The following is a 111,044-nucleotide window of genomic DNA, read 5'->3' as shown; positions in this document are numbered from 1 at the left end:
ACCTGAGCGGTCGGGCCACGCTCAGTCGTCCTCCCAGTCGCGGCGCGGACCGGTGGCTGCGTCCTGCTCCTCGGGGCTCATCCGGCTCGAGACCCACAGGGACAGCACGGCCGTCACGGCGAGCGTGGCGATGATGACCACCAGCGAGAGCCAGATGGGGATCTCGAGCCACGCGTAGTCGAGGTGCTCGCCACCGTTGATGAACGGCAGCTCGTTCTCGTGCAGCGCGTGGAAGAAGAGCTTGACGCCGATGAACGCGAGCAGGAACGCCAGGCCGTAGGACAGGTAGATGAGGCGCTGCAGCAGCCCGCCGATGAGGAAGTAGAGCTGGCGCAGCCCCATCAGGGCGAAGATGTTGGCAGTCAGCACCAGGTAGGGCTCCTTGGTGATGCCGAAGATCGCCGGGATCGAGTCGAGCGCGAACAGCAGGTCGGTCGTGCCGAGGGTGATGATCACGATGAACATCGGCGTGATCATCCGCTTGGCGTTGCTGTCGTGGACGAACAGGCTCTTGCCGTGCCACTCCGAGGTCGCCGGGAAGCGGCGCTCGATGAAGGCGACCAGCTTGTTCTCCTCGAACTCGTCGTCCTCGTCCTCGCCGCCCTCCTTGGCCAGCTTGAACGCGGTGTAGACCAGAAACAGGCCGAAGAGGTAGAACACCCAGCTGAACTGCTCGATCGCGGCCGCGCCGACCGCGATGAAGATGGCGCGCATGACCAGCGCCATCACGATGCCGATCATCAGGGCGTACTGCTGCAGCTCACGCGGCACGGCGAACTTGGCCATGATGATGATGAAGATGAAGAGGTTGTCGATGGAGAGCGAGTACTCCACCAGCCAGCCGGAGTAGAACTCCAGGGCGTACGTGCCGCCCGAGGTGTACCAGACACCGAGCCCGAACAGCACGGCCAGGCCGACGTAGATCGAGAGATAGGTCGCGCACTCCTTCATGCTCGGCTCGTGCGGCCGGCGGCCGACCACGGCGAGGTCGAAGGTGAAGATCGCGAGGGTCACCACGCCGGTGGCGATCCAGACCCAGGTGGGGACGTCCACTCTGTTGCTCCTAGGGATGAGGCGAGTCGGAGTCCGCGCAGCACGCGGACGCCGGAGGTCTCTTCCGCTCGCGCGCCGTGGGACAACAGCAGTGCGGCGAACCAGTGGCACCGGACGCCGCTCGCGCGGACGCCGTACTGACGACACCACTGCCGGGGAATACTCCCCTCCAACGCAGGCCAGTCTCCCACGCCCGCCCGGTGGCGGGCGAAACGGGACTCAGCGTCCGCCGAATGGGACGCCGAGCGCCCCGAGGCGGGCCTCGCCGCCGTCCACGGCGGTGAGCACCCACGCCCCCCGCTCGGTCACGGTGAAGGTGTGCTCGAAGTGGGCGGCGAAGGAGCCGTCGACGGTGGCGACCGTCCACTCGTCCTCGAGGAGGTCGGTGTGCTTGCTGCCCAGCGTGACCATCGGCTCCACGGCCAGGGCGAGGCCCTGGACGATCGAGGGACCGCGGCCCCGTCGGCCGTAGTTGGGCACGTTGGGGGCCATGTGCATCTCGGTGCCGATGCCGTGGCCGGTGTAGTCCTCGAGGATGCCGTAGCGCCCCTGCGCGCGGACGTAGGTCTCGATCGCGTGGCTGATGTCCGTCACCCGCCCGCCGAGCCGCGCCGCGGCCATGCCGCGCCACAGGGACTCCTCGGTGACCCGGAGCAGCTCGCGCACGTCGTCGGCGACCTCGCCGACCGGGACGGTGATGGCCGCGTCGCCGTGCCAGCCCTCGACGATGGCGCCGCAGTCGATCGAGACGACGTCGCCCTCGACCAGCGCGCGGGCACCCGGGATGCCGTGCACGACCTCGTCGTTGACCGAGGCGCAGATGGTGGCGGGGAAGGGCGGCTGGCTGTAGCCCTTGAACGACGGGACGCCGCCGTGGTCGCGGATGTGGGTCTCGGCGAGCGTGTCGAGCTCCAGCGTCGTCACACCCGGTCGGACAGCGTCACGGAGCAGCTCGAGGGTCTCCCCCACGAGCCGCCCGGCGACGCGCATCAGCCCGATCTGGTCGGGGGTCTTGATCTCGAGCCCGCGGTCCCGGAGCGCCATGGGTGGCTCAGCTCTGCGGGACCACGTCGAGGGCGTCGAAGATGCGGGTCGTCACGTCGTCGACCTCACCCATCCCGTCGACCTCGATGCAGATGCCACGACCGCGGTAGACCTCGATGAGCGGCGCGGTCTGCTCGGCGTAGACCTCCTGGCGGCGACGGATCACGTCCTCCGTGTCGTCGGCGCGGCCGTCGGTCTGCGCCCGGTGGAGCAGGCGCTGGACGAGCTCCTCGGGGTCGACCGTCAGCACGACGACCGCGTCGAGGCGGTGGCCGGTGAACGCGATCATCCCGTCGAGCTCGGTGACCTGGGCGAGGGTGCGCGGGTAGCCGTCGAGCAGGAAGCCGGGCTTGGCGTCGTCCTCGTCGATCCGGTTGCGGACCATCTTGTTGGTGACCTCGTCGGGGACGTACTCACCGGCGTCCATGTAGCGCTGGGCCTCGATCCCCAGCGGCGTGCCCCGCGAGACGTTGGCGCGGAAGATGTCGCCGGTGGAGATCGCCGGGACCCCGAAGTGGTCGGCCACGAAGCGGGCCTGCGTGCCCTTGCCCGCACCCGGCGGGCCCATGAGGATGAGTCTCATCTACTTCAGGAATCCTTCGTAGTTGCGCTGCTGGAGCTGGCTCTCGATCTGCTTCACCGTGTCCAGCGCGACGCCCACCATGATGAGGATGGACGTGCCACCGAACGGGAAGTTCTGGCTGGCGTTGATCGCGGCGAAGGCGATCAGCGGCACCAGCGAGATCAGGCCGAGGTAGAGAGCTCCGGGGAACGTGATGCGGGACAGGACGTAGGACAGGTAGTCCTCGGTCGGCTTGCCCGCCCGGATCCCGGGGATGAAGCCGCCGTACTTCTTCATGTTGTCCGCCACCTCGACAGGGTTGAAGGTGATGGAGACGTAGAAGTACGTGAAGAAGATGATGAGGGCGAAGTACATCGCCATGTAGAGCGGGTGGTCGCCGCCGACGAGGTAGGTCCCGATGAAGTCGAGCACCGGGTTCTGGCTCTCGGGGTTGAACTGGACCGCCATCGCCGGCAGGTAGAGCAGCGACGAGGCGAAGATGACCGGGATGATGCCGGCCTGGTTGACCTTGAGCGGGATGTAGGTCGAGTTGCCGCCGAACATCTTGCGTCCGACCATGCGGCGGGCGTACTGCACCGGGATGCGGCGCTGCGCCTGCTCGATGAAGATGACGCCGGCCACCAGGATCAGGCCGATCACCATGACGACGCCGAAGACGACCCAGCCCTGCGAGGTCTGGACGCTCCACAGGGCCGCCGGGAAGGTGGCGACGACCTGGGTGAAGATGAGGATCGACATGCCGTTGCCGATGCCGCGGTCGGTGATGAGCTCGCCGAGCCACATGATGACGGCGGTGCCGGCGGTCATGGTGACGACCATGACGAGGAAGGTGCCCGTGCCGTTGTCGTGCAGCAGGTCGCGCTCACAGCCCTGGAGCAGGGCGCCGTTGCGGGCGAGCGCGACGATGCCGGTCGCCTGGAGCACGGCGAGGCCCAGCGTCAGGTAGCGGGTGTACTGGGTGATCTTCGTCTGCCCCGCCTGGCCCTCCTTCTTGAGCGCCTCGAGCCGTGGGATCACCACGACGAGCAGCTGCAGGATGATGGAGGCCGTGATGTAGGGCATGATCCCCAGCGCGAAGATGGTCAGCTGGAGCAGCGCGCCGCCGGAGAAGAGGTTGATGAGGCTGTAGAGCCCGCCCTCCTCCAGCTGGTTGATGCAGGCCTGGACGTTGGCCACGTTGACACCCGGGGTGGGCACCTGAGAGCCGAGCCGGAAGATCGTGATGATCAGCAGGACGAAGAGCAGCTTGCGCCGCAGGTCCGGCGTCCGGAAAGCGTTGGCGAACGCGCCTAGCACTGGTTCCTCTTTCGTAAGGGTGCCCGGCCCAGGATCAGGCGGGCGGACGAGAGACCCCTCACCGCTGTGGGGCGGAGGGCCCGGGGAAGCCTAACAGCCGGTGTTCGACCCGCTTCCCGGGTAACGACGAAGGCCCGGCCGACAGTTCCCACTGTGCGGCCGGGCCTTCACCGAGTGTGCGATCAGATGGGCCCTCAGGCCACGGTCGCGGTGCCGCCGGCGGCCTCGATCTTCTCCTTGGCGGAGCCCGAGAACGCGTTGGCGCTGACCTGAACGGCGACCGAGATGTCGCCCTGGCCCAGGACCTTGACGGGCTGGCCCTTGCGGACCGCGCCCTTGGCGACGAGGTCGTCGACCGTCACCGAGCCACCGTCGGGGAAGAGCTCCCCGAGGCGGTCGAGGTTGACGACCTGGAACTCCACGCGGAAGGGGTTCTTGAAGCCCTTCAGCTTGGGCAGGCGCATGTGGATCGGCATCTGGCCACCCTCGAAGGCGACCGGGACCTGGTAGCGAGCCTTGGTGCCCTTCGTACCGCGGCCCGACGTCTTTCCCTTGGAGCCCTCACCGCGACCCACGCGGGTCTTGGCGGTCTTGGCGCCCGGAGCGGGACGCAAGTGGTGCAGCTTGAGCGTCATGTCACTCCACCTCCTCGACCGTCACGAGGTGACGGACGGTCTGGACCATGCCGCGGATCTCCGGGCGGTCCTCCTTGACGACCACGTCACCGATGCGCTTGAGGCCGAGCGAGCGCATGGTCTCGCGCTGGTTGGCCTTGCGTCCGATGGTGGACCTGGTCTGCTGGACCTTGAGCTGTGCCATTACTTTTGCACCCCCGCAGCAGCCTCGAGCTGGCCCTCGGCGCGCGCCCTGAGCAGCGCGGCCGGGGTGACGTCCTCGACCCGCATGCCACGGCGAGCGGCCACGGCCTCGGGCTCCTCGAGCATCCGCAGCGCCTCGACGGTCGCGTGGACGATGTTGATCTGGTTGGACGAGCCGAGCGACTTGCTCAGCACGTCGTGGATGCCGGCGCACTCGAGCACCGCACGCACCGGGCCACCGGCGATCACGCCGGTACCGGGAGCGGCGGGACGCAGCAGGACGACGCCTGCGGCCTTCTCGCCCTGCACCGGGTGCGGGATGGTGCCCTGGATGCGGGGGACCTTGAAGAAGTGCTTCTTGGCCTCCTCGACACCCTTGGCGATCGCCGCGGGGACTTCCTTGGCCTTGCCGTAGCCGACGCCGACCAGACCTTCACCGTCACCGACGATCACGAGGGCGGTGAAGCTGAAGCGACGACCACCCTTCACGACCTTGGCGACACGGTTGATGGCCACGACCCGCTCGATGTAGACAGACTTCTCGGCCTGGCCACGACCGTTGTCGCGTCCGCGACGGTCGCCCGAGCCACCGCTGCGCTGTCCGCGCTGGGCTCCGCTCATGAGATGTGCTCCATATCTAAGTTCTCTCTCTGGTCGCGGTGGGCGATCAGAAGGACAATCCGCCCTCCCGGGCGGCATCGGCGAGGGCCGCGATGCGACCGTGGTACTTGTTGCCGGCGCGGTCGAAGACGACGCCCTCGATGCCTGCCGCCTTGGCGCGCGAGGCCACGAGCTCCCCGACCTTCTTGGCCTGGGCGGTCTTGTCGCCACCGCCGGTGCGGACGTCCTTCTCCATGGAGGAGGCGTACGCGACCGTGGTGCCGGCGAGGTCGTCGACGACCTGCACCGTGATGTGGCGCGCGGACCGGGTCACGACCAGGCGCGGACGCTCGGTGGTGCCGTGGATCCGCTTGCGGCCCCGCGCCTGACGGCGCAGGCGCGCACGGACCCGCGTGGCGGTGTGCTTGTTGTTGGACAGCGAGATCGCCATGTCACTTACCGGCCTTTCCGACCTTGCGGCGGATGTGCTCGCCGGCGTAGCGCACGCCCTTGCCCTTGTAGGGCTCAGGCTTGCGGAGCTTGCGGATCTTGGCCGCAACCTCGCCGACGAGCTGCTTGTCGATGCCGACGACACCGAGCTTGGTCGGGCCCTCGACGGTGAAGGTGATGCCCTCGGGGGCGTCGAAGATGATCGGGTGCGAGTAGCCGAGCTGGAACTCCAGCTGGGTCGGACCCTTGGGCAGGACGCGGTAGCCCACGCCCACGATCTCGAGCTTCTTCTCGTAGCCCTCGGTGACGCCCACCACCATGTTGTTGATGAGCGTGCGGGTCAGGCCGTGCAGCGAGCGGCTGGTGCGCTCGTCGTCGGGCCGGTTGACCTCGAGGATGCCGTCCTCGCCCTTGGCGACCGTGATCGGCGCGGCGATGGTGTGCGACAGGGTGCCCTTGGGGCCCTTGACGGTCACCAGCGACTGGTCGATCGCGACGTCGACACCGGACGGGACCGCGATGGGGAGCTTGCCAATGCGCGACATGCTTCTCTCTCTTCCTGGTCTCAGTTGGTCCGGGTCACCAGACGTAGGCGAGGACTTCGCCGCCCACGCCCTTCTGGTTCGCCTGGCGGTCGGTCAGCAGGCCCTGCGACGTCGAGATGATCGCGACGCCGAGGCCACCGAGGACCTTGGGCAGGCTGGTGTGCTTGGCGTAGACGCGCAGGCCGGGCTTGCTGATGCGGCGGACACCCGCGATCGAGCGCTCCCGGTTACGGCCGTACTTGAGGGTGACGGTCAGGGTCTTGCCGACGGCGGGCTCGCCCTCGGCGGACACGTTGTCCGCGACGTCGTAGGAGGTGATGTAGCCCTCCTGCTTGAGGATCTCCGCGAGGCCGGCCTTCATCTTGCTGTAAGGCATCGACACCACGTCGTGGTACGCCTGGTTGGCGTTGCGCAGACGAGTGAGCATGTCTGCGATCGGGTCAGTCATCGTCATGATGTGGTTCTTTCTCGTCGTGGTTTCGAGCGGCTCGCGGCCGGCCGACCTTCAACGTGTTGAGGTGGTGAGCGAGGGGACCGAGGTCACCAGGAGGACTTGGTCACGCCGGGCAGCTCGCCGCGGTGGGCCATCTCGCGCAGGCAGATGCGGCACAGGCCGAACTTGCGGTAGACGGACTTCGGGCGACCGCAGCGCTGGCAGCGGGTGTAGCCGCGGACGGCGAACTTCGGCTTGCGAGCGGCCTTGACCTTGAGAGCAGTCTTCGCCATGTCAGTTCTCCTTGAACGGGAAGCCGAGCTGCTTGAGCAGCGCGCGGCCCTCGTCGTCGTTGGTGGCGGTGGTCACGACGGTGATGTCCATGCCGCGGGACCGGTCGATCCTGTCCTGGTTGATCTCGTGGAACATGACCTGCTCGGTGAGACCGAAGGTGTAGTTGCCGCGACCGTCGAACTGCTTGGGCGAGAGCCCACGGAAGTCACGGATGCGGGGCAGCGCCAGGGACAGCAGCCGGTCCAGGAACTCCCACATGCGGTCGCCGCGCAGCGTGACGTGCGCACCGATCGGCATGCCCTCGCGCAGCTTGAACTGCGCGATGGACTTGCGGGCCTTGGTGACGGCCGGCTTCTGGCCGGTGATCGCGGTGAGGTCGCGGATCGCGCCCTCGATCAGCTTGGAGTCGCGAGCCGCCTCGCCGACGCCCATGTTGACCACGATCTTGGTCAGGCCGGGCACCTGCATGATGTTGGCGATGTCGAACTCGGTGCGCAGGGCGGGGACGATCTCCTCGCGGTAGCGCGCCTTGAGACGGGGAATCTCAGTGGTCTGGGTCTCGGCCATCTCAGATCTCCTTGCCGGTCTTGCGGGACACGCGGACCGAGCGGCTGGCGGCGTAGGTCGAGCCGTCGGGACGGCGCTTGGTGACCTCGTCGCGGCGGAAACCGACGCGGGTGACGCCGTCGTCCTCGACGAGCATCACGTTGGAGACGTGGATGGGCGCCTCGCGGGTGATGATGCCGCCGGTGGTGTTGGTCTGCTGGACGGACTTGGTGTGGCGCTTGACGAGGTTGACACCCTCGACGATCACGCGGCTCTCCTCGCGGAGCACCGAGATGACCTTGCCCTGGGCACCCTTGTCCTTGCCGGCGATCACCTTGACGGTGTCGCCCTTCTTGATGTTCATGTCCTTACCCATCTCTCACAGCACCTCCGGGGCGAGCGAGATGATCTTCATGAAGCGCTTCTCGCGCAGCTCGCGGCCCACGGGGCCGAAGATGCGGGTGCCGCGCGGCTCGCCGTCGTTCTTGAGGATGACGGCGGCGTTCTCGTCGAAGCGGATGTAGGAACCGTCGGCGCGGCGACGCTCCTTGACGGTGCGTACGACCACGGCCTTGACGACGTCGCCCTTCTTGACGTTGCCACCGGGGATCGCGTCCTTGACGGTGGCGACGATGACGTCACCGATGCCGGCGTAGCGACGGCCAGAGCCACCGAGAACACGGATGCAGAGGATCTCCTTCGCACCGGTGTTGTCGGCGACCTTGAGTCGCGACTCCTGCTGGATCATTGATTTCTCCTGGTTGTCGAGCTGGTTCTCCCAGCCCTCGCGGGGCGGGAGCCTGGCCGAACTGGTGGGGTTCTGGTGGTGCTGGGGCGGTGGGGCGAGCGGGGCTCACCTCACCGCGGGATCACTTGGCCTTCTCGAGGACCTCGACGAGCCGCCAGCGCTTGGTGGCGGACAGCGGGCGGGTCTCCATGATCAGGACCCGGTCGCCGATGCCGCACTGGTTAGTCTCGTCGTGGGCCTTCAGGCGCGACGTCTTGCGCAGCACCTTGCCGTAGAGCGCGTGCTTCACGCGGTCCTCGACAGCGACGACGATGGTCTTGTCCATCTTGTCGCTCACCACGAGGCCCTCGCGGACCTTGCGCTGGTTGCGCTCGGCGGCCTCGGTCGCCGTATTCTCGCTCGAGTTCTCGCTCATGCCTTCGCCTCTTCGTTGGTGCCCGGCGTGGTGCGGATGCCGAGCTCGCGCTCGCGGACCACGGTGTAGATGCGGGCGATGTCCTTCTTGACCGTGCGCAGCCGGCCGTGGCTCTCCAGCTGGCCGGTGGCCGCCTGGAACCGGAGGTTGAACAGCTCCTCCTTGGCCTCGCGCAGCTTCGCCTCCAGGTCGGTGGCGGTGAGCTCGTCGAGCTCGTGGGCGTTCAGCTTGGTAGCCATCAGAATTCACCGGCCTCTCGGGAGATGAACCGGCACTTCATCGGGAGCTTGTGCATCGCGCGGCGCATGGCCTCGCGGGCAGTGATCTCGTCGACGCCGGAGAGTTCGAACATGACGCGGCCGGGCTTGACGTTGGCGACCCACCACTCGGGCGAGCCCTTGCCCGAGCCCATGCGGGTCTCGGCCGGCTTCTTGGTCAGCGGGCGGTCCGGGTAGATGTTGATCCAGACCTTGCCGCCACGCTTGATGTGACGGGTCATGGCGATACGGGCCGACTCGATCTGCCGGTTGGTCACGTAGTGACCCTCGATCGCCTGGATGCCGAAGTCACCGAAGGCCAGCGTGGTGCCGCCCTTGGCGACGCCACGGCGCTTGGGGTGGTGCTGCTTGCGGTGCTTGACGCGACGGGGCATCAACATGAGGTCAGGCCTCCTGTCCGGTGCTCGGTGCTGCCTCGGCGGCCGGGGCCGCTGACGAGTCAGCGGTGCCCTCGGTGCGAGGAGCGCGGTCGCCGCGCGAGCCACGGCTCGGACGGTCGCCGCCACGGGTGTTGGGACGACCACCGCGGCCGGGGGCACCGGCGCGGGCGGCCTGCTGGGCCTGGCGCTCGGCACGGGTGCCGGCAACCTCGCCCTTGTAGATCCACACCTTGACGCCGATGCGACCGAAGGTGGTGCGGGCCTCGTAGAAGCCGTAGTCGATGTCGGCACGGAGCGTGTGCAGGGGCACGCGGCCCTCGCGGTAGAACTCGGTGCGCGACATCTCGGCGCCGTTGAGGCGACCCGAGCACTGGATCCGGATGCCCTTGGCACCCGAGCGCATCGAGGTCTGCATCGCCTTGCGCATGGCGCGACGGAACTGCACGCGGCCCGAGAGCTGCTCGGCGACGCCCTGGGCGACCAGCTGCGCGTCCACCTCGGGGTTCTTCACCTCGAGGATGTTGAGCTGCACCTGCTTGCCCGTGAGCTTCTCGAGCTCGCCGCGGATGCGGTCGGCCTCGGCGCCACGGCGGCCGATGACGATGCCCGGACGCGCGGTGTGGATGTCCACCCGGACGCGGTCGCGGGTGCGCTCGATCTCGACCTTGGAGATGCCGGCCCGCTCCATGCCCTTGGAGAGCAGCTTGCGGATCGCGACGTCCTCACCGACGTACGATTTGTAGAGCTTGTCGGCGTACCACCGGCTCTTGTGGTCGGTGGAGATGCCCAGGCGGAACCCGTTCGGGTTGATCTTCTGGCCCATCAGGCACCCCTTCCGTTCTTGTTGGCGCGACCGTTCTTCACGGTGATCGCGTCGGCCGGCTGCACCGCCAGGGTGATGTGGCTGGTGCGCTTGTTGATGCGGGTCGCCCGACCCTGGGCACGCGGACGCCAACGCTTCATCGTCGGGCCCTCGTCGACCATGGCGACGGAGAGGACCAGGTCGGCCCGGTTGAGGCCCTCGGTCGTCTCGGCGTTGGCGACGGCGCTCTCCAGCACCTTGTAGACGGTCTCGGAGGCGGCCTGCGGCGCGAACTGCAGCAGGGTCAGGGCCTCGTCGACCTGGAGGCCGCGGACCATGTCGACGACACGGCGGGCCTTCATCGGAGTGATCCGCACGTAGCGTGCGCTGGCGAACGCGCCCGGCTGGTCGCCGAGCAGCGACTCGCGGCGCGCACTGGTGCGGCTGCGCTCGGTGGTGCTCATCGACGGCGTCCCTTCCGGTCTTCCTTGACGTGCCCGCGGTAGGTGCGGGTGGGGGCGAACTCCCCGAGCTTGTGGCCGACCATCGAGTCGGTCACGAAGACGGGGACGTGCTTGCGGCCGTCGTGGACGGCGATGGTGTGACCGATCATGTCGGGCACGATCATCGACCGGCGCGACCAGGTCTTGATGACGTTGTGCGAGCCCTTCTCGTTCTCGGCGTCCACCTTCTTCTGCAGGTGGCCGTCCACGAAGGGGCCCTTCTTGAGGCTACGAGGCATGTCGGTTACTTCCTACCCTTGCCGGACTTGCGACGACGGATGATCTGGGAGTCGCTGGCCTTGCGCTTGCGCGTCCGGCCCTCGGGCTTGCCCCACGGGGAGACCGGGTGGCGACCACCGGAGGTCTTGCCCTCGCCACCACCGTGCGGGTGGTCGACCGGGTTCATGACGACACCACGGACGGTCGGGCGCTTGCCCTTCCAGCGCATGCGGCCGGCCTTGCCCCAGTTGATGTTCGACTGCTCGGCGTTGCCGACCTCGCCGACGGTGGCGCGGCAGCGCACGTCGACGAAGCGCATCTCGCCCGACGGCATGCGTAGCGTGGCGCGCGAGCCCTCGCGGGCGACCAGCTGGGCGGAGTTGCCGGCGGAGCGGGCGATCTTCGCACCGCCGCCGGGACGCAGCTCCACGCAGTGGATGGTCGTGCCGACCGGGATGTTGCGCAGCGGCAGGTTGTTGCCGGGCTTGATGTCGGCGTTGGGGCCGGACTCCACGGCGGTGCCCTGGGTCAGGTCCTTCGGCGCGACGATGTAGCGCTTCTCGCCGTCGGCGTAGTGCAGCAGCGCGATGCGGGCGGTGCGGTTGGGGTCGTACTCGATGTGAGCGACCTTGGCCGGCACGCCGTCCTTGTCGTAGCGACGGAAGTCGATGACGCGGTAGGCGCGCTTGTGGCCGCCACCCTGGTGACGCGTGGTGATGCGCCCCTGGTTGTTGCGACCGCCCTTCTTGGGCAGCGGACGCGTCAGCGACTTCTCCGGCGTGGTCCGGGTGATCTCGACGAAGTCGGCCACGGACGAGCCACGACGGCCCGGGGTGGTCGGCTTGTACTTGCGGATAGCCATATCAGTTCCTATTCACCAGCCCGGTCAGGAGACCGGACCTCCGAAGATGTCGATGCGGTGACCCTCGGCGAGGCTGACGATCGCCCGCTTGGTGTTGGGACGCTTGCCCATCCCGTAGCGGGTACGACGCGTCTTGCCCTGGCGGTTGATCGTGTTGACGGAGGTGACCTTGACGTCGAAGACCTTCTCCACCGCGATCTTGATCTCGGTCTTGTTGGCGTCCGGGCGGACGATGAAGGTGTACTTGTTGGCGTCGAGCAGGCCGTAGCTCTTCTCGGACACGACCGGTGCGATCAGGACGTCGCGGTGGTCCTTGTGCAGGGTGCTCACTGGTCGGTCTCCTTCTCGTCGGAGCGGGTCAGCCCGGCGGCCTCGGCGTCCTCGGCGGACTTGAACCAGAAGTCACCGGCCCCGGTGTCGTAGCCGGCGTCGCCCTCGAGGAGGTAGACGCCCGACTCCTGGCCGAGGACGTCGTAGCCCTTGGGGTTCTTGCCGCTCTTGAGCGGGGCCTTGGCGCCGGCCGGCACGGCCGGTTCGTCGGTGGCCTGCTCGGCAGCGGCGGTCTCCTCGGTGACCTCGGCCGTGGTGGCCGTGGCGGCGGAGGCGCCACCCACGAAGACGTCGTAGGCGCCCTTGGTGAACACCACGTCGTCGGAGTTGAGCACGTCGTAGGTGTTGAGCTGGTCGACCGCGACGATGTGGACCTCGGGCGCGTTGCGCAGCGAGAGCCAGGTGATCGCGTCCGAGCGCTCGAGCACCACGAGGTAGCCCACGCGGTCGGTCAGCGAGACCAGCGAGGCGAGCGCGGCCTTGGTGGAGGGCTTGTCGCCCTGCACGAGGCCGTCGACCACGTGCACACGGCCGTTACGGGCCCGGTCGGAGAGGGCACCGCGCAGGGCGGCGGCCTTCATCTTCTTGGGGGTGCGCTGGTCGTAGCTGCGCGGCTGCGGGCCGTGGACGGTGCCACCGCCGGCGAACTGCGGAGCGCGGGTCGAGCCCTGACGGGCGCGGCCGGTGCCCTTCTGCTTGTAGGGCTTGCGGCCACCGCCGCGGACCTCGCCGCGGGTCTTGGTGGCGTGCGTGCCCTGGCGCGCGGCGGCCTGCTGGGCCACGACGACCTGGTGGATCAGGGGGATGTTGACCTCGACGTCGAAGATCTCGGCGGGGAGGTCGACCTGGACGGTCTGGACAGCCATGCTCAGGCCTCCTTGCCAGTGACAGCGGAGCTCTTGGCGGCCGAGCGGAGGACCACGAGGCCACCCTTGGGGCCGGGAACGGCGCCCTTGAGCAGGATGAGGCCCTTGTCGGCGTCGACGGCGTGCACCGTCAGGTTCTGGGTGGTGACCGTGTCGTTGCCCATGCGGCCCGCCATGCGGGTTCCCTTGAACACGCGACCCGGGGTGGCGCAGGCGCCGATCGAGCCGGGCTTGCGGTGGTTGCGGTGGGCACCGTGCGAGGCGGAGACGCCGTGGAAGCCGTGACGCTTCATGACACCGGCGAAGCCCTTGCCCTTGCTGGTGGCGGTGACGTCGATCTCCTCGCCGGCGGCGAAGGTGTCGACGCCGATCTCCTGGCCCACGGTGTAGGCGGAGGCGTCAGCGGTGCGGATCTCCGCCACGTGACGACGCGGGGTGACACCGGCCTTGGTGAAGTGACCGGCCTCGGGCGAGTTGACCTTGCGGGCCTCGATCTCGCCGTAGCCGACCTGGATGGCGTTGTAGCCGTCCACCTCGGGCTGGCGGACCTGGGTCACCACGTTGGTGCTCGCCGCGATGACGGTCACGGGGACGACGCGGTTGTTCTCGTCCCAGAGCTGGGTCATGCCGAGCTTGGTGCCCAGCAGTCCCTTGACGTTGCGTTCGAAAGTCTTTGCCATGTCGCGCCTCAGAGCTTGATCTCGATGTCGACACCGGCAGGCAGGTCGAGACGCATCAGCGAGTCGACGGTCTTCGGCGTCGGGTCGATGATGTCGATCAGGCGCTTGTGGGTGCGCATCTCGAAGTGCTCGCGGGAGTCCTTGTACTTGTGGGGCGAGCGGATCACGCAGTACACGTTCTTCTCGGTCGGCAGCGGCACAGGGCCGGCGACCTTGGCACCCGTACGGGTGACGGTGTCCACGATCTTCCGCGCCGAGGTGTCGATCACCTCGTGGTCATAGGCCTTGAGCCTGATGCGGATCTTCTGTCCCGCCATAGGTCTCTCTCGTCCTCTTCGATCTCGTACGCCTGGTCTCTCGGCGCTCAGCCCCCGTTGGGCGAGCACCGCCTGTTTCTCCTCCACCCTCCGACCCCCGCGGTCGGGCGTGTCGCGCTGGTTACTCGTGACACGACCCCGTGGGGAAGCGGTACTGCTCTGGGTGGCACCCGACGGTCGTCGGATCTGGTCGGGTCTCCGATCAAGAGTTCTCGATCCGGTGCGGCGCACACAGACGACTGGCTCGATCAAAGGAGACGCGATTCAGAAGTCAAGGTGTGCCGCACCCCGGCGACCCGCCGGAGCAACCGGAACATCTTGACAGACTCCGCCTGCCCACGCCAAATCGCAGTGGCGGGATGCCGACCCGTACCCTCCCCGCGGTCGCGGGCGCCTGCGGAAAGCGTACGTCGCGACTCCCGCCGCACCCCCTCGTGACCTGGTCGGGACCTCCGGGCGGGACCTCTTGTGCCGGTGTCGGGGCCGACCTACCGTCGAGGGATGACCGGGCCGGTCGACGCCCTCCTCCTCGCGGTGCTGCTGGGCGCCGGGGCGGCCGTGGTCTGGTACGACCGCGTCCGCCGTGCCTGGCGACGCGTGCACGACCGGGTGTCCCCTCCCCCGCCGACTCCGGACGGTCCCGCGATCGAGGACCTGGCCCGGTCGCTGCGCCGGGTCCGCGCCGAGGTCTTCGCGCCCGCCCCCGGCACGACGATGGCTCGCCGGCGCGGCACCCGGGCAGCGTACGAGGACCTGCTCCTGCAGGCGGCCGTGTGCCTCGGCGTGCCCGACACCCTCAGCGAGGTGCCGGAGGGCACCGACCGGGAGGCGGAGCGGCTACGCCTCGAGCACCTGCTCCGCGAGGCCGGGCTGTCCCTCGACTGACGTGTCGGTGGTGCGCCGGTAGAGGAAGTCGCTGATCTCGCGTCCCACCTCGACCCCCTTGCGCTCGAACCTCGTCACCGGCCGCTCGGCCCAGCGCTCGACCCGGCCGCCCTCGAGCGTCGGCTCGGCGTCGAGGACGTCCTGCATCTGCTCGGCGTAGTCACCCCAGTCGGTGGCCAGCCGCCAGGCACCGCCCGGCACGAGCCGCGAGGAGGCGAGGGCCGCGTTGGCCGGGTTGACCAGGCGCCGCTTGCGGTGCTTGGTCTTGCGCCACGGGTCGGGGAAGAACGTCCACAGCTCGGCGAGGCCGGCGGGCGGGATCAGCTGCTCCAGGGTCCACACGGCGTCCACCGAGCAGAACCGCACGTTGTCGGCGCCCGCCTCCGCGACCCGCCACAGCGAGTCGGCGACGCCGGGACGCCACACCTCCAGCGCCAGGACGTTGTGGTCGGGGCGCGCCGCGGCCAGCACGGCGGTCGCCTCCCCGACGCCCGGGCCGATCTCCACGATCAGGGGCGCCTCGCGGCCGAAGTACTCCACCAGCGAGAAGTCCGGCCGGTCGACGGCCTCGTCGGGGATCACCCAGTCCGCCTGGTGCGCCGCCCACGCCTCGGCCTGCCGCGGGGTGAACCGGTTGCCGCGGCGCGAGTAGGTCAGCACCTCCCGCATCCGCCGCCCGTCCTCGGTGAGCTTGAGGTGCGGTCGGGCGGGGCGTACGTCGGTCACGGGACCATTGTCGCCGCGCAGCGGGCGCTGCGCACATCGGGAGACGGGTTGCTCGTCCGGCTCGCGGCCCGGCCGCCCCGTGCGGGGACGGTGCTGTCTGGCTCGCTTCGCTCGCGTGCTCGGCGCCCTGGAAGACGTCGTCTTCCCTCCTCGGCTTGCTCGCTGCGCCCGGAGGGAGTCCGGACACGGCCACGCCAGCCCACGCGCTCGGGGCCCGCCCACGCTCGCTCCGCCTGGAGGGACTTCGGACCTCCAGCCAGCGACGCCAGCCCACGCGCTCGCCGCCCGACGGTGTCTGGACTGACGAGCGAGCAAGCGTGACGAGCGCAGCGAGGCAGCGCCGTCGAGCGAGGAGGGAGGACACCGTCTTCGGGGGCGGCGAGCACGCGCGAGCGAAGCGAGCGCCATCTAGAGGTGCGCCAGCGCCCCCGTCAGCACCGAGCGCAGCCGCTGCTCGATGTCGTCGAACTCCGGCTGGCCGATGATGAGGGGCGGCGCGAGCTGGATGACCGGGTCGCCCCGGTCGTCGGCGCGGCAGTAGAGGCCGGCCTCCCACAGTGCCCCGGAGAGGTAGCCGCGCAGCAGCCGCTCGGACTCGGCGTCGTCGAAGGTCTCCTTGGTCTCGCGGTCCTTGACCAGCTCGATGCCGTAGAAGTAGCCGTGGCCGCGGACGTCGCCGACGATGGGGACGTCGAGCAGCTTCTCCAGCGTGGAGCGGAACGCCGGGGCGTTGCGCTGGACGTGCTCGGTGAGGCCCTCGCGCTCGAAGATGTCGAGGTTGGCCATGGCGACCGCGGAGGACACGGGGTGGCCGCCGAAGGTGTAGCCGTGGGCGTAGGCGGTGGTGCCGGTGCGGAACGGCTCGAAGAGCCGGTCGCTGGCGATCATGGCGCCGATCGGCGAGTAACCGGACGTCATGCCCTTCGCGCAGGTGATGATGTCGGGCTGGTAGCCGAACTCGGACGCGCCGAACATCTCCCCGACCCGGCCGAACGCGCAGATGACCTCGTCGGAGACGAGCAGGACGTCGTACTGGTCGCAGATCTCGCGCACCCGCTCGAAGTAGCCGGGCGGGGGCGGGAAGCAGCCGCCGGCGTTCTGCACAGGCTCGAGGAAGACGGCGGCGACGGTGTCGGGGCCCTCGAACTCGATGGCCTCCGCGATGCGGTCGGCGGCCCACCGGCCGAACGCCTTCTCGTCGTCGCCCACGAACTCGGGCCGACGGTAGAAGTTGGTGTTGGGCACCTTGTGGGCACCGGGGACGAGCGGCTCGAACATCTCCTTCAGCGGCGGGATGCCGGTGATGGAGAGCGCGCCCTGCGGGGTGCCGTGGTAGGCCACCGCGCGGGAGATGACCTTGTGCTTGTTGGGCTTGCCGGTGAGCTTGAAGTACTGCTTGGCGAGCTTCCAGGCGGACTCGACGGCCTCGCCGCCGCCGGTGGTGAAGAAGACGCGGTTGAGGTCGCCCGGCGCCATCGCGGCGATCCGGTCGGCGAGCTCGACGGCGCGGGGGTGCGCGAAGGACCAGAGCGGGAAGAACGCCAGCTCCTTGGCCTGCTTCGCCGCCGCCTCGGCCAGCTCATCGCGGCCGTGGCCGACCTGCACGACGAAGAGGCCGGCCAGGCCGTCGATGTACTCGCGGCCGTGGCTGTCCCAGATCTTGTGCCCCTCGCCCTTGACGATGAGCGGCATCTCGCCGCCCTTCTCGTAGGTCGAGTGCCGGGTGAAGTGCAACCACAGGTGGTCGCGGCCGGCGGCCTGGTAGTCGAAGGACTCGTGGTCGCTGGACGGCTGGCTCATCGCGTTCCCCAGTTGTAGTGCTGCTTGTTGAGCTTGAGGTAGACGAAGGTCTCCGAGGAGACGACTCCCTCGAGCTCGCGGACGGTTCGGATGACCTCGAGCAGGTGCGGGTCGTCCTCGCACACCACCTCGACGAGGAGGTCGAAGCTGCCGGCGGTGGTGACGACGTAGTCGACCTCGCGGACCTCCGCGAGCCGGTCGCCCACCTTCATCGGGTCGCCCTCGGTGCGGACGCCGATCATCGCCTGCCGGGTGAACCCCACCTGGGTCGGGTCGGTGACGGCGACGACCTGCATCACCTCGGAGTCGAGGAGCTTCTGCACGCGGGCCCGGGCGGCGGCCTCGGAGAGGCCGACGGCCTTCGCGATCGCGGCGTAGGAGATCCGACCGTCCTCCTGGAGGAGCTCGATGATGCGCTTCGCCGTCGCATCCAGCCGCACAGGACCCTCACTCATGCCCACATCGTGCTGTGCCGCGGGACCGAGATGCAAGCCGACCGACGCGGAATCCGCATTTCGCGGCCGTTAATTCTGCGCTTCCGACAGTTTCTTTGCCCGCAACTATGGAGATTGTCCCGTCACCCGTCCTAGTCTCCCCTCACCGCACCCGACCGGGAGGATCCTGTGACCAGCCCACGCACGTTGCGCAACTTCATCGGCGGCACCTTCGTCGACAGCACGGCCGGAGCCACGAGCGACGTCGTGGACCCCACCACGGGACAGGTCGTGGCGCAGGCGCCGATCAGCGGGACGGAGGAGGTCGACGCCGCCTACGAGGCGGCCGGGAAGGCCTTCGGCGAGTGGGGGCGTACGACGCCCGGCGAGCGGCAGCAGGCCCTCCTCCAGCTCGCCGACGCGGTCGAGTCGCACGCCGAGGAGCTCATCGACCTCGAGTCGGCCAACACCGGCAAGATCAAGGCGCTCACCGCGAGCGAGGAGATCCCGCCGATGGTGGACCAGCTGCGGTTCTTCGCCGGCGCGGCGCGCGTCCTCGAGGGCAAGGCCGCCGGCGAGTACATGGCCGGCCACACGTCGTGGATCCGGCGCGAGCCCATCGGCGTCGTCGGCCAGGTCACGCCGTGGAACTACCCCCTGCTCATGGCGGTGTGGAAGATCGGTCCCGCACTGGCAGCCGGCAACACCGTCGTGCTCAAGCCGAGCGACACCACGCCGGAGAGCACGCTGCGCCTCGCCGAGCTCGCCTCGGAGTTCCTCCCCGCCGGCACGCTCAACGTGGTCACCGGCGACCGCGAGACCGGCCGCCTCCTCGTCGAGCACCCCACCCCGGGCATGGTGGCGATCACGGGCTCGGTGCGCGCGGGCGCGGAGGTCGCGGCCAGCGCCGCCCCCAACCTCACCCGCGTCCACCTCGAGCTGGGCGGCAAGGCACCGGTCGTGGTCTTCGACGACGCCGACATCGAGGCCGCCGTCGAGGGCATCGCGATCGCCGGCTACTTCAATGCCGGCCAGGACTGCACCGCCGCCACCCGCGTGCTGGTGGCGCCGGGGATCCACGACGACTTCGTCGCCGCGCTGTCCGACTACGCACGCGCCTCCGCGCCGGTCGGCCTCCCCGACGACGCGGACGCGCTGTTCGGGCCGGTCAACAACGCCACGCAGCTGGCGCGCGTCAGCGGGTTCATCGAGAACCTCCCCTCGCACGCGACCGTGTCGGCCGGCGGCAACCGGCGTACCGACCTCGGCGACGGCTACTTCCTCGAGCCCACCGTGCTCTCCGGGCTGCGGCAGGACGACGACGCCATCCAGCACGAGATCTTCGGACCCGTCATCACCGTCCAGCGGTTCAGCGACGAGGACGAGGCGGTCCGCTGGGCCAACGGCGTCGACTACGGCCTGGCGTCGTCGGTGTGGACCAGGGACTTCGGCCGGGCGATGCGGATGTCCAAGGCCCTCGACTTCGGCTGCGTGTGGATCAACACCCACATCCCGCTCGTCGCCGAGATGCCGCACGGCGGCTACAAGAAGTCCGGCTACGGCAAGGACCTGTCCATGTACGGCTTCGAGGACTACACCCGGATCAAGCACGTGATGGCCAACATCGAGAGCTGAGCGCGCCGCACCATCGCAGACCACAGCCACTCGGGGCCGAGCGGAGGACTTGAGACCATGACACCCATCCCGCGCCGGGCACGGCGCCAGCTGTCACCCCCTGCGGCCGCCCTCACCCGGGCGGCCGGCGCGGGCCTGAGCCGCCGGGCGCTGCTCGGCACCGGTCTGGCCGCCGGCAGCGGGCTGGCTCTCACCGCCTGCGCGCCGCCCGCCCCGCCGTCCGGCGGCCCGGCCAGCCTCGACCTCCCCCGGGACGTCTCCGACGAGGAGAAGATCCTCAAGTGGGCCAACTGGACGGCCTACCTGGACATGAACGGCAAGGAGACCCGGTCGCCGACGCTCGAGGCCTTCATCGAGAAGACGGGCATCGAGGTCAGCTACAGCGAGGACATCGACGACAACGACTCGTACTACGCCAAGATCGGCCCGCAGCTGCGCGCCGACCAGAGCATCGACCGCGACATCATCACGATGACCGACTGGATGGCGGCCCGCATCATCCGTGACCAGCTGTGCCAGCCGCTGGAGCTGATCCAGATGCCCAACGTGGTCAACAACCTGCTGCAGCCCCTGAAGGACGTGTCCTTCGACCCGGGCCGCCAGCACTCCATCACCTGGCAGAGCGGCTTCGCCGGCATCGGCTACAACCGCGACAAGATCGGGCGCGAGCTCAAGACGCTCGACGACCTCTGGACCGACGACCTCAAGGGCCGCATCGTCGTGCTCTCGGAGTTCCGCGACACCGCCGGGCTGGTGATGCAGTCGCAGGGCGTCGACATCGAGAGCGACTGGGGCCGCGCCGAGTTCGAGAGCGCGCTGGACTTCATCGAGCAGAAGATCGAGGAGGGCTACATCCGCAAGGTGAAGGGCAACTCCTACATGGAGGACCTCACCAGCGGCAACGCCGTGGCAGGCATCACCTGGAGCGGCGACATCTTCGTGCTCGCGTTCGACACCGGCGACCCGAGCTGGACCTTCACCATCCCGGAGTCGGGCGGGACGCTGTGGTCGGACAACATGATGGTGCCGATCACCTCCACGCACCGGCGCAACGCCCAGCGGCTGATGGACTACTACTACGACCCGGCCGTCGCGGCCCAGGTCGCCGCCTGGGTCAACTACGTCTGTCCCGTCGACGGCGCGCAGGCCGAGATGGAGAAGATCGACCCGGAGCTCGCCGAGAGCCCGTGGATCTTCCCCACGGCCGAGTTCATCGCCGACAACAACGTCCAGTCGTTCCGGGTGCTCGACGCCGACGAGGACATCGAGTTCGCCGACCTGTGGTCCACGAAGGTGATGGGGAACTGACATGGCCGGATTCCGGGAGGCGCGCGGCGACCTCCGCCTCGAGAGCGTCACCAAGAGCTTCGGCGACTTCACCGCCGTCGACGACATCGACCTGCAGGTCCCCCGGGGGTCCTTCTTCGCGTTGCTCGGCCCCTCGGGCTGCGGCAAGACGACCACCCTGCGGATGGTCGCCGGGCTCGAGCAGCCCACCGCCGGCCGGGTGCTGATCGGCGACACCGACCTCACCGGCTCGCGACCCTACGAGCGTCCGGTCAACACGGTGTTCCAGTCCTACGCGCTCTTCCCGCACCTGACCATCCGCGACAACGTCGCCTTCGGTCCCAAGCGGCGCAAGGACAAGGACGCCACCACGCGCGCGGCCGAGGCGCTCGAGCTCGTGCAGATGACGCAGTTCGCCGGGCGCAAGCCGGCGCAGCTGTCCGGCGGCCAGCAGCAGCGGGTCGCGCTGGCCCGGGCGCTGGTGAACCACCCCGAGGTGCTGCTGCTCGACGAGCCCCTCGGCGCGCTCGACCTCAAGCTGCGCCGCGAGATGCAGGTGGAGCTCAAGCGCATCCAGACCGAGGTCGGGCTCACCTTCATCCACGTCACCCACGACCAGGAGGAGGCCATGACCATGGCCGACACGGTCGCGGTGATGAACCGGGGCCACATCGAGCAGCTCGGCCCGCCGGAGCAGCTGTACGACCTGCCGCGCACCCGCTTCGTCGCCAACTTCCTCGGCCAGGCCAACACCGGGGTGGGGACCGTGGAGGACACCGACGGCGACCACCTCGTCGCCGACGTCCTCGGCACCAAGGTCAAGATCCTCGCGTCGCGCTCGCAGGTGCAGGGCGGCGACGTGCTCTTCGGGGTGCGTCCGGAGAAGGTGACCGTCTCGCGCAAGCAGCCCGAGGGCGTCGGCAACGACGTCAAGGGCGTCGTGCGCGACGTGTCCTTCCTCGGCGTGGCGACCAGCTACCTCGTCGACATGCCCAGCGGCACCACCTGGAGCTGCTACGAGCAGAACCTCGACGTCGACCCGATCGACCTCCGGCCGGGCGACGAGGTCTGGCTGACCTGGAACCCGGGCCACGCGTTCGGCGTCCCGGTGGAGGACGCATGAGCACCGCCCGGGAGCTCGCGTGAGCGCGCTGGCCCACGTCGCGGGCGACCCGTCGGTCGGCCGGTCGCCGGACCCGGCCGCGCCGGCGCCGGAGACGACCCGGCGCAGCTGGACGGCGTACCTCCTCCTGCTGCCGGGGGCACTGTGGCTCGGCGTCTTCTTCGTGCTGCCGCTGGTGCAGCTGGCCTCGGTGAGCCTACAGAGCCGCTACCCCGGCTTCCCGGGCTACTACTACCGCGACCTGAACTTCGAGAACTACCTCAGGGCGCTGACCGACTACGCCCCGCACTTCGCCCGGTCGTTCCTCTACGCCGGCCTGGCGACCCTGCTCGCGTTCGTGGTCGCCTACCCGCTCGCCTACGCCATGGCGTTCAAGGCCGGCCGCTGGCGCAACCTGATGATGATCTGCGTCATCGCGCCGTTCTTCACCTCGTTCATCCTGCGCACCTTCGCGTGGTCGCAGATCCTCGCCGACGAGGGCTGGGTGGCCGGGATCCTCAACTTCCTGCACCTGCTGCCCGGCGGCAACATCATCAACACCCCGTTCGCGGTGGTGGCCGGCCTGACCTACAACTTCCTCCCGTTCATGGTGCTGCCGATCTACGCCTCCCTGGAGCGCGCGGACCCGCGCGTCATCGAGGCCGGCGGGGACCTCTACGCCAACGGCTTCACGACCTTCCGCACCGTGACGCTGCCGATGTCGATGCCGGGCGTGCTGGCCGGGACGCTGCTGACCTTCATCCCGGCGGCCGGCGACTTCGTCAACATGGAGCTCCTCGGCCCCCAGCGCGGGAAGATGGTGGGCAACGTCATCAACGACCAGTTCCTCGCCATCCCGGGCGGCTACCCCGTCGCGGCGGCGCTGTCGTTCACGTTGATGGCGGCGATCCTCGTCATGGTCTTCCTCTACGTCCGCCGCTTCGGCACCGAGGAGCTGGTGTGAGGTGGCGACGATGACGACGTCCCGGACGACCCCCACACCTCCGGCGGACTCCCCCGCCTACCGCCCGTCGGCGGCGAAGCGCGCGCAGCTGTGGCTGGCCAACCACTTCGCGGTCATCGCGGCGGTCCTGGTGCTGCTCTACCTGTTCCTTCCGGTGGCCTACACGTTCGCGTTCTCCTTCAACGACCACGGCAAGACCAACATCGTGTGGCAGGGCTTCACGCTCGAGCACTGGAAGGACCCGTGCGGGGTCCCCGGGGCCTGCGAGTCGCTGGTGACCTCGCTGCAGGTCGGTGCGATCTCCACGTTCGTGGCCACGGTCCTCGGGACGCTGATGGCACTGGCGATGGTCCGCTACCGGTTCCGCGGCAAGGCGGCCAGCAACGTGCTGATCTTCGTGCCGATGGCCACCCCCGAGATCGTGATGGGCGCCGCCCTGCTGACGATCTTCGTGCAGGGCTTCGCCAACATCGGGGTCGACCTGGGCTTCGGCACGATCGTGTTCGCCCACATCATGTTCTGCCTGAGCTTCGTGGTGGTCACGGTGAAGGCCCGGATCCAGTCGCTGGACCCGCGCATCGAGGAGGCCGCCCAGGACCTCTACGCCAGCCCGATGCAGACCTTCTGGAAGATCACCTTCCCGCTGATCCTGCCCGGGATCCTGGGCGCGGCCATGCTCGCGTTCTCCCTGTCGTTCGACGACTTCATCATCACGAACTTCGTCTCGGGCAACGAGAACACCTTCCCCAAGTTCGTCTACGTCGCCTCCCGTCGCGGCATCCCGGCCGAGGCCAACGTCATCGGCTTCTCCATGTTCGTGCTCGCCGTCCTGCTCGTCGTCGGCGCGCAGGCCGTGGGATCCGTGCGGGCGTCCAGGTACAAGAACCGAGTCGAGGAGTGAGATGCCGGAGCCGATGCGGGTGCTGATGATCGGAGCGGGTGGTGTCGGTGACGCCGCCGCCCGGATCGCGGTCGAGCGCGACTTCTTCGAGGCGTGGGTGGTCGCCGACCACGACCCGTCGCGCGCCGAGCGCACGGTCGCGGCGGCCCGCGAGCGGCGTACGGGCGAGCAGCGCTTCACCGCGGCGCAGGTGGACGCCTCCGACGCCGGGGCGGTCACCGCGCTGGCCCGGGAGGTCGGTGCCACGCACGTCCTCAACGCCGTCGACCCGCGCTTCGTGATGCCGATCTTCACCGGCGCCCTCGCCGCGGACGCCGACTACCTCGACATGGCGATGAGCTTGTCCGTGCGCGACCCCGACGCGCCCTTCGAGAAGGTCGGGGTCAAGCTCGGCGACGAGCAGTTCGCGCGCGCGGGCGAGTGGGAGTCGGCCGGGAGGCTGGCCCTGCTCGGGATCGGGGTCGAGCCCGGCCTGTCCGACGTGCTGGCCCGCTACGCCGCCGACGAGCTGTTCGACCACATCGACGAGCTCGGCACGCGCGACGGCGCCAACCTGGTGATCCGCGACGACGACGGCAACGAGGTCTTCGCCCCGGGCTTCTCGATGTGGACGATCATCGAGGAGTGCCTCAACCCTCCCGTGGTGTGGGAGCGGGCCCGGGGCGGCGGCGACCTCGAGGCCGGGTTCTCGGTGCTGCCGCCCTTCTCCGAGCCGGAGGTCTTCGACTTCCCCGAGGGGATCGGCCCCGTGGAGTGCGTGCACGTCGAGCACGAGGAGGTGCTCCTCATGCCGCGGTGGCTCGAGGCCGACCGCGTGACGTTCAAGTACGGCCTGGGCGAGGAGATGATCGCCATCCTGCGCACGCTCCACACGCTGGGCCTCGACTCCACCGAGCCGGTGACGGTCAAGGGCGTCCAGGTCTCGCCGCGCGACGTGGTCGCCGCGTGCCTGCCCGACCCGGCGACGATCGGTCCCCGCATGGAGGGCAAGACCTGCGCCGGGGTGCTCGTCACCGGCACCGGCAAGGACGGCGCGCCGCGCTCGACCTACCTCTACCACGTGGTCGACAACGCCGACTCGATGCGCGACTACGGCGCCCAGTGCGTGGTCTGGCAGACCGCGATCAACCCGGTGGTCGCCCTCGAGCTGCTGTCCGACGGCACGTGGAAGGGCACCGGGGTCCTCGGTCCCGAGGCGCTGGCACCCCAGCCCTTCCTCGACCTGCTGTCCGCCCCGAAGCCCGAGGGCTACGGGTCCGCGTGGGCGATGGAGGAGCGGGCATGACGCTCTCGCAGGAACGCATCCTCGCCACCGAGATCCCCGGCCCCCGCTCGCAGGCGCTGCAGGCCCGCAAGCTGGCGAGCGTCTCTGCCGGCGTCGGCACCACGCTCCCGGTCTACGTCGAGCAGGCGGGCGGCGGCATCCTCCGCGACGTCGACGGCAACCAGCTGATCGACTTCGGCTCCGGCATCGCGGTCACCACGGTCGGCAACGCCGCCCCGCGGGTGGTCGAGGCCGTCCAGCGCCAGGTCGCCGACTTCACGCACACCTGCTTCATGGTGACTCCCTACGAGGAGTACGTCGCGGTCTGCGAGAAGCTCGCCGAGCTCACCCCCGGCGGGCACGAGAAGCGCTCCGCCCTGTTCAACTCCGGCGCCGAGGCGGTGGAGAACGCGGTGAAGGTCGCGCGCCACCACACCGGCCGCGACGCGATCGTCGTCTTCGACCACGCCTACCACGGGCGGACGAACCTCACGATGGCGCTGACGGCGAAGAACATGCCCTACAAGCACGGCTTCGGGCCGTTCGCCGGCGAGATCTACCGCGCCCCCATGGCCTACCCCTACCGCTGGCCGGGCGGCGCCGAGGCGTGCGCCGACGAGGCGTTCGACGCCTTCGTGTCGACCGTGCACGCGCAGGTGGGCGAGGACAACTGCGCGGCCGTCCTCATCGAGCCGATCCAGGGCGAGGGCGGGTTCATCGTCCCGCCGCCGGGCTGGCTGCGCCGGGTCGCCGACTGGTGCCGCGAGCACGACGTCCTGCTCATCGCCGACGAGATCCAGACCGGCTTCGCGCGCACCGGCGACTGGTTCGCCTGCGACCACGAGGACGTCGTGCCGGACCTCCTCACGACGGCCAAGGGCATGGCGGGCGGGCTCCCGCTCGCCGCCGTCACCGGCCGGGCCGAGGTGATGGACTCCGTCCACGTCGGCGGCCTCGGCGGGACCTACGGCGGCAACCCGGTGGCGTGCGCCGCCGCCCTCGCGGCCATCGAGACGATGGAGGCCTCCGACCTGCCCGGTCGGGCGCGCGAGGTCGAGGCGGCCTTCCTGCCGCGCCTGCGCGCGCTCGCCCAGCGGCACCCCGACCGGGTCGGCGACATCCGCGGCCGCGGCGCCATGCTGGCGGTCGAGCTGGTCGCCGACGGCCCCGGTCGTACGCCCGACGCGGCGCTGGCCGGCGCCGTGCACCGGGCCTGCTCCGCCGAGGGCCTGGTCACCCTGACCTGCGGCACCTTCGGCAACGTCTTCCGCTTCCTGCCGCCCCTCGCGATCGGCGACGACCTGCTCGCCGAGGGCCTCGACATCTTCGAGGCCGCCTTCGAGGCGTCCCTCGAGCAGGACGCACGGTGAGGGGCCGGGGCGCGGTGGGACGGACGGTGGCAGGGTGGAGGGATGGCTCCCGTGACTGACCGCCCTGACCACGACGAGACCGTGGTCGAGAAGGTGCCCACCCGGCTGCTCATCGGCGGCGCGTGGGTCGACGCCACCGGAGGTGGCACCTTCGAGGTGACCAACCCCGCCGACGAGCGGGTGCTGGCGCGCGTCGCGGACGCCACGCCGGCCGACGGCGAGCGGGCGCTCGCAGCAGCGGCCGACGCCCAGCGGGAGTGGCGGGCCACCGAGCCCCGCGCCCGGGGCGAGGTCCTGCGCAGCGCCTTCGAGCTGCTCACCGAGCGCGCCGACGACTTCGCCCGGTTGATGACGCTCGAGATGGGCAAGACCCTCGCCGAGGCGCGCGGCGAGGTGACCTACGGCGCCGAGTTCTTCCGGTGGTTCTCGGAGGAGGCGGTGCGTATCCACGGGCGCTACTCCGAGGCGCCGTCGGGCGCCACCCGCCTCATCACGATGAAGGCACCGGTCGGTCCCACGCTGATGATCACGCCGTGGAACTTCCCGCTGGCGATGGGCACCCGCAAGATCGGCCCCGCCATCGCCGCCGGCTGCACGATGGTCGTCAAGCCGGCCGGTGAGACGCCGCTGACGATGCTCGCCCTGGCGGCGCTGCTGGAGGAGGTCGGCCTGCCGGCCGGCGTCCTCAACGTCGTCACCACCACCGACTCCGGCGGCGTGTGCGAGCCGATCATCCGCGACCCGCGGCTGCGCAAGCTCACCTTCACCGGCTCGACCGGTGTCGGCAAGGTGCTCGTCGGCCAGGCCTCCGAGCAGCTGCTCCGCGTCTCCATGGAGCTGGGCGGCAACGCCCCGTTCGTGGTCTTCGAGGACGCCGACCTCGACGCCGCCGTCGACGGCGCCATGCTCGCGAAGATGCGCAACATCGGCGAGGCGTGCACGTCGGCCAACCGATTCCTGGTGCACGAGTCGGTGGCAGAGGAGTTCTCCCGCCGGCTGGCCGAGCGGATGGGCGCCCTCACGGTCGGCGACGGCACCGAGGCCGGGGTCGACGTCGGGCCGCTCATCACCGAGAAGGCCCGCGCCGGCGTCCACGAGCTCGTCGACGAGGCGGTGACCATCGGCGCCCGGGCGCTGGTCGGCGGCGCCGTCCCCGAGGGTCCCGGCTGGTTCTACCCGCCCACGGTGCTGGTCGACGTACCCGCCTCGGCGCGCGTCTTCCGCGAGGAGATCTTCGGTCCCGTGGCGCCCGTGTCGACGTTCCGCGACGAGGAGGAGGCCCTGCGCCGCGCCAACGACACCGAGTACGGCCTCGTGGCCTACGTCTTCACCCGCGACCACGCGCGGGTGCTGCGGGTCAGCGAGGCGCTGGAGTTCGGCATGGTGGGCGTCAACACCGGCATCGTCTCCAACCCCGCCGCGCCGTTCGGCGGCGTGAAGCACTCCGGCTTCGGGCGCGAGGGCGGCTTCGAGGGGATCGAGGAGTACCTCGAGACCAAGTACGTCGGCAGCGCCCTGTGACCGGCATCGACCGGACCCGGCTCGCCGCCCTGCACGCCGAGGAGGAGGAGCGGTTCGTCGAGCTCCACCCCACCTCGGCGCGACTGGCCGCCGAGGCGGGCGAGCACCTGCTCGCCGGGGTGCCGATGCCGTGGATGACCCGGTGGCCCGGGTCGTTCCCGCTGTTCGTCGAGTCGGCCGGCGGCGGCCGCTTCACCGACGTGGACGGCATCGACCACGTCGACCTCTGCCTCGGTGACACCGGGTCGATGACCGGGCACTGCCTGCCCGCGGTCGCCGAGGCCGTGCGTGAGCGCACCGAGCGCGGCATCACCACGATGCTGCCCTCCGCGGACGCCGCCTGGGTCGCTGCCGAGCTGAGCCGGCGATTCGGGCTGCCCCGCTGGCAGATGGCGATGACGGCCACCGACGCCAACCGCTTCGTCCTCCGCTTCGCGCGGCACCTCACCGGCCGGCCGCGCATCGCGGTGATGGACTGGTGCTACCACGGCACCGTCGACGAGACGCTGGCCGTCCTGGAGCACGGCCGCGCGGGCGACCGGGTCGTCGCCCGGCCCGGCGCCCTGGGACCGCAGGTCGACGTCGCCGTGACCACCGCGGTGGTGCCGTTCAACGACCTCGACGCGCTCGACGCGCGACTGGCCGAGGGCGACGTCGCCTGCCTGCTGATGGAGCCGGCGCTCACCAACATCGGCATCGTCCTGCCCGAGGAGGGCTACCTGGCCGGTGTGCGGGAGGTCACCCGCCGGCACGGCGTCCTGCTCGTCAACGACGAGACCCACACCATCTGCGCCGGTCCCGGCGGCGCCACGGCGGCGTGGGACCTCGAGCCCGACCTCGTCGTCATCGGCAAGCCGATCGGCGGCGGGATCCCGGTCGCGGCCTACGGCATGAGCGCCGAGGTCGCCGAGCGCCTCGAGGGACCGATGCTGGGCCACGACATCGACGTGGCCGGCGTGGGCGGGACGCTGTCGGGCTCGGCGCTGGCCATGGCGGCCGTGCGGGCGACGCTGTCCACGGCGCTGCGCCAGGAGGACTTCGACGTCGCCATCCCGCTCGCGGAGCGCTTCACCGACGGCATCCGGCAGGTCATCGACACCCACGACCTGCCCTGGCACGTCCAGCGCCTCGGGTGCCGCGCGGAGTACTGGTTCTGCCCGCCGCCGAGGGCCGGCGCCGAGGCGGCCGCCGCGGTCGACGAGGAGCTCGACGCGTTCTTCCACCTCTGGACGGTCAACCGCGGGGTGCTGCTCGCGCCCTTCCACAACATGTCGCTCTTCTCCCCCTACCACACCGAGGCCGACGTGGACGTCCACACCTCGGTGTTCCGCGGGGCCGTGGAGGCGCTCCTCGGATGAGCGGGGTGCGCCGCGTCCCCGGTGACGTGCTGATCCACCTGCGCCTCGCGCGGGACCACCTCGACCGGCACTTCGCGGAGCCGTTCGACCTCGACCACCTCGCGAGCCTCGCGGGCATGAGCCGGTTCCACTTCCTGCGCTCGTTCGCCCTGACCTACCGCACCACCCCGGCCGCCTACCTGGCCCAGCGCCGCGTCGAGCGCGCCCAGGACCTGCTCCGCGCCGCGAACCTCACCGTGACCGAGGTGTGCCACGCCGTCGGCTACAGCAGCCTCGGGTCGTTCAGCTCGACCTTCCGCGAGATCGTCGGCGAGAGCCCCAGCGCGTTCCAGCGCAGGTACGCCGCCAGCGGCAACCCCCGCATCCCCGGGTGCTTCGTGTTCATGGCCGGGCTCGTCGAGCGCTCCGCAACGCAGGAGAAGCCGGACGACGCCGACCCTTCCTAGGCTCGGGGCATGATCACCAACATCTCCCTCCTGTCCGTCTGGGTGAAGGACATCGACGAGTCCCTCGCCTTCTACACCGACGTCCTCGGCTTCGAGGTCGGCGACGACCTCCAGCTCGGCCCCGACTTCCGGTGGTGCACCGTCCACCACCCCAAGCAGCCCGAGGTGCACCTCCACCTCACCACCCCGAGCGGCCCCCTCCCCGACTACCTCATCGAGGCGATGAACCGCGCCCAGGACGAGGGCGGGCTGCCCGGCATCGGCATGGACGTCGACGACTGCCGCGCGACGTACGAGGACCTCCGGGCCAAGGGCGTGGAGTTCCTCCAGGAGCCCGAGGAGCGCCCGTACGGCGTCGAGGCGCTGATGCGCGACAACTCCGGCAACTGGATGGTGCTGGTCGAGCGACGCGACTACACGCCCGAGGACTTCGAGGGCGTCGACATGGGCTGACCGGTCCGCCGCGTCACGGCGCCGGGGTCGCGATCACGCCGGCGGCGCGCGCCGCCACGGCGTACGCCGTCGCCAGCGTCCCGACCGTCTCGTGCGCGTTGAGGCCCGACGGGTTGGGCAGCACGAAGACCTGCGACGTGCCCCAGCGCGGCTGCTCCCCGACCTGCGCCCGGCGCTCGCCGAAGGCGGTGCGGTAGGCGGTGACCCCGGCGACCGCCACGACCCGTGGGCTTCGCTCCGCCACGAGGGACCGCAGCCGCTCGCCGCCGACGCGCAGCTCCTCGGCGGTGAGCTCGTCGGCGCGGGCGGTGGCGCGCGCGACGAGGTTCGTGATCCCGATCCCGCGTCGGCGGAGCGCGTCACGGTCGTCCTCGGTCATGCCCGCGGCCTGGTCGACCGGCACGTCGAGGATGCCGGCGCGCAGCAGCGCCGGGTAGAAGCGGTTGCCCGGGTGGGCGAAGTGCGTCTGCGTGGCGGCCGTCCACAGTCCCGGGTTGATGCCGACGAAGAGCAGTCGCAGCGGCTCACCGGGGGCGGGGAGCAGGTCGGGCACCTCGACGTCGCGGAACGACTCCAGCTCCGCCCTCGTGAACCCCATGGCCCCATCCTGCCGTGGCCGACGGTGCCGGACGCACGAGACCCCGCCTCCCTCACGGGAGACGGGGTCTCGGTGTGCTGCGGGTGCCGGTCAGCGACCGGCGGTGATCACTTGGTGATCTTGACGACGCGGCCGGCGCCGACCGTGCGGCCACCCTCGCGGATGGCGAAGCGCAGGCCCTCGTCCATCGCGATGGGCTGGATGAGCTCCACCGACATCTCGGTGTTGTCACCCGGCATGACCATCTCGGTGCCCTCGGGCAGGGTCACAACACCGGTCACGTCAGTCGTACGGAAGTAGAACTGCGGGCGGTAGTTGTTGAAGAACGGCGTGTGACGGCCGCCCTCGTCCTTGCTGAGGATGTAGACCGAAGCCTCGAAGTTGGTGTGCGGGGTGGTCGTGCCCGGCTTGATCACGACCATGCCGCGCTCGACGTCCTCGCGCTTCGTGCCACGGAGGAGCAGACCGACGTTCTCGCCGGCCTGGCCCTCGTCGAGGAGCTTGCGGAACATCTCGACACCGGTGACGGTGCTCTTCTGCGAGCCCTCGCGGATGCCGATGATCTCGACCTCCTCGTTGACCTTGACGATGCCGCGCTCGATGCGACCGGTGATGACGGTGCCACGACCGGTGATCGTGAAGACGTCCTCGACGGGCATGAGGAAGGGCTTGTCAGTCTCGCGCTCCGGGGTCGGGATGTAGTCGTCCACGGCCTGCATGAGCTCGGCGACCGAGTCGCCCCACTTGGCGTCGCCCTGCAGCGCCGGGAAGGCGGCAACGCGGACCACGGGGATGTCGTCGCCCGGGAACTCGTACTCGGAGAGGAGCTCGCGCACCTCCATCTCGACGAGCTCGATGAGCTCCTCGTCGTCGACCATGTCGCACTTGTTGAGCGCCACGACCAGGGCGGGGACGCCGACCTGGCGGGCGAGCAGCACGTGCTCGCGGGTCTGCGGCATGGGGCCGTCGGTGGCGGCGACCACGAGGATCGCGCCGTCCATCTGCGCCGCGCCGGTGATCATGTTCTTGATGTAGTCGGCGTGACCGGGGCAGTCGACGTGCGCGTAGTGGCGCACCTCGGTCTGGTACTCGACGTGCGCGATCGAGATCGTGATGCCGCGCTGACGCTCCTCGGGAGCCTTGTCGATCTGGTCGAACGCCGAAGCCTCGTTGAGGTCCGGGTACTTGTCGTGCAGCACCTTGGTGATCGCCGCGGTCAGCGTCGTCTTGCCGTGGTCGATGTGACCGATGGTGCCGATGTTGACGTGCGGCTTGGTCCGCTCGAACTTCGCCTTAGCCACTGGGGCTCCTCCTGATTGTTGTTACTTGACTCGTGGGTGTGGGGTGGTGCTGGTGCCGAGGATCCGGGGCGAACTACTCGCCGCGGACCTTCTTCACGATCTCGTCGGCGATGTTCGTCGGAACCTCGGCGTACGAGTCGAACTCCATCGAGTACGACGCCTGACCAGAGGTCTTGGACCTCAGGTCGCCAACGTACCCGAACATCTCTGACAGCGGCACGAGGGCGTTGACGACCAGGTCGCCGTGACGCTCCTCCTGTGCCTGGATCTGGCCCCGGCGGGAGTTGATGTCGCCGATCACGGTGCCGAGGAAGCTCTCCGGCGTGGTGACCTCGACGGCGAACATCGGCTCGAGGAGGACGGCCTGCGCGCGCTGCGCAGCCTCCTTGAAGGCCTGGATGCCGGCGATCTTGAACGCGAGCTCGGAGGAGTCCACGTCGTGGTAGGCGCCGTCCTCGAGGGTGACCTTGACGTCGACCATCGGGAAGCCGGCCCGCACACCGAACTGCAGCGCCTCCTGGGCGCCCTGGTCGACCGAGGGGATGTACTCCCGCGGGATGCGACCACCGGTGACGGCGTTGACGAACTCGTAGCCCGCACCGGTGCCGGTCTCGGGGTTGATGTTGGGCTCGATCGTGATGACGACCTTCGCGAACTGACCCGAACCACCGGTCTGCTTCTTGTGCGTGTAGGAGTGGTTCTCCACCTTGCGGCGGATGGTCTCGCGGTAGGCGACCTGCGGCTTGCCGACGGTGGCCTCGACCTTGAACTCGCGCTTCATCCGGTCGACGAAGACCTCGAGGTGGAGCTCGCCCATGCCGGCGATGATGGTCTGGCCGGTCTCCTCGTCGGTCTTGACGGTGAAGGTCGGGTCCTCCTCGGTGAGCCGCTGGATCGCGGTGCCGAGCTTCTCCTGGTCGCTCTTGGTCTTGGGCTCGATCGCGACCTCGATCACCGGGGCCGGGAACGTCATCGACTCGAGCACGACCTGGTTCTGCGGGTCCGACAGCGTGTGGCCGGTCTTGGTGTCCTTGAGGCCCATGACCGCCACGATCTGGCCGGCGCCGACCGACGCGATCTCCTCACGCTTGTTGGCGTGCATCTGGTAGACCTTGCCGATCCGCTCCTTGCGGCCGTTGACCGAGTTGACCACGGTCGAGCCGGCCTCCAGCTTGCCGGAGTAGACGCGGACGTAGATCAGCTTGCCGAGGTGCGGGTCCGAGGCGATCTTGAACGCCAGGCCCGAGAAGGGCTCCGCGTCGCTCGGCTGGCGCAGGATCTCGGTGTCCTCGTCGTTGGGCTTGTGGCCGACGATGGCGTCGACGTCCAGCGGCGAGGGGAGGTAGTCGACGACCGCGTCGAGCAGGGGCTGCACGCCCTTGTTCTTGAAGGCGGTGCCGGTGAGGATCGGGTTGAGCTTGTCGGCCAGCGTCGCGCGGCGGATGGCGGCCTTGAGGGTCGGCACGTCGAAGACGTCGCCGTCCTCGAGGTAGACCTCCATGATGTCGTCGTCGGCCTCGGCGAGGGTCTCGACGAGCTTCTCGCGGTACTCGGCGGCCTTGTCGGCGAGGTCGGCCGGGATCTCCTCGACCGTGTAGTCCTCACCCATCTCGGTCTCGCCGCGCCACACCTTGGCGTGCATCTCGACGAGGTCGACGACGCCGATGAAGTCGGACTCGGCACCGATGGGCAGCTGCAGCACGAGGGGGGTCGCGTGCAGGCGCTCGACGATGGAGTCGACGACCTTGTAGAAGTCGGCACCGGTGCGGTCGAGCTTGTTGACGAAGCACATGCGCGGCACGGCGTACTTGTTGGCCTGGCGCCACACGGTCTGGGACTGGGGCTCGACACCGGCGACGCCGTCGAACACCGCGACGGCCCCGTCGAGGACGCGCAGCGAGCGCTCGACCTCGACGGTGAAGTCGACGTGACCGGGGGTGTCGATGATGTTGATCTGGTGCTTCTTCCACCAGCAGGTCGTCGCGGCGGACGTGATCGTGATGCCGCGCTCCTGCTCCTGCTCCATCCAGTCCATGGTGGCCGCGCCCTCGTGGACCTCACCGATCTTGTAGGTGATGCCGGTGTAGAAGAGGATGCGCTCGGTGGTGGTGGTCTTGCCGGCGTCGATGTGCGCCATGATGCCGATGTTGCGGACCTGGTTGAGGTCGGTGGTGATGTCGACGGCCACGTCTGTGTCTCAGTCCCTCGGAGTTGGTGGGGTGGTGGGGTGGAGGGCCGTACGCCGCGCAGTGCGGGTCGTACGGCCCTCCGCGATCACCAGCGGTAGTGGGCGAAGGCCTTGTTGGACTCGGCCATCTTGTGGGTGTCCTCGCGCTTCTTCACAGCGGCACCGAGGCCATTGCTCGCGTCGAGGATCTCGTTCATGAGGCGCTCGGCCATGGTCTTCTCGCGACGGTCGGCGGCATAGCCCACGAGCCAGCGCAGGGCCAGCGTGGTGGAGCGGTTGGCCTTGACCTCGACGGGGACCTGGTAGGTCGCGCCGCCGACGCGGCGGGACTTGACCTCGATGGCCGGCTTGACGTTGTCCATCGCGCGCTTGAGCGTGACGACGGGGTCGGTGCCGGTCTTGTCGCGGCAACCCTCGAGGGCGGTGTAGACGATGCGCTGCGCCACGGCCTTCTTGCCGTCCTGGAGGACCTTGCTGACGAGCTGGGTGACCAGCTGCGAGCCGTAGACCGGGTCGACGACGAGGGGGCGCTTGGGAGCGGGACCCTTGCGAGGCATTACTTCTCCTTCTTCGCGCCGTAGCGGCTGCGGGCCTGCTTGCGGTTCTTGACACCCTGGGTGTCGAGCGAGCCGCGGATGATCTTGTAGCGGACGCCGGGAAGGTCCTTCACACGGCCGCCGCGGACGAGCACGATCGAGTGCTCCTGCAGGTTGTGACCGACACCCGGGATGTAGGCGGTGACCTCGACGCCACTGCTCAGGCGCACGCGGGCGACCTTGCGGAGGGCGGAGTTCGGCTTCTTCGGGGTGGTGGTGTAGACGCGGGTGCAGACGCCACGGCGCTGCGGGGATCCCTTCAGGGCAGGCGTCTTGTTCTTCGACACCTTGTCCTGGCGGCCCTTGCGGACCAGCTGGTTGATGGTGGGCACCGGGCGGTTCCCTCTCTCTGTCTTCTCGTCACGGCCCGGCGCGGTGCCGGACTCGGGGTCGTGCGTTGCTGCGGTGTGCCTGTTGCGAGTGCGTGGGGTGCTGCGCCCCGGGCCTGCGCCCTGCGAATGGGCGCCGTCCGTGCATGCGCATGGGTCTGGACGAGCCAGACACACAAGGAACGAGGCTACTCGGGCGCCACGGCAGGGTCAAAACGCCGCGGACGCCCTCTCCGCGGCCGGTCGGCCGGCCTCGACGACCCGCTCCCGACGCGCCCGTTCGAGCCTCAGGTACATGATCGCAGACAACGCAACCCCCGCGATCGTCATGAGCCCGCCGCCGATCAGCGTCCAGCGCGCGCCGTACTCCTGGCCGATCCAGCCGATGATGGGCGCGCCCACCGGGGTGCCGCCCATGAAGATCATCAGGTAGAGCGCCATCACCCGCCCGCGCACACCGGCGTCGGTGTGCAGCTGCATGTAGGTGTTGGCCGCGGTGATGAAGGTGAGCGCCGTGAGGCCGGTGACCGGCGCGAGCAGCGCGAAGGTCAGGTAGGACGGCATCAGCCCGGCCAGCACCACGGTCGTGCCGAAGGCCAGGGCGGAGCCGACGACCAGCCGGTGCCGGACCTGGGCGCGGCGGGCGGCCAGCAGCGCCCCCGTCAGCGAGCCGACGGCCAAGAAGGTGCCGAGCAGGCCGAACTCCTCGGGCCCCTTGCCGAAGACCTCGGTGGCCATCAGCGCCGAGGTGATCTGGAAGTTCAGGCCGAACGTGCCGGCGAAGAACACCATGCTCAGGACGAGGAGCAGGTCGGGGCGGGCCCGGACGTAGGCGACGCCCTCCTTGATGGCGCCGGGCCCCCGGTCGGCGGGCGCCGCGGCGTCGATGCGGCTGACGTCGAGGTGGCGCAGCGACCAGATCGGGGCGGCGTACGACACCGCGTTGAAGAGGATGACCCAGCCGGTCGCGGCCGCTCCCCCGCCGAACGCGGCGATGAGCACGCCGGCGAGGCCGGGGCCGACGAGGCGGGCGGCGTTGAAGCTGGCGGAGTTGAGGCCCACCGCGTTGGTGAGGTCACCGGGGTCGACGAGCTCGGACACGAAGGACTGGCGGGCCGGGGCGTCGAAGGCCGACGCGGCGCCGAGCAGGAGGGCCAGCAGGTAGACGTGCCAGACCTCGGCGGTGCCAGTGACGGCGAGGACGCCGAGCACGGCGGCGGGCAGCGCCATGCCGAGGTTGGTCAGCTGGAGCAGCCGCTGCTTGGGCATGCGGTCGGCGACGAGGCCGGCGATCGGGGTCAGCAGCAGGAACGGCAGGAACTGGAGCCCGGTCGTGATGCCCAGCGCCGTGGCGCCGGACCCGACGGCGAGCTCGAGCACCAACCAGTCCTGCGCGACGCGCTGCATCCAGGTGCCGGTGTTGGAGACGACACCGCCGGCGGCGTAGCGGCGGTAGTTGGCGTTGGCCAGGGAGCGGAAGGTGGGACTCGTGGTGACTCCTCAGTCGGTGGTGGGGTCAGCAGGTCAGTCGGTCATCGCGAGGCGGGCCAGGATCGGGGCCGCCTCGCGGAGGGTGGCGCGCTCGGCGGGGGTGAGCCGCGCGAGCTGCTGGGAGAGCCAGGCGTCACGACGCTGGCGGTCGGCCAGCACCGCCGCCCGGCCGGCGTCGGTGAGGGTGACGACGACCTGGCGGCCGTCGCTCTCGTGGGGCCGGCGCACGACGTAGCCGTCGGCCTCCAGGCAGTTGACCGTCCGGGTCATCGACGGCGGCTGCACGCGCTCGGCGCGGGCCAGCTCGCCGATGCTCTGGTCGCCGAGGCGGACCAGCAACCCGAGCACGACCATCTGCGGGATGCTCAGGTCGTTGTCGGGGTGCCGCTCGGAGACCAGTCGGCGGCGCAGGCGCATGACACCTGCGCGGAGCTCGGAGGCGAGCCCGGCGTCGGAGCGGAGGTCTCTGGTCGGCATGTCGTTAGCATAACTCATTACCTGTGCTAACTATTCCGGCGGTGGTGCGAGGCGGGGCCTGCCGCTCGGGGTGCGTCGGCTCTTCGGCTCGCGCCTCGTGGTGGCGGCACATCGCAGCGCGGGCGACGTACGGGGACGATCTGCCGCCACCCTGGGCGCCGCCTGACGGGTCGCCGGCGCACCCGGCCGTGGACATCTCGAGGCAGGTCCGAACTTCTGGGGGTGTGTACACCCCTGGAAGTTCCGGTTTCCCCGCATATGCGGGGAAACCACGGGGGCCGGCCCGCCGACTCCCTGGGCGGGGACTCCTGCACGACGACGACGGCCAGACCGAACCCTCAGGTGAGCCAGGAGGTGATCGGGTCGATCGCGAAGTAGACGACGAAGAGCGCCGCGACGAGCCACATGAGCGGGTGCACCTCGCGGGCCTTGCCGACCACGACCTTGATGAGGACGTACGCCAGGAAGCCGGCGCCGATGCCGACCGAGATGGAGTAGGTGAAGGGCATCAGCACGATCGTGAGGAACGCCGGGATGGCGATCTCGAGGTCGTCCCAGGCGATGCCCTTGACCTGCTGCATCATCAGGAAGCCGACCAGCACCAGCGCGGGGACCGCGGCCTCGGAGGGGATCGCCTCGACGATCGGCGCGAAGAAGGTGCTCAGCAGGAACAGCAGCCCGGTCACGACCGACGCCAGGCCCGTACGGGCGCCCTCGCCGACGCCGGAGGCGGACTCGATGTAGGAGGTGTTGGACGAGACGCCCGCGGCGCCACCGGCCATCGCGGCGACCGAGTCGACGATGAGGATGCGCTGGGCGTGGGGCGGGATCCCCTCCTCGTCGTTGAGCCCGGCCTCCGCGCCGATGGCGGTCATCGTGCCCATCGTGTCGAAGAAGTCGGCCAGCAGCAGCGTGAACGCGAGCAGCAGCGCGGCGAGCACGCCGACGGAGGAGAACGCCCCGAAGAGGGAGAACTCGCCGAGGGTGCCGAAGTCGGGCACGTCGACGACGCCGTTGAGCTCGGGGACGTTGAGCGACCAGTTGCCCGGGCCCTCCTCGGCCACCGAGCCGAGGTCGAGCACGGCCTGGATGACGAACGCGAGGACGGCGGTCGCGACGATGGAGATGAGGATCGCGCCGCGCACGTGGCGCACCCACAGCGCGATGATGAGGACGACGCCGACGGCGAAGACGAGGACCGGCCAGCCGGTGAGCGTGCCGCCGCTGCCGAGCTGCACCGGGACGGTCGTGAGGGCGGCGTCGGGGATCCGGGTGACGAAGCCCGCGTCGACGAAGCCGATGAGCGCGATGAAGAGGCCGATGCCGACCGAGATGGCGATCTTGAGCTGCTGCGGGACGGCGTGGAAGACGGCCTTGCGGAACCCGGTCAGCACCAGGACCAGGATGATGATGCCCTCGAGCACGATGAGCCCCATCGCGTCGGCCCACGTGGACCGGGTGGCGATCGCGTTGGCCACGAACGCGTTGAGGCCGAGCCCGGTGGCCAGCGCGAGCGGGAAGTTGGCGACCGACCCCATCAGGATCGTGAGCACGCCCGCCACCAGTGCCGTGCCGGCGGCGATCACCGGCAGGTTGGAGCCGTCGCCGGTGCCGCCGCCGAGGAAGGCGCCGGTCGAGTCCGGCACGAAGCCCAGGATGAGCGGGTTGAGCACGACGATGTAGGCCATCGTCAGGAAGGTCACGACACCCCCGCGCACCTCCCGGCCCACGGTGGACCCGCGCTCGGTGATCTCGAAGAACCCGTCGAGGCCCGTGGCCCTGGGGGACTGCTCTGCCGTCTTGGTCTCGTCGGTCACGGGACGGCAGTGTGGCAGAAGCGTGCTACGCCCGTGTTTCCGCCCGTGTCGCGCGTGTAGCGTGACCGCGTGGACCTGGGCGACGAGCAGCCGACGCAGCACGAGATCGGCAACCGCACCTACGTCGTCGCGCAGGTCGAGCCGCTCGACGTCGACGGGGTCCGCACCACCGAGGTCGGCACCGCGCTGTGGCTGCTGGCCTTCCTCGGCCTGCTCCCCTTCTGGGGCACGCTGCAGGACAACGGCCGGACGTGGTGGCTCTGGACCTGCCTGGCCGGCTTCGGCCTCGGGCTGTGCGGCCTGGAGTACTGCCGCCGCCGCCGCAAGGAGCGCGCGCTCCAGCAGGCCGGCCGATGAGCCCGACGCCCACCCGCTGGGAGCTGGCCGGCGAGGGCAACCGCGGCTACGGCGAGCACTTCGCCGAGCGGGTGGCGCGCGGCGACGACGTCGACGGCGAGGCCCGGCTGGCCGACGCCCTCGTGCCGCGGGGAGCGCGGATCCTCGACGTCGGCTCGGGCATGGGACGGGTCGCCGCCGCCCTGGCCGCGCGCGGGCACGACGTCGTCGCGACGGAGCCCGACCCGGAGCTGCGCGCGCAGTCGCAGGCGACGTACGCCGGTCTCGAGGTGCTCCCCCACGAGGCGCTGGCGCTCGACCCCGAGCAGGTCGGCGGCTTCGACCTCGTGGTCGTGGTCGGCAACGTGTTCATCTACCTCGGCGAGGGCACCGAGCGTGCGGTCCTGGCTCGGCTGCGCGACCTCCTGGCGCCCGGCGGCCGGGTGCTCGCCGGCTTCCACCTCAGCGCGGTGAAGACCGGGAGCCGGACCTACCCGCCGGACGAGTTCGTCGCCGACGTGGCCGCGGCCGGGCTCCGGGTGGTGCACCGGTTCGGCAGCTACGAGCTGCACGAGCCCAACGACGAGTACGCCGTCTGGGTGCTGGCGCGGGACTGAGCCCGCGCGCCTCAGAGCTGCTCGATCTCGTCGTCGGTGAGGGTGTCGAAGACGTGGTCCGGCATGGGCAGCGGCTGCTGCTTGCGCGCGAGCTTGACCTCGGAGTGCGCCCCGCAGCCGTGGTCGAAGGTGACCACCCGGCCGTCGTCGTTGGCGTTGCCGTTGGCGCAGACGCCGAACCGCTCGGAGAGCGAGCCGTTGAGGCGCACCAGGAAGCCGCACGACCAGCAGGTGTCCGGGGCGCTCTTCGCCAGGGGTGACTCGGGACCGCCGGGACCGGCGTACCAGCGCTCGGCGGCCATGTCGATGCCCTCGCGGCTCAGCGTGCGGACCCGACCGAGGCCGAGGTCCTCGGCCACGCGGCGCACCTGCGCCCGGGCGTCGCCGTCGAGCGGCGTGTCCAGCGGGTCGTCGCCGACGAGGTAGGTCGGCACCAGCCGCGCGTCCTCGTCCTCGACGGGGAGCAGGTCGCCGGGCGACAGGTCACCGGGCTGGAGGCGCTCCTTGTAGGGCACCCACGCGGGAGCGACGATCGCGTCGTCGCCGGGCAGCAGCACGACCTCGTTGACCGTGAGGTCCTTGCCGCGCTTGGCGCGGGTCAGGGTCACCAACCAGTACCAGCCCGGGTAGCCGGCGCTGAGGCACGCGAAGTGGTGGGTGACGAGGCGCTCGCCCTCGGCGTGCGCACCGAGGTGGTCGCCCACCTCGGACGCGTCGGCGAGCTCGAGCACGACACTGCGCGCCAGGTCGACGGCCTTGGCGAGGGTCGAGTCCGGCTTGCCGGCACGGGTGGGGAGAGCGATCACGTGGGCATTGTGGCAAACGCCCACCACTCCTGTCCTGCCGGGCCGCGTGCCGGAGCGTCGCGGACGTCCTCCCCCATCACCGCCTTCACGTCCTCGTCCGCGTCCTCCTCCGCGTCCTCCTCCGCGCTGTCGGGTCGGTACGCCAAGATGGTGCCCGTGACTTCCGACCGCCCCGACCCCGCCCCGGGGCCGCGTCGGGAGCAGTCCTCGCCGCCCCGCTCGGGAGCCGTACGCCGCTCGCTGTCGGGCGCCGCACGCGGGGTGCGGGCCGCCGGCCGGGGCGCGAAGGTGGCCGGGCGCGGAGCGGGCACGGCGGGCCAGTTCGCGGTGTCCCAGGCGCGTCGGGCCGCACGGGCCGAGGGAGCCGGTGACTCCGGGTTGTCCCGGCTGATCGAGCTGCACGCCTTCAACGCGGCCGGCGACGCCGCGGTGGCGATCTCGCTGGCCGGCACGCTGTTCTTCCAGGTGCCGACCGGCGAGGCACGCGGCCAGGTGGCGCTCTTCCTCGGCCTCACGATGCTGCCGTTCGCGATCGTGGCGCCCCTCATCGGCCCGTTCCTCGACCGGTTCAGCCACGGTCGTCGCTGGGCCGTCGGCGCGACGATGGCCACGCGCGGCTTCCTCTGCTGGGTCCTGGCGACCGCGGTCGTGACCGAGTCGGGCTGGCTGTTCCCCGCAGCGCTGGGCGTGCTGGTTGCGTCGAAGGCCTACGGCGTCACGCGCGCGGCCGCCGTGCCGCGGCTGCTGCCGCCTGACCTCACCCTGGTCAAGGCCAACGCCCGGGTTTCGCTCGCCGGCATCGTGGGGGCGGGCATCTCGGCGCCGCTGGCCTTCGTCGCCTCGACGTTCGGTCCCGAGTGGTCGCTGCGCTACGCGTTCGTCGTCTTCGTGCTCGCCACCATCTGGGCGATCCGCCTGCCCGAGAAGGTCGACGCCAGCCAGGGCGAGGGCGAGCTCACGCTGACGGGCGAGAGCGAGGACGCCGGCACCGGCCGGCGACCCCGCACCCGCATCCCCTCGGCCGTCGCCTTCGCCCTGCGCGCCAACTGCGGACCGCGGTGGCTGTCCGGCTTCCTGACGATGTTCATGGCGTTCCTCCTGCGCGACAACCCCATCGGCGACTACGCCCCCGAGCTCCTGCTCGCGCTGGTCATCGGCGCGGCCGGCTTCGGCAACACGCTCGGGATCGCCATCGGGTCGCTGCTCCAACGGCTCAACCCGTCGGTGACCGTCGTGCTGGCCCTGGTCGCCGACGCGGCGGTCGCCCTGCTGGCCGCGCTGTTCTACGGACTGCTCACCCTCGTGCTGCTCGGGCTGACCGCCGGCCTGGCGCAGTCGCTGGCCAAGCTGTCGCTCGACTCCACGATCCAGCGCGACGTGCCGAGCCGCATCCAGGCCAGCGCCTTCGCCCGCTCCGACACCACGCTGCAACTGGCGTGGGTGATCGGCGGCTTCATCGGCATCGCCATGCCGCTCATGCCCCAGCTCGGGCTCGGCATCGCCGCCGGCGTGCTGGGCCTGTGGGCGACCTTCGTCCTGGTCCGCCGACCGCAGCGGAGCGCACCGACGCCCGTGCGGCACGACGACGTACGCCCACCGACGGGCGCGGGCCAGGGACCGGGCTAGACCTCCAGCTCGTCTGCGAGGGCGCGCAACACCTTGGCGGTGCCCCGCGCGGCCGCGCGCTCGGGGTGTCGGCCGCGGCGGTAGGTCTCCTCGACGCCCTCGAGCATCTTGATGAGGTCCTCGACGATGGTGACCATCGCCTCGGGCTGCTTGCGCTGGGCGTTGCGCTGGTTGCGGCTGACCGAGGCGGGCGCGTCGAGCACGCGCACCTGCAGCGCCTGGTCGCCGCGGCGGCCCTGGGCGATGCCGAACTCGACCTTCGTGCCCGCCTTGAGCGTGGCGATCCCCTCGGGAAGCGCGTCGGAGTGGACGTAGACGTCCGGTCCGTCGTCCTGGGACAGGAAGCCGAAGCCCTTCTCCGCGTCGAACCACTTCACCTTGCCACTGGGCACGGTCCACTCCACTCAGCTCCGCCGGACGCGGCGTGGATCCACGCGCGCTGGCACAGAATAGGCGGCGCTCCCAGCGCCCGACCAACGGGTTCTGCCGTCCCGCGTTTGATCGGGGGGCGAGGCTGCTGGGACCATGCAAGACTCGTGGGACGACCGATGACCAGCAGACCAGCGGAGAGGACGGGCGCGGTGCCGGCACGACGGGTGGGACGGATGCTCGGGACCGGTGCGCTCGCGCTCGCGCTCGGTGTCCCCACCCTGGCCGCGGCGACCACCGCCCGTGCCGACGGCGCCCCGTCGGGCCCCGCCCCCGCGCAGCCGTTGACCCTCGTCACGCTCCAGGGCGCGGGCACCGCCGCCGGCCGCGCGGACGCACCGGAGCTCCTCGCCCGCCAGGACGCCGCCCTCGCCGCGATCGGGGCCGGCGAGCCCGTCTACCGCTGGACGACGGCCCTCAACGGGTTCGCGGCCCCGCTCACCGAGGAGCAGGTCGCCGTCCTCGACGACCAGCCGGGCATCGCCGCCATCGAGGCCGACACGGTGCGCCCGCTGGCGGCCCGCCCGGCCACGGCCGCCGTCGACGGCGCCGCGGCCAGCCCGAGGCTGCGCGGCGGCGCCGGCGTGGTCATCGGCGTCGTCGACTCCGGGATCGCCCCGCAGTCCCCCGCCTTCGCGGTGGTGCCCGGACTCGGCGCCGATCCGCAGGGGTTCGCGGGCTCGTGCGCCGAGGGTGAGGGCTGGACGGCCGAGGACTGCACGCGCAAGGTCGTGGGCGCCCGGTGGTTCGTCGACGGCTTCGGCGCGGACCGGGTCCGCTCGTCAGAGGCGCTGTCGCCCCTCGACGTCCTCGGCCACGGCACCCAGGTCTCGTCGGTCGCCGCCGGCAACGCCGGCGTGAGCGTGCGCGTCGACGGCCGTGACGCGGGCCGGTTCGGCGGCGTCGCGCCGCAGGCGCGCATCGCCGCCTACAAGGCGTGCTGGGGCGCACCCGACCCCGCTGACGACGGCTGCTCGACGGCCGACGTGGTCTCCGCCGTCGACGCCGCCGTCGCCGACGGTGTGGACGTGCTCACCCTGGCCCTCGCCGGCGGCGAGGGCGTCGACACGCTGCAGCGCGCCCTGCTCGGCGCCGCGGAGGCCGACGTCGTGGTGATGGGTGCCGCCGGCAGCGCCGCCGACGCGTCGTACGCCGCCCACGCGAGCCCGTGGGTCACCACGGTCGGCGCCGCCGTCGGGCGGATGTCGCGAGGTCGGATCACGGTGCCCGGCGGGCAGTCGTGGACCGGCGGTGGTCGGCCGGTCGACGTGCGCGGCCGGGCCGTCCGGGCCCAGGACGCTGCGGCGCCGGGTGTCCCCCGTCGCGTCGCCACCCAGTGCCGGCAGGGGGCGCTCGACTCCCGGCGGGTCGCCGACCGGATCGTCATCTGCCACCGCGGCGGGATCGGCCGCATCGACAAGTCCGAGTCCGTCGCCCAGGCCGGCGGACGAGCCATGGTGCTCGTCAACCAGCGCCCCGGCGGCGTGACGGCCGACTTCCACACCGTCCCGACGGTCCACCTCGCCGCCGACGCCGGTCGCCGGCTCAGCCAGTGGGTGGCGCGACACCCGGCCGCCCGGCTGCGGATGGCTCGGGTGGAGGGCGAGCCCGGCACCCGGCGCACCGCTCCCTGGAGCGCGCCGGGCGACCCGCGCGGTGCAGCGCTCAAGCCCGACGCCGTCGCCGACGGTGACGCCGTCCTCGGCGCGGTCCCCGACTCCCTAGGTCGCGGGTGGGGCGTCTTCAGCGGCAGCTCCGCCGCGACCGCCCACGCCAGCGGACTGGCGGCACTGGTGCTCGGCGAGGACCCGGACCGCTCCGCGGCGGTCGTGCGGTCCCTCGTCGTCACGTCCGCCCGGCCCGTCCCGGGCTCGTCCTCCCTCGAGCAGGGCTCGGGCGCCCTGCCGGGTCGCGCCCCCATCGCCCACCTCGCGCTCGACGTCGACCCCGCCGCGTGGCGCCGCGCGCTGCGCACCCACACCCTGGCCGACCTCAACACCAGCTCGCTGCTGCTGTCGGCCCGGCAGACCACGGCGGTCCGCCGGGTGACCAACATCGGCCGCCGCGCCGAGTACTTCTCGGTCACCGCCCGGGGCTTCACCTCGCACCGGGTGAGCGTCCGCCCCCTCGCCGTACGTCTCGCGCCGGGGCAGTCGGCGAGCTTCACCGTCACGGTCAGCGGGCCCCGCTCCCCCGGCCGCCTCGACGACGGCCAGCTCGTCTGGCTCGGCGCTCGGGGCGGGGTCACCCGGGTCCCGGTCGCGCTGACCCGCTAGGGCCTGCGGGCCGGGCGCTGGTCAGCGCTCGCGGGTGATGACCATCTCGCGGTCGCCGTAGACGACCTTGTCGCCGTCGACGAGCGCGGCCGGCTTGCCCGGGGCGAGCTGCCGCGACATGCCCTGGCGCACCAGGATCGTGCCGTTGGTCGAGCCGCGGTCCATCACGACGATCGTGCCGTCGCCGGCCGGACCGAACTGGGCATGGGTCTTGGACACCGACATGTCCGCGGACGCGAGCGGGATGAGGTGGGCGACCTGCTCGCCGCTGCGGGCCTCGGGACGACGGCCGACGAGCGCGAGGCCGGCGATGACGAAGCTCTCGCCGTTGTCGAAGTGCACCCGCCACCTCGCCGGGCCGGCAGGCACCCGGCCGGGCGGGCCCTGGGGGGACGGCGGCGCGGCGTGCTGCGGAGGCGCCTGCTGAGGGGGCGCCTGCTGCGGGGGGCTCTGCTGCGGGGGGCTCTGCTGCGGCGGTGCTGCCTGCGGCGGGGCCGCGTGGCGTGGGCCCGGCTGGTGCTGCGGCTGCGCCGGCGGCGGGGTCGAGCGGGGTGGAGCGGCCGGGGGGACGGCGCCCGCCGGGGGCGTCGTCACCTCGGCGGGGAGCGGCTGGCGGCGCACGGAGTGCTCCGACCTCTCGGGCGTGCGGACCGCCTCGACCGGCGGGGCGGGCACGAGCCGCATCGCGGTGAGGTTGACGATGTGGCGAGGGCCCTCGTCGGCCTCGGTGTCGGCGACCTCCGTCACCGGGCGTACGTCGACCACGACGGTGTGCGCCAGGTGGTCGTGCCAGCCGCGGCGCTGGCGGCTGCGGTCCTCGACCGCCGTCCAGGCCAGCGTGGCGAGGCCGAGGCCGAAGGTGGGCAGGCCGGCGACGCCGAGCACGAGCGAGCGCAGCAGGGCCGGGCCGACGCCGATGGGCGTCCCGGTGCCGTGGTGGACCACGCGGAGCCCGGACATCGCCTTGCCGGGCGAGGTGCCGCTGACGCCCAGGACGACGGCGAGCACCAGCCAGAGCAGCACCATGGCGCCGGCGACCGCGCCGACCACGGTCCACACGTCGTCGGACACGACGAGGTAGGTGACCACGCCGACCAGGGCGAGGAGCGACCAGGCGAGCAGCCGGTCGACGGCGAACGCGGTGAAGCGCCGCTCGAGCTGGGCGACCGGGTAGGTCGTGGGGTGGGGGTGCTGGGTCACGGCGGTGTCGCTCAGGGGTTGGTGACCTGGATCGTGACGCCGTCGCCGAGGTCGAGGACCGCGCCGGGGATCAGGCTCACCGCGATGCCGGGCTTGAGCTCCTCGGCGTCGAGGCCCGGCTGGGCCAGCACCGTGCCGTTGGTCGAGCCGAGGTCGGTCGCGATGGCCGACCCGTGGTCGGCGCCCGCGCCCGGGCGGATCTCGAGGTGGGTGGAGGAGATCTCCTGGTGCGGGCTCGGCACCGTCACGACGTGGGGCTGGTCGTGCGAGGCGAAGCGTCGCGCCTCGGGGGCACGCCCGACGAGCACCGTGCGGTCGACGGCGACGACGTCGCCGGTGGAGAAGACCAGCGACGCCACCGGGTCGGCGACCACCTCGGGGGCGATCTCCTGCCCGGGGATGGGCGGACGGTCGAATGCCGCGGCCGGTGGTCCGGCCTGGGTCTGGCCGTCGAGGTCGGGCCACTCCGGCTGCTCGGCCGGGACGGCTGGCGTCTCGCCGGTGGGCGTCGGGTCGTCCTCGGGCCGGCCGAAGGTGAGCGGTGGTGCCGCGACGGGCTCGGCCTCGGCGACGAAGGGCGCCGGGGCGGGAGCCTGCGCGGGGACGGGGGCGGCGACGGGCGCGAGGACCGGCGCGAGGACGGGCATGGCCTCGGTGGCCGGTCCGTCCTCGGCGGCCGGGGCGAGGTCGGACTGCTCGGCCGGAGCCTCGGACACGGCGGGGGCGGCCGGGGACGCGGGAGCGGCGGGCGCGCGGTGGGCCGGCTCACCGAACTCGACCACGGAGACGCGGGCGAGGCCGGGCGTGAGCACGTGGTCCGCGGGACCGTCGCCGGTGAGCGTCACGCGGAGGCTGGTCACGCCGGTGACCAGCCGCTCGGCCCAGGTCGTGCCCGCGGCCGCGGTGACGACGTCGTCGCCGGCCGTGGTCGAGACGGCGGCGGAGGGGGCGCCCCGCACGATGAGCCGGGTGGAGTCGTCGCTGTGGGCGACGAGCGCGAAGTGGTCGAGCGAGGAGAGGCCGCCGGCGAGCAGCGCGTCGAGGACGGCGTCGGCGTCGGCACCGGAGTCGGCGAGGTCCCACAGCCCGGCGACGCGGTCGCGCCGGCTGCCGGGCAGGAGCACCGTGACGCGCTCGCCCACGACGGCGTACCAGTCCCCCGTCGCGAACCTGGCCTCTGTGCTCACAGTCGTCCCCCCAGCTTGGATTCGAGACTCTCCAGCTGGCGCTGCGAGTCGTAGGTCGCGTCCTTCACCAATCCCACCACATCGACGACGACCGCCGTGGCGTTGTCACGACCTCCGGCCGCCACCGCGGCCCGCACCAGCTGGTCGGCCGCGTCGCGGGGGTCGGCGACGGACTCGAGGATCTGCTCGATCTCCTCGTCCTCGATCATCCCGGTCACGCCGTCGCTGCACAGCAGGAGTCGCTCGACCGAGCCGAGCGGCAGCAGGAAGAAGTCGGGGTCGATGCCCTCGGGACTGCCGAGGGCGCGGGTGATGACGTGCCGCTCGGGGTGGGTGGCGGCCTCCTCGGGGGTGATCCGGCCGGAGTCGACGAGCTCCTGCACCACGGAGTGGTCGACGCTGACCTGCTCGAGGCGGCCCTCGGTGATCCGGTAGATCCGTGAGTCGCCGAGGTTGGCCAGGAGCCACTTGGCCACGCCGTGGTCGTCGACCAGCACGGCCACGACGGCGGTGGTGCCGGCGTGCCAGCCGGGCTGGAGGGCCCGGTGGGCCTCTCCGTAGTCGACGATGCGCGCCTGGGCGCGGGCGAAGGCGGCGGCGACCTGCTCCGCGCCCCGCGCGGGGTCGTAGTCCTCGGCGAGGCGCTGGAACTCCTCGACCGCCATCTGGCTGGCGACGTCGCCGCCGGAGTGGCCGCCCATGCCGTCGGCGACGGCGAACACCGGAGGCGCCACGAGGAACGAGTCCTCGTTGACCTTGCGGACCAGCCCGACGTCGGTCGAGGCCCCGTGGTGCAGATCGACGTTCTTCATGCCCGGCCCTCTTCGCCCGTGTCGAGATGTGGGGGCGGTGGTGCCGACCCGGCGAGTAGCGTAAGAGGGATGTCCAGCCCAGCGTCGACGACACCCGCGCGCACGTTCGCCGACCAGCTCCGCAGCTGGTCGGACGAGCGGCTCCTCGCGCTGCTCAGGGCCCGTCCGGATCTCGCCACACCCGCCCCTCAGGATTCCTCACAGCTGGCCTCGCGGGCCGCCACTCGTTCGTCGATCCACCGCGCCCTGGACGGCCTGGACCGCCTGGAGCTCTCCGTGCTTGATGCCCTCCTCGTGGCGGGCCAAACCACCTCGGAGCAGCTGATCTCGATCGTCCACGCGGACCCGGCCCGGACGAGGGCCGCGCTGCAGCGGCTGCTCGACCTCGCCCTGGCCTGGGAGGGCTCCGGCGGGGTGCGGGCCCTGACCGCCGTGGCCGACGCGATGCGCGGCATGCCGGGGGTCACGAGCGGGCTCCGGCCGGCGAGTCCCGAGCCGGCGCCGCCGGCCGAGGTGGAGGCCCGCCTGGCCGAGCTGAGCCCGGCGGCCGCGGCGATGCTGCGCCACGTCGACGCGCACGGCGGCGAGGGCACGACGGGGTCGGCCCGGCGCACCGTGTCGCCCGACGAGGCCCGGTCGCCCGCCGAGGAGCTGATCAGCCGGCGGCTGCTGGTGCCGCGCGACGGCGACACGGTCGTGCTGCCCGGCGAGGTGGGGCTCGCGCTGCGCGGCGGCCGGACGACCGCCGATCCCGTCGACGACGTGCCAGCGCTGGCCAGCTCCACGCGCGACGCCGCGCTGGTCGCCCGCAGCGCGGCCGGCGCGGCCTTCGACGTCGTACGCCGGGTGGAGCTGCTGCTCGACGGCTGGGGGGTCGCGCCGCCGAGCGTGCTGCGCAGCGGCGGGCTCGCGGTCCGCGACCTCAAGTCGGTCGCCCGCGAGCTCCACGTCGACGAGGCCGGCGCGGCGCTCCTCGTGGAGGTCGCGCTGTCGGCCGGCCTGGTGGCCGAGGCCGCCGTCGCGGACGGGACGCCGTCCTGGCTGCCCACCGACGAGTTCGACGTGTGGTCGACGCTGCCCATCGCGGAGCGGTGGGCGCGGCTGGTGGGCGGGTGGCTCGACAGCAGCCGCGTCCCCTCCCTGGTCGGGTCCCGCGACGCCGCCGGCAAGTCGTGGAACGCTCTGGCGCCCGAGCTGTCGAGCGGGCTCGCAGAGGAGGCGCGGCGGCTGGCCCTGCGGGTCCTCGCCGAGGTCCCCGACGGCGAGGTGCTGGCGGCCGGCACCGGGATCGCCTCGCTCGTGCAGCGCGTCGGCTGGCTGCGGCCGCGCCGACCCGCGGTGTTCACCGACCTGGTGACCGCGGCGCTGACCGAGTCGGCGGCCCTCGGCGTCAGCGGCGCCGGCGCCCTCCCCCCGAGCGGCCGGCTCGTCGCGGAGGGGGACCTGGCCGGAGCCGCCGCCACGATCGCGCCCCACCTGCCACGGCCCGTCGACCACGTCCTGCTGCAGGCCGACCTCACCGCGGTGGCGCCCGGGCCGCTCGAGACGGAGGTCGCGCGCCGGCTGCACCTGCTCGCGGACGTCGAGTCGCGCGGCGGTGCCACCGTCTACCGGTTCACCTCCGGGTCGCTGCGGCGCGGCTTCGACGCCGGCTGGTCCGCCCTCGAGGTCCGCGACTTCCTGGCGTCGGTGTCCCAGACGCCGGTGCCGCAGCCGCTGGACTTCCTCGTCGACGACGTCGCCCGCACCTTCGGCAGTGTCCGGGTCGGCCACGCCGAGGCGTTCCTGCGCGCCGACGACGAGGCGGCGCTCGCCGCCCTCGTGCACGACGCGCGGGCACGGTCGCTGGGCCTGCGCCTGCTGGCGCCCACGGTCGCGATCGCCACCTCGCCCCTCGACGTGCTGCTGCCGCGGCTGCGCGAGCTCGGTGCCGCCCCGGTCGTCGAGGCGGCCGACGGGACCGTCCGGGTCAGCCGCCCGGACCTCCACCGCGCCCGCACCCGTCGGGGTCGGCGTCCGGCCGGTGCGGTCCACGCGCGGCAGGTCGCCCAGGCCCAGGCCGTGGCCACCGCGATCCGCGCCGGCGACCGGGCCGGGGCCTCGCGCCCCGCCACCACCGAGACCACCACGCCGTCGGGCGCCCTGGCCGCGCTGCGGGAGGCGATCGAGGCCGGCAGCACGGTGGTCATCGGCTACGTCGACAACCACGGCGCGACGGGCGAGCGCGTCGTGGACCCGCGCCGGCTCGACGGCGGCCGGCTCTCGGCCTTCGACCACCGCGCGGACGACGTACGCGAGTTCGCGGTGCACCGCATCACGGGCGTCCGTCGCGCCTAGGTCGATCGTTCGGCGCCTCCCGCCCGCTCCGTAGAGTGGTGGGATGGACTTCATCCGCTACGCCGAGCGCTCCGCCGCGCTCGTCAACGCCGAGCTGCCCGACGAGGCAGCCCTGCGTGAGCACCTCGCGGACCGGTCCTGGCTGCACCGCTCGCTGGTGCCGGCCGACGTGGCCTCGCTCCAGGACTTCCAGTCCCGGCTGCGACAGGTCTTCGAGGCCTCCGACGCCGACGACGTCCCCCTCGTGGTGAGCCTGCTCAACGACCTGCTGGCCGCGCACCCCGTCACCCCGATGATCTCCGACCACGACCCGGCCAACCTGCACATGCACGTGGCCAACAAGGCGGCGTCGGTGTCCGAGCTGCTCGTCGGCGAGGCCCTGATGGGGCTGGCCAACCTGGTCTGCGACCTCGGCGCGACCCGGCTCGGCACCTGCTCGGAGGTCCGCTGCGACCACGTCTTCGTCGACACCTCCCCCAACCAGTCGCGTCGCTACTGCTCCGACCGGTGCTCGTCGCGGGCCAACGTGGCCGCGTTCCGTGCCCGGCAGAAGGCCGCCTCGGCCAGCTGAGCGCGGACGCGGGCCCGTCGCCACAGGGTCGTCCGTAGGATTGGCGGGTGAACGACGGTCCCCTCATCGTCCAGTCGGACAAGACGCTCCTGCTCGAGGTCGACCACCCGTCGGCGGCCGAGGCTCGCAAGGCGATCGCGCCCTTCGCCGAGCTCGAGCGCTCGCCCGAGCACATCCACACCTACCGCCTGACGCCGCTGGGCCTGTGGAACGCCCGTGCCGCCGGCCACGACGCCGAGCAGGTCGTCGACGCCCTCCTGACCTGGTCGCGCTACGCCGTCCCGCACGCGCTGCTCGTCGACGTCGCCGAGACCATGGGCCGCTACGGCCGGCTGCGCCTGGAGAAGCACCCCGTGCACGGGCTCGTGCTGTCGTCGGTCGACCGCCCGGTCCTCGAGGAGGTGCTGCGCGCCAAGAAGGTCGCCGGCATGGTCGGCGCCCGCATCGACGACGACAGCGTCGCGGTGCACCCCAGCGAGCGCGGCAACCTCAAGCAGGCCCTGCTCAAGCTCGGCTGGCCGGCCGAGGACTTCGCCGGCTACGTCGACGGCGAGGCCCACGCGATCGACCTGGCCGAGGAGGGCTGGACCCTGCGCCCCTACCAGCGCGAGGCGGCCGAGTCGTTCTGGGACGGCGGCTCCGGCGTCGTCGTGCTGCCGTGCGGCGCCGGCAAGACGCTCGTGGGCGCCGCCTCGATGGCCCACGCGCAGGCCACGACCCTCATCCTCGTCACCAACACCGTCAGCGCCCGGCAGTGGAAGGACGAGCTCGTCGCGCGCACGTCGCTGACCGCCGACGAGATCGGCGAGTACTCCGGCGCCGTCAAGGAGATCCGCCCGGTCACGATCGCGACCTACCAGGTGCTGACGACCAAGCGGAAGGGCGTCTACCCGCACCTCGAGCTCCTCGACGCCCGCGACTGGGGCCTCATCGTCTACGACGAGGTGCACCTGCTGCCGGCGCCGATCTTCCGGATGACCGCCGACCTCCAGGCCCGCCGCCGGCTCGGGCTGACCGCCACCCTGGTCCGCGAGGACGGCCGCGAGGGCGAGGTCTTCTCGCTCATCGGGCCGAAGCGCTACGACGCGCCGTGGAAGGACATCGAGGCGCAGGGCTACATCGCCCCGGCCGACTGCGTGGAGGTGCGCGTCACCCTTCCGGACGGCGAGCGGCTGGCCTACGCCACCAGCGACCCCGACACCCGCTACCGGCTGGCCTCGTGCACGCACGCCAAGATCGACGTGGTGCGCGACCTCGTGCGCCAGCACGCCGGCCAGCCGACGCTGGTGATCGGGCAGTACATCGACCAGCTCGACGAGATCGCCGAGCTCCTCGACGCCCCGGTGATCAAGGGCGAGACCCCGGTCAAGGAGCGCCAGCGCCTCTTCAACGCCTTCCGCTCCGGCGAGGTCGGCCTGCTGGTGGTCAGCAAGGTGGCCAACTTCTCGATCGACCTGCCCTCGGCGGAGGTGGCCATCCAGGTGAGCGGCTCGTTCGGGTCACGCCAGGAGGAGGCGCAGCGGCTGGGCCGCCTCCTGCGTCCCAAGACCGAGGGGCGCAGCGCCCACTTCTACACGATCGTCTCGCGCGACACCGTCGACGCGGACTTTGCGCAGAACCGGCAGCGGTTCCTGGCCGAGCAGGGCTACGCCTACCGGATCATCGACGCGGGGGACCTGTCGGCCGACGCCTGATCGCGCGCGTGAGCGTCCGCCGACGGGGTACGGAAGCCTCCCGACGCGAGACAGGTGGTAGCACGATGAGGACGAAGGACCGGACCGAGGTGCCGCTGGCGCTCCTCGTCGACGGGCTGGCGACGTACCGCCTGGTGAAGCTGGTGCGCGACGACCGCATCACCGAGCCGGCGCGCGAGGCGGTCGAGGCCCGGCACGGCACCCCGGAGCAGTCGAAGATCACCTACCTCCTCAACTGCCCGTGGTGCCTGTCCATCTACGCCGGAGCCGCCCTGACGCTGGCCCGCCGACGCTGGCCGGTCGCCACCTCGCTCGTGGCCCGTCCCCTGGCCCTGTCGGCCCTCACGGGACTGGCCACGGTGCACCTCGAGCGCTGAGGCGACCGGCCTCGGTGCTCCGTCCTCAGCCCAGCGTGCTGGTGTCGATGACGAAGCGGTAGCGCACGTCGGAGGCCAGGACCCGCTCGTAGGCCTCGTTGACCTCGTCGGCGCGGATCACCTCGACCTCGGAGACGATGCCGTGCTCGGCGCAGAAGTCGAGCATCTCCTGGGTCAGCGCGATGCCGCCGATCATGGAGCCGGCGAACGAGCGGCGCCCGCTGATGAGCGCCATGGCGTTGACCGGCAGCGGCTCCGGCGGCGCCCCCACGTTGACGAGGGTGCCGTCGACGGCCAGCAGGCCGAGGTAGGCGTTGACGTCGACGGCTGCGCTGACGGTGTTGACGATGAGGTCGAAGCTCCCGGCGAGCGCGTCGAACGTGCCGGGGTCGGACGTCGCGAAGTAGTGGTCGGCACCGAGCCGGAGGCCGTCCTCCTGCTTCTTCAGCGACTGCGAGAGCACGGTGACCTCCGCGCCGAGGGCGTGGGCGATCTTCACGCCCATGTGGCCGAGGCCACCGAGACCGACGATCGCGACCTTCTTGCCCGCGCCCGCGCCCCAGCGGCGGAGCGGGGCGTACATCGTGATGCCGGCGCACAGCAGGGGTGCCGTCGCGGCCGGGTCCATCCCCTCGGGGACCGACAGCACGAAGTCGGCGTCGACGACGACGTGGGTGGAGTAGCCGCCCTGGGTGGTCGTGCCGTCGCGGTCGGTGGCGGCGTACGTCCCGACCATGCCGCGGGCGCAGTACTGCTCGTCGCCGCGCCGGCAGCTGTCGCACTCGCCGCACGAGCCGACCATGCAGCCGACGCCGACGCGGTCGCCGACGCGGTGCCGGGTCACCTCGGCGCCGACCTCGGTGACGCGGCCCACGATCTCGTGGCCCGGCACGACGGGGAAGGGCTGCGGTCCCCAGTCGCCGTTGACGGTGTGGATGTCGGAGTGGCAGATGCCGGCGTACTCGATCTCGATGAGCACGTCCCGGGCGCCGACGTCGCGGCGCTCGATGGTGGTCGCGGCGAGGGGCTCGCCGGCGGAGGGTGCTGCGTAGGCGTTGACGCGCATGCTGAAGTCTTCCGTTTCCTCGGGGGATGTGTGGATGTGGTCCGGGACCGGACCTAGTCGTGCGTGACCGAGCGCAGCTCCTCGGCGAGCGCGAGCGCCTCGGCCGAGAGCTGCCGGGTCCGGGACACGTCGCCGTCCTCCACCGAGCGCCAGTAGGCGATCTTGAGGTCGACGTAGCGACGGCGCAGGACCAGCCGCTCCGCCTCGACGGCGAGGTGGCGCTGCTGCTGCTCGAGCAGCTCGCGCTGGTCGGCCGCCGCGGAGGACCCGCGCCGGCCGTTGGCGACGTAGGCCCGCATGTCCCCCACCGACATGCCGGTGGCGGCCAGGCAGGCGACGGACATCAGCTGGTCGAGGTCGTCCTCGTCGTAGACGCGGTGTCCGCTGGTGGCGCCCCGGCTGACCGGCGCGATGACGCCGATCTGCTCGTAGTAGCGCAGCGTGCTCGCCGGCAGCCCGGTGAGGGCGGCCGCCTCCTTGATGGAACAGCTGCGGGGTGCAGCGCTCGTGGTCATGTCATCGACCGTAGGAACTTCGAGTACTCGAAGTCAAAGGTCGCCTCGGTCACACCGGCGCAGGGGGTCGACGGGCGGCGCCTCGTCGGCCAAGGTTTGTGGAGCCTTGGCTAGATTCGATCGTGTGACCCTCCGCGAGCGCATCGGCGCAGAGCTCTTCCGCAAGGTGGCCGGACCCGATGGCGACCGGGCGCGCGAGCGCGTGCACGGGACGCCCGGACCGCGGTGGTTCGCTCCCGACTCCCCCATCGCCCGGGTCCACGGCGACGCCTCCATGTTCGTCGGCGGCCTCCGCGCCCTCATGCTGCAGTCGCTGCACCCCGCCGCGATGCAGGGGGTGGCCGACCACTCCGGCTACAAGGGCGACATGTGGGGGCGGCTCGCGCAGGTCTCCACCTACCTCGCGATGACGACCTTCGGCACCGAGCGCGACGCGCTGCAGGTCATCCGCGCCGTGCAGCGCGCCCACGAGTCGGTCACCGGCACGATGCCCGACGGGACGCCGTACGCCGCCAACGACCCGCACCTGCTCGGCTGGGTCCACGTCGCGGAGATCGACAGCTTCCTCGCCGCCCACGACCGCTACGGACAGCGTCGGCTCGTGGGGCCCGAGCGCGACGAGTACGTCGCCCAGACCGGCGTCGCGGCCGGTCACCTCGGCGTCATCGACCCGCCGCAGACCGAGGACGAGCTGCGCCGGATGCTGGCGGCCTACGGCTCGGAGCTGCGCGGCACGCCGGCCGCCCACGACGCGATCCGGTTCCTGCTGCTGCACCCGGACCTCCCGCTGGCAGCGCGTCCCGGCTACCTGTCGCTGGCCACCGCCGCGATCGGCCTGCTGCCCACCGACGCGCGCCGCGAGCTGCGGCTGCCGCCGGTCCCGCCGGTGACCAACCGCGTGCTCGGCGCCGCCGCGACCCGCACCATCCGCTGGGCCATGTCGTCCGGGCACGAGCACGCCCGGACGCTCCAGCAGCAGACGGCCGGCGCATGAGCCTGGCCGACCGCTGGCCGCTCGGCGACCGGCACGACCTGCGCGACGAGCTGCTGGCCGCCTGGGACCGCGACGGCTACCACGACCTGCTCCACCTCACCGAGGTGCTCGACCGGCTCGAGGAGCTGTCTGCGGCCGGCGCCGCCTTCGACGAGGTCGTCGTCGGCCTCGCGGCGTGGTTCCACGACGCCGTCTACGACGGAGCCGACGACGACGAGGAGCGCTCGGCGCAGTGGGCCGAGTCCGCGCTGCCAGCAGCCTCCGCCGACGAGGTCGCGCGGCTGGTGCGGATGACGGTCCACCACCGCCCGGCCGACGACGACCCGGCGGGCTGCGCGCTGAGCGACGCCGACCTGGCCATCCTCGCCGCGCCGCGCGAGCGCTACGACGCCTACGTCGCTGGCGTCCGCGCCGACTTCGCCCACCTGCCGGACGACGAGTTCAGGGCCGGGCGGGCGGCGGTGCTCGGCGACCTCGCCGCCAATCCGCACCTCTTCCACACGCCGCAGGCCCGCGAGCTGTGGGAGTCGCCGGCGCGCGCCAACCTCGAGCGCGAGCTGTCCCAGCTGCGCTGAGGGCCGACCGGTCGGGCGAGGGCTCAGCGGTCGGCGAGCTGGAGGTAGACGGTGAACCGGTCGTGGCGGTAGCAGGTGCGCGAGACCTCGACGATGCGACCCTGCGAGACCGCCCGGCGGGCGTGGCGCAGCACCGGGTCGCCCTCGGCGATCTCGAGGACCGACGCCTCCTCCGCGCTGGCGCGGTCGGCGCTGATCGAGTCCTCGACCTCGGTGGGGCGCAGGCCGCGGGTGGCCAGCGCGTCGTAGAGGCTCGTCGGGGTGCCGTGCTGCAGGAAGCCCGGCAGCAGCACCTCGTTGAGGTAGGCGTCCTCCACGCAGACGACGGCCTGGTCGGCCCGGCGCAGGCGGCGCCAGTGGAGCACCGGGTCGCCCGGGGAGATGTCGAGCGCACGCGCGACCCCGGGGCCGGCCTGCTCGACGCGGGCGAGGAGGGTCTGGGACTCCGGCAGCATGCCCCGGCGGCGGATCTCCTCGGTGAAGGAGGTCAGTCGGCCGGCGGTCTTGGGCGGCTGCGCGACGAACGTGCCACGTCCGGGGATGCGCTCCAGGAGACCCTCGGCGACGAGCGCGTCGAGCGCCTGTCGTACGGTCATCCGTGCCACGCCGAAGCGAGCGACCAGCTCGCGCTCGGACGGGGCGGCCGAGCCCGGGGGCTGGGCCTCGATGAGGCTGCGGACGTGCTCACGGACCTGGACATGCTTGAGTGCCCGCTGTCGAGGCACGACGAGGTCCGCGTTGTCCATGCAGTCAGGCTAGGACTGGGCTGGACCAGAGTCACCTAATTGACGAAGTCTGTGGTAAACCCTTGATCGTTTCTTGACTCGAACGGATGTTCGATGATGGGCTACGATCATGGTCGTGGACTTCCAGACGTCCCTCTTCGCCGACGCGGCGACCGGTGCCACGGCGCTGGCGCCCGAGCGCCGCCGGCTCTCCCGCGGAGCCTGGGTCGACGTCCAGCGCAACTGGCTCGCCGAGCCCGACGCCGTCTTCGCCGCCCTGGTGGACCGCGTCCCGTGGCGCTCCGAGCGCCGCGAGATGTACGACAGCGTGGTCGAGGTGCCGCGGCTGGTCCACACCTACCTCGCCGACGACCCGCTCCCCCACACCGCCCTCACGCAGGCCCGCGCCGACCTCACCGCGCACTACCTGCCCGAGCTGCGGGAGCCGTTCGTGACGGCCGGATGCTGCTACTACCGCGACGGGCGCGACTCGGTGGCCTGGCACGGCGACACGATCGGCCGCGGCCGCACGGCCGACACCATGGTGGCCATCGTGAGCGTGGGCGACCCTCGCCGGCTGCTGCTGCGGCCACGCGGCGGCGGTGCCTCGATCGCGCTGACGATGGGTCACGGCGACCTCGTCGTGATGGGTGGCTCGTGCCAGCGCACCTGGGAGCACGCGGTGCCCAAGGTGGCCCACGCGGGCCCCCGCATCTCCGTGCAGTTCCGTCCGCTCAACGTCTTCTGAGCAGGCGTCCGGCAGCCCGGAGGCTCACCGCCGGCGCCTCCGGCGCCACCGGCGCATGAGGGCGACACCGACCACGACGGCGAACGCCTGCCTCCAGTACGACTTGGCCAGGACCGGGACGACCGCGCTCCCCAGGTCGAGCGCCTCGGGCTGCGACCTGACCGCGGCCGGGGGCGGTGGCGCCGGCGGGGCGACCGGCGGGGCGGCGACGGCCGGTCCGGTGGCCAGCGCGACCGTCGTCGCGTCCGGCTCCGGCGGCGGCTCGGCGGTCGTGGCGTCAGCGGGCGCGGCGGGCGCCGGGGCGGACGCGGGCTCGGGAGCGGCGAGCCGCTGCTCGAGGCACGCCACGAACTGGCCGAGCAGCTTGTCGGAAACGTCCTGCATCACGCCGCGGCCGAACTGCGCCGGCTTGCCGGTGACGGCCAGGTCGGTCTCCACCGAGACGTCGGTCGCCCCGGCGGCGTCGGTCATCGAGACGGTGACCTTCGCCCCCGCCGTGCCGTTGCCGCGCTTGTCCTTGCCCTTGGCGTCCACGACGAAGCGGTGCGCGTCGGGGTCCTTCTCGACGAACGTGCCGGAGCCGGTGTAGAGCAGGGCGATCGGGCCGAGCTTCACCTTGACCGAGCCGGCGAACGAGGACTCGTCGGCCTCGGTCACCACCGCCCCCGGGAAGCACTCCGCGACCGAGGCGATGTCGTTGAAGTGCGCCCAGGTCTCCTCGACGCCGATCGGGACGGTGAACCGGTGGGACAGCTCCACCTCAGGCCCCCGCGGCCCTGAGGACGGCTCGCGCCGTCAGCACCTGCGCGAGGTGGCGGCGGTAGTCGGCGGCACCGTTGAGGTCCGACGGCGGGTTCGTGCCCTCGACCGCCAGCTGCGCGGCCTCCCGCACGCCGTCCTCGGTGGCGGTCGCGCCGGCGAGCGCCGCCTCGGTCGCGCTCGCCCGCAGCGGTGTCGAGCCCATGTTGGTCAGGCCCACCCGCGCCTCGTCGATCGAGCCCCTGACGGTGGCGGCGACCGCGACGATCGGCCACTGGTGCGCGACCCGGACGAACTTCTCGTAGTGCGCGCCCCAGCCGGTGTGCTTGGGCACGCGCACCTCGGTGAGGATCTCGTCCTCGCCGATGGCGGTCTCGAACAGGTCCACGAAGAAGTCCGTGGCCTCCACCGTCCGCGTGCCGCCCGGTCCGGCGATGACGAACTGGGCGCCGAGCGCGAGCACGGGGGCCCCGAGGTCGCCGGCAGGGTCGGCGTGCGCCAGGGCGCCGCCGAAGGTGCCGCGGTGGCGGATCTGGGAGTCCGCGACCTCGGCGGCCGCCTTGGAGATCAGCAGCGCGTGCTCCTTGACCAGGTCGTGGTCGCGGACGTCGTGGTGGGTGGTCATCGCTCCGATCACGATGGCGTCCCCGTCGTCCCGGATCCCGCGGAGCGAGGAGATGCCACCGAGGTCGATGACCACCTCGGGCGCGTTGAGCCGCATCCGCAGCACGGGGAGCAGGCTCTGGCCGCCGGCCAGGATCTTCGCCTCGTCGCCGTGCTGGCCGAGCGCGGCGAGCGCCTCCTCGACCGAGGTGGGCGCGAGGTAGTCGAACTTCACCGGGATCACTGGCCTGCTCCGTCCTGGTCGATGGCTCCGTCGTGGCTCTGCTGGTTGGGCTCGCCGTCGACGAAGTGCGGCATGGCGTCGGGCGGTGTCTCGGTCGCTCCCCCGGCCTTCGAGCCCTGGATCGCCCGCCAGACCCGCTCGGGCGTGCAGGGCATCTGGATGTCGCGCACGCCGAGGTGCCGGACGGCGTCGACGACGGCGTTGACCACCGCCGGCGTGGACGCGATCGTGCCGGCCTCGCCGACCCCCTTCGTGCCCAGGGTGTTGGTCGTGCAGACGCTGGGGTCGTCGACGTGGACCACGTCGAAGGAGATCGTGTCGGCCGACGTCGGCAGCAGGTAGTCGACGAACGAGCCGCTGACCAGCGTCCCCGACTCGTCGTGCACCGCCTCCTCCCACAGGGCCTGCGCGATGCCCTGCACCAGCCCGCCGTGCACCTGTCCGGCGACGATGAGGGGGTTGATGATGACGCCGATGTCGTCGCAGCAGGTGTACTTGCGCATCGTCACGGCGCCGGTCTCGGTGTCGACCTCCATCGCGCACAGGTGCGTGCCGTGGGGGTAGTTGAAGTTCACCGGGTCGTACGTCGCGTCGGCGTCGAGGTTGGGCTCCATGTCCTCCGGGTAGTCGTGCGCCGCGAAGGCCGCGGTCGCCAGCTCCTGGATGGCGATGCCCTGGTCGGTGCCGCGGACGGAGAAGCGCCCGTCGGCGTAGTCGAGGTCGTCCTCGCTGGCCTCGAGCAGGTGGGCAGCGAGGTGCTTGGCCTTGTCGACGACCTTGTCGACCGCCTTGACCAGCGCCTCACCACCGACGACGAGGGACCGGGAGCCGTAGGTGTCGAGGCCCTTGGGAGCGACCTGGGTGTCGCCGTGCAGCACCTCCACGTCCTCGAAGGGCACACCGAGCCGGTCGGCCACGATCTGGCTGAACGCCGTCTCGTGGCCCTGGCCGTGCGCGCTGGCGCCGGTGACGATCTCCACCTTGCCGGTGGCCAGCATCCGCACGCTCGCGCTCTCCCAGCCGCCGGCGCCGTAGTCGAGGCTGCCGAGCACCCGGCTCGGCGCTAGCCCGCACATCTCGGTGAACGTCGAGACGCCGATCCCCAGCTGCACCCGGTCACCGCGCTCGCGGCGCTCGGCCTGCTCGCGGCGCAGCTCGTCGTAGCCGAAGGACTCCTTGGCCTTCGCCGTCGCCGCCTCGTAGTTGCCCGAGTCGTACTCCAGGCCCGCCACGGTCGTGAAGGGGAACTCCTCGTGCGTGATCCAGTTGCGCTCGCGGATCTCCAGGGGGTCGACGCCGACCTCGGCGGCGAGCTCGTCCATCAGCCGCTCGATGGCGTACGTCGCCTCGGGCCGGCCTGCGCCGCGGTAGGCGTCGGTGAACGTGGTGTTGGTCAGCACGGTCTGGCACTCGAAGCGGTAGGCCGGGAACTTGTAGATCGCGTTGAACATGAAGGCGCCGAGCACGGGCACGCCGCCACCGACGACGGCGATGTAGGCGCCGAGGTCGGCGTCGAGGTGCACCTTGAGGCCGGTGACCTTGCCGTCCCGGTCCGCCGCCAGCGTGAGCGTCTGCACCTGGTCGCGACCGTGGTGCGCGGCCATCAGGCTCTCGCTGCGGGTCTCGGTGTACTTCACCGGCTTCGACAGCCGCCGGGCGACCGCCCAGGCGATCCACTCCTCGGGCGTGGTCTGCAGCTTGCCGCCGAAGCCACCACCGACGTCGGGGGCGATGACCCGGATCTTGGACTCGGGCACGCCGGTGGTGGCCGCCAGGGCGAACCGGAGGATGTGCGGGATCTGCGTGGCCGACCACATGGTGAGCTGCTCGCCGGTGGGGTCCACCACCACGCTGCGGGGCTCCATGAAGGCGGGGATGAGGCGCTGCTGGCGGTACTCCCGCTCGATGAGGATGCCGTCGGCGCGGGCCGCCTCGATGGCGGCCTCCACGTCCGCCCCCGTCCCGGCCTCGGCGGAGTCGAGCACCCACAGCGCGGACTTGTTGGTGCCGAGGTCCGGGTGGGCGAGGACCACGTCCTGGAGGGCGTTCTTGATGCCGACCACGGCGGGCAGCTCGTCGTACTCGACGTCCACCAGCTCGGCGGCGTCGCGGGCCTCTGCGGCGGTGCGCGCGACCACGACGGCGACGACCTCACCGGCGAAGGCGACCCGGTCGGCCGGCATGGGCGAGTGGGTCGGTGTCTTCTGGTCGGGCGTGATCGGCCAGGCGTTGATGCAGACGCCGAGCTCGTCGCCGAAGTCCTTGCCCGTGAGCACCGCGACGACGTTGGTCGAGGCCCTCGCCGCCTCGGTGTCGATGGAGGTGATGGCGGCGTGCGCGAAGGGGCTGTGCACCATCGCCAGGTGGAGCATCCCGGGCAGCGTGATGTTGTCGGTCCAGCGCGTACGTCCGGTGATGAGGCGCTGGTCCTCCTTGCGCCGGCGGTCGCGGCCGATCTCGGCGGCGGCAGGGCGGGCCTGGGTGGCGGTCATGCCTTCGCTCCGTCGGCGGCGTGGAGCACGCTCCGGACGATGTTGTGGTAGCCCGTGCAGCGGCAGAGGTTGCCCTCCATGCCGAGCCGGACCTCCTCCTCGGTGGGGTCGGGGTTCTCCGCGAGGAGGTCGACCGCCTGCATGATCATGCCCGGCGTGCAGAAGCCGCACTGGAGGCCGTGGCACTCGCGGAAGGCCGCCTGCACCGGGTGCAGGTCGCCCTCGGCCGTGTCGGCGAGGCCCTCGATGGTGGTGACGGTGCGCCCGGCGGCCTGGACGGCCAGCACGTTGCACGACTTCACGCTCGTGCCGTCGAGGTGGACGGTGCACGCCCCGCAGTTGGAGGTGTCGCACCCGATCACGGTGCCGGTCTTGCCGAGCCTCTCCCGCAGGTACTGCACCAGCAGCATCCGCGGCTCGACGTCGTCGGAGACCGCGGCCCCGTCGACGGTGAGTTCGATCTTGGTCATTCGTGCCTCCGGGCGTGTGAGGTGGGTCACTCGCCCCGGACGCTAGGCCGCACTGGTTGGTCGATGGTTGGGGGCAGGCCGACCGCGAGCGAGGCACGAGCTCGCGGTCGAGGCTGTCCCGGTCGAGCAAGCGGCGCTGCCGAGCGCGCGAGGCAGTGGTGGCGCGTCGAGACCACCTCGCACGCCCGGCAGCAGCCGGGCTGGAGCCGGAGCGCTCAGTAGCGCAGCACCACGCCCTTGGGCTTCTCCGACAGCACGTTGGCGCTGACGTAGAGGTCCCCGTCGGCCCACTCGACCGCGGCGGGCATCATCGTGCTGGCGTACGGCTTGGCCGTGCTGCTTCCGCTGCGGACGCGCGAGACCTGGCCGGCGAAGAGCTGGGCGACGTAGACGTCACCGTTGTCGGCGACGGCCACCCCGGTGGCGCCGGCGAAGCCGGAGGCGACCTCGCGGACCTTGCCGCTCTTCGCCTTCACCTTGACCAGCCGGCCCTGCGCACCGGTGCTGCCGTCCTCGGGGCCACCGGGCAGCAGCGTGACGTAGAGCCAGCCGCCCTTGCCGACCTCGACGTCGGTCGGGACCGGCTCGAAGTTGTAGGTCTTGCCGACGGTGCACGCCGGCAGCGCGTTGGCGGCGGCCGCCTCGGCGGTGACGACCACCGGAACCGGGGGCAGCACCGCGACGGTCGAGACCTTGCCGTTGTCCTTGACGCCGACGATGGTGTTGCCGGCGGCGTCGGCGACGTACGTCGTGCCGCGGTGCACCGTGGAGCCGTAGGGGTGTGACTCGAGGATGCCCGTGTAGGTGGCCGGCACGTCGGGCGGGACCTGGGCAGCGCAGGCGGGGTCGAGGCCGACGAAGCCGTAGGCCTGGTCACCGTCGGGGTTCTTCGTGCGCTCGTGCTTCCACAGGTCGGCGATCTTGCTCGGCCGGCTCCCCGGACGCATCGACCACAGCTTGGTCGCCTTGCCCTTGGTGGTGGCGAAGCGGACGGTGCCGCCCGCCTCGGACAGGGCGCCGACCTCGGTGCCCTTCTCGGCCGCGAAGACGACCTGCGGCTTCTTGCCGGGCACGACCGCGGTGAGCAGTCCGGCGAAGTTCTGGCTGACGTAGGCGGTGCCGTCGCCGGCGACCACCATGCTGAGCGGTGTGACGAGCTTCTTCGCCACCGTGGTGGGTTCGGGGGCCGCCACGGCACCCGCTGCGGGCGTGGCGAGCACGCTCCCCACCAGGATGGTCACCGCTGCTGCAGCCGCTCCGCTTCGTGTTCTGGTCATGCGTTCTCCCTCAGACATGGCCACGTCCTCCCGGCGCGGCACGTCATTTCAGGATCGCCACGACGTCCCGGACCGGCCGTGTGGTGAAGGGATATCCCCAATTCGGAGGTCACCGCGCGCTGGCGAGCTTGCCCTTCAGCAGCGGGGCGACGGGGTGGTGCACCGGCAGCGCGGCGAGGCAGGCCTCGACGACCGCGGTGTCGTACGGCGCGAGGTCGCTGTAGCGCAGGACCGCGTCGGGATCGGGGTCGGCGAGCAGCGCCTCGCGGACGCTGACGGCGAGGTAGTCGGCCATCTGCACCAGCGCCGGCGAGTCGGTGCCGGGCAGCAGGTCCCCGCCGTAGGCGCGCACGGCGGCCCGGACGTCGCCGCGCCGCAGGAGCCGCTGCACCTGCTCGACGTCGCTCGAGACCGGCATGGTGAGGCGGTAGGGCCGCGAGGACAGCTGTCCGGCCAGCGCCGCCCGGAGGTGCGAGACCTCCGCCTTGAGGGTCGAGGTGGTGACGGCCGAGTCACCGTAGAGCAGGGAGTGCAGGTGCTCGACCGAGAGGCCGCCGGGGTGGAGCGCGAGCAGCGCCAGGATCTCGGTCTGCCTCCGGTTGAGCAGCAGGCGCTGCCCGTCGAGCCACACCTCGGCCGTGCCGAGCAGGGTGAGGGTCAGGCCCGGGGCCTCGGGCCCGGTGTCGCCCGCCGCCGACGTACGCCGCTCGGTGGGCAGCGCGCCCTCGATGAGCCGCGCCATCACCCGGGCCGTGGCCAGGCCTATCGGGTGCGTGCGGTCCCAGGTGGTCGACAGGTCGATGACGCCGAGCGAGCGACCGGTGGCGGGGTCGAAGACCGGCGCGGCCCAGCAGACCCAGTTGTGCACGACCTGGGCGTAGTGCTCGGCGCTGAAGACCATCGACGGCGCGCCGGTGCGGCCGGCGATGGCGAGCGCGTTGGTGCCCACGCTCCTCTCGTCCCAGCGTCCGCCGGGCACGAAGTTGACCGTCTCGGCCTTGCGCCGCATCACCCGGCCGCCGTAGGTCCAGAGGATCCGCGTCTGCTCGTCGGTGATCGCGATGACAAGGTCGCCGTCCTCGGCCGTGCGGCGCAGCTCGTCCTGCACCCGCTCGACCGCGGTCTGCAGCGGCGAGTCGTTCCAGAAGTCGGTGGTGTCGTCCTCGTCGGCCAGCGGGGCCTGGGTGACGTCGGGCGAGACGACTCCCGACAGCTGCCAGCTCCGGAGGATCTCTGGCCGCACGGCGTCCGAGTCGTCGTCGCTGGCCGAGACGAAGCGCGTCCAGGCGCGCACGGCGTCCACGCGGCGGGCGTGCAGGTCATCGATGCTCATGGCGGCTCCCGGTCGGTCGCCGCCAACCTAGCCCGAGTGTGATGACCGCAACAGCAGACGCGTCAGCGCGCTCGCCTGAAGGTGGCGACGATGCCCGGGTGGTCGGTGACCAGGTTCCGGTAGGAGTGGAAGGAGTGGATCCGGAAGTCCGAGTCGCGCTCGCCCATCACGTAGTCGATCCCCGAGCCCCGGCGGTGCCGGTCGGCGGAGTAGTTGGTCTCCAGCCGGAGCGGCCTGGTGATCCGTCCCCGCACGAGGTGGTCGGTCGTGTCGCGGTTGGCCGTGACGTTGCAGTCGCACATCGCGACGAGCTGGTGACCCTCCGGCGCGCGCTGCCCGATCGAGCGGATCCTGCTCGCCATCCGCCACATGGCCTCCACGCCGCGGCGGTTGGCGTAGTTGGGCCCGCCCGTGCGCCGGTTGTGGAGGTGGTTGGGCAGGTGGAAGCTGACGGCCCGGATGACGTGCCCGCTCCTCCGGTGCCTGAGCACCGCCGCGACGCCGTACTGGTCGTGGGCGATCCGGCCGGAGTAGCGCCGCCACGTGGTGGCGGTCAGGAGGGGGGCCCAGGTCCGCTCGAGCTCCCAGACGTCCTTGTCGAAGGCGATCGGGTTGTCGTCGGTGCCGGTCGGGCCCTTCGGCATCAGCAGGGTCCACGACTTCGGCAGGGCCGCCCGCAGTGCCGGGCGGCTGAAGAGCCGCTCCTGGAAGCCGATGACCGAGGCCTCGCCGTCCAGGACCTGCCCGATGTCGTGGCGCATGCCCGCGACCCGCATCCCCTTCTTGAGGTTCAGCGACGCCACGACGAACTCCTTGCCGGGGCCGGACGCGGCGGCCGAGGCCGACGCTCGGTCCTGCTCACGCGCCTGCGCGGGTGGACCACCCGCCGCGCCGGTGGTCAGCAGGACCGTGGCCGCGAGGAGCGCGGTCGGTCGGGCGAGGACACGGGGCAGGGCGGGGAGCGAAAACACCCGCACGACCATAGGCGGGTCGTGCCGGTCGTCCAACTCCCCGGCCCGGGACGGCGGCCTCCGGTCAGTCGTCGTGGTGGATGCGGCCGTGGGTCGTGGCGAGCCGCTCGCCCGACCCGCCCCACTGCCGGGCGACGATCTCGGCCGCGATCGAGACCGCCGTCTCCTCGGGCGTCCGGGCACCGAGGTCGAGGCCGATCGGGGACGACAGCAGGGCGAGCTCGTCCGCCGAGAGCCCCGCCTCGACGAGCCGCGCCATCCGCTCGTCGTGCGTGCGCCGCGACCCCATCGCGCCGATGTAGCGCGGGCGGACGTCCTCGTCGAGGCGCAGCGCCACCTCCAGCAGCGGCACGTCGAACTTCGGGTCGTGGGTCAGCACCGCGAGCACCGTCCGCGGGTCGACGCGGCCGGCGTCGACCTCGGCGGCGAGGTAGCGGTGCGGCCAGTCGACGACGACCTCGTCCGCCCCGGGGAAGCGCGACGTCGTGGCGAAGACGGGACGGGCGTCGCACACCGTGATGTGGTAGCCGAGGAACGAACCGACCTTGGCCACGGCCGCCGCGAAGTCGATGGCCCCGAAGACCAGCATCCGCGGCCTGGGGGCGAACCCCCACACGAACACGCGCATCCCCTCGCCGCGCCGCTCCCCGTCGGGGCCGTAGGTCACGGTGGCGTTGGTGCCGGCGGCCAAGAGGCCGAGGGCGTCGTCGTGGACGGCGGCGTCCGCGCGCCCGGAGCCGAGCGAGCCCTCCGCGGGTCCCTCCGGTCGCACCACCATCCGCCTGCCCACCCGCTCGGGGTCGGGGTGCTCGATGACCGTGACCAGGGCGACCGGCCGCCCCGCCTCGATGTCGGCCGCGACCCCGCCGAGCTCGGGGAACGTCTCGCGCGAGACCCGCTCGACGAAGACGTCGAGGATGCCGCCGCAGGTCAGGCCGACGGCGAAGGCGTCGTCGTCGGACACGCCGTAGCGCGCGAGCACCGGCTGCCCGGTGCCCACCACCTCCTGCGCGAGCTCGTAGACCGCGCCCTCCACGCAGCCGCCTGACACGGAGCCCACGGCGGTCTCGTCGGGCCCGACCAGCATGGAGGCGCCGGGGGGCCGCGGCGCGGACCGGAAGGTCGCGACGACCGTGCCGACACCGATCGTCTCGCCGGCCTCCCACCACGCGAGGAGGTCGGGCAGCACGTCACGCACGGGCGATCACCCCGGTCAGGTCGGCGAAGGTGGCGAGCGAGTGGCCGGCGAGGAAGTCGTCGCAGTGCGGCAGCGCGGCCACCACGCCGCCCTGCAGCGGCTCGTAGCCCGCCTTCCCGCGGTGCGGGTTGACCCAGACGACGCGGTGCGCGACCCGCTGGAGCCGGGCCATCTGCTCGCCGAGCAGGCCGGCGTCGCCGCGCTCCCACCCGTCGCTGAAGACGACGACGACGGCGCCGCGGGCCATGCCGCGCTGGCCCCAGCGGTCGAGGAACACCTGCAGCGTCTCCCCCAGCCGGGTGCCGCCCGACCAGTCGGGGACGACCTCCCCCGCGACCACGAGGGCGCGGTCGGCGTCCGCCGAGCGCAGAGCCCGGGTGAGGTGCGTCAGCCGGGTGCCGACCGTGAACGTCTCGACCGTGCCGCCGGTGGTGCGCGCGGACTGGGTGAGGCGGTGGGCCAGCCGCAGCAGCGCGTCGGCGTACGCGCTCATCGAGCCGCTGACGTCGACCAGCAGCACCACGCGCCGCGGCCGGGTGCCGCGACGGCGCCACGCGATCTCGCCCGGCTCGCCGAGGTGGCGCAGGGAGCTGCGCAGGGTGCGGGCGGCGTCGACCTGGCCGCGGTGCCACCTGCGGTGGCGTGCCGTACGCCGGCTCGGCGGGCGCAGCGAGAGGCGGGCGAACATCCCGGCCAGCCGTCGCTTCTCGGCGGCGTCGAGCGTCGCGACGTCCCGGTGCCGCAGCACCTCCGCGGCCGACGCCCGGGCGCGGACGACGTCCTCGTCACCCTCGCCCTCCGTGCCGGCACCCTCGGCGTCCGGCAGCAGGTGCGCCGCAGCGGGGCGCGGCGTCTCGCGCGGCCGCGCCCGCGGCAGCCCGTCGCGCGGGTCGAACCACGCCGCGAACACCTGGTCGTAGCGGGCCAGGTCGTCCGGCGAGCCGCACAGCGTCGCCCGCCCGGCCCAGTAGGTCGCCCGGCGGTCGTCGACGCCGACGGCGGCCACCGCGGCGAGGAAGCCCTGCGACCGGTCCTGCGTGACCGCCACGCCCGAGGCACGCAGGGCACGGGTGAAGCCGAGCAGCACCTCGTCCGCGGACCGACGTCCGGGCGACGCCGGACCGGTCGGGCCGGTCGGGGCGGTGCTCATCGCACCATCATCCGGTCGAGCGCGGCCTTCACCCGGTCGGCGTCCTCGCGGTACTTCAGCAGCGCGCCGAGCGTCGCGGCCGCCGAGGCCAGGTCGAGCTCCGCGGCACCGAGGTAGGTCAGCGCGCGTGCCCAGTCGAGGGTCTCCGCGACGCCCGGGGGCTTGAGCAGGTCGTCACGCGAGCGCAGCTGCTGGACCAGGCCGACCACCTGCTGGGCGAGCACCTCGCTGACCTCCGGGGCGCGCGAGCGCACGATCTGCACCTCGCGCTCGAGGCCCGGGTGGTCGATCCAGTGGTAGAGGCAGCGACGCTTCAGCGCGTCGTGCAGCTCCCGGGTGCGGTTGGAGGTCAGCACCACGAGCGGCGGCTCGGGCGCGGTGACCGTGCCGAACTCGGGGATGGTCACCTGCCAGGTCGAGAGCACCTCCAGCAGGAACGCCTCGAACTCGTCGTCGGCGCGGTCCACCTCGTCGACCAGCAGCACCGCCGGCGCCTGCCGCAGCGCGGCGAGGACCGGGCGCGAGAGCAGGAAGCGCTCGTCGTAGAGGCTCTTCTCCGCCTCGTCGGGGTCGACGTCGCCGGCCGCCTCCAGCGCCCGCAGGTGGAGGATCTGCCGCGGGAAGTCCCAGTCGTAGAGGGCCTGGCTGGCGTCGATCCCCTCGTAGCACTGGAGCCGGACCAGCGGCAGGTCCAGGCTCCGGGCCAGCGCCTCGGCCAGGGCCGTCTTGCCGGTGCCCGGCTCGCCCTCGAGGAGCAGCGGCCGCTGCATGCGCGCGGCCAGGAACACCACCGTGGCCAGCTCCTCGTCGGCGAGGTATCCCGTCCCGCCCAGCAGGGCAGCCACGTCCGCAGCGGAGTCCATCCTCACAGGCATGCGGTCAGGCTACGACCCGGCACGTTGGTCGCACGTTGGGCTGCGCCGGACGGGTCAGCGGGCGTCCACGTCGGCGCCGGTGGCGAGGTCGGCGCACTCGACGAGCGCGACCTCGTGCGTGGCCAGGTAGTCGCGGGCACCGCGGTCGCCGGCGGCGGTCGCGGTGACGCCCGCCCAGTGCTCCCGCCCGATCAGGACCGGGTGGCCCGGCACGCCGTCGTACGCCGCTCGCGCCAGGTCCCCGGGCCCTTCGTGCGCGCCGAGCAGGCGGGACACCACGGCCGGGCCCACGTCGGGGAGGTCGACCAGCGAGACGAGCGCAGCGTCGTGCGCGGTCGGGCCGAGGGCGTCGAGGCCGGTGCGGAGCGAGGCCCCCATCCCGTCGGCCCAGTCGTCCGCGCGCACGCGCCACACCGACATCGGCAGCAGGGCGGCGGCCCGCTCTGCCTCCGCGCCCAGCACCACCACGACCTCGGCGCACGGGCGCAGCGCCTGCACGGACCGGAGCAGCCACGAGGTGCCGTCGTCGTCGCGGGCCAAGGCCTTCGGCCCGCCGAACCGCTCCCCGGCGCCTGCGGCGAGGAGCAGCCCGGCCACGGACGTCACGACGCAAAGGCCTCCGCGTAGAGCGCCTCGAGCTCCGGGGACTGCTCGCCGGAGAAGCCGCAGAGGCTCACGCGGTCGCCGTCGGCGCTCACCAGGTAGGAGGCGCCCTCCTGGAAGTCGACGGCCATGAGCAGGTCCTGCAGGTCGTCCCCGGGCGCCTCGACGGTGACGGTCGAGGCCTCCTCGCCGGCGTACCACTGGTCGACCTCGAGGGTGGCGGTGCCGCCGTCGATCGAGGTCACCGTGCCCGCGAACGCGGTGTCGAAGGTGGCCAGCGTCTCGGCCGACGGCATGGCGCACTTGCCCGCGAGCGACCCGTCGGCGGTGAGGGCCCGGGTGCCGGAGCCGGACGAGCCCGACTCGTCGTTCGCGCCGGCCCCGGACTCGCTGGAGGCGCTGCTCGAGGGGGTGCTCGTGTCGGTGCCGCTGTCGGCGTCGTCGGACCCGCAGGCGGCCAGGCTGCCCAGCGCGAGCAGCAAGACGAGGGTGACGGAGAGGGTGCGGGGTCGGCTGGTGTTCACGGTTCCTCCTGTGGTCCGGGCCGGTGTCCTCACCGTGCCACACCCCTTGGACGCCGAGTGGCGCCGGCCCGTTCCGCCTCAGGCGTCGTCGTCCTCCTCGAGCTTGCGCTTGAGCCGCCCCACGCCGGGGATCTTGCCGAGGAGCTCGTTGAGCTCGCGGGACACCTCGAGCAGCTCGTGCAGGTCGGGAGCCACCGTCTCGAGGGTCTTCATCACCGGCACCACGTCGCGCTCGACCTGCTCGGTGAGGGCGGGCAGGTGGTCGACGAGGCGCACGAGCGCGGCCACCTCTTCCGGGTGGGTGGTGTCGGCGAGCGTCTGCAGGACGGGCTGCAGCGTGGTCAGCGGAGGCTCCATCGCGTCGAGGAGCGTCGTGGCGCGGCCCACGAGCAGGGCCGCGTCGTCGGAGACCGCCGCCACGCGGTCGATCTGCTGCTGCGCGCCGTCGGAGACCGCCGCCACCCGGTCGATCTGCTGCTGCGCGCCGTCGGAGACCGCCGCCACCCGGTCGATCTGCTGCTGCGCGCCATCGGAGACCGCCGCCACCCGGTCGATCTGCTGCTGCGCGCCATCGGAGACCGCCGCCACGCGATCGATCTGCTGCTGCGCGCCGTCAGCCACCGCCGCGACCCGATCGATCTGCTGCTGCGCGCCATCAGCCACCGCCGCGACCCGGTCGATCTGCTCCTGCGCACCATCAGCCACCGCCCCGACGCGATCGATCTGCTCCTGAGCGTCGTCGGCCACCGCCCCGACCCGGTCGATCGTCGCGGCGGCCCGCGCCACCAGCACCTCGGCCTGGTCGAGCAGGGCCAGCATGCGCGGCACGGCTCCGAGCAGGGCCTCGACCTGCTCCCCGCCTCGCTCGAGCGCCGAGAACAGGTCGCGGGGGCCGGGCACGGGGAGGCGCATGTCCCATTAGTACCAGTGCCCACCACCTCCCTCCGGACCACTGACGCCACGGGGCCGCAGACGCAGCGAGGGCCCCCGCCGGAGCGGGGGCCCTGCTGGTGGTGCTGTGGTGGAGCGGTGGTCCTGACCGTCAGGTCAGAAGTCCATGCCGCCCATGCCGCCCATGTCGCCACCGCCGGGCATGGCGGCAGCCTTCTCGGGCTTGTCGGCCACGACGGCCTCGGTGGTGAGGAACAGCGCGGCGATCGACGCGGCGTTCTGCAGCGCGGAGCGCGTGACCTTGGCCGGGTCGATGATGCCCTCGGCGATCATGTCGACGTAGTCACCGGTCGCGGCGTTGAGGCCGTGACCCGCCTCGAGGTTGCGCACCTTCTCGGACACGACGCCACCCTCGAGACCGGCGTTGATCGCGATCTGCTTGAGCGGGGCCTCGATGGCGACGCGGACGATGTTGGCACCCGTGGCCTCGTCGCCGGTCAGGTCGAGCTTGGTGAACGCCTCGGCACCGGCCTGGACGAGCGCGACGCCGCCACCGGCGACGATGCCCTCCTCGACAGCGGCCTTGGCGTTGCGCACGGCGTCCTCGATGCGGTGCTTGCGCTCCTTGAGCTCGACCTCGGTGGCCGCGCCGACCTTGATGACGGCCACGCCGCCGGCCAGCTTGGCGAGGCGCTCCTGGAGCTTCTCGCGGTCGTAGTCGGAGTCCGACTTCTCGATCTCGGCGCGGATCTGGTTGACCCGGCCCTCGATCTGGGCCTGGTCGCCGGCGCCCTCGACGATGGTGGTCTCGTCCTTGGTGATGACGACCTTGCGGGCCTGGCCGAGCAGCTCGAGACCGGCCGACTCGAGCTTGAGGCCGACCTCCTCGGAGATGACCTGGCCACCGGTGAGGATGGCGATGTCCTGCAGCATGGCCTTGCGGCGGTCACCGAAGCCCGGAGCCTTGACGGCGACGGAGCGGAAGGTGCCCTTGATCTTGTTGACGACCAGGGTCGACAGCGCCTCGCCGTCGACGTCCTCGGCGATGATCAGCAGCGGCTTGCCGGACTGCATGACCTTCTCCAGCAGCGGCAGGAGGTCCTTGACCGTGGAGACCTTGGAGTTGGCGATGAGGACGTAGGGGTCCTCCAGCACGGCCTCCATGCGCTCGAGGTCGGTGGCGAAGTAGGCCGAGATGTAGCCCTTGTCGAACCGCATGCCCTCGGTCAGCTCGAGGTCCAGCCCGAAGGTGTTGGACTCCTCGACGGTGATGACGCCTTCCTTGCCGACCTTGTCCATCGCCTCGGCGATGATCTCGCCGACGGTGGTGTCAGCGGCGGAGATCGACGCGGTGGAGGCGATCTGCTCCTTGGTCTCGACGTCCTTCGCCATGGCGAGCAGCTGCTCGGACACGGCGGCGACGGCGGCCTCGATGCCGCGCTTGAGGCCCATCGGGTTCGCGCCGGCCGCGACGTTGCGCAGGCCCTCGCGGACCATGGCCTGAGCCAGGACGGTGGCCGTCGTCGTGCCGTCACCGGCGACGTCGTCGGTCTTCTTGGCGACCTCCTTGACCAGCTCGGCGCCGATCTTCTCGTAGGGGTCCTCCAGCTCGATCTCCTTGGCGATCGAGACACCGTCGTTGGTGATGGTGGGGGCGCCCCACTTCTTCTCCAGGACGACGTTGCGGCCCTTGGGGCCGAGGGTGACCTTGACCGCGTCGGCGAGGGTGTTCATCCCTCGCTCGAGGCCGCGGCGGGCCTCCTCGTTGAAAGCAATCAGCTTGGCCATATCGCGTGCGATTCCTATCGACGTGAGTCTGTGTGTCGACGCCGGGCGGGCTGCCCGCGACGGACGACCCGCTCCGCCGGCGATCCATTCACGCCGACTTCTGCGGACCTCAGCGTCACCCGGGTCGTTGTCACTCTCATGACGAGAGTGCCAACCTCATGTTTAGCACTCGACCCCGGAGAGTGCAAACGCCACCCCCGGCCCGGCCGGGGGTGGCGTCATGCGTCGGGAGGAGCCTCAGGGCAGCTTGATCAACCTGATGCTGTTGCTCACCTGGTTGAGCGCGGTCTTGAAGATCTCGGCGAGCTCGTCGCCCTTGGTGGCGCAGAAGAAGTAGTCACCATCGATGTTCTCCGCCGCGATGCCCGCGGGGGTGGTGCAGTCGCCCGCCGTGCTCGGACCGCCGCTGGGTGCGTTGGAGGCCGCCGAGGCGAGCACGTCCTTGACCTTCTGCTCGCCGGCGAAGTCGAAGTAGCGCTCGCAGGTCGCGGTCGTGGCCGAGCCGAAGCCGATCGTGATCACGATGACGCCGGCCCCCTTGGCGTTGGTGGCCACCTCCTTGAACCGGTTGCAGCCGTTGGTGCCGTTCTTGACCGAGGAGCTCGTGGACTGCTGGCCGCTCCACAGCTCGCTGGTGGTGCCGATGGCCGTGCTTCCCGTCGCGCTGCCGACCTCGTCGGGCTGGCCGTCGGTCTCGAAGATGACGACCTTGCGGGGAGTGCCCGGGCGGTCGGAGGCGCCGGGGACGGTGCTGCCGCCCATCACCTTGCGCACCGCCGCCTTGAGCGAGCCGCCGATGTTGGTGCCGTACTCGCCGGAGGCCGACTCGGGCAGGCAGCTGATCGCGTCTACCAGCGCACTGTTGCTGACCAGCGCGCCCGTCTCGGTGAGGTAGCCGTTGGTCCAGTCAACCGGGATCCAGGTGCCCTCGTTGCGGGTGTCGGCGGCGACGCGGCCGTTGAGGCGCACCGCCTCGGACCGGCAGATCCCGTCGCTGTCGGTCTCGCCGGTGCCGTCCCAGCCCGCCGACTTCGAGAACGCGGACTCGCCGGCCTCCCAGTCGGCGACGGCGGCGTTGTAGACGGTCTGCTTGGCGGTGTTGCGGTCCCGGCAGGCGTTGCGGGTGGACGTCGTCGTGAACCTGGCGCAGTCCTCGTAGACCGGGGTCGCCGGGTGCGTCGGGCGGATGAAGCTGCCCTTGGGCGTGAAGCCGGAGGTGCGGGACTTGGCCAGGGCACCGAAGGCGACGTGGTGCAGCGACGGCGTCATCGTCTTGAGGGAGTTGAGGATCGCCATCTTCATCTGCGCCCGGTCCGCCGACGGCATGGAGGCCGTGCGGTCGGCCATGATGACGATGTCGAGCGGGTTCGGGACCTCGCTGCCGCACGGGCCCTTGCACGCCGCCGAGGCGACGGAGCCGGTGTTGCCCTGGTCGAACCCGATGATCGGCGCGAAGCCGTAGTCGACCGGCTTCTCGGCCCGCACCTCGATCGTGTTGCACTTGGCCGCGGTGCCGGTGGCGCACGGGATGGCACAGATGTAGCTGTTGCACCTCAGGCCCGGGTAGCGCGACGCCGTGAAGGGCGCGCCGGGCGGGCCGGGGTTGCACGTGCTCGGGATCTGCGACGCCTTGACCTCGCGCGTCACGCCGGTGGACGCCACGATGCACAGGAGCTTGGTGTTGGCGCCGGCCGTGAGGTTGAGGTCGCCGTCCTGGCTGTTGGCCATGCTGAGGGCCGCGGTCTGTGCCTGGGTCCCGGTGCCGGGAAGCGCGAAGGCGCCGGCGTGAGCGGCGGAGTCGACGTGGTCGTGGAGCCGCTGCCGCTCCATCGCGAGCGAGCTGATGTCGACGGCGAGAGCGGCCGTGGCGAAGAGGACGGTGGACAGCAGGCCCACCATCACGGCCGTGGCCCCCCGCTCGTCGCGCGGGCGGATGGTTCGGCGGCGCAGCTTCATTCGATCCTCATTCGGCTGGTCTTTCGGATGACAAGGCCATCGCTGATGGTCGCCCCGACCGGCGTCAGCCACTCGACGACGTAGGTCACCTCGACGAGGGCGGTGCCCCCCGAGGCGGCGTCCCCCCAGGACCCGCAGGCACCGCCGGTGGGGGTGAGGCAGTTGACCTCCACGTCGATCTCCGCGCCGTCGAGGCCGGAGTCGGACAGGGAGTCGAGGACGGAGGCCGCGACCTCCGAGGAGTCCGTGCCGAGGCTGGCCAGGCGGACGCCCTCACGCGCGGCGTTGTTGATCACGGTGTAGCGGTTGATCGCCCACCCGAAGTCGATCATCCCGAAGACGAGGACGAAGAGCAGCGGCACGACGAGGGCGAACTCGACGGCGGCAGCACCCCGCTCGTTGGTTCGCTTGCGGCACAGAGACACCGTCTCCCCCTCTCGTGTCATGACCGACCCCGGACCCCACGGGCCGACACCGATCGACGCTATCGGCGGACGCTCAAGGATGCCTCGGCACACCGGCCGGACTTAATAGCCCGATATGACCACTGCGCCGTAGGCCATCCCGGCGCGGGACCGACACCGGACGGGCACGGAGGCCCCGCCGGACGCGGCCACGAGGTCGCTCAGCGCACGTCGCGCAGCCGGGCCTCGAGGAGGTCGGCGAAGGGCCCGGCGTTGGCCGGCGAGACGTCGAGGTAGAGCCCCGGCTCGATCAGCTCGAGCTCGCTGACGACCCAGTCGCCGTCCCACTGCAGCAGGTCGACGCGCAGGTAGTCCATCGGCCGGCCGAAGCGCTCGGCCATGGCGTCGCACGCCCCCATCGCGAGGCCGCCGACCTCACCCGTCTCCACGGCCCGGACCCGCCCGCCGAACTCCTCGTTGACGCGTACGTCGCCCGGCCCCGGCTGCTTGTCGAAGCGCTGGGTCAGCCGGCCGCCGAGGACGTAGACGGACACCTCGCCCGAGGTGCGGATGGACTCCACGAGCGGCTGCACCACCCACGGGCCGTCGACCTCGGGGTAGTCGGGGTGGCTGCGCACCGGCCGCCCCAGGCGCGGGTCGTCGGGATCGGTCACGACGATCAGTCCGGCGCCTCCGGCACCGACGCGCGGCTTGACCACGGCGGTGCCGAGCTCCGCGACGGCGGCCGCGAGGCTCGCGCGGTCGTCGGCGAGCAGCGTCGGCACGGCCGGGAGGTCGCCGAGGTCGGCGAGGTAGCGCTTGTCGTGGTTCCAGGCGAAGACGTCGGCGCCGTTGAGCAGCCGGGCCTGGTCGAGCGAGCCGGCCCACTCGAGGAACTCGGTGTGCCGGGTGACGTAGTCCCAGGTGGAGCGGACCGCGACGAGGTCGGCGGCGGCCCAGTCGACGGCCGGGTCGTCCCAGCGCACCCAGGCGAAGTCCGTGCCGCGCTCGTGGAGCACGCTGTCGAGCGCGGCCGCGCCGGGCTCGCCCTGCGGCAGGTCGCCGCTGGTCGCGAGGAGGACGGTCATGCAGGGACCCTCATGCCTCGGGGAGCTCGGAGGAGCCGTGGAACTGGTGGGCGGCGTGGTCGCGGTTGGTGCCCTCGCGGTTGTCGCCCTTCTCGATGATCACGAGGTTGTGGTAGCAGTGCACCGCGCGGACCCACTGGTCGGTGTAGCTCGGCTCGTAGCCCTCGACCAGGAACTCCTCGTGGTTGAGGCCGTCGACGAGGTCCTTGACCAGGTCCATCGACGTCCCGGGCGCCCGCGGGTCGAGCTGACCGCCCCAGGCCGGCCAGTAGGAGGTCTGGGTGTCCTCGATGCAGTAGATCGCACCGTCGGGCAGCAGCGGGAACAGGATCCGGAAGGACTCGCGCACGTGGGCGGGGATGTGGCTGCCGTCGTCGATGACGACCATCGGCGCACCCTGCTCCTCGATGATCCGGTGCAGGACCTCCGGGTCGGTCTGGTCGCCGAGGTAGGTGTGGATGTGCCCGCGGGTCAGCCAGCTCTTGTCCTCGATGTCGAGGCCGACGATGCGGGCCCGGGGGAAGAACCAGCGCCACATCTTCATGGACGCCCCGCTCTTGCGGCGCTTCTTGTAGCCGCCGATGCCGAGCTCGAGCAGCGTGAAGGACTCCCCCCGCAGGTGCTGCAGGTGGCGCTCGTAGTGCGGGGTGTACTTGTGCACGCCCCACTTGTCGGTTCGGAACTCGATGGCCAGCTCGGTCAGGTTGCTGGCGAGGAGCCGCCGCCGGCGCTCCGCCCGGGCGTCGACCTCGACCGCCGGGAGCGGCTGGTCCAGCGGCTCGGGGGACGCCTGCATGCGGCCGGCCTTCTTCGCCGCCTTCTTGACGGCCTCGCCGGCTCGTCGAGCAGTGGTGCGCACCCGCGAACCCTAGCCTGACCCGCCCACCCCCGGGACGTGGTGCCCGAACGGCACGACCTCCACCAGCCCGAGGGCCGCGAGCACCGACGGCAGCATCGCCTTGGCGGTCCGCTTGTAGCCGTGGGCGCTCGGGTGGAAGCGGTCCAGGCTGAACATCTCGTCGGGGTTGCTGATGAAGAACGGGCCGACGACGTGCGCGAGCGAGACCACCCGGGCACCGCGCTCCAGCGCCTCCGCCCGCTGGGCGGCGGCGAGCTGGCGGGACGCCCGCGAGCCCAGCGCGCGCAGCGGCTGCGGGACCGGGCGCAGCGCGCCCAGGTCCGGGCAGGTGCCCACGACCACCTCGGCCCCCCGGGCGCGCAGGTCGTCGATCGCGGCGCCGAGGTGGCGCACCGACTCGGCGACCGGCACCCGGTGCGTGACGTCGTTGCCGCCGACGATGATGACGGCGACGTCGGGGCGGTAGGAGTCGGGCAGCGACGCCAGCTGCCCGGCCAGCATGCTGCTCTCGGACCCGACGACGGCAGCGGTGCGCAGCCGTACGGACCTGCCGGCGTGCTTCGCGATCCCGCGCGCCAGGCGGCTGCCGAGCGTGTGCTTGGGCCGCTCCGCCCCGAGGCCCGCGGCGATCGAGTCGCCGAGGACGAGCAGGTCGACGGGCTCGCCGTACTTGCGCTTGTAGTGCTTGTCGGCCGAGGGCGCCTGCTCCCCCAGCGGCTTGCCGATCGCCCGCCGCGCCTGGGCGGCCTGGCGCTGCAGCAGCTCGCGGGCGCCGTACGCCGTACCGCCGGCGACGCCGCCGAGGAGGGTGAGCGCCACCCCGGCGCGGGTCAGGTGCTTGCTGGACACGGGTCGGTTGAACCACACGGACCTGAACGTCGGCACAACCCCGGTCGACGGAGCGCCCAACGGCTCACCCACACCCGGGTCCGCGTACTCACGACACCGGCCCACCGGCGGACGACGGTGGGGACATGACCGAATCCGTCAGCCTCGCACCCCGCCCCGTCCCCCCGCGCCGGCTGTCCTGGCTGCGATCCGAGCTCGACGACTGGACCGCGCAGGGCCTCATCACCGAGGGCCAGGCCGCGCGCATCTCGACCCGCTACCGACCCGAGCGCCACGCCCGGCCGCTCCTCGGCGGGCTCCTCCTCCGGGTCGGCGGTGCCTTCGTCGGCACCGGGCTCGTCTGGCTGGTGGCTGCCAACCTCGACCGGCTCGCTCCCCTCACCCGCTTCGGGCTGGTCGCGGCCCTCTGGCTGTTCTTCCTCGTCGGGGGCGAGGTGCTCGCCCACCGGCGCGCGTCCCCCTCCGTCGTCGGGGCCGCCCGGCTCCTCGCCGCCCTCGGCCTCGGCGCAATGGTCTTCCAGGCCGCCCAGTCGCTGCAGGTCCCCGCGTTCGAGCCGCGCCTCGTCGGCCTGTGGGCGGCCGGAGCCCTCCTGCACGGCTACCTGACCGGCGCCTTCGCGCCCTTCGCCGTCGGCGTGGTCACCGGCGTCGGGTGGTGGCTGACCCAACCGCTGTGGGACGAGCAGAGCGGGCTCACCGCCGTCGTGCTCCTCGGCGCGGGCGCGGTGCTCGCGGCCGCGCTGGCGGTGGTCCACGACGGGCGCGCCGACCGGTTCGCCCGCGCCTGGCGCACCGTGGCCGCCGGCATGGCGCTGCTGGCCGGGTTCGTCGCCGCCATCCCGGACATCGGCTCGGACGGCATCGTGTGGTCGACGTCCCTCGTGCTCGCGCTGGCCGTCGCAGCCGCTGCGGCAGCGCTCGCCGCCGTCACCCGGCCCGGCGCCCGGATCCTCGAGCCGGTCGGTGCGATCGGCGTGCTGCTGGGCGCCGGCGTCCTCGCCCTGTGGACCACCGGTTCGGACGCCTCGGACGTCGGCACGGCCGACTGGCTGCGCGCCGCCGTGGCCGTCGCCGCGTACGCCGCCCTCGCCGTCGGCCTCGTCGCGCTGGGCGCGCTGCGCGACCACCCGGCGCTCACCTGGATGGCGACGACCGCGCTCGTCGTCTTCACCACGTTCCAGAGCTTCGCGGTCTTCGCGCCGATCGTCACCGGGGCCTGGCTGTTCGTGGTGCTCGGCACCGTCTTCCTCGGCACCGGGTTCCTCTTCGACCGGGCCCGCCGCGGGCTGGCCCAGGCCCTCGACGTCCCGCCCACCCCGAGCTCTCCCGGCACCCCCACCGACGCCTCCTGAGGAGCAGACCCGTGAACCGCACCACCACCACCGCCGTCGTCGCCGTGACGCAGCTCGCCCTCGTCGGCCTGTCCGTCGCCCCGCAGCTCTCCGCCCGGGCCACCGGCGAGACCTACCTCCTGAGGGTCGCGGCCCTCGACCCGGTCGACCCGTTCCGCGGCGCGTACGTCGCGCTCGACTACCCCGACCTGCCCCGCGGCGGGCAGGTCCCCGACGACGGGGAGCGGGGCGACGTCTACGTCAGCCTCGTCCCCGACGGCGAGGTGTGGGTCGCCGACGGGTGGTCGCGCGAACGGCCGGAAGAGGGCCCCTACCTCGCGTGCGACGACCGGTCGTGGCAGCTGCGCTGCGGGATCGAGAGCTGGTTCCTGCCGCAGGACGAGGCGGCGGCGGCCGAGGACCTGCTGCGTGACGGCGCCGTCGCCGAGGTGCGCGTCGACGGCCGCGGCCACGTCGCCGTGGTCGACGTACGGGGGCCGTGAGGGTCGCTGCGGCTCAACCGCCCGCGACCGCCGGGATCACCGAGACCTGGACGCCGTCCGGGGTGGGCGTCTGCAGGTCCTCGAGGAACCGGACGTCGTCGTTGCCGACGTAGACGTTGACGAAGCGCCGCAGCGCACCCGCCTCGTCGAGGATGCGGCCCTTGATGCCGGCGTAGTGGGCGTCGAGGTCGTCGAGGACCGCGGCCAGGGTGTCGCCCTCGGCGCTGACCTCGGACTCGCCGCCGGTGTAGGTGCGCAGGATGGTGGGGATCCGGACGGAGACTGCCATGGGTGGTTCCCTCTCTCAGAGGACGCCGGACGCGACGAAGGCGTCGTAGCTGGGTGCGATGGTGGCGGCGGGGCCGACGCGGTCGGCGACGGCGTCGAGGGTCTTGAGGCCCATGCCGGTGTTGATGACCACGGTCTCCAGCGTCGGGTCGAGCTGGCCGGTCTCGACGAGCTTCTTGAGCACGCCCACCGTGGTGCCGCCGGCGGTCTCGGTGAAGATCCCCTCGGTGCGGGCGAGCAGCAGGATGCCGTCGCGCACCTCGTCGTCGCTGATGTCCTCCACGGCCCCGCCGGAGCGCCGGCAGATGTCGAGGACGTAGATGCCGTCGGCCGGGTTGCCGATCGCGAGGCTCTTGGCGATGGTGTCGGGCTTGACCGGGCGGATGGCGTCGGTGCCGGCCTTGTAGGCGACCGAGACCGGCGAGCAGCCGGTCGCCTGGGCACCGAAGACCTTGTAGGGCTTGTCCTCGACGAGGCCGAGGGCGACCAGCTCACGGAACGCCTTGTCGACCTTGGTCAGCTGCGAGCCGGAGGCGACCGGGATGACGACCTGGTCGGGCAGGCGCCAGCCGAGCTGCTCGGCGATCTCGTAGCCCAGCGTCTTGGAGCCCTCCGCGTAGAAGGGGCGCACGTTGACGTTGACGAACGCCCAGCCCTCCTCCTCGCCGGCGATCTCCGAGGCGAGCTTGTTGACGTCGTCGTAGTTGCCGTCGACCGCCACGAGGTGGTCGGTGTAGACGGCCGAGTTGACCTGCTTGGGCTTCTCGAGGTTGCTCGGGATGAAGACCACCGTCTTCATGCCGGCCCGCGCGCCCGCTGCGGCGACCGCGTTGGCCAGGTTGCCGGTGGAGGGGCAGGCGAAGACCTTCGCGTCGAGCTCGCGCGCGGCGCTCAGCGCGCAGGCCACCACGCGGTCCTTGAAGGAGTTGGTGGGGTTGGTCGAGTCGTCCTTGACCCACAGCGTGTCGATGCCGAGCTCGCGACCGAGGTTGTGCGCCTGGAGCAGGCGGGTGAAGCCCGGCTCGGTGTTGGGGCTCTGCTCGATGTCGGACGGCACCGGCAGCAGCGCCTTGTAGCGCCAGATGTTGGCCGGACCCGCGGCGATCTCCTCGCGCGTCACGGTCGGGAAGTCGTAGGCCACTTCAAGAGGCCCGAAGCACTCCGGACAGGCGTACGACGGCCCGAGCTCGACCTCGTGCCCGCACTCGCGGCAGGCCAGGGCGCGGGCATGGCCGAAGGCGCCCTCCCGGAGCCTCTTGCGGGTCGAGCCGGTCGACGCAGCGGCGGTGGTGGTCTCGTGCAGCACGGTGCTCATGAAGTCCTCCTTCTCATCTGTCCCCGCGACTCTCGCGTGGGCCGGATTTGGCACCTGCTCCCATGACTGCCGGGCGTGGGCCGGGCAGGAGGCTCATGGGTGGTTGCCGGGACTTCGTCGGGCCGTTCCCTCAGTCCCTCGTGATGAGCACGCTCAGCCTAGGGCGGCCGTCTCACGATGCGCACACCGAGTCCACGATGTGGATGAGGGGCGTCCGCCCAGCGGTCAGCGACGCAGGAGGAGGCCGCCGAGCAGCTCGACCACGCCGTCGGGGCCGTCGACGACGACGTCCGCGAGGTCGACGAGCTGGGGCTGCTCGGTGGAGGCCGAGCACACGACCAGGCCGGGCAGTCCCTCGGCGCGCAGCGCCCGGACGGCCTCGAACGCCTCGACGTCCCCGAGGTCGTCGCCGCCGAAGATCACGCCGCTCGCCTGCTGCTCGGCGACGAAGGTCCGCAGGGCCTGTCCCTTGTGCATGTCGCCGGAGCGGACCTCGACGACGTTGCGGCCGGGCTCCACCGTGAGGTGGTGGCGGTGCGCCAGGGCAGCCACCGGCTCGACCAGGCGCTGGAAGGCGTCCGCCGGGTCCTCCATCCGTCGCGTGTGCACGGCGACGGCGAGGCCCTTCTGCTCGATGAACGCGTCGGCGGCGCCGGCGCCGCGCAGCACCGCCGGCAGCTCGCGCTCGAAGCTCGCGAGGCCGGCAGGGGGGCGCGGCGAGCGGATCCGCTGCTCGGTGGCCGACCAGCGCTCGTTGCCGTACTGGCCGAAGACGAAGAGCTCGGCACCGCGGTCGAGCATGGCGTTGCCGAGCGCGTCGAGGTCGCCCATGGCGATGGCCTGCCGCGCGGGGCGGCCGGTGATCACCGCGACCGCGCGCACCGCCTCGGCGAGCTCGAGCAGGGCCCCGGGCGCGCCCGGGTGCAGGCGGGCCGCCTCGGGGTCATCGACGACCGGGGACAGCGTGCCGTCGAAGTCGAGCCCGACCACGACACCGTCGAGGACGTCGCGCACGGCGTCGTAGTGGGCACGCGCGTCGTCGGAGGTGAACTCCATGACCGAAGCCAACCACGCAGGGCGGACGCCCGGCCAACCGGCAGGCCGGCGGCCCGCCCGGTGGGACGGTGCGGGACTACTGGGGGGCGTCGGTGGTGAGGATGATGGTGAGCCGGTCGCGCTTCATCACGCCGACCGCCGGCGCGGTGCGCTTGATGCCGAGGTCGAGCGCCAGCTGCTCGCCGGCGGCCCGGAGCCGCGGCGGGAAGTAGACCGTGGTGGTCGGCACCACGCCGTACCAGTTGTCCTCGCCGACCACGGCCCAGCCGACGCCGGTGGCCTTGGCGGCGGTGATGGCGGCCAGGCCCTTGATGCCGGAGTTGTTGAACACCTCGACGTAGACCTCGCCGCGCTTGATGCGGGGCTCCGGCTTGGGCTTCGGCTTCTCGACGGCCGTGTCGGTCGGCTCGGCGCTGGGCGACTGGTCGGCGCTGGCGATGGTGGCGGTGTTGTCGACGCGGCGCTCCGTGGGCGCCTGATCGCGCGTCGCGACGAAGGTGATCGAGGCCATCGCGACCGCCAGCACGGAGAGCATCACGAGCGGCGAGGGGAAGGCCACGCCCCGCTCGTCACGCGGGCGGCGCAGCGGCCCGCGGCGCGGAGGGAGGGCGGAGGTCGAGCGGAGCAACCTGGGGAAGGTGGGGAAGGTCATGGGGAAGGTGACCAATCGTGAGTGGTGGGTGCAGCGCGGGAGGTGCCGGTCAGATCTCGAAGCCGAGGCGGCGGGCGGAGCGCTGCCGCTGGCGCGAGGCGCGCAGCCGGCGCAGCCGGCGGACGAGCAGCGGGTCGGCCTCGAGGGCCTCGGGACGGTCGATGAGCGCGTTGAGGACCTGGTAGTAGCGGGTCGAGGACATGTCGAAGTTGTCCCGGACCGCCTGCTCCTTGGCGCCGGCGTACTTCCACCAGTGCCGCTCGAACTCGAGGATCTCGCGGTCGCGCTGGCTCAGCCCGGCCGCAGTCTCCTGCTCCGCTGCGATGTGCGACGCTGCGTCCATCTGCCTTCTCCTCCTCGACCCCACGTCCACCCGTGACCGAGCGGACTGGCGTCAGTCTAGGCGACGAACGACAACGATGTCATTCGCTCCCGGCGAGTCGTCTGGACAAACCCGGCTCACGGCACGCGCCTGCGGCGGGGCGCCTCGGGACGGACGCACCGCGGGGTGGTCTGCGGGCACCGCACGGCTGGTTAGGGTGACGGGGTGAGCCGGACCTCCAAGGCAGACCTCGTGATCGTGGCCAACCGGCTACCCGTGGACCGGGTGAGCCAGCCGGACGGGTCGGTGACGTGGCGCCCCTCCCCCGGCGGCCTGGTGACAGCGCTCGAGCCGGTGCTGCGCGCCAACGACGGCGCCTGGATCGGCTGGCCCGGGTCGGCCGACGAGGACGAGATCGAGCCGTTCGTGGAGAACGGGCTCTCCCTCGTGCCGGTCTCGATGAGCTCCCAGGAGGTCGAGGAGTTCTACGAGGGCTTCTCCAACGGCACCCTCTGGCCGCTCTACCACGACGTCGTCGCCAAGCCGGAGTTCCACCGCGAGTGGTGGGAGTCCTACGTCGCGGTCAACCGGCGCTTCGCCGACCGCGCCGCCGAGGTCGCCGCCGACGGGGCGACGGTCTGGGTGCAGGACTACCAGCTCCAGCTGGTGCCGCAGATGCTCCGCGAGCAGCGGCCCGACCTGCGGATCGGCTTCTACCTCCACATCCCGTTCCCGCCCGCCGAGCTCTTCTCGCAGCTCCCGTGGCGACGCCAGATCCTGGAGGGGCTGCTCGGCGCCGACCTGATCGGCTTCCAGCTGCCCGGTGCCGCCGCCAACTTCGTACGCCTGGTGCGCAGCCGCGTGGGCCACAAGACCCACCGCGACACCATCTACCTCCCCGACGGGCGGCCGGTGAAGGCCACCGCGTTCCCGATCTCCATCGACACGGCCGGCTTCGAGGAGCTGGCGCGCAGCAGCGGCGTCGACGAGCGGGCCGCCGAGATCCGCGAGGCGCTCGGCAACCCGCGCAAGATCTTCCTCGGCGTGGACCGGCTCGACTACACCAAGGGCATCTACTCGCGACTGCGCGCCTTCGGCGAGCTCGTCCGCGACGGACACCTCGACGTGGAGGACGCGGTCTTCGTGCAGGTCGCGACGCCGTCGCGCGAGCGCGTGGAGCAATATCGCATCCTGCGCGACGACATCGAGCGGCTGGTCGGCCGCATCAACGGCGACCACGGTCGCATCGGGCGTCCGGCCATCTCCTACATGCACGTCTCCTACCCGCGCGACGAGATGGCGGCGCTCTACCGCGCGGCCGACATCATGGTCGTCACGCCGTTCCGCGACGGGATGAACCTCGTCGCCAAGGAGTACGTCGCCTGCCGCTTCGACAACAAGGGCGCGCTGGTGCTCTCCGAGTTCGCCGGCGCCGCGCAGGAGCTGCGCCAGGCGTGGCTGGTCAACCCCTACGACATCGACGGCATGAAGGCCTCGCTGATCGAGGCCTACGCCGCCGACGACAAGGAGACCGGTCGCCGGATGCGCGCCATGCGCAAGACGGTCGTGGCCAACGACGTGTCCAAGTGGGCGCGCGACTTCCTCGACGAGCTCGCGGCGGTGCCCGACCACCACGACAAGACGGTGCGCCGGACGCCGGCAGGCTGAGCCGGCCGCCCACCTGCCGGGACCTGCCGGGACCGCCGAGCCCCGCCGGCCCGTCAGGGGTGCTCGTCGACCGCGGTGCCGTGCGTGGCCGCCTGGGCGACCATGAGCGACTGGATCTCCTCGACCAGGCGGGGGCCCAGGCGCGGCCACGTGGGGTCGTAGCCGTAGGTCTCGGCCAGCCCGACGGCCGAGCGGGTCCCGTCGAGGATGTCGATGTCGCCGGGTCCGATGAGCCCGGGGTGCACGACGCCGATCGCCTCGGACACCTTGAGCAGGTCGCGGCGCAGGGAGCGGATGTAGTTGGCCGCCCGCACGCTCTTGAGGCTGACGTCGAGACCGCGCGTGTAGCGCGGGTCCTGGGTGGCGACGCCGACCGGGCAGTGGTCGGTGTGGCACTTCTGCGCCTGGATGCAGCCGATGGCCATCATGGCCTCGCGGCCGACCTGCACCATGTCGACGCCGAGGGCGAAGGCGACGATGGCGTTCTCGGGGATGCCGAGCTTGCCGGCGCCGAGGAACACCACGTCGTCGGTGAGGCCGGCGGCCGCGAAGCGGCGGTAGACCTCGGCGAAGCCGATCCGGAAGGGATAGGCCACCGAGTCGGCGAAGATCATCGGCGCGGCACCGGTGCCGCCCTCGCCGCCGTCGATGTTGACGAAGTCGACCCCGCGGCCGCCGCGGGCCATCTCCTCGGTGAGGTCGTCCCACATCGTGAGGTTGCCGACCGCCGACTTGATCCCGACCGGCAGGCCCGTCGCCCCGGCCACCAGCTCCACGAAGTCGAGCATCGAGTCGACGTCGTGGAACTCCGCGTGGCGGCTCGGCGAGGCGCAGTCCTTGCCCTCCGGGATGCCGCGGATCTCGGCGATCTCCCGGCTGACCTTCTCCCCGGGCAGCATCCCGCCCAGCCCCGGCTTGGCGCCCTGGCTGAGCTTGATCTCGATCGCCCTGACCGGCGCGGAGTGGACGAGGTCGACGAGCCGGTCCAGGTCGAACCGGCCGCGCTCGTCACGGCAGCCGAAGTAGGCCGTGCCGATCTGGAAGATGATGTCGCCGCCGTGGCGGTGGTGCGGGGAGAGGGCACCCTCCCCCGTGTTCTGCAGGGACCCCGTCATCGCCGCACCCTTGTTGAGCGCCTCGATGGCCTTGCCGGACAGCGATCCGAAGCTCATCCCGGAGACGTTGACGACCGATCCCGGGCGGAAGGCGTGCGTACGCCCGCGCGCGGCGCCCATCACCTTGGCGCACGGCAGGACGACCTCCTCCTGGGCGTGCGGCATCGTCGCCGCACCGGGCCCGGCGAAGGTCCGGTGCTTGATGACCGGGTAGCCCGCGGCGTTCTCGACGTCGTTGTCGGTGCCGAAGCCGAAGTAGTTGTTCTCCAGCTTGGCGCTGGCGTAGACCCAGCGCCGCTGGTCGCGGCTGAAGGGCCGCTCCTCGTCGTTGCTCGTGACGATGTACTGGCGCAGCTCGGGTCCGAACTTCTCCACCAGGAAGCGGGCGTGGCCCACGACGGGGAAGTTGCGCAGGATCGCGTGCTTGCGCTGGACCAGGTCGTGCGCCGTCGTCGCGGCCGCGGCCGCCACCGTGCCGCCCAGGACCGCGTACCTCCACCTCATGGTTCGTTCCTAGTCCCCGGACGGCGCGATGTCGAGGACTCCCGCCCCTAGGGCGGTGGTGGATGGCGCCTGCGGCGGCGGACCGGGCAGGACCGGTCAGGCGAGCTCGCCGCGGGCGAGGCTGACCCCGGAGTGGGTGGGGTCGCCGTCCTCGGGCTCGATGGAGATGTCGACGATCCGGTAGCCGTCGTCGATGAGCCCCCGGGGGACCTGGAACTCGCCCGCGTCGCCGTTCGCCAGCACGCCGAGGGCCACCATGCGGGTGCCGTCGACGTTGATGAGCCAGACCTCGTGGAAGCCGTCCTCCTCGCCGAGCTCGCGGGCGCGCACGCGGAGGGTGACGGTGTCCTCGGAGCGCACGGCGCTGGCCTCGCCGCGGGCGGCGTCGCTGTCGAGCGCGGTGAGGTCGGCGGCCGCGACGACGGTGGCGGACTGCGTCGGCGGGTCCACGGCCTCGGGGGCGGCGTCGCCGTCGCCCAGGACGCGGCCGAGGCCGAGTCCGGCCACGAGGGCCAGTGCGGCGGCGAGCCCGGCGGCCCACACGGGGACGCCGCGTCGCCCGGAGGGGGCCTGACCCGTGCCGGTCGTGCGGTGCGAGCCGCGGCGCAGCGGGATGGGCGGAGAGGGAGCGGAGGTCGGGGCGTCGGCGGCGGCATCCGGCGTACGCACGTGGGCGAGCACGCGGTCGCGGACGTGGCGCGGCGGGGCGACGAGCGGCCCCTCGCCGGCGAGGTGCCGGGCCTCGGCGAGGGACGCGACGACGGCCCTGCACTCCGGGCAGGAGGCGACATGGCGACGCACCTCGTCGGAGGTGTCGTCGTGGTCGAGGGCGACCCCTGCGAGCTCCTCGAGATCAGCGTGGGACACGGCGCACCCCCTCGAGCTTCTGCTGGACCTGGACGAGGCCACGACGGACGTGGCTCTTGACGGTGCCGAGCGGGAGGCCGGTGGTCTCCGCGATCTCGGCGTGGCTGCGTTCCTCCCAGAACGCGAGGAACACGATGGTGCGGCGCGGGTCCGGGAGGTCCTGGACGGCCTGGCGGACGACGAGGCGGTCGGCGACCTCGCGGTCGACGGCCTCCACGAGGTCGTGGTGGGCCTCGGGCTGGGCGGCGACCGCGGCGACCCTGTCGCTGTCGCGGGCCCGCGCGGCCCGGGCGTCGGCGACCTTGTGCCGGGCGATGCCGATCAGCCAGGCGGGCAGCGCCGTCGGGCTGGGAGTCAGCGTGTGCCGGCTGCGCCACGCGGCCACGAAGACCTGCTGCGTGACGTCCTCCGCGTCGTGCGGGTCGCGGAGGGCCCGGAGGGCGTAGGTGTGGACCAGCGCCGACCAGCGGTCGAAGATCTCCTCGAGGGCGAGCTCGTCACCGTCCACGAGACGAGCTGCGACCGAGCGGACGTCATCGTCCTGCTCGTCCTCGAGTGCGACGCCGGTGACCACTGCGCCACCGTACCGGCGTGGCGCGCGGGCGGGGAACGCGACGGTGCTCATCCGCGTCCCCCACCCAGCGCCTGTTCTCGGTGTGCTCCGACTCGGTCCGACTCAGAGGTCGATCGGGCGCAGCACGCGGTCGATGCCGTGCGCGACCTGCTTGTTGCCCTTGTTGAGGTCGAGGGCGTCGAGCACGGCCTTCGGGTCGGTGGCGTCCTTGTCGAGGTCCTTCAGAGTCACCGACACCTTGGGCTTCATGGTCACCTTGACCTTGATCTTGCCGCCCTGGGCGGTGGCGAGCTTGGCGCCGTCGGCCTTGAGGACCTTGCCGCTGGTGAGGGTCTTGCCCGGGACGACGTGGTAGAGCAGCACGGTCTCGATCGTGTCGACACCGGCGAGCTCGACGAGCGCGTCGAAGATCGCCTTCTCGGACTTGATGTTCTTGCCGGTCAGGTCCTTGGCCAGCAGGCGGAAGGCCTGGTCGGTGGGCGCGAAGACGGTGAGCTTCTGGCTGCCGTCGGCGAGGAGGGCCACCGGCGAGTCCGGCTTCGCGCCGACGATCGCGAGCGCGGCCTCGGTGACGATGTCGAAGTCGTTCTTGTTCTTGTCGAACGTGTTGCCGTCCGAGGTCAGGAGGGCGGCGAGGCTGTCCTCCCCGGGGGCGGCCTGGGCGCTGGCAGCGGGGGCCGTGGCCTGCACCGCGCCGAGCGCGAGGGCAGAGGCGGCGAGAAGGGCGGGAACGCGACGCTTCATGGGGTGTTCCTTCCGTCGGGGGCGCCGGTCGGCGCCCGTCACACCCCCTTCTCCGTCCGGACCCCGCCACTGGATGCACCCGGGCCGTAAGTTTCTCGCATGGACCTCATCCCCACGCCCGGACAGGTGGTGTCGGCGGCCGGGAACGTGGCGCACACCGTGCTCCACGGCGGGCTGGCCGACCTCCGCCCGATGCCGCGGACGCTGATCGACGACGGGGAGCTGCGCGAGGTCTACCACTACCTGCCCGCCCGCGAGGTCCCGCAGACCGGCGACCCGGTCCTGCTGGTGGCGCCGCTCGCCGCGCCGGCCCTGTGCTACGACCTGCGCCGGGGCTGCTCGCTGGTGGAGCACCTGGTCGGAGGGGGCCGTCCGACCTACCTCGTCGACTACGGGCGGGTGCCCCTCGAGGACCGGATCGTCGGCAGGGAGCACTGGGTCGACGAGGTCCTCCCGCAGGCCGTCCGGGCGGTCCACGAGCACTCCGGCGGCCGCGGCGTGCACCTCGTCGGGTGGAGCCTCGGCGGTCTCTTCGCCCTGCTCACCGCCGCCGACGCCCAGGACCTCCCGGTCGCCTCGCTCACCGTCGTCGGATCACCGGTCGACGTCACGAAGGTCCCCCTGGTCGCCCCGGTGCGCCCGCTGCTCGACCTCACCCAGGGCCGGGGCCCCGTCACCCGTGCCTACCGGGCGCTGGGCGGCGTGCCGACGTCGCTGGTCGGCTGGGCCTTCACCGCGGCGTCGGCGCAGCAGGTGGTCGCCAAGCCGCTGGCGGTGCTGACCCACCTCGACGACACGGACTACCTCGCGCAGGTGGAGGCGGTGACCCGGTTCATGTCCAACACGACCGCCTACCGCGGCCGCAGCTTCGGCCAGCTCTACCACCGCTTCCTCGAGGGCGACGCGCTCGTGGGCGGCAGCACGGAGATCGGCGGGCGCACCGTCGACCTGGCCGCGATCGAGGTGCCGGTGCTCGTGCTCGCCGGCAACACCGACGGCATCGCGCCGCTGCCCGCCGTACGCCCGGTGGTGCCGCTGCTCAGCGGGTCGCGCGAGGTGCGCTTCGAGATCGTCCCCGGCGGCCACCTCGGCATGCTCACCGGGCGCGCGGCACGCGGCACGACGTGGACGACGATCGACGAGTGGGTGGAGCAGTGGTCGGCCGGCCCGGACCCGACCGGCCCGCGCACGATCGGCGCCAACCCGTCGCGCCGCTACGGCTCGGCGGGCTCCCGGTCACTGGGCCAGCGGTGACGAGCACCCTGGACACCTCGCGGCTGTCCCGTGGCGTCCGGATCGGCTACGGCAGCGGGTCAGTCGCCACCGGCGCCTTCGGCACCGTGCCCGGGCTGATGCTGCTCCCCTACCTCACCGACGAGCTCGGCATCGCCGCGCTGTGGGCCGGGGTGATCGTCTTCCTCCCCAAGGCCTGGGACGTCGTCCTCAACCCGGTCGCGGGGCGGGTCAGCGACCGGACCATCGACCCGGCAGGACCGCGCCGGCCCTGGCTGATCCGCGCCGGGCTGATGCTGGCGGGCGCCTTCGCGCTCATCTTCGCGGCGCCCGACCTCGGGAGCTCGCTGCTCGAGGCGGGCTGGGTGCTGGTGTTCTTCGTGCTCGCGGCGTCGGCGTACGCGTTCTTCCAGGTCCCCTACGTCGCGATGCCCGCGGAGATCACCGCGTCCTACGACGAGCGCACGCGGCTGATGACGTGGCGGGTGGCGATCCTCGCGTTCACCATCATGCTGGCCGGCGCGACGGCACCGGTGATCCGCGACGCGGTCGGCGGCCGCGACGGCTACCGCGTCATGGGCGTGGTGATGTCGGTCCTGATCGCGGTCGGGGTGGTGAGCGCCTGGTGGGGCACCCGCCGGGCGCCGGTCGGCGCCGTCGCCGCCGGAGCGGGGTCGCTGCGCGAGCAGCTGCGGATCGTCGGGCAGGCGCGCGACTTCAGGGTCCTGCTCACCACCTTCGTCCTCCAGGCGCTGGCGACCGGCTGCATGCTGGCGGCGGTCGACTACCTCGCAGGTGACGTGCTGGAGAGCTCGGGAGCGGCCACCGTCCTGTTCGTCTGCTTCGTCGGCCCGGCCCTGCTGCTGACGCCCGTGTGGACCGCGGTCGGCACGCGGATCGGCAAGCGGCGCGGCTACGTCCTCGCCTCGCTCGTGCTGGCCGCGGGAGCCGTGCTCGCGGTCACCGCGCGGATCGCGCCGCCGGCGGTCGTCTTCGCCGCGACCGCCCTGGTCGGCGTCGGCTACGCCGGCTGCCAGGTCTTCCCGATGGCGATGCTGCCCGACGCGGCGGCGGTCGACTCGGCACGGACGGGCGAGAACCGCGCGGGCGTCTACACGGGCGTCTGGACGGCGGGCGAGACCCTCGGCCTGGCCCTCGGACCGGCCGTCTTCGCCGTCGTGCTGGCACTGGGCGGCTACCTCTCGAGCGAGGGCCGGGAGATCACCCAGCCCGGCTCGGCCCTGACCGCGATCACGCTCGGGTTCTCCGTGCTGCCCGCGGCGCTGACCCTGCTGAGCCTGTGGTGGCTGCGGCAGTACACCCTCGACGCCGCCGAGGTGGCGGCAGCGGAAGGAGCCCCCCATGACCTCCGGCACGGCTGACCCCCTCGAGCGCCTCCGGGCCCTGCAGGGCGCCGACCTGCCCGTCCACGGCGGACGCACGCTGGCCTACGTCTACGACTCCGGCGAGCCCGAGGTCGACCGGGTCGCACGCGAGGCCGTGGCCGCCTACGCCGCCTCCAACGCCCTCGACCCGACCGCGTTCCCGTCGCTGCTGCAGATGGAGAACGAGCTGGTCGGGTTCGCGTGCGGCCTCCTCGACGCCCCGGGCACGGCGGTCGGGACGGTCACCTCCGGCGGCACGGAGTCGATCCTGCTGGCGGTGCAGGGTGCGCGCGACAGCAGGCCCGACGTCGTACGCCCCCGGATGGTGCTGCCCTCGACCGCGCACGCCGCGTTCCACAAGGCCGCGCACTACTTCGGCGTCGAGGCGGTGCTGGTGCCGGTCGGTCCCGAGTTCCGCGCCGACCCCGTTGCGATGGCCGAGGCGATGGACGACGACACCGTCCTGGTCGTCGCCAGCGCACCGTCGTACGCCCACGGGGTGGTGGACCCGGTCACCGCCGTCGCGGCCGCCGCGGCCGCCCGCGGGATCCGCTGCCACGTCGACGCCTGCATCGGCGGGTGGGTGCTGCCCTACGCCGCCCGGCTCGGCCGCGCGGTACCGCCGTGGACCTTCGCCGTCGAGGGCGTCACGTCGATCTCGGTGGACACCCACAAGTACGCCTACGCGCCCAAGGGCACCTCCCTGCTGCTCCACCGCGACGCGGGCCTGCGCCGGCCGCAGTTCTTCGCGTCGGCGGCCTGGCCGGGCTACACGATGCTGAACGCGACGACGCAGTCCACCCGCTCGGGAGGGCCGGTCGCCGGGACCTGGGCGGTCGTCGAGCACATCGGCGACGCCGGCTACCTCGAGCTCGCCGAGCGGGCGCTCGCCGCGGTCGACGCCATCGTCGAGCGCATCGAGCGGGAGCCGGCGCTGCGCCTCGTGGTCCCGCCCGACTCGACGCTGGTCGCGATGGCGACCGATGCCTCGTGCGACCCGTTCACCCTGACCGACGAGCTCGTCGACCGTGGCTGGTACGTCCAGCCGCAGCTGTCGCACGGCGCCGACGGAGCGAGCATCCACCTCTCGGTGAGCGCGGGCACGCTCGCGCTCGTCGAGGAGTTCGCGACGGCGCTCACGGAGTCGCTCGCCGCGGCGCAGGCCGCCGGACCGGTCGCGGTGGACGCCGACGTGGTGGCCTTCATCGAGGCGCTCGACCCGACGACGTTGGACGACGACGACTTCGACGGCCTGCTGGCGGCATCCGGCCTGGTCGGCACGGCGGCCGACGGCGGGCTCGAGCTGCCGACGAGGATGGCCGCGGTCAACGCGATGCTCGACGTCGCCTCGCCGCCCATGCGAGAGGCCTTGCTCGTCGCCTTCCTCGACCGGCTCCAGCGACCGGTGCGCCGCTCGTGAGCGCGCTCGCCGGGCTCGTCGAGAAGGACCTCGTCGCCGCCGACTGGGCGGAGGCGCTGGCCCCGGTGGACGACCGCATCGCGGCGATGGGCCGCTTCCTGCGCGAGGAGGTGGCGGCCGGCCGCGGCTACCAACCTGCCGGCGACCTGGTCTTCCGGGCGTTCCGGCGCCCGCTCGCTGACGTACGCGTCCTCGTCGTGGGCCAGGACCCCTACCCCAACCCGAGCCACCCGATCGGCCTGAGCTTCGCCGTCGAGCGGCACGTGTGGCCGCTGCCGCCCAGCCTGGTCAACATCTACGTCGAGCTGCGCGACGACCTCGGCATCGTGCCGCCCCGCCACGGCGACCTGTCGGCGTGGGCGGACCAGGGCGTGATGCTGCTCAACCGGTCGCTGACCGTGCGCCCGGGTGACTCCAACAGCCACCAGGGCAAGGGCTGGGAGGCCATCACGGAGCGGGCGATCACCGCCCTCGCCGAGCGCGGCGGTCCGTGCGCGGCCATCCTCTTGGGCCGGCAGGCACAGTCGCTCAAGCCGCTCCTCGGCGACATCCCGTGGGTGGAGTCGGCGCACCCGTCGCCGCTGAGCGCGCGCCGCGGGTTCTTCGGGTCCAAGCCGTTCAGCCGGGTCAACCGGCTGCTCGAGGAGCAGGGCGCCGAGCCGGTCGACTGGGGCCTTCCGGAATATAATTGAATCCCGTACTATTGAGTCTGTCATGACGACCCCCATGCCTGCCCTCTACATCGGCCACGGCGCGCCGCCGCTGCTCGACGACCCGATCTGGTCCGGGCAGCTCGCCGCCTGGGCGCAGGACCTGCCCCGCCCCACGGCGGTCCTCATCGTCTCGGCGCACTGGGAGTCCGCTCCGGTCAGCCTCTCCGCGAGCGGCGCACCCCTCGTCTACGACTTCGGCGGCTTCGCGCCGAAGTACTACGAGATGACCTACGAGACCCCGGACGCGACGGCGCTGGCCCGACGCGTCGCGGCCATGATGCCGAGCACCGAGCCGGTGCACCAGCACGTCTCCCGCGGCCTCGACCACGGGGCGTGGGTGCCGCTGAAGATCATGTATCCCGACGCCGACATCCCGGTCCTGCAGATGTCGCTGCCCACTGACGACCCCCACCGGCTGATGAAGCTGGGCGAGCGGCTGCGGCCGCTCCGCGAGGAGGGCGTGCTCATCGTCGGCTCCGGCTTCCTGACCCACGGCCTGCCGTTCCTCACCGACTGGAGCATCGACGCCGCGGCTCCCGGCTGGTCGCAGGACTTCGACCTGTGGGCCGCGGAGGCGCTGGCGCGGGGGGACGTCGACACCCTGTCGGACTACCGCGCGAAGGCGCCGGGCATGCCCTACGCCCACCCGACCGTCGAGCACTACACGCCGCTCTTCGTCACGCTCGGTGCAGCGACCGCGGCCGACGAGCCGGCGACGCAGGTCATCGACGGCTACTGGATGGGGCTCTCGAAGCGGTCGCTGCAGGTCGCCTGACGGGGCGGCGAGGCACGAGGCGGCCCGCGGTCAGGCGAGGTCGAGTGCGCCCACGACCGAGGCACGAGGTCGTGACGGCGTGCATCGAGACCTGAACTAGTCTCGGGGGGTGCGCGTCCTCTCCATCCAGTCCCACGTCGCCTACGGCCACGTCGGCAACTCCGCAGCCGTGTTCCCGCTCCAGCGCCTCGGCCACGAGGTGTGGCCGGTCCTGACCGTGAACTTCTCCAACCACACCGGCTACGGCGCGTGGCGCGGCCCGCTGATCGCGGCCGAGGACGTCGCCGCGGTGATCACCGGCATCGGCGAGCGCGGTGCGTTCGCATCCTGCGACGCGGTGCTCTCGGGCTACCAGGGCTCGCCGGAGATCGCCGACGTGATCGTCGACGCGGTGGCCCAGGTCAAGGCCGCCAACCCCGCGGCGACGTACACCTGCGACCCGGTGATGGGCAACGCGACCTCGGGGTGCTTCGTCAACCCGGCCATCCCGCCGAAGTACCGCTCGACGATCATCCCCGTCGCCGACGTGCTGACGCCCAACCAGTTCGAGCTCGGCTTCATCACCGATCGCGACGCGCTCAGCGGCCCGTCGACGCTCGACGACGTCCTGTCCGCGGTCGACGAGGTGCGCGGCCTCGGGCCCTCGACGGTGCTGGTCACCTCCGTGGACCGCGCCGGCGCGGCCGAGGACGTCATCGAGATGCTCGCCGTGACCGGGGACGGCGCCTGGCTGGTCACGACGCCGCGGCTGCCCATGAAGGCCAACGGCTCCGGCGACATCACCGCCGCGCTCTTCACCGCGCACCTCAGGACGACCGGCTCGGCCGCGGACGCCCTCGCCCGCACCGCCTCCTCGGTCTTCGCGGTGCTCAAGGAGACCCTCGACTCCGGGGAGCGCGAGCTGCGGCTGATCGCCGCGCAGGACGCGATCGCGTCCCCGGCCTGCGAGTTCGAGGTCGAGCAGGTCCGCTGACGGTTCATCACGAGATGGAGCCGGTGACAGGAATCGAACCCGCGACATCATTATTACAAGTAATGCGCTCTACCAACTGAGCTACACCGGCGTGCGCCCGCGGGCGCGGCGGCCATCCTAGGTGAGGAACAATCGCGCCCGTGAGCCTCCTCCACCTCCCCCACCACGACGGCTCCCCGCTGCACGTCTCGCACGAGGCGCCCACGCTGGGGCAGACCGTCACCGTCCGCGTGCGGACCACCGTCCAGGACCCGGTCGAGGAGATCTGGCTGCGCACGACGTACGACGCCGAGCCGGTCTTCCACCCCACGACCGCGACGGCGGCGGGCGACGTGGTGTGGTGGGAGGCGCAGCTGCCGGTGCACAACCCGGTCACCCACTACCGCTTCCTCCTGGTGCGCCCGGCGCCGGACGGCGAGGGCGCGACGGAGGGCGAGCAGGAGTGGCTCACCGGCTCGGGGATCGTCGGCCACGACGTCCCGGACGCGACCGACTTCCGGGTCGCCGCCTTCCCGCCGGCCCCCGACTGGGGTCGCGACGGCGTCGTCTACCAGGTCTTCCCCGACCGCTTCGCCCGCTCGGCGGCGGCCGACGAGCGCGAGGCCCCGGACTGGGCGCTCCCCGCCGAGTGGGACGACGAGGTGGTCTTCGAGGGCAGCGACCCGCGCACGCCGATGCAGCTGTTCGGCGGCGACCTGGACGGCATCACCGAGCACCTCGACCACGTGGCGGCCGTGGGCGCCGACATCGTCTACACGACGCCCGTCTTCCCGGGCGAGAGCAACCACCGCTACAACGCGACCACGTTCACCCAGGTCGACCCGCTGCTCGGCGGGGACGAGGCGTACGCCCGGCTCAGCACCGCGGTGCACGAGCGGGGCTGGCGCATCCTCGGCGACCTCACCACCAACCACACCGGCGACACCCACGAGTGGTTCCTGGCCGCCGCGGACGACCCGGAGGACCCGCACCGGTCCTTCTACTACTTCGACGAGGACGGCACCTACGCCTGCTGGATGGGCCACGGCACGCTGCCCAAGATCAACCACGCCAACCTCGACGTCCGGCACGCGATGGTCGAGGGCCCGCACTCGGTGGTCGGGCGGTGGCTGCGCCCGCCGTACGACGTCGACGGCTGGCGCATCGACGTGGCCAACATGACCGGCCGGCTGGGCGACATCGACGTCGCCCACGAGGTCGCCCGGGCCGTGCGCGCGACCGCCGCCGAGCTGCGCGACGACCCGTGGGTCATCGGCGAGCACAACCACGACGCCACCGGCGACGTCGACGGGGACGGCTGGCACGGCACGATGAACTACTCCGGCTTCTCGTGGCCGGTGTGGTCGTGGCTGCGCGACCCGGCCTCCCCCGCTCGCGCGTTCGGCCGGCCACTGCCGGTGCCCCGGCGCGACGGCGGCGCGGTCGTCGACACCTTCCGCTCCTGGCAGGGCACCCTCGGCTGGCGCGCCACCTCGTCGAGCTGGAACATCCTCGGCTCGCACGACTCCGCCCGGATCCGCACCGTGGTGGGCGGCGACTGCGCGGTGCACCGCGTCGCGGCCGGCCTGCAGTTCACGATGCCGGGCGTGCCGATGATCTTCGCCGGCGACGAGATCGGCCTCGAGGGCGTCAACGGCGAGGACGCCCGGCGCACCATGCCGTGGCACCGCCGGGACGAGTGGGACACCCGCACCCTGACGACGTACGCCGACCTGGCCACGCTGCGGCGAGAGCACCCGGCCCTGCGGCGCGGTGGCCTGCGGTGGGCGCACGTGGAGGCCGACACCATCGCCTACGTGCGCGAGCACCCGGACGAGTCCGTCCTCGTCGTCGCGCGCCGGGCCGCCGGCGGAGGCTTCACCCTCCCGCTGGGGGCGGCCCGCCACGTCTTCGGCTCCGAGCCGGGCGGCAGCGACCTCGCGGCCGCCGACGGAACGAGCACAGGCTCCGGCATCGAGGTCCCCGCGACCGACGGCCCGCGGTTCGACGTCTGGGTCCTCGACGAGGAGTAGCGTCGCCCCATGGCCATGCGGATCGTCGCCAGCCGGCCCGACCCGGCGATCCTCGGGCTGCCCTGGGACACCTGCCTGGAGGAGTGGCCCGACGACGTCGTGGTCCCGCTCCCGCGGGGACTCTCGCGCCACGTGGTCCGCATCGTGCGCCTCGGCGAGCGCGTCTACGCGGTCAAGGAGACCAACGACGACATCGCCTTCCGCGAGTACCGCATGCTGCGCGACCTGCAGCGGCTCGGGCTCCCGGCGGTCACGCCGCAGGGCGTCGTCACCGGACGCGAGGGCCGCGACGGCGACGAGCTGCCCGCCGCGCTGATCACCCGCCACCTGCAGTTCTCGCTGCCCTACCGCAGCCTCTTCAGCCGCGGGATGACCGCCGAGCACGTGCCGACCCTCATCGACGCGATCGTCGTGCTGCTGGTGCGCCTGCACCTCGCCGGCTTCTACTGGGGCGACGTCTCGCTGTCCAACGTGCTCTTCCGCCGCAACGCCGGCGAGTTCGCCGCCTACCTCGTCGACGCCGAGACCGGCGAGCTGCACGACGCGGTGAGCGACCGGATGCGGGAGTACGACATCACGGTGGGCTGCGAGAACATCTTCGCCGAGCTGATGGACCTCAGCGCGAGCGGCGCGGTCCAGCGCCCGATCGACGGCTTCGCCATCATCAGCCACCTGCGCGAGCGCTACGAGGCGCTCTGGAGCGAGCTGACCGACCTCGAGGAGTTCCGCGCCGAGGAGATGTGGCGCATCGAGCGCCGCGTCGAGCGGCTCAACGACCTCGGCTTCGACGTCGACGAGCTCGACATCGTCACCGACCTCGGCGGCGAGACCATCCGGATCCAGCCGAAGGTCGTCGACCTCGGCCACCACACCCGCGAGATCCAGGCGCTCACCGGCATGACGGTCGAGGACAACCAGGCCCGGCGGCTGCTCAACGACCTCGCCTCCTTCACCGCGCACCACGACCTCGGCCGCGAGGACCGGCACCTGGTGGCCAGCCGGTGGATGCACGAGATCTTCGAGCCGATCATGGCGATGATCCCCCCGGACGCGACCGGCAAGCTGGAGCCGGCGGAGGTCTTCCACGAGATCCTCGAGCACCGGTGGTACCTCTCCGAGCAGGCCGGGCACGAGGTCGGCATCCACGAGACGGCCCGCGACTACATCGACCGCTACCTCACCGCGAAGCCCGACGAGGTCATCACGGGAGAGGAGTGACCGGGCTCCAGTCGCCGACCAGCCACGACCCGTCGGTGCGCAGGCGCACCCACTGGAGGCCGGCCGGCCGACCGTCGGCGTACGTCACGAGGCTGACGTCGGCGTCGCGCCGCGGCTTGCTGCCGATGGCGATGGCGTACGCCGCCCCGCCGGTCGTGCCGTTGGTCCAGGTCCAGCCGGTGGCGCCGTCCTCGCCCTCGACGGCGTCCGGGCCCGCCTGCACGTGGGTGTGCCCGCCGAGCACGAGGTCGACGCAGCCGCGGCGGAGGGCCTCGCGGCCCAGGTTGGCGTCGTGGACGAGCACGGTGCTCACGCGCTCGCCGTCCTCGACCGCGGAGCAGGCCGCGTCGGCGAGGCGCTCGCCGACCTCGTCGAAGCTCAGCCCGGTCTCGTCGCGCCAGCTGCCCAGCCCGCTGCTGCGGGGGTCGTCGACCCCGAGGAGGGTGCCGCCCCACGGGGCGTCGACGACCTCGCCGTCGAGCATCGTCCAGCCCTGGTCGGCGAGGTAGGTGCTGACGAAGGGGCCGTTGTCGTGGTTGCCGGCGACGGCGTAGCGGTCCCAGTCGTCGAACGTGGCCGAGAGCGAGTCGAGGCTGAACGCCTCCCACGGCTGGCCGGTGGAGGTGTCGTCACCCGCGTCGAGCACGACGCTCGCCCCGGCGGCCTCGCCGATGGCGCGCGCGACGCGGTCCATGCCGATGTTGTCGTGCCGGTCGCTGACGACCAGGGCCACCGTCTCCCCCTCCTCGGGCTCACGCACGTCGAGGTCGGCCGCCCCCTCTGCGGCGGCGGAGTAGAACTCCTTGCTGCGGTCGTAGGTGTCGATCGCGCTCAGCACGAGCCGCTTGCTCTGCGTGGTGACCGGACCGACCCGCACCTCGACGTCGCGCACCTCCTCGGGGAGGACCACGTCGGGGCCGGCGAGCTCGGCCAGGGTCTGCCAGGCGCCCTGCTCCTCCTGGGTCTCCTCGTCCGCCTCCCACGGCTGCCACACCAGCACCGGCAGGACGAGCAGGAGCACGAGCGCGACGATGCCCTGGCGCGACCGGATGCCGCGGAACAGCTCGCCGCGCCGGTGCCGCCCGAGCAGCAGGTAGACCGCGACCGGGACCAGCCCCACGGCAAGACCCCGGAGCGCGGCGGAGACCGCCATGTCGACCACGACGTCCTGCACCTTCTCGACGGGCGCCGTGGGGTCGCCCGCGATGAGGGCGTAGCGCTCGACGAGCTCCTCGACCGAGCCGACCTCGGTCTTGCCGAGCGCCAGGGTCACCCCGACCGGACCGACGTCGCGGATCCGGAGGTCGGGCAGCAGCGGGCCCGTCTGCACCACCGCGTCGTCGGCCAGCGTCGGGCGTACGACGGTGTCGTGGCCGACGAGCACCACCGTCCGGCTGCTGGTGAGGAACAGCGAGACCGCCACGGTGACGCCGAGGGCGACGGCCAGGCACGCCAGCAGCACCCCGACCAGCACGCGGCGGGGCAGGCTCATCCGGCTGACGTCATGCCAGGCGGGCCTGGGAGATGGCGTAGAGGGCGACCGAGGCGGCGACGCCGGCGTTGAGGGACTCGAGCTGGGCGGCCATCGGGATGGAGACGATCTGGTCGCACGTCTCGGCGACCAGCCGGCTGAGGCCCTTGCCCTCCGAGCCGACGACCACGACGAGCGGGCCCTCGGCGAGGCCGCCCGGCGCGACGAGCTCGGGCAGCGAGAGGTCGCCGTCGGCAGCCAGGCCGACGACCATGCAGCCGGCCTCCTGGTAGGCCTTGAGCTGGCGGGTCAGGTTGACGGTCTGGGCGACCGGCAGCCGGGCCGCGGCGCCGGCGCTGGTCTTCCACGCCGACGCGGTCATGCCCGCCGCGCGGCGCTCGGGGATCAGCACCCCGTGTGCGCCGAAACCAGCGGCGGACCGGATGACGGCGCCGAGGTTGCGGGGGTCGGTGACCTGGTCGAGCGCCACGACGAGGGCCGGCTCCTTGAGCTCGTCGGCCCGGTCGAGCAGGTCGTCGGCGTGGGCGTACTCGTAGGCCGGCAGCCGGGCGGCGAGGCCCTGGTGCACGGCGCCGTTGGTCATCCGGTCCATCTCGTTGCGGGTGACCTCGAGCAGCCGGACGCCCTGCTCGGCGGCGAGCTTGAACGCCTCGCGCAGCCGGTTGTCGCGCTCGGCACCCTCGGCGACGTAGAGCGCGGCGACCGGGACGCCGCCCTGGAGGAGCTCCACCACCGAGTTGCGGCCGGCCGCCCACTCGGCGTCGGACGTCGTACGCCGCTTGGGCCGGGTCGTCTTGTCGCGCTCGGCACGCTTGGCGGCCTTGTGCGCCTGGTGGTAGGGCCGGTCCTTGGCCTTGGGCGTCGGGCCCTTGCCCTCGAGCCCGCGCCGGACACGGCCGCCGGAGCCGGCGGTGGGGTTGCCCTTGCCGGTCTTCTTGATGGCGCCCTTGCGCTTCGAGTTGCCTGGCACGTCACACGCTCCACTTCGGGCCGGTCGGGGTGTCCTCCACCTCGACGCCGGCCGCCTTGATCTGGTCTCGGATGGCGTCGGCGCGCGCCCAGTCCTTGGCCTCGCGCGCCGCCGCCCGCTCGGCGAGCAGTCCCCGCACGAGCGCGTCGACGACCTCGGTCAGCCGGTCGTCGGAGCCGCCGGTCGCCCAGGCCGCGTCGGCCGGGTTGAGCCCCAGCACGTCGAGCATCGCCAGCACCTCGCCGAAGCGCAGCGACAGCGCCTCGGAGGGCCCGTCGGCCAGGAGCCGGTTGCCCTCGCGGACGGAATCGTGGATCACCGCGACCGCGGCGGGCGTGCCCAGGTCGTCGTCCATCGCCTCGACGAACGCGTCCGGCAGCGCCGCGAACCAGCTGCCGACCACGGGCGCCGCACGGTCGAGGAAGTCCTCGATGCGGCGGAACCCCTTGGCTGCCTCGTCGAGCGCCTCGAAGGAGAACTCGACGTGGGAGCGGTAGTGCGCCGCGACCATGTAGTAGCGCAGCTCGATGCCCCGCACCCGCTCGAGCACGGACGGGATGAGCAGGGAGTTGCCGAGCGACTTGCTCATCTTCTCGCCGGCGGTGGTGATCCAGGCGTTGTGCAGCCAGTAGGACGCGAACTCGCGGCCCGCGGCGCGGGACTGCGCCTGCTCGTTCTCGTGGTGCGGGAAGCGCAGGTCGACGCCGCCGCCGTGGATGTCGAAGGCGGGGCCGAGGTACTTGCCGGCCATGGCGGAGCACTCGATGTGCCACCCGGGCCGACCGCGGCCCCACGGCGAGGGCCAGGACGCCGTCTGCGGCTCCGACCCGGTCTTCCAGCCCTTCCACAGGGCGAAGTCACGCGGGTCGCGCTTGCCGCGGGGGTCGGCGTCGCCGGCCGGCTCCATGTCCTCGAGCCGCTGGCGGGTGAGCTCGCCGTAGGTGGGCCAGCTGCGGACGTCGAAGTAGACGTCGCCGCTGCCGTCCTCGGCGGCGTAGGCGTGGCCCCGCGCGACGAGCTCCTCGATCAGCTCGACGATCTCCGGCACGTGACCGGTGGCGCCGGGCTCGTAGGTCGGCGGGAGCACGTTGATGGCGGCGAGGGCGGTGTCGAGCTCGCGCTTCATCGCGGACGCGAGGGCGTACCAGTGCACGCCCTGCTGCTCGGACCTGGCCAGGATCTTGTCGTCGATGTCGGTGACGTTGCGGATGAAGTCGACCTCGTAGCCGCTCGCGGCCAGCCAGCGCCGCAGCACGTCGAAGTTGACCGCCGAGCGCACGTGGCCGACGTGCGGCTCGGACTGCACAGTGAGGCCGCACACGTAGATCCCGGCCCTGCCCGGGACGAGGGGTGCGAAGTCGCGCGTCTCGCGCGTGGCGGTGTCGTGGAGCCTCAGGGTCACCCACCAAGTCTAGGGCGCGCGGGAGGATCCACCCCTTCGGCGAATCCTGTGACTCCTGTGACCGGTGGGACGAGTCGGGTTATCGTCGGGCGGTGCTCCGACGCCGCGCCGCCCTCGCCCTCGCCCCCCTCCTGCTGGGCGGCCTGCTCGCGCCTCCCGTGGGCGCCGCGACCGCCGACCCCGGCCGCCGGGCGGTCCCGCAGGTCCAGCTGACCTCCTGGAGCAGCTACGCCGACCTCAAGGCCGGCAGGCGGGCGGGCCTCAAGCTCGGGCGCGGACAGGTCTCCCTGCTCGCCCCCGCCCCCCGGACGGTGGCCGGCAAGGCCTACGAGGCGGGCACCTGGACCTCGCCGTGGGCCGCGCCCGGCTTCGACGCGACGGCCCTGGTCCCGAGCTGGGAGGCGACGACCCCCGGTCGCAGCCTGGTGCGCATCGAGGTGCGCGGACGCGGCGCCGACGGTCGCACCGGCAGCTGGGACACCCTCGCCGACTGGGCCCGGACCAACCGCCCCGTGCCGCGCACCACCTACTCGGGCCAGGCCGACGACCTCGGCCGGGTCAGCGTCGACACCTGGTACGCCACGAGCACGGTCAGCGCGTGGCAGGTCCGGGTGACGCTGATGCGACCGAAGGGCTCGAGCCTGGCCGTCAGCCTGGAGCGCGTGGGGGCCGTCGCCTCCGCCGACGCCTCGGCTCCGCGCCCGACCTCGACCCCCGGGCCGGGCGTCGGCACCGTCCTCGACGTGCCGACGTACTCCCAGATGGTGCACAGCGGGCACTACCCGCAGTGGGGCGGTGGCGGCGAGGCCTGGTGCTCCGCGGCCTCGACCGCCATGGTCCTCGCCCACTACGGCATCTCCCCCACCCCGACCGGCGTCGCCGCCGGGCACGCCGACCCGGTGGTCGACCACACGGCGAAGATGGTCTACGACCACGGCTACGACGGCACGGGCAACTGGGCCTTCAACACCGCCTACGCCGCCACGCTCGTCGGCGGCGACTCCTACGTCACGCGGATGCGCGACCTGCGCGAGGCCGAGGACCACATCGCCGCCGGGGTGCCGCTCGTCGTGTCCGTCGCCTTCGGCCGCAACCAGCTCACCGGCGCGCCGATCTCCTCGAGCAACGGCCACCTGCTCGTCATCGTCGGCTTCGAGGCCGACGGCGACGTCGTCGTCAACGACCCGGCCGGGGCCACCAACGGCGAGGTGCGGCGCGTCTACGACCGCGCGGAGCTCGAGCGGATCTGGATCGCCGCCTCCGGCGGGACGGCGTACGTCATCCGCAACGGCTGAGCGGCCCCGCGGGCCTCACGCCGACGCGCTGATCTCGATGGTGTGCAGCCCGGTCGAGCCGTCCGGGTCGGGCGAGCGCAGCACGCTCGTCTGCGTGGCGCCGTCCTTGCCGACGGCGCGCACCCGGACCTCGTGGTCCCCCTCGGGCACGTCGACCGTGAGGGCCCACTGGACCCAGGTGTCGACCGAGGGCACCTGACCGAGCTCGGCGCGGCCCCACGCGCCGCCGTCGACCTGGACCTCGACCGCCTCGATCCCCGTCTGCTGGTGCCAGGCGACGCCGCCGAAGGTGACCTCACCGGCCGGGACCTCGTCACCGGAGCGGGGGACGTCGATGCGGGAGGCGATCTTGACCGGTCCCTCGGCGGACCAGCCACGGGTCGTCCAGTAGCCGACCGAGTCGGCGAAGGTGCTGACCTCGAGGTCGACCACCCACTTCGTGGCCGAGACGTAGCCGTAGAGCCCCGGGACGATCGTGCGGACCGGGAAGCCGTGCTCGATCGGCAGCGGCCGCCCGTTCATCGCCACGGCGAGCATGGCGTCGCGCTCGTCGGTGAGCGCCTCCAGCGGGGTCGCACACGTCCAGCCGTCGTGCGAGGTCTGCAGGACGCAGTCGGCGTCGGCGGAGACGCCGAGGTCGGCGAGCAGGTCCGCGATGCGTACGCCGCTCCAGCGCGCGTTGCCGACCAGGTCGCCGCCCACCTCGTTGCTCACGCAATTGAGCGTGATCCAGGACTCCGTGACGGTGCGCGCGACCAGCTCGGAGTAGGTCAGGGTCAGCTCCCGCTCGACCATGCCGTGGATGCGCAGCGACCAGTCCTCGGGCTCGATGGCAGGCAGCGCGATGGTGGTGTCGATCCGGTAGAAGTCCTCGTTGGGCGTCTGCCACGGCGCGACGCCGGGCAGGCCGAGGGAGGTCGCCGGCGGCGCCTGCCGCCGGGTGACGCCGGGGATGCGGAGCAGGCGGCGGCTCACCTCGACGTGGCGACGGCCGGCGCCGACGAAGCGGCCGGCGACGGCGATGCCGAGCGAGGCGACCGAGATCGCGCCCGCCACCATGAGGAACACGCGGCGCTCGCGCGACTCGAGCTCCGGTCGGCGCCGCGCCCGCAGCAGTGCGTCGGTGAGGGCGGAGTGGACCGTGACCCAGGTGAGCAGCCCGACCACGACCGGGGCCGCGTCGATGGGGGCGGAGCCGCGCTGCCCCATGACGGCGGCCAGGCCGACAGCGCCGAGCGCGACCCAGACCAGCACCGGCTGCCACCAGCCCCGACTGGCCAGGGTGCCGGCGCCGGCGAAGCAGGCGAGGAGCAGGAGGAGGATCCCGATGACCAGCGCGGGCTTGTCGAGCGTGCCGAGGAGCGAGATGGCGCCCTCGGTCACCGCGTCGGGGGCGAGCCGGATGACCTGCTCGGCCACGGCCACCACCGGGGACTCGCGGATGGTGAGCACCATCGCGGTCGCGTAACTGGTCGCCAGCCCGGCGAGCCCGGCAAGGACTCCGGCCAGCACCCAGGGCGGTCGGCGAGTGGTCACCCGACCATTGTGACGGGGCGTCGGGCATGATGCCGACGTGACCACCCCCCTCGCCGGCGCGCGGATCGGCATCGGCACCGACGTGCACCGGCTGGTCCCCGGCGTCCCGATGCACCTCGCGGGCCTCGCCTGGCCCGACGAGCCGGCCGGGCTCGAGGGCCACTCCGACGCGGACGTCGCGGCCCACGCGGCCTGCGACGCGCTGTTCTCCGCCGCTGGGATCGGCGACCTCGGCAGCAACTTCGGCACCTCGGAGCCCGAGTGGGCCGGGGCGTCGGGCGCGACCCTGCTGGCCGAGACCGCGCGCCGCGTGCGGGCGGCGGGCTGGGAGATCGGCAATGTCGCCGTGCAGGTGATCGGCAACGTGCCGCGGCTCGGCCCTCGCCGTGAGGAGGCCGCCGCCACGCTGTCCGCCGCCGTCGGCGCCCCCGTCACCGTCTCGGCGACCACCACCGACGGCCTCGGCCTCACCGGACGCGGCGAGGGAGTCGCCGCGATCGCCACGGCCCTGGTCACCGGCTGATGTCGACCGCGGTCGTCATCCTCGCCGCGGGCTCCGGCAGCCGGGTGGGCGCCGAGGTCAACAAGGTGCTCCTCCCCCTGCTCGGCGCCCCCGTCCTCGTGTGGTCGGTGCGCGACGCGCTCGCGCTGCCGGACGTACGCCGGCTCGTGCTCGTGGTGCGTCCCGAGGACCGCGCGGCGGTGGCCGACGCGGTCGCGCCGCACCTCGGAGAGCGCGAGGTGGTGCTGGTCGACGGCGGCGCCACCCGCCACGCCTCGGAGTGGGCCGCCCTGCGGGTGCTGGCCCCGGACATCGAGTCGGGCGAGGTGGACGTCGTCGCGATCCACGACGGTGCCCGGCCCCTGGCGGGCGTGGTGCTGTGGGAGCGGGTGCTGGACGCCGCGCGCGAGGTGGGTGGCGCCATCCCGGTGGCCCCGGTGCGCGCCCTGCTGCACGCCGACCTCTCCGTGGTCGACGGGGCCGTGGGCGCCGTGCAGACGCCGCAGGCCTTCCGGGCCGGCGAGGTGCTGGCGGCGTACGCCGCTGCGGAGGCCGACGGGTTCGAGGCGACCGACACCGCGGGGTGCGTCGCGGCCTACCGCGGGCTCGACGTCGCCGCGGTCCCGAGCAGCGCGCTCAACCTCAAGGTCACTTTCCCCGAGGACGTGGCGCTCGCGGCCGGGATCAGCCCCGGTCGCGGCCCTGGGCGGTCGTGAGGGCCTCCAGGAGCCGGACGTCCTCGAGCGAGGCCACGCGACGCCCCTGCGGCGGGGCCTGCCGCGTCTCGACGCGGTGACCGTCGGCGGCGAGGTCGGCGACCGCCTGCGCGAGGTCGGACGCGGGCCGGCGGGCCAGCGCCGCCAGGACGACCGCGGGGATGACGAGCGGTGAGGCGACGGCGAGCAGCTCCTCGCGGTCGAGGGTCTCGCCCACCACGCCGTCCGCCACCGCCTTGACGGTGTCGGTGACCGGCCGGGTGCCGACCACCGGCCGCCCGGTCTCCCGGGCCTGCTCCAGGCAGTCGGCGATGAAGCCCGGCGGCGTCATCGGGCAGAGCGAGTCGTGCAGCACGAGGTCGAGACCGGCCTCCGTGAGCTCCGGCCAGGTGACCGAGGCGTCGACGAGGTCGACCCCGGACTCCCCGAGCGCCCACGCGGCGCACGCCACCAGCGCCTCGCCCTGCAGCAGCGCGAAGGGCAGCGAGCCGCGGTCCTCGTCCAGAACGAGACCGAGGCCCCTGGGGATCTCGTCCCAGGGGCCTCGGTCGGTGTCGTTGCTGCTCAGGAGGCGAGCACCTCGTCGAGCATGGCCTCGGCCTTGTCCTCGTTGGTCTTCTCCGCCAGGGCCAGCTCGGAGACCAGGATTTGGCGCGCCTTGGCCAGCATCCGCTTCTCGCCGGCCGACAGACCGCGGTCGCGCTCGCGGCGCCACAGGTCGCGCACGACCTCCGACACCTTCATGACGTCGCCGGAGTGGAGCTTCTCCAGGTTGGCCTTGTAGCGGCGCGACCAGTTGGTCGGCTCCTCGACGTGGGCGGCACGCAGGACGTCGAACACGCGGTCGAGGCCCTCCTTGTCGACGACGTCGCGGACACCGACGAGGTCGAGGTTGCAGGCCGGCACTCGGACCACCAGGTCCTGCTGGGCGACAATCCTCAGGACGAGGTACTGCCGGTCCTCTCCCTTGATCGTCCGCATCTCGATGTCCTCGATGACAGCGGCCCCGTGATTGGGATAGACGACCGTTTCGCCAACGGTGAAAGTCATATGTTCAGTTCCCCTTCCTAGGTGACCATTCTAACACGGGTTCGAATCTCCTCCGAACGCGTTTGCGCAGGTCAGAGGGCACTTCCGGGCTTGACAGAACGCGGGTCTCTGTGGTCCTGCCCGACCGCGGGCCGGCCGCAGGAAGGTGCTCGGCCATACTTCGGACCATGGCGACGACCCCGGCGCTGGCCCTCCTCCGAGCCGCCCACCCGCGCCAGGCCGTCGGCACCGCGACGGCCCTCGCGGCCGCGGCCGCCGTCGCCGGGAGGCCGCTGCGCGAGGTCGCGCTCGTGCTTGCGACGGTGCTGGTCGGACAGTCGGTCCTGGGCTGGGCCGACGACCTAACCGACCGGGGTCGCGACGCCCGTCGGCGTCCCGACAAGCCGCTCACCTCCGGTGCGCTGGAGGCCGGGACCGTCTGGTTCGCGATCGCCTGCGGGGTCCTGCTCGTCGTCCCGCTCGCGGTGGCCCACGGCCGCCGGGCGGCGACGGCGTACCTGGCCCTCCTGGCGCTCTCGGCGATCGGCGACCGCCTGCTGCACGCACGGCCGCTGTCCTTCGTCCCGTGGACGGCGAGCTTCGCGCTCTACCCCGCCTTCCTGGCGTACGGCGGCTGGAACGGCGTCGGCGTCACGACGCCGCCCACCGCGGCGGTGGTCGCCCTCGCCGCGGCCCTCGGCCTGGGCGTCCACGTGCTGCTGGCGCTGCCGGGCCTGGTGGACGACCACGAGGAGGCAGAGCGGTCGCTCCCGATGCTGCTCGCGCTGCGCACGGGGACGCCGCGGCTGCTGCTCGTGGCGAGCGTGTGGACCACCCTCGTCGTCCTCGGCATCCTCATCGCAGGGCGCACCGTCGGACTGACCTGAGCCGACGCTAGGCTGTGCGCCATGCAGCAACGACTCATCGCGACCGCCGCTGCGGTTCTTGCGCTCGCCGCTCCGCTGTCCTCCTGTGGCTTCGACTACGCCACCGACCGGGAGTACACCGTCAACAGCGCGGCGGACAACCGCCAGGCGCTCGTCGACGTCCTCGGAGCGGTGGTCGTCTCGGGCCAGGAGGGCTCGGGCACCTTCGTCGCCTCGTTCTCCAACAACGACGACACCGAGGAGCAGAGCTTCACCGGCGTCGGGGGCGACGAGGGCGAGTCGATCACTGCAGCCGAGTTCGAGCCGGTGGCCATCCCGGCCGGCGGCTTCGTCAACCTCGCGGAGCCCCCGGTGGGCATCGTGCTGACCGGCGAGTTCACCGCCGGCGACTTCGTCCCGCTGGCGATCGAGTTCGGCAACGGCGAGACCGTCACCATGAAGGTCCCCGTGATGCCCGACGACAGCGGCTACTGGGAAGGTCTGGACGTCTCATGACGCACACGTTGGTCCTGCTCCGCCACGGCGAGAGCGAGTGGAACGCCAAGAACCTCTTCACCGGCTGGGTCGACGTCGCGCTCACCGAGAAGGGCCGGGCCGAGGCGGTGCGCGGCGGCCAGCTCATCCGCGAGGCCGGGCTCACCCCCGACGTCGTGCACACCTCGCTGCAGCGCCGCGCGATCAACACGGCCGCGCTGGCGCTCGACGCCGCCGACCGCCACTGGATCCCGGTGAAGCGCAGCTGGCGCCTCAACGAGCGCCACTACGGCGCCCTGCAGGGCAAGGACAAGAAGCAGACGCTCGAGGAGTACGGCGAGGAGCAGTTCATGCTCTGGCGTCGCTCCTTCGACGTCCCGCCGCCGCCGCTCGACGACGCCGACGAGTACTCCCAGGCCGGCGACCCGCGCTACGCCGACCTCGGCGACGAGCTCCCGCGCACCGAGTGCCTCAAGGACGTCATCGCCCGGTTCCTGCCGTGGTGGGACGCCGAGATCGTGCCCGACCTGCAGAGCGGCAAGACCGTCCTGGTCGCGGCCCACGGCAACAGCCTGCGCGCCCTGGTCAAGCACCTCGACAAGATCAGCGACGAGGAGATCGCCGGGCTCAACATCCCCACCGGCATGCCGCTGGTCTACCGCCTCGACGAGGACCTGCGCCCGACGGTCGCCCGCGGCGAGTACCTCGACCCCGAGGCGGCGGCAGCAGCCGCGGCCGCGGTCGCCAACCAGGGCCGCTGAGTCCGGGCAGCTGAGCCGGGGCCGCTGGGCCCCCGGCTCAGTCGCGGGGCGGCAGGTCCCCGGTGACCACGAAGACCACCCGGTTCGCGACCGACACCGAGTGGTCGGCGATGCGCTCGTAGTAGCGGCCGAGCAGGGCGATGTCGACCGCGGCCTCGACGCCGTGCTGCCAGTCGGTGGAGAGCAGCTCGGTGAAGCTGCGGCGGCGCAGCTGGTCCATGACCTCGTCGTCGCGGCCGAGCTCGATGGCGGCCTCGACGTCGCGGTCGACGATGATGCCGCGCACGCGACGCACCATGTCCTCGGCCGTCTCGGCCATCCGCTCCATGGTGGGTCGCAGCTCGTCCGGCACCGCGACGGCGGGGACGCGCAGCCGAGCGATCTTCGCGACGTGCACCGACAGGTCGCCCATCCGCTCGAGCTCGCTCACCATGCGCAGCGCGGACACGATCATCCGGAGGTCGCCGGCGACGGGCTGCTGCAGCGACAGCAGGGCGAACGCGGTGTCGTCGACGCGCTCGCGGGCGGCGTCGATCGCCTTGTCGCCGCTGATGACCTGGTCGGCGGTGTGGATGTCGCCGGTCATCAGGGCCTTGGTCGCCTCGCGCACCGCGACCTCGACCTGCCCGCAGATCTCGGAGAGGTCGGCGAAGATGCCGTCGAGCTGGTCATGGAAGGCCTCACGCATGCCGCCACCCTAGGGAGCCGAAGCGAACACACGTACGTGCCCGATGAACGGCGCGTGAACAGTCGGCGCCCGGTGTCCAACCCGTCTGGACGGTCGTGCCGGTTGCGTACGATGGTGGGCGTGGACCCGACGATGCAGGCTGGTCTGGCCGCGATCGTCGGGGCCATCGTCGCCGGCGGTGCGGTCCTCGCCTGGCACATCAGCGAGCGCCAGCGCCACACGCTGCCCGCCGCGGAGGAGCCGGTCGTGCAGGCCGGCGTGGCCGCCGTGCTCAGCATCCTGCGCTCGAGCGCGATCGTGGTCGACGCGTCCGACCAGGTCCTCAAGGCCTCGGCGCCGGCGTACGCCTTCGGGCTGGTGCGCGGCAGCACGGTCGTGGTCCCCGAGCTGCTCG

121 protein-coding genes, 1 tRNA gene and 1 riboswitch (2 of these 123 running past the window's edge) are annotated in these 111,044 nt (G+C 72.1%); of the genes, 42 read left to right on the top strand and 80 right to left on the bottom strand.

Features of this window, described 5'->3' with window-relative positions; translation table 11 throughout:
• A protein-coding gene (locus tag HN031_RS11285) for a serine/threonine-protein kinase (protein ID WP_172269907.1) crosses the window boundary here: on the top strand, nt 1-6 show its final stretch. 1,401 nt of this gene lie to the left of the window's left edge; only the last 6 of its 1,407 coding nucleotides appear in the window; its start codon lies beyond the left edge, outside the window; its stop codon occupies nt 4-6.
• Nucleotides 7-21: 15 nt separating this feature from the next.
• Here HN031_RS11285 and HN031_RS11280 read toward each other — a convergent pair whose 3' ends face one another.
• The 25 genes from HN031_RS11280 to rpsJ all read right to left on the bottom strand — a co-directional run bounded on the left by HN031_RS11280 (nt 22) and on the right by rpsJ (nt 14,062).
• The gene (locus tag HN031_RS11280; protein WP_172269905.1) at nt 22-1,053 is read right to left on the bottom strand and encodes a TerC family protein; all 1,032 of its coding nucleotides are present in this window, start codon (nt 1,051-1,053) and stop codon (nt 22-24) included.
• A 219-nt stretch (nt 1,054-1,272) separates the two neighbouring features.
• Nucleotides 1,273-2,097, bottom strand: a complete 825-nt coding sequence (map, locus tag HN031_RS11275) for a type I methionyl aminopeptidase (RefSeq protein WP_172269903.1) — start codon at nt 2,095-2,097, stop codon at nt 1,273-1,275.
• Nucleotides 2,098-2,104: 7 nt separating this feature from the next.
• Nucleotides 2,105-2,680 carry an adenylate kinase gene (locus HN031_RS11270; RefSeq protein ID WP_172269901.1) on the bottom strand — a complete coding sequence of 192 codons (576 nt, stop codon included), beginning with the start codon at nt 2,678-2,680 and terminating at the stop codon, nt 2,105-2,107.
• Nucleotides 2,681-3,976 (bottom strand): preprotein translocase subunit SecY, encoded by a 1,296-nt coding sequence (gene secY, locus HN031_RS11265; protein WP_172269899.1) that lies wholly within the window; start codon nt 3,974-3,976, stop codon nt 2,681-2,683.
• 194 nt (nt 3,977-4,170) lie between these two features.
• On the bottom strand, nt 4,171-4,611 hold the full coding sequence (gene rplO / locus HN031_RS11260; RefSeq protein ID WP_172269898.1) for a 50S ribosomal protein L15: 441 nt from the start codon (nt 4,609-4,611) through the stop codon (nt 4,171-4,173).
• Between the two features lies 1 nt (nt 4,612).
• Nucleotides 4,613-4,795 carry a 50S ribosomal protein L30 gene (gene rpmD, locus HN031_RS11255; RefSeq protein ID WP_172269896.1) on the bottom strand — a complete coding sequence of 61 codons (183 nt, stop codon included), beginning with the start codon at nt 4,793-4,795 and terminating at the stop codon, nt 4,613-4,615.
• Nucleotides 4,795-5,415: a 30S ribosomal protein S5 gene (rpsE, locus tag HN031_RS11250; RefSeq protein ID WP_172269894.1), complete on the bottom strand. Its 621-nt coding sequence runs from the start codon at nt 5,413-5,415 to the stop codon at nt 4,795-4,797. The genes rpmD and rpsE overlap by 1 nt, the downstream gene beginning before the upstream one ends.
• Nucleotides 5,416-5,461: 46 nt before the next feature.
• Nucleotides 5,462-5,845 carry a 50S ribosomal protein L18 gene (gene rplR, locus HN031_RS11245; RefSeq protein WP_172269892.1) on the bottom strand — a complete coding sequence of 128 codons (384 nt, stop codon included), beginning with the start codon at nt 5,843-5,845 and terminating at the stop codon, nt 5,462-5,464.
• Nucleotide 5,846: 1 nt separating this feature from the next.
• Nucleotides 5,847-6,389, bottom strand: a complete 543-nt coding sequence (gene rplF, locus HN031_RS11240) for a 50S ribosomal protein L6 (RefSeq protein ID WP_172269890.1) — start codon at nt 6,387-6,389, stop codon at nt 5,847-5,849.
• A 34-nt stretch (nt 6,390-6,423) separates the two neighbouring features.
• Nucleotides 6,424-6,843, bottom strand: coding sequence for a 30S ribosomal protein S8 (gene rpsH / locus HN031_RS11235; RefSeq protein WP_172269888.1), 420 nt, complete (start codon nt 6,841-6,843; stop codon nt 6,424-6,426).
• Between the two features lie 86 nt (nt 6,844-6,929).
• Nucleotides 6,930-7,115, bottom strand: coding sequence for a type Z 30S ribosomal protein S14 (locus tag HN031_RS11230; protein ID WP_056151931.1), 186 nt, complete (start codon nt 7,113-7,115; stop codon nt 6,930-6,932).
• Between the two features lies 1 nt (nt 7,116).
• Complete coding sequence (gene rplE / locus HN031_RS11225; RefSeq protein ID WP_172269887.1) at nt 7,117-7,683, bottom strand: 50S ribosomal protein L5; 567 nt, start codon at nt 7,681-7,683, stop codon at nt 7,117-7,119.
• 1 nt (nt 7,684) lies between these two features.
• The gene (gene rplX, locus HN031_RS11220) at nt 7,685-8,038 is read right to left on the bottom strand and encodes a 50S ribosomal protein L24 (protein ID WP_216652108.1); all 354 of its coding nucleotides are present in this window, start codon (nt 8,036-8,038) and stop codon (nt 7,685-7,687) included.
• A 3-nt stretch (nt 8,039-8,041) separates the two neighbouring features.
• Nucleotides 8,042-8,410 carry a 50S ribosomal protein L14 gene (gene rplN, locus HN031_RS11215; RefSeq protein ID WP_056599693.1) on the bottom strand — a complete coding sequence of 123 codons (369 nt, stop codon included), beginning with the start codon at nt 8,408-8,410 and terminating at the stop codon, nt 8,042-8,044.
• Between the two features lie 121 nt (nt 8,411-8,531).
• A complete protein-coding gene (rpsQ, locus tag HN031_RS11210) occupies nt 8,532-8,825 on the bottom strand; it encodes a 30S ribosomal protein S17 (protein WP_172269883.1) in 294 nt (97 codons plus the stop codon).
• Nucleotides 8,822-9,064: a 50S ribosomal protein L29 gene (gene rpmC, locus HN031_RS11205; RefSeq protein ID WP_216652107.1), complete on the bottom strand. Its 243-nt coding sequence runs from the start codon at nt 9,062-9,064 to the stop codon at nt 8,822-8,824. The genes rpsQ and rpmC overlap by 4 nt, the downstream gene beginning before the upstream one ends.
• The gene (gene rplP, locus HN031_RS11200; RefSeq protein ID WP_172269881.1) at nt 9,064-9,483 is read right to left on the bottom strand and encodes a 50S ribosomal protein L16; all 420 of its coding nucleotides are present in this window, start codon (nt 9,481-9,483) and stop codon (nt 9,064-9,066) included. Before rplP ends, rpmC begins: the two co-directional genes overlap by 1 nt.
• Before the next feature lie 4 nt (nt 9,484-9,487).
• Nucleotides 9,488-10,306, bottom strand: coding sequence for a 30S ribosomal protein S3 (rpsC, locus tag HN031_RS11195; RefSeq protein ID WP_172269879.1), 819 nt, complete (start codon nt 10,304-10,306; stop codon nt 9,488-9,490).
• The gene (rplV, locus tag HN031_RS11190; protein WP_172269877.1) at nt 10,306-10,749 is read right to left on the bottom strand and encodes a 50S ribosomal protein L22; all 444 of its coding nucleotides are present in this window, start codon (nt 10,747-10,749) and stop codon (nt 10,306-10,308) included. The genes rpsC and rplV overlap by 1 nt, the downstream gene beginning before the upstream one ends.
• Nucleotides 10,746-11,027, bottom strand: coding sequence for a 30S ribosomal protein S19 (gene rpsS, locus HN031_RS11185; protein ID WP_056906592.1), 282 nt, complete (start codon nt 11,025-11,027; stop codon nt 10,746-10,748). Before rpsS ends, rplV begins: the two co-directional genes overlap by 4 nt.
• A 5-nt stretch (nt 11,028-11,032) precedes the next feature.
• Nucleotides 11,033-11,869, bottom strand: coding sequence for a 50S ribosomal protein L2 (gene rplB, locus HN031_RS11180; protein WP_172269875.1), 837 nt, complete (start codon nt 11,867-11,869; stop codon nt 11,033-11,035).
• Nucleotides 11,870-11,893: 24 nt separating this feature from the next.
• Complete coding sequence (gene rplW, locus HN031_RS11175) at nt 11,894-12,199, bottom strand: 50S ribosomal protein L23 (RefSeq protein ID WP_172269873.1); 306 nt, start codon at nt 12,197-12,199, stop codon at nt 11,894-11,896.
• Entirely contained in the window at nt 12,196-13,065 is an 870-nt protein-coding gene (gene rplD / locus HN031_RS11170) for a 50S ribosomal protein L4 (RefSeq protein WP_172269871.1), read from the bottom strand. The genes rplW and rplD overlap by 4 nt, the downstream gene beginning before the upstream one ends.
• A gap of 2 nt (nt 13,066-13,067) precedes the next feature.
• Nucleotides 13,068-13,745, bottom strand: coding sequence for a 50S ribosomal protein L3 (rplC, locus tag HN031_RS11165; RefSeq protein ID WP_172269869.1), 678 nt, complete (start codon nt 13,743-13,745; stop codon nt 13,068-13,070).
• An 8-nt stretch (nt 13,746-13,753) separates the two neighbouring features.
• On the bottom strand, nt 13,754-14,062 hold the full coding sequence (gene rpsJ / locus HN031_RS11160) for a 30S ribosomal protein S10 (protein WP_008360994.1): 309 nt from the start codon (nt 14,060-14,062) through the stop codon (nt 13,754-13,756).
• Nucleotides 14,063-14,563: 501 nt separating this feature from the next.
• Between rpsJ and HN031_RS11155 the strand changes: the two genes are divergently transcribed.
• A complete protein-coding gene (locus HN031_RS11155; RefSeq protein WP_172269867.1) occupies nt 14,564-14,947 on the top strand; it encodes a hypothetical protein in 384 nt (127 codons plus the stop codon).
• On the opposite strand, the gene HN031_RS11150 is transcribed toward HN031_RS11155, so the two are convergent.
• The 3 genes from HN031_RS11150 to HN031_RS11140 all read right to left on the bottom strand — a co-directional run bounded on the left by HN031_RS11150 (nt 14,900) and on the right by HN031_RS11140 (nt 17,928).
• Complete coding sequence (locus tag HN031_RS11150; protein WP_322424892.1) at nt 14,900-15,673, bottom strand: tRNA (guanosine(46)-N(7))-methyltransferase TrmB; 774 nt, start codon at nt 15,671-15,673, stop codon at nt 14,900-14,902. The two genes, HN031_RS11155 and HN031_RS11150, sit on opposite strands and share 48 nt — an antisense overlap.
• Before the next feature lie 408 nt (nt 15,674-16,081).
• Nucleotides 16,082-17,473, bottom strand: a complete 1,392-nt coding sequence (locus HN031_RS11145; RefSeq protein WP_172269865.1) for an aspartate aminotransferase family protein — start codon at nt 17,471-17,473, stop codon at nt 16,082-16,084.
• Nucleotides 17,470-17,928 carry an Lrp/AsnC family transcriptional regulator gene (locus HN031_RS11140; RefSeq protein ID WP_172269863.1) on the bottom strand — a complete coding sequence of 153 codons (459 nt, stop codon included), beginning with the start codon at nt 17,926-17,928 and terminating at the stop codon, nt 17,470-17,472. Before HN031_RS11140 ends, HN031_RS11145 begins: the two co-directional genes overlap by 4 nt.
• 168 nt (nt 17,929-18,096) lie before the next feature.
• Here HN031_RS11140 and HN031_RS11135 point away from each other — a divergent pair, with 168 nt between their 5' ends.
• Genes HN031_RS11135 through HN031_RS11085 form a run of 11 tightly spaced genes read left to right on the top strand, consistent with a single transcriptional unit; the run spans nt 18,097 to nt 30,208 of the window.
• On the top strand, nt 18,097-19,542 hold the full coding sequence (locus HN031_RS11135) for a gamma-aminobutyraldehyde dehydrogenase (RefSeq protein WP_172269861.1): 1,446 nt from the start codon (nt 18,097-18,099) through the stop codon (nt 19,540-19,542).
• A 57-nt stretch (nt 19,543-19,599) separates the two neighbouring features.
• Nucleotides 19,600-20,850: a PotD/PotF family extracellular solute-binding protein gene (locus HN031_RS11130; RefSeq protein WP_172269859.1), complete on the top strand. Its 1,251-nt coding sequence runs from the start codon at nt 19,600-19,602 to the stop codon at nt 20,848-20,850.
• Between the two features lies 1 nt (nt 20,851).
• Complete coding sequence (locus tag HN031_RS11125) at nt 20,852-21,952, top strand: ABC transporter ATP-binding protein (protein WP_172269857.1); 1,101 nt, start codon at nt 20,852-20,854, stop codon at nt 21,950-21,952.
• Between the two features lie 19 nt (nt 21,953-21,971).
• On the top strand, nt 21,972-22,895 hold the full coding sequence (locus tag HN031_RS11120) for an ABC transporter permease (RefSeq protein ID WP_367650734.1): 924 nt from the start codon (nt 21,972-21,974) through the stop codon (nt 22,893-22,895).
• Nucleotides 22,896-22,905: 10 nt separating this feature from the next.
• Nucleotides 22,906-23,796 (top strand): ABC transporter permease, encoded by an 891-nt coding sequence (locus HN031_RS11115; protein WP_172269855.1) that lies wholly within the window; start codon nt 22,906-22,908, stop codon nt 23,794-23,796.
• A gap of 1 nt (nt 23,797) precedes the next feature.
• The gene (locus HN031_RS11110; protein ID WP_253943053.1) at nt 23,798-25,081 is read left to right on the top strand and encodes a saccharopine dehydrogenase family protein; all 1,284 of its coding nucleotides are present in this window, start codon (nt 23,798-23,800) and stop codon (nt 25,079-25,081) included.
• Nucleotides 25,078-26,430 (top strand): 4-aminobutyrate--2-oxoglutarate transaminase, encoded by a 1,353-nt coding sequence (gabT, locus tag HN031_RS11105; RefSeq protein WP_172269853.1) that lies wholly within the window; start codon nt 25,078-25,080, stop codon nt 26,428-26,430. The genes HN031_RS11110 and gabT overlap by 4 nt, the downstream gene beginning before the upstream one ends.
• A 51-nt stretch (nt 26,431-26,481) precedes the next feature.
• A complete protein-coding gene (locus HN031_RS11100; protein WP_367650733.1) occupies nt 26,482-27,951 on the top strand; it encodes an NAD-dependent succinate-semialdehyde dehydrogenase in 1,470 nt (489 codons plus the stop codon).
• Nucleotides 27,948-29,309: a transaminase gene (locus tag HN031_RS11095; protein ID WP_172269849.1), complete on the top strand. Its 1,362-nt coding sequence runs from the start codon at nt 27,948-27,950 to the stop codon at nt 29,307-29,309. Before HN031_RS11100 ends, HN031_RS11095 begins: the two co-directional genes overlap by 4 nt.
• A complete protein-coding gene (locus HN031_RS11090) occupies nt 29,306-29,755 on the top strand; it encodes a helix-turn-helix domain-containing protein (protein ID WP_172269847.1) in 450 nt (149 codons plus the stop codon). Before HN031_RS11095 ends, HN031_RS11090 begins: the two co-directional genes overlap by 4 nt.
• A 9-nt stretch (nt 29,756-29,764) precedes the next feature.
• On the top strand, nt 29,765-30,208 hold the full coding sequence (locus HN031_RS11085; protein WP_172269845.1) for a VOC family protein: 444 nt from the start codon (nt 29,765-29,767) through the stop codon (nt 30,206-30,208).
• 13 nt (nt 30,209-30,221) lie between these two features.
• On the opposite strand, the gene HN031_RS11080 is transcribed toward HN031_RS11085, so the two are convergent.
• The 8 genes from HN031_RS11080 to HN031_RS11045 all read right to left on the bottom strand — a co-directional run bounded on the left by HN031_RS11080 (nt 30,222) and on the right by HN031_RS11045 (nt 39,005).
• Nucleotides 30,222-30,806 (bottom strand): mismatch-specific DNA-glycosylase, encoded by a 585-nt coding sequence (locus HN031_RS11080; RefSeq protein WP_172269843.1) that lies wholly within the window; start codon nt 30,804-30,806, stop codon nt 30,222-30,224.
• 107 nt (nt 30,807-30,913) lie between these two features.
• Entirely contained in the window at nt 30,914-32,107 is a 1,194-nt protein-coding gene (gene tuf / locus HN031_RS11075) for an elongation factor Tu (protein WP_172269841.1), read from the bottom strand.
• A 73-nt stretch (nt 32,108-32,180) separates the two neighbouring features.
• Nucleotides 32,181-34,295: an elongation factor G gene (gene fusA / locus HN031_RS11070; RefSeq protein ID WP_172269839.1), complete on the bottom strand. Its 2,115-nt coding sequence runs from the start codon at nt 34,293-34,295 to the stop codon at nt 32,181-32,183.
• A gap of 86 nt (nt 34,296-34,381) precedes the next feature.
• A complete protein-coding gene (rpsG, locus tag HN031_RS11065; RefSeq protein ID WP_172269837.1) occupies nt 34,382-34,852 on the bottom strand; it encodes a 30S ribosomal protein S7 in 471 nt (156 codons plus the stop codon).
• Complete coding sequence (gene rpsL, locus HN031_RS11060) at nt 34,852-35,223, bottom strand: 30S ribosomal protein S12 (RefSeq protein ID WP_056906817.1); 372 nt, start codon at nt 35,221-35,223, stop codon at nt 34,852-34,854. The genes rpsG and rpsL overlap by 1 nt, the downstream gene beginning before the upstream one ends.
• Before the next feature lie 207 nt (nt 35,224-35,430).
• On the bottom strand, nt 35,431-36,690 hold the full coding sequence (locus tag HN031_RS11055) for an MFS transporter (RefSeq protein ID WP_172271618.1): 1,260 nt from the start codon (nt 36,688-36,690) through the stop codon (nt 35,431-35,433).
• 54 nt (nt 36,691-36,744) lie between these two features.
• Complete coding sequence (locus HN031_RS11050; protein ID WP_253943052.1) at nt 36,745-37,188, bottom strand: MarR family winged helix-turn-helix transcriptional regulator; 444 nt, start codon at nt 37,186-37,188, stop codon at nt 36,745-36,747.
• Nucleotides 37,189-37,526: 338 nt separating this feature from the next.
• Complete coding sequence (locus HN031_RS11045) at nt 37,527-39,005, bottom strand: NCS2 family permease (protein ID WP_172269833.1); 1,479 nt, start codon at nt 39,003-39,005, stop codon at nt 37,527-37,529.
• A 69-nt stretch (nt 39,006-39,074) separates the two neighbouring features.
• Between HN031_RS11045 and HN031_RS11040 the strand changes: the two genes are divergently transcribed.
• Complete coding sequence (locus HN031_RS11040) at nt 39,075-39,362, top strand: DUF2530 domain-containing protein (RefSeq protein WP_322424904.1); 288 nt, start codon at nt 39,075-39,077, stop codon at nt 39,360-39,362.
• Nucleotides 39,359-39,958 carry a bifunctional 2-polyprenyl-6-hydroxyphenol methylase/3-demethylubiquinol 3-O-methyltransferase UbiG gene (locus HN031_RS11035; RefSeq protein WP_172269831.1) on the top strand — a complete coding sequence of 200 codons (600 nt, stop codon included), beginning with the start codon at nt 39,359-39,361 and terminating at the stop codon, nt 39,956-39,958. Before HN031_RS11040 ends, HN031_RS11035 begins: the two co-directional genes overlap by 4 nt.
• Before the next feature lie 11 nt (nt 39,959-39,969).
• Here HN031_RS11035 and HN031_RS11030 read toward each other — a convergent pair whose 3' ends face one another.
• Entirely contained in the window at nt 39,970-40,761 is a 792-nt protein-coding gene (locus HN031_RS11030) for a DUF3027 domain-containing protein (protein ID WP_172271614.1), read from the bottom strand.
• 159 nt (nt 40,762-40,920) lie between these two features.
• Between HN031_RS11030 and HN031_RS11025 the strand changes: the two genes are divergently transcribed.
• On the top strand, nt 40,921-42,390 hold the full coding sequence (locus HN031_RS11025; protein ID WP_367650732.1) for an MFS transporter: 1,470 nt from the start codon (nt 40,921-40,923) through the stop codon (nt 42,388-42,390).
• Here HN031_RS11025 and HN031_RS11020 read toward each other — a convergent pair.
• Nucleotides 42,387-42,782, bottom strand: coding sequence for a cold-shock protein (locus HN031_RS11020; RefSeq protein WP_172269829.1), 396 nt, complete (start codon nt 42,780-42,782; stop codon nt 42,387-42,389). The genes HN031_RS11025 and HN031_RS11020 overlap by 4 nt on opposite strands.
• 156 nt (nt 42,783-42,938) lie before the next feature.
• Here HN031_RS11020 and HN031_RS11015 point away from each other — a divergent pair, with 156 nt between their 5' ends.
• Nucleotides 42,939-45,095 carry a S8 family serine peptidase gene (locus tag HN031_RS11015; protein WP_172269827.1) on the top strand — a complete coding sequence of 719 codons (2,157 nt, stop codon included), beginning with the start codon at nt 42,939-42,941 and terminating at the stop codon, nt 45,093-45,095.
• A gap of 21 nt (nt 45,096-45,116) precedes the next feature.
• Here HN031_RS11015 and HN031_RS11010 read toward each other — a convergent pair whose 3' ends face one another.
• Genes HN031_RS11010 through HN031_RS11000 form a run of 3 tightly spaced genes read right to left on the bottom strand, consistent with a single transcriptional unit; the run spans nt 45,117 to nt 48,294 of the window.
• A complete protein-coding gene (locus HN031_RS11010) occupies nt 45,117-46,295 on the bottom strand; it encodes an RDD family protein (protein ID WP_172269825.1) in 1,179 nt (392 codons plus the stop codon).
• Between the two features lie 11 nt (nt 46,296-46,306).
• The gene (locus HN031_RS11005) at nt 46,307-47,482 is read right to left on the bottom strand and encodes an FHA domain-containing protein (RefSeq protein ID WP_172269823.1); all 1,176 of its coding nucleotides are present in this window, start codon (nt 47,480-47,482) and stop codon (nt 46,307-46,309) included.
• Nucleotides 47,479-48,294 (bottom strand): protein phosphatase 2C domain-containing protein, encoded by an 816-nt coding sequence (locus HN031_RS11000; RefSeq protein ID WP_172269821.1) that lies wholly within the window; start codon nt 48,292-48,294, stop codon nt 47,479-47,481. Before HN031_RS11000 ends, HN031_RS11005 begins: the two co-directional genes overlap by 4 nt.
• Before the next feature lie 69 nt (nt 48,295-48,363).
• Here HN031_RS11000 and HN031_RS10995 point away from each other — a divergent pair, with 69 nt between their 5' ends.
• From HN031_RS10995 to HN031_RS10980, 4 genes are all read left to right on the top strand, one after another.
• Nucleotides 48,364-50,631: a helicase C-terminal domain-containing protein gene (locus HN031_RS10995; RefSeq protein WP_172269818.1), complete on the top strand. Its 2,268-nt coding sequence runs from the start codon at nt 48,364-48,366 to the stop codon at nt 50,629-50,631.
• Nucleotides 50,632-50,674: 43 nt separating this feature from the next.
• Nucleotides 50,675-51,202, top strand: coding sequence for a CGNR zinc finger domain-containing protein (locus tag HN031_RS10990; RefSeq protein WP_172269816.1), 528 nt, complete (start codon nt 50,675-50,677; stop codon nt 51,200-51,202).
• A 47-nt stretch (nt 51,203-51,249) separates the two neighbouring features.
• Complete coding sequence (locus HN031_RS10985) at nt 51,250-52,896, top strand: DNA repair helicase XPB (protein ID WP_172269814.1); 1,647 nt, start codon at nt 51,250-51,252, stop codon at nt 52,894-52,896.
• A 65-nt stretch (nt 52,897-52,961) separates the two neighbouring features.
• Nucleotides 52,962-53,273 (top strand): DUF1360 domain-containing protein, encoded by a 312-nt coding sequence (locus tag HN031_RS10980; protein WP_172269812.1) that lies wholly within the window; start codon nt 52,962-52,964, stop codon nt 53,271-53,273.
• Between the two features lie 25 nt (nt 53,274-53,298).
• Here HN031_RS10980 and HN031_RS10975 read toward each other — a convergent pair whose 3' ends face one another.
• Nucleotides 53,299-54,339, bottom strand: coding sequence for an NAD(P)-dependent alcohol dehydrogenase (locus tag HN031_RS10975; RefSeq protein ID WP_172269811.1), 1,041 nt, complete (start codon nt 54,337-54,339; stop codon nt 53,299-53,301).
• A gap of 53 nt (nt 54,340-54,392) precedes the next feature.
• Nucleotides 54,393-54,854, bottom strand: a complete 462-nt coding sequence (locus HN031_RS10970) for a MerR family transcriptional regulator (RefSeq protein WP_172269809.1) — start codon at nt 54,852-54,854, stop codon at nt 54,393-54,395.
• 124 nt (nt 54,855-54,978) lie between these two features.
• On the opposite strand from HN031_RS10970, the gene HN031_RS10965 reads away from it, so the two are divergent.
• Both HN031_RS10965 and HN031_RS10960 read left to right on the top strand, forming a co-directional pair.
• A complete protein-coding gene (locus HN031_RS10965; RefSeq protein WP_322921118.1) occupies nt 54,979-55,848 on the top strand; it encodes an oxygenase MpaB family protein in 870 nt (289 codons plus the stop codon).
• Nucleotides 55,845-56,423: a hypothetical protein gene (locus HN031_RS10960; RefSeq protein ID WP_172269805.1), complete on the top strand. Its 579-nt coding sequence runs from the start codon at nt 55,845-55,847 to the stop codon at nt 56,421-56,423. Before HN031_RS10965 ends, HN031_RS10960 begins: the two co-directional genes overlap by 4 nt.
• Before the next feature lie 23 nt (nt 56,424-56,446).
• Here HN031_RS10960 and HN031_RS10955 read toward each other — a convergent pair whose 3' ends face one another.
• On the bottom strand, nt 56,447-57,169 hold the full coding sequence (locus HN031_RS10955) for a GntR family transcriptional regulator (RefSeq protein ID WP_172269803.1): 723 nt from the start codon (nt 57,167-57,169) through the stop codon (nt 56,447-56,449).
• A 166-nt stretch (nt 57,170-57,335) separates the two neighbouring features.
• On the opposite strand from HN031_RS10955, the gene HN031_RS10950 reads away from it, so the two are divergent.
• Entirely contained in the window at nt 57,336-57,896 is a 561-nt protein-coding gene (locus HN031_RS10950) for an alpha-ketoglutarate-dependent dioxygenase AlkB (protein WP_253943369.1), read from the top strand.
• 24 nt (nt 57,897-57,920) lie between these two features.
• On the opposite strand, the gene HN031_RS10945 is transcribed toward HN031_RS10950, so the two are convergent.
• From HN031_RS10945 to HN031_RS10855, 19 genes are all read right to left on the bottom strand, one after another.
• Nucleotides 57,921-58,655, bottom strand: a complete 735-nt coding sequence (locus HN031_RS10945) for an SRPBCC domain-containing protein (protein ID WP_172269799.1) — start codon at nt 58,653-58,655, stop codon at nt 57,921-57,923.
• Nucleotide 58,656: 1 nt separating this feature from the next.
• Nucleotides 58,657-59,493: a xanthine dehydrogenase family protein subunit M gene (locus HN031_RS22010; RefSeq protein WP_216652485.1), complete on the bottom strand. Its 837-nt coding sequence runs from the start codon at nt 59,491-59,493 to the stop codon at nt 58,657-58,659.
• Nucleotides 59,494-59,498: 5 nt separating this feature from the next.
• Nucleotides 59,499-61,994 carry a xanthine dehydrogenase family protein molybdopterin-binding subunit gene (locus tag HN031_RS10935; RefSeq protein WP_172269795.1) on the bottom strand — a complete coding sequence of 832 codons (2,496 nt, stop codon included), beginning with the start codon at nt 61,992-61,994 and terminating at the stop codon, nt 59,499-59,501.
• Nucleotides 61,991-62,464, bottom strand: a complete 474-nt coding sequence (locus HN031_RS10930; RefSeq protein WP_172269793.1) for a (2Fe-2S)-binding protein — start codon at nt 62,462-62,464, stop codon at nt 61,991-61,993. Before HN031_RS10930 ends, HN031_RS10935 begins: the two co-directional genes overlap by 4 nt.
• A 215-nt stretch (nt 62,465-62,679) precedes the next feature.
• The gene (locus HN031_RS10925) at nt 62,680-63,741 is read right to left on the bottom strand and encodes a ScyD/ScyE family protein (protein ID WP_172269791.1); all 1,062 of its coding nucleotides are present in this window, start codon (nt 63,739-63,741) and stop codon (nt 62,680-62,682) included.
• 109 nt (nt 63,742-63,850) lie between these two features.
• Nucleotides 63,851-65,074, bottom strand: a complete 1,224-nt coding sequence (locus tag HN031_RS10920; RefSeq protein ID WP_172269789.1) for a transcriptional regulator — start codon at nt 65,072-65,074, stop codon at nt 63,851-63,853.
• Between the two features lie 62 nt (nt 65,075-65,136).
• Nucleotides 65,137-66,045, bottom strand: coding sequence for a hypothetical protein (locus HN031_RS10915; protein ID WP_172269787.1), 909 nt, complete (start codon nt 66,043-66,045; stop codon nt 65,137-65,139).
• 64 nt (nt 66,046-66,109) lie between these two features.
• Nucleotides 66,110-67,243 (bottom strand): XdhC/CoxI family protein, encoded by a 1,134-nt coding sequence (locus tag HN031_RS10910; protein ID WP_172269785.1) that lies wholly within the window; start codon nt 67,241-67,243, stop codon nt 66,110-66,112.
• Entirely contained in the window at nt 67,236-68,393 is a 1,158-nt protein-coding gene (locus tag HN031_RS10905) for a VWA domain-containing protein (RefSeq protein WP_172269783.1), read from the bottom strand. The genes HN031_RS10910 and HN031_RS10905 overlap by 8 nt, the downstream gene beginning before the upstream one ends.
• Entirely contained in the window at nt 68,390-69,268 is an 879-nt protein-coding gene (locus HN031_RS10900; RefSeq protein WP_216652106.1) for a MoxR family ATPase, read from the bottom strand. The genes HN031_RS10905 and HN031_RS10900 overlap by 4 nt, the downstream gene beginning before the upstream one ends.
• 54 nt (nt 69,269-69,322) lie before the next feature.
• Entirely contained in the window at nt 69,323-69,874 is a 552-nt protein-coding gene (locus HN031_RS10895; RefSeq protein WP_172269780.1) for an NTP transferase domain-containing protein, read from the bottom strand.
• The gene (locus tag HN031_RS10890; protein WP_172269778.1) at nt 69,871-70,395 is read right to left on the bottom strand and encodes a hypothetical protein; all 525 of its coding nucleotides are present in this window, start codon (nt 70,393-70,395) and stop codon (nt 69,871-69,873) included. The genes HN031_RS10895 and HN031_RS10890 overlap by 4 nt, the downstream gene beginning before the upstream one ends.
• A gap of 78 nt (nt 70,396-70,473) precedes the next feature.
• The gene (locus tag HN031_RS10885; protein ID WP_172269776.1) at nt 70,474-71,307 is read right to left on the bottom strand and encodes a hypothetical protein; all 834 of its coding nucleotides are present in this window, start codon (nt 71,305-71,307) and stop codon (nt 70,474-70,476) included.
• 135 nt (nt 71,308-71,442) lie between these two features.
• Nucleotides 71,443-73,074, bottom strand: a complete 1,632-nt coding sequence (gene groL / locus HN031_RS10880; protein WP_172269774.1) for a chaperonin GroEL — start codon at nt 73,072-73,074, stop codon at nt 71,443-71,445.
• 237 nt (nt 73,075-73,311) lie between these two features.
• Complete coding sequence (locus HN031_RS10875) at nt 73,312-75,030, bottom strand: TadE/TadG family type IV pilus assembly protein (RefSeq protein WP_172269772.1); 1,719 nt, start codon at nt 75,028-75,030, stop codon at nt 73,312-73,314.
• Nucleotides 75,027-75,455 (bottom strand): TadE/TadG family type IV pilus assembly protein, encoded by a 429-nt coding sequence (locus HN031_RS10870; protein WP_172269770.1) that lies wholly within the window; start codon nt 75,453-75,455, stop codon nt 75,027-75,029. The genes HN031_RS10875 and HN031_RS10870 overlap by 4 nt, the downstream gene beginning before the upstream one ends.
• 200 nt (nt 75,456-75,655) lie before the next feature.
• Complete coding sequence (locus tag HN031_RS10865; RefSeq protein WP_172269768.1) at nt 75,656-76,522, bottom strand: RimK family alpha-L-glutamate ligase; 867 nt, start codon at nt 76,520-76,522, stop codon at nt 75,656-75,658.
• Between the two features lie 10 nt (nt 76,523-76,532).
• Complete coding sequence (locus HN031_RS10860) at nt 76,533-77,381, bottom strand: class I SAM-dependent methyltransferase (RefSeq protein ID WP_172269766.1); 849 nt, start codon at nt 77,379-77,381, stop codon at nt 76,533-76,535.
• 9 nt (nt 77,382-77,390) lie between these two features.
• On the bottom strand, nt 77,391-78,230 hold the full coding sequence (locus tag HN031_RS10855) for an SGNH/GDSL hydrolase family protein (protein ID WP_322424933.1): 840 nt from the start codon (nt 78,228-78,230) through the stop codon (nt 77,391-77,393).
• A 125-nt stretch (nt 78,231-78,355) separates the two neighbouring features.
• Here HN031_RS10855 and HN031_RS10850 point away from each other — a divergent pair, with 125 nt between their 5' ends.
• The gene (locus tag HN031_RS10850; RefSeq protein WP_172269764.1) at nt 78,356-79,582 is read left to right on the top strand and encodes a DUF2157 domain-containing protein; all 1,227 of its coding nucleotides are present in this window, start codon (nt 78,356-78,358) and stop codon (nt 79,580-79,582) included.
• 11 nt (nt 79,583-79,593) lie between these two features.
• Nucleotides 79,594-80,064 (top strand): GDYXXLXY domain-containing protein, encoded by a 471-nt coding sequence (locus tag HN031_RS10845; RefSeq protein WP_172269762.1) that lies wholly within the window; start codon nt 79,594-79,596, stop codon nt 80,062-80,064.
• A 13-nt stretch (nt 80,065-80,077) separates the two neighbouring features.
• Here HN031_RS10845 and HN031_RS10840 read toward each other — a convergent pair whose 3' ends face one another.
• The 5 genes from HN031_RS10840 to HN031_RS10820 all read right to left on the bottom strand — a co-directional run bounded on the left by HN031_RS10840 (nt 80,078) and on the right by HN031_RS10820 (nt 83,718).
• Nucleotides 80,078-80,353: a MoaD/ThiS family protein gene (locus HN031_RS10840; RefSeq protein WP_172269760.1), complete on the bottom strand. Its 276-nt coding sequence runs from the start codon at nt 80,351-80,353 to the stop codon at nt 80,078-80,080.
• A gap of 15 nt (nt 80,354-80,368) precedes the next feature.
• Entirely contained in the window at nt 80,369-81,667 is a 1,299-nt protein-coding gene (gene thrC, locus HN031_RS10835) for a threonine synthase (RefSeq protein WP_172269758.1), read from the bottom strand.
• 10 nt (nt 81,668-81,677) lie between these two features.
• Nucleotides 81,678-81,817, bottom strand: a riboswitch (SAM riboswitch).
• Between the two features lie 75 nt (nt 81,818-81,892).
• Nucleotides 81,893-82,723, bottom strand: a complete 831-nt coding sequence (gene otsB, locus HN031_RS10830; protein WP_172269756.1) for a trehalose-phosphatase — start codon at nt 82,721-82,723, stop codon at nt 81,893-81,895.
• Nucleotides 82,724-82,799: 76 nt separating this feature from the next.
• A complete protein-coding gene (locus tag HN031_RS10825) occupies nt 82,800-83,375 on the bottom strand; it encodes a LytR C-terminal domain-containing protein (protein WP_172269754.1) in 576 nt (191 codons plus the stop codon).
• Between the two features lie 49 nt (nt 83,376-83,424).
• Complete coding sequence (locus HN031_RS10820) at nt 83,425-83,718, bottom strand: DUF3263 domain-containing protein (RefSeq protein ID WP_172269752.1); 294 nt, start codon at nt 83,716-83,718, stop codon at nt 83,425-83,427.
• A 204-nt stretch (nt 83,719-83,922) separates the two neighbouring features.
• Between HN031_RS10820 and HN031_RS10815 the strand changes: the two genes are divergently transcribed.
• Nucleotides 83,923-85,365, top strand: coding sequence for a trehalose-6-phosphate synthase (locus HN031_RS10815; RefSeq protein ID WP_172269750.1), 1,443 nt, complete (start codon nt 83,923-83,925; stop codon nt 85,363-85,365).
• A gap of 53 nt (nt 85,366-85,418) precedes the next feature.
• Here the strand turns inward: HN031_RS10815 and HN031_RS10810 are convergent, their stop codons facing one another.
• From HN031_RS10810 to HN031_RS10795, 4 genes are all read right to left on the bottom strand, one after another.
• A complete protein-coding gene (locus HN031_RS10810; RefSeq protein WP_172269748.1) occupies nt 85,419-86,984 on the bottom strand; it encodes an FMN-binding glutamate synthase family protein in 1,566 nt (521 codons plus the stop codon).
• A 96-nt stretch (nt 86,985-87,080) separates the two neighbouring features.
• Nucleotides 87,081-87,851: an anti-sigma factor gene (locus HN031_RS10805; RefSeq protein ID WP_172269746.1), complete on the bottom strand. Its 771-nt coding sequence runs from the start codon at nt 87,849-87,851 to the stop codon at nt 87,081-87,083.
• Nucleotides 87,838-88,476, bottom strand: a complete 639-nt coding sequence (locus HN031_RS10800; protein WP_172269744.1) for an RNA polymerase sigma factor — start codon at nt 88,474-88,476, stop codon at nt 87,838-87,840. Before HN031_RS10800 ends, HN031_RS10805 begins: the two co-directional genes overlap by 14 nt.
• Before the next feature lie 51 nt (nt 88,477-88,527).
• The gene (locus tag HN031_RS10795; RefSeq protein WP_172269742.1) at nt 88,528-89,169 is read right to left on the bottom strand and encodes a fasciclin domain-containing protein; all 642 of its coding nucleotides are present in this window, start codon (nt 89,167-89,169) and stop codon (nt 88,528-88,530) included.
• 99 nt (nt 89,170-89,268) lie between these two features.
• Here HN031_RS10795 and HN031_RS10790 point away from each other — a divergent pair, with 99 nt between their 5' ends.
• From HN031_RS10790 to pdxY, 6 genes are all read left to right on the top strand, one after another.
• The gene (locus HN031_RS10790; RefSeq protein ID WP_172269740.1) at nt 89,269-90,423 is read left to right on the top strand and encodes an alpha/beta fold hydrolase; all 1,155 of its coding nucleotides are present in this window, start codon (nt 89,269-89,271) and stop codon (nt 90,421-90,423) included.
• Nucleotides 90,420-91,784, top strand: coding sequence for an MFS transporter (locus tag HN031_RS10785; RefSeq protein ID WP_172269738.1), 1,365 nt, complete (start codon nt 90,420-90,422; stop codon nt 91,782-91,784). The genes HN031_RS10790 and HN031_RS10785 overlap by 4 nt, the downstream gene beginning before the upstream one ends.
• The gene (locus tag HN031_RS10780) at nt 91,765-93,207 is read left to right on the top strand and encodes an aminotransferase class V-fold PLP-dependent enzyme (RefSeq protein ID WP_172269736.1); all 1,443 of its coding nucleotides are present in this window, start codon (nt 91,765-91,767) and stop codon (nt 93,205-93,207) included. Before HN031_RS10785 ends, HN031_RS10780 begins: the two co-directional genes overlap by 20 nt.
• Nucleotides 93,204-93,899, top strand: a complete 696-nt coding sequence (locus HN031_RS10775; protein ID WP_172269734.1) for a uracil-DNA glycosylase — start codon at nt 93,204-93,206, stop codon at nt 93,897-93,899. Before HN031_RS10780 ends, HN031_RS10775 begins: the two co-directional genes overlap by 4 nt.
• Nucleotides 93,900-93,921: 22 nt before the next feature.
• On the top strand, nt 93,922-94,695 hold the full coding sequence (locus HN031_RS10770) for a dioxygenase (RefSeq protein ID WP_172269732.1): 774 nt from the start codon (nt 93,922-93,924) through the stop codon (nt 94,693-94,695).
• A gap of 109 nt (nt 94,696-94,804) precedes the next feature.
• Nucleotides 94,805-95,668 carry a pyridoxal kinase PdxY gene (gene pdxY / locus HN031_RS10765; RefSeq protein ID WP_172269730.1) on the top strand — a complete coding sequence of 288 codons (864 nt, stop codon included), beginning with the start codon at nt 94,805-94,807 and terminating at the stop codon, nt 95,666-95,668.
• Nucleotides 95,669-95,683: 15 nt separating this feature from the next.
• Here pdxY and HN031_RS10760 read toward each other — a convergent pair.
• Nucleotides 95,684-95,759, bottom strand: a tRNA-Thr gene (locus tag HN031_RS10760).
• A 49-nt stretch (nt 95,760-95,808) separates the two neighbouring features.
• Between HN031_RS10760 and HN031_RS10755 the strand changes: the two genes are divergently transcribed.
• Both HN031_RS10755 and HN031_RS10750 read left to right on the top strand, forming a co-directional pair.
• On the top strand, nt 95,809-97,680 hold the full coding sequence (locus HN031_RS10755; RefSeq protein ID WP_172269728.1) for an alpha-amylase family glycosyl hydrolase: 1,872 nt from the start codon (nt 95,809-95,811) through the stop codon (nt 97,678-97,680).
• A gap of 9 nt (nt 97,681-97,689) precedes the next feature.
• Nucleotides 97,690-98,898, top strand: a complete 1,209-nt coding sequence (locus HN031_RS10750) for a DUF4032 domain-containing protein (protein ID WP_172269726.1) — start codon at nt 97,690-97,692, stop codon at nt 98,896-98,898.
• Here HN031_RS10750 and HN031_RS10745 read toward each other — a convergent pair.
• The 3 genes from HN031_RS10745 to cysS are packed head-to-tail and all read right to left on the bottom strand — an operon-like array spanning nt 98,882 to nt 102,762.
• Nucleotides 98,882-100,390, bottom strand: a complete 1,509-nt coding sequence (locus HN031_RS10745) for a metallophosphoesterase (RefSeq protein ID WP_172269724.1) — start codon at nt 100,388-100,390, stop codon at nt 98,882-98,884. The two genes, HN031_RS10750 and HN031_RS10745, sit on opposite strands and share 17 nt — an antisense overlap.
• A gap of 10 nt (nt 100,391-100,400) precedes the next feature.
• The gene (rlmB, locus tag HN031_RS10740; RefSeq protein WP_172269722.1) at nt 100,401-101,360 is read right to left on the bottom strand and encodes a 23S rRNA (guanosine(2251)-2'-O)-methyltransferase RlmB; all 960 of its coding nucleotides are present in this window, start codon (nt 101,358-101,360) and stop codon (nt 100,401-100,403) included.
• A gap of 1 nt (nt 101,361) precedes the next feature.
• Entirely contained in the window at nt 101,362-102,762 is a 1,401-nt protein-coding gene (gene cysS / locus HN031_RS10735) for a cysteine--tRNA ligase (RefSeq protein WP_172269720.1), read from the bottom strand.
• Nucleotides 102,763-102,854: 92 nt separating this feature from the next.
• Between cysS and HN031_RS22315 the strand changes: the two genes are divergently transcribed.
• A complete protein-coding gene (locus HN031_RS22315; protein ID WP_172269718.1) occupies nt 102,855-104,057 on the top strand; it encodes a C39 family peptidase in 1,203 nt (400 codons plus the stop codon).
• 15 nt (nt 104,058-104,072) lie between these two features.
• Here HN031_RS22315 and HN031_RS10725 read toward each other — a convergent pair whose 3' ends face one another.
• On the bottom strand, nt 104,073-105,593 hold the full coding sequence (locus tag HN031_RS10725; RefSeq protein ID WP_367650731.1) for a molybdopterin-dependent oxidoreductase: 1,521 nt from the start codon (nt 105,591-105,593) through the stop codon (nt 104,073-104,075).
• 37 nt (nt 105,594-105,630) lie between these two features.
• On the opposite strand from HN031_RS10725, the gene ispF reads away from it, so the two are divergent.
• Together ispF and HN031_RS10715 are read left to right on the top strand one after the other, a co-directional pair.
• Nucleotides 105,631-106,116 carry a 2-C-methyl-D-erythritol 2,4-cyclodiphosphate synthase gene (ispF, locus tag HN031_RS10720; protein WP_172269714.1) on the top strand — a complete coding sequence of 162 codons (486 nt, stop codon included), beginning with the start codon at nt 105,631-105,633 and terminating at the stop codon, nt 106,114-106,116.
• Nucleotides 106,116-106,811, top strand: coding sequence for a 2-C-methyl-D-erythritol 4-phosphate cytidylyltransferase (locus HN031_RS10715; protein WP_172269712.1), 696 nt, complete (start codon nt 106,116-106,118; stop codon nt 106,809-106,811). Before ispF ends, HN031_RS10715 begins: the two co-directional genes overlap by 1 nt.
• On the opposite strand, the gene HN031_RS10710 is transcribed toward HN031_RS10715, so the two are convergent.
• Both HN031_RS10710 and HN031_RS10705 read right to left on the bottom strand, forming a co-directional pair.
• Nucleotides 106,780-107,262: a 2-C-methyl-D-erythritol 4-phosphate cytidylyltransferase gene (locus HN031_RS10710; protein WP_322424952.1), complete on the bottom strand. Its 483-nt coding sequence runs from the start codon at nt 107,260-107,262 to the stop codon at nt 106,780-106,782. The two genes, HN031_RS10715 and HN031_RS10710, sit on opposite strands and share 32 nt — an antisense overlap.
• A gap of 113 nt (nt 107,263-107,375) precedes the next feature.
• Nucleotides 107,376-107,861: a CarD family transcriptional regulator gene (locus HN031_RS10705; RefSeq protein WP_056602200.1), complete on the bottom strand. Its 486-nt coding sequence runs from the start codon at nt 107,859-107,861 to the stop codon at nt 107,376-107,378.
• Between the two features lie 167 nt (nt 107,862-108,028).
• On the opposite strand from HN031_RS10705, the gene HN031_RS10700 reads away from it, so the two are divergent.
• From HN031_RS10700 to HN031_RS10690, 3 genes are read left to right on the top strand one after another with little or no spacing between them, the layout of a single operon-like run.
• Nucleotides 108,029-108,727, top strand: a complete 699-nt coding sequence (locus tag HN031_RS10700; RefSeq protein WP_172269710.1) for a UbiA family prenyltransferase — start codon at nt 108,029-108,031, stop codon at nt 108,725-108,727.
• A gap of 21 nt (nt 108,728-108,748) precedes the next feature.
• Nucleotides 108,749-109,222, top strand: coding sequence for a hypothetical protein (locus HN031_RS10695; protein ID WP_172269708.1), 474 nt, complete (start codon nt 108,749-108,751; stop codon nt 109,220-109,222).
• Nucleotides 109,219-109,962, top strand: coding sequence for a phosphoglyceromutase (locus HN031_RS10690; RefSeq protein WP_172269706.1), 744 nt, complete (start codon nt 109,219-109,221; stop codon nt 109,960-109,962). Before HN031_RS10695 ends, HN031_RS10690 begins: the two co-directional genes overlap by 4 nt.
• 37 nt (nt 109,963-109,999) lie before the next feature.
• Here HN031_RS10690 and phoU read toward each other — a convergent pair whose 3' ends face one another.
• The gene (gene phoU, locus HN031_RS10685) at nt 110,000-110,650 is read right to left on the bottom strand and encodes a phosphate signaling complex protein PhoU (protein WP_172269704.1); all 651 of its coding nucleotides are present in this window, start codon (nt 110,648-110,650) and stop codon (nt 110,000-110,002) included.
• Between the two features lie 120 nt (nt 110,651-110,770).
• Here phoU and HN031_RS10680 point away from each other — a divergent pair, with 120 nt between their 5' ends.
• A protein-coding gene (locus HN031_RS10680) for an ATP-binding protein (RefSeq protein ID WP_172269702.1) crosses the window boundary here: on the top strand, nt 110,771-111,044 show its 5' end (the start). It continues 947 nt past the right edge of the window; only the first 274 of its 1,221 coding nucleotides appear in the window; the start codon lies at nt 110,771-110,773; its stop codon lies beyond the right edge, outside the window.

This window comes from Nocardioides sp. zg-1308, from assembly GCF_013155375.1.
Classification (GTDB): domain Bacteria; phylum Actinomycetota; class Actinomycetes; order Propionibacteriales; family Nocardioidaceae; genus Nocardioides; species Nocardioides renjunii.
Note: the sequence above shows the minus strand (reverse complement) of the source record. Positions and strands in the feature narration are given on the sequence as shown.

Coding starts and splice junctions, on each gene's coding strand:
- rpsS (WP_056906592.1), bottom strand. CDS start 11,027: ATGCCTCGTAGCCTCAAGAAGGGCCCCTTCGTGGACGGCCACCTGCAG.
- HN031_RS10885 (WP_172269776.1), bottom strand. CDS start 71,307: ATGCGCCTCCCCGTGCCCGGCCCCCGCGACCTGTTCTCGGCGCTCGAG.
- rplD (WP_172269871.1), bottom strand. CDS start 13,065: ATGGCTGTCCAGACCGTCCAGGTCGACCTCCCCGCCGAGATCTTCGAC.
- HN031_RS10995 (WP_172269818.1), top strand. CDS start 48,364: ATGTCCAGCCCAGCGTCGACGACACCCGCGCGCACGTTCGCCGACCAG.
- phoU (WP_172269704.1), bottom strand. CDS start 110,650: ATGCGTGAGGCCTTCCATGACCAGCTCGACGGCATCTTCGCCGACCTC.
- HN031_RS11110 (WP_253943053.1), top strand. CDS start 23,798: ATGCCGGAGCCGATGCGGGTGCTGATGATCGGAGCGGGTGGTGTCGGT.
- HN031_RS10770 (WP_172269732.1), top strand. CDS start 93,922: ATGACGACCCCCATGCCTGCCCTCTACATCGGCCACGGCGCGCCGCCG.
- rpmC (WP_216652107.1), bottom strand. CDS start 9,064: ATGGCTACCAAGCTGAACGCCCACGAGCTCGACGAGCTCACCGCCACC.
- rplE (WP_172269887.1), bottom strand. CDS start 7,683: ATGGCCGAGACCCAGACCACTGAGATTCCCCGTCTCAAGGCGCGCTAC.
- HN031_RS10970 (WP_172269809.1), bottom strand. CDS start 54,854: ATGACCACGAGCGCTGCACCCCGCAGCTGTTCCATCAAGGAGGCGGCC.
- rplB (WP_172269875.1), bottom strand. CDS start 11,869: ATGGCTATCCGCAAGTACAAGCCGACCACCCCGGGCCGTCGTGGCTCG.
- HN031_RS10960 (WP_172269805.1), top strand. CDS start 55,845: ATGAGCCTGGCCGACCGCTGGCCGCTCGGCGACCGGCACGACCTGCGC.
- HN031_RS11085 (WP_172269845.1), top strand. CDS start 29,765: ATGATCACCAACATCTCCCTCCTGTCCGTCTGGGTGAAGGACATCGAC.
- HN031_RS11270 (WP_172269901.1), bottom strand. CDS start 2,680: ATGAGACTCATCCTCATGGGCCCGCCGGGTGCGGGCAAGGGCACGCAG.
- groL (WP_172269774.1), bottom strand. CDS start 73,074: ATGGCCAAGCTGATTGCTTTCAACGAGGAGGCCCGCCGCGGCCTCGAG.
- HN031_RS10745 (WP_172269724.1), bottom strand. CDS start 100,390: ATGAGCCTGCCCCGCCGCGTGCTGGTCGGGGTGCTGCTGGCGTGCCTG.
- HN031_RS10800 (WP_172269744.1), bottom strand. CDS start 88,476: ATGAGCACCGTCGCGTTCCCCGCCCGCGCGCCACGCCGGTACGGTGGC.
- HN031_RS11035 (WP_172269831.1), top strand. CDS start 39,359: ATGAGCCCGACGCCCACCCGCTGGGAGCTGGCCGGCGAGGGCAACCGC.
- HN031_RS10790 (WP_172269740.1), top strand. CDS start 89,269: ATGGACCTCATCCCCACGCCCGGACAGGTGGTGTCGGCGGCCGGGAAC.
- gabT (WP_172269853.1), top strand. CDS start 25,078: ATGACGCTCTCGCAGGAACGCATCCTCGCCACCGAGATCCCCGGCCCC.
- map (WP_172269903.1), bottom strand. CDS start 2,097: ATGGCGCTCCGGGACCGCGGGCTCGAGATCAAGACCCCCGACCAGATC.
- rpsE (WP_172269894.1), bottom strand. CDS start 5,415: ATGAGCGGAGCCCAGCGCGGACAGCGCAGCGGTGGCTCGGGCGACCGT.
- HN031_RS10825 (WP_172269754.1), bottom strand. CDS start 83,375: ATGACCTTCCCCACCTTCCCCAGGTTGCTCCGCTCGACCTCCGCCCTC.
- HN031_RS10810 (WP_172269748.1), bottom strand. CDS start 86,984: ATGAGGTGGAGGTACGCGGTCCTGGGCGGCACGGTGGCGGCCGCGGCC.
- HN031_RS10975 (WP_172269811.1), bottom strand. CDS start 54,339: ATGCGCGTCAACGCCTACGCAGCACCCTCCGCCGGCGAGCCCCTCGCC.
- otsB (WP_172269756.1), bottom strand. CDS start 82,723: ATGGAGTTCACCTCCGACGACGCGCGTGCCCACTACGACGCCGTGCGC.
- HN031_RS10905 (WP_172269783.1), bottom strand. CDS start 68,393: ATGAGCACCGCCCCGACCGGCCCGACCGGTCCGGCGTCGCCCGGACGT.
- HN031_RS10955 (WP_172269803.1), bottom strand. CDS start 57,169: ATGGACAACGCGGACCTCGTCGTGCCTCGACAGCGGGCACTCAAGCAT.
- HN031_RS11140 (WP_172269863.1), bottom strand. CDS start 17,928: ATGAGTGAGGGTCCTGTGCGGCTGGATGCGACGGCGAAGCGCATCATC.
- HN031_RS11090 (WP_172269847.1), top strand. CDS start 29,306: ATGAGCGGGGTGCGCCGCGTCCCCGGTGACGTGCTGATCCACCTGCGC.
- HN031_RS10990 (WP_172269816.1), top strand. CDS start 50,675: ATGGACTTCATCCGCTACGCCGAGCGCTCCGCCGCGCTCGTCAACGCC.
- HN031_RS10930 (WP_172269793.1), bottom strand. CDS start 62,464: ATGACCAAGATCGAACTCACCGTCGACGGGGCCGCGGTCTCCGACGAC.
- HN031_RS10715 (WP_172269712.1), top strand. CDS start 106,116: ATGTCGACCGCGGTCGTCATCCTCGCCGCGGGCTCCGGCAGCCGGGTG.
- HN031_RS10690 (WP_172269706.1), top strand. CDS start 109,219: ATGACGCACACGTTGGTCCTGCTCCGCCACGGCGAGAGCGAGTGGAAC.
- rplP (WP_172269881.1), bottom strand. CDS start 9,483: ATGTTGATGCCCCGTCGCGTCAAGCACCGCAAGCAGCACCACCCCAAG.
- HN031_RS10850 (WP_172269764.1), top strand. CDS start 78,356: ATGACCGAATCCGTCAGCCTCGCACCCCGCCCCGTCCCCCCGCGCCGG.
- rplN (WP_056599693.1), bottom strand. CDS start 8,410: ATGATCCAGCAGGAGTCGCGACTCAAGGTCGCCGACAACACCGGTGCG.
- HN031_RS11125 (WP_172269857.1), top strand. CDS start 20,852: ATGGCCGGATTCCGGGAGGCGCGCGGCGACCTCCGCCTCGAGAGCGTC.
- HN031_RS11155 (WP_172269867.1), top strand. CDS start 14,564: ATGACCGGGCCGGTCGACGCCCTCCTCCTCGCGGTGCTGCTGGGCGCC.
- rpsQ (WP_172269883.1), bottom strand. CDS start 8,825: ATGAGCGAGAACTCGAGCGAGAATACGGCGACCGAGGCCGCCGAGCGC.
- HN031_RS10820 (WP_172269752.1), bottom strand. CDS start 83,718: ATGGACGCAGCGTCGCACATCGCAGCGGAGCAGGAGACTGCGGCCGGG.
- thrC (WP_172269758.1), bottom strand. CDS start 81,667: ATGAGCACCGTGCTGCACGAGACCACCACCGCCGCTGCGTCGACCGGC.
- rpmD (WP_172269896.1), bottom strand. CDS start 4,795: ATGGCACAGCTCAAGGTCCAGCAGACCAGGTCCACCATCGGACGCAAG.
- rplV (WP_172269877.1), bottom strand. CDS start 10,749: ATGAGCACCACCGAGCGCAGCCGCACCAGTGCGCGCCGCGAGTCGCTG.
- HN031_RS10920 (WP_172269789.1), bottom strand. CDS start 65,074: ATGAGCATCGATGACCTGCACGCCCGCCGCGTGGACGCCGTGCGCGCC.
- rplX (WP_216652108.1), bottom strand. CDS start 8,038: ATGGGTAAGGACATGAACATCAAGAAGGGCGACACCGTCAAGGTGATC.
- rpsH (WP_172269888.1), bottom strand. CDS start 6,843: ATGACGATGACTGACCCGATCGCAGACATGCTCACTCGTCTGCGCAAC.
- HN031_RS10980 (WP_172269812.1), top strand. CDS start 52,962: ATGAGGACGAAGGACCGGACCGAGGTGCCGCTGGCGCTCCTCGTCGAC.
- rplC (WP_172269869.1), bottom strand. CDS start 13,745: ATGGCAAAGACTTTCGAACGCAACGTCAAGGGACTGCTGGGCACCAAG.
- HN031_RS10780 (WP_172269736.1), top strand. CDS start 91,765: ATGACCTCCGGCACGGCTGACCCCCTCGAGCGCCTCCGGGCCCTGCAG.
- rpsC (WP_172269879.1), bottom strand. CDS start 10,306: ATGGGCCAGAAGATCAACCCGAACGGGTTCCGCCTGGGCATCTCCACC.
- HN031_RS10840 (WP_172269760.1), bottom strand. CDS start 80,353: ATGGCAGTCTCCGTCCGGATCCCCACCATCCTGCGCACCTACACCGGC.
- HN031_RS10865 (WP_172269768.1), bottom strand. CDS start 76,522: ATGACCGTCCTCCTCGCGACCAGCGGCGACCTGCCGCAGGGCGAGCCC.
- HN031_RS11145 (WP_172269865.1), bottom strand. CDS start 17,473: ATGAGCCAGCCGTCCAGCGACCACGAGTCCTTCGACTACCAGGCCGCC.
- HN031_RS11080 (WP_172269843.1), bottom strand. CDS start 30,806: ATGGGGTTCACGAGGGCGGAGCTGGAGTCGTTCCGCGACGTCGAGGTG.
- HN031_RS10695 (WP_172269708.1), top strand. CDS start 108,749: ATGCAGCAACGACTCATCGCGACCGCCGCTGCGGTTCTTGCGCTCGCC.
- HN031_RS10925 (WP_172269791.1), bottom strand. CDS start 63,741: ATGACCAGAACACGAAGCGGAGCGGCTGCAGCAGCGGTGACCATCCTG.
- HN031_RS10795 (WP_172269742.1), bottom strand. CDS start 89,169: ATGAAGCGTCGCGTTCCCGCCCTTCTCGCCGCCTCTGCCCTCGCGCTC.
- rplO (WP_172269898.1), bottom strand. CDS start 4,611: ATGACGCTCAAGCTGCACCACTTGCGTCCCGCTCCGGGCGCCAAGACC.
- rplR (WP_172269892.1), bottom strand. CDS start 5,845: ATGGCGATCTCGCTGTCCAACAACAAGCACACCGCCACGCGGGTCCGT.
- HN031_RS11015 (WP_172269827.1), top strand. CDS start 42,939: ATGACCAGCAGACCAGCGGAGAGGACGGGCGCGGTGCCGGCACGACGG.
- HN031_RS10875 (WP_172269772.1), bottom strand. CDS start 75,030: ATGAAGCTGCGCCGCCGAACCATCCGCCCGCGCGACGAGCGGGGGGCC.
- HN031_RS11230 (WP_056151931.1), bottom strand. CDS start 7,115: ATGGCGAAGACTGCTCTCAAGGTCAAGGCCGCTCGCAAGCCGAAGTTC.
- HN031_RS10750 (WP_172269726.1), top strand. CDS start 97,690: ATGGCCATGCGGATCGTCGCCAGCCGGCCCGACCCGGCGATCCTCGGG.
- HN031_RS10705 (WP_056602200.1), bottom strand. CDS start 107,861: ATGACTTTCACCGTTGGCGAAACGGTCGTCTATCCCAATCACGGGGCC.
- HN031_RS10700 (WP_172269710.1), top strand. CDS start 108,029: ATGGCGACGACCCCGGCGCTGGCCCTCCTCCGAGCCGCCCACCCGCGC.
- HN031_RS11115 (WP_172269855.1), top strand. CDS start 22,906: ATGACGACGTCCCGGACGACCCCCACACCTCCGGCGGACTCCCCCGCC.
- rpsJ (WP_008360994.1), bottom strand. CDS start 14,062: ATGGCGGGACAGAAGATCCGCATCAGGCTCAAGGCCTATGACCACGAG.
- HN031_RS11050 (WP_253943052.1), bottom strand. CDS start 37,188: ATGCCGACCAGAGACCTCCGCTCCGACGCCGGGCTCGCCTCCGAGCTC.
- HN031_RS11000 (WP_172269821.1), bottom strand. CDS start 48,294: ATGAAGAACGTCGATCTGCACCACGGGGCCTCGACCGACGTCGGGCTG.
- HN031_RS10900 (WP_216652106.1), bottom strand. CDS start 69,268: ATGCCTGTGAGGATGGACTCCGCTGCGGACGTGGCTGCCCTGCTGGGC.
- rpsG (WP_172269837.1), bottom strand. CDS start 34,852: ATGCCTCGCAAGGGTCCCGCTCCCAAGCGCCCCCTCGTCGTCGACCCG.
- HN031_RS10935 (WP_172269795.1), bottom strand. CDS start 61,994: ATGACCGCCACCCAGGCCCGCCCTGCCGCCGCCGAGATCGGCCGCGAC.
- HN031_RS11130 (WP_172269859.1), top strand. CDS start 19,600: ATGACACCCATCCCGCGCCGGGCACGGCGCCAGCTGTCACCCCCTGCG.
- rplF (WP_172269890.1), bottom strand. CDS start 6,389: ATGTCGCGCATTGGCAAGCTCCCCATCGCGGTCCCGTCCGGTGTCGAC.